The 113,038-nt window shown below is 71.6% G+C and carries 102 protein-coding genes and 4 pseudogenes (1 of these 106 cut by a window edge); 63 read left to right on the plus strand and 43 right to left on the minus strand.

Translation table 11 applies throughout. The features are described from left to right. Positions 1–11 precede the first annotated feature (11 nt). A pseudogene (locus ACZ7FF_RS03870) lies at positions 12–652 on the minus strand (GntR family transcriptional regulator). A gap of 83 nt (positions 653–735) precedes the next feature. Here ACZ7FF_RS03870 and ACZ7FF_RS03875 point away from each other — a divergent pair. Beyond that, positions 736–1,044, plus strand: a pseudogene (locus ACZ7FF_RS03875) (aspartate/glutamate racemase family protein); the annotation flags it as partial. A gap of 52 nt (positions 1,045–1,096) precedes the next feature. Here ACZ7FF_RS03875 and ACZ7FF_RS03880 read toward each other — a convergent pair. Both ACZ7FF_RS03880 and ACZ7FF_RS03885 read right to left on the minus strand, forming a co-directional pair. Continuing rightward, positions 1,097–1,549 carry a GNAT family N-acetyltransferase gene (locus ACZ7FF_RS03880; protein WP_470809195.1) on the minus strand — a complete coding sequence of 151 codons (453 nt, stop codon included), beginning with the start codon at positions 1,547–1,549 and terminating at the stop codon, positions 1,097–1,099. Further along, positions 1,546–1,962, minus strand: coding sequence for a RidA family protein (locus tag ACZ7FF_RS03885; protein WP_470809197.1), 417 nt, complete (start codon positions 1,960–1,962; stop codon positions 1,546–1,548). The genes ACZ7FF_RS03880 and ACZ7FF_RS03885 overlap by 4 nt, the downstream gene beginning before the upstream one ends. A 114-nt stretch (positions 1,963–2,076) precedes the next feature. Between ACZ7FF_RS03885 and ACZ7FF_RS03890 the strand changes: the two genes are divergently transcribed. The 5 genes from ACZ7FF_RS03890 (at position 2,077) to ACZ7FF_RS03910 (ending at position 7,315) form a co-directional block, all read left to right on the plus strand. Beyond that, positions 2,077–2,844: a nucleotidyltransferase domain-containing protein gene (locus ACZ7FF_RS03890; protein WP_470809199.1), complete on the plus strand. Its 768-nt coding sequence runs from the start codon at positions 2,077–2,079 to the stop codon at positions 2,842–2,844. A gap of 199 nt (positions 2,845–3,043) precedes the next feature. Further along, positions 3,044–4,918: an FUSC family protein gene (locus tag ACZ7FF_RS03895; RefSeq protein ID WP_470809200.1), complete on the plus strand. Its 1,875-nt coding sequence runs from the start codon at positions 3,044–3,046 to the stop codon at positions 4,916–4,918. Positions 4,919–5,027: 109 nt separating this feature from the next. After that, positions 5,028–6,194, plus strand: a complete 1,167-nt coding sequence (locus ACZ7FF_RS03900; RefSeq protein ID WP_470809202.1) for a cytochrome P450 family protein — start codon at positions 5,028–5,030, stop codon at positions 6,192–6,194. Between the two features lie 114 nt (positions 6,195–6,308). Next, the gene (locus tag ACZ7FF_RS03905; protein ID WP_470809204.1) at positions 6,309–6,965 is read left to right on the plus strand and encodes a DUF899 domain-containing protein; all 657 of its coding nucleotides are present in this window, start codon (positions 6,309–6,311) and stop codon (positions 6,963–6,965) included. A 173-nt stretch (positions 6,966–7,138) separates the two neighbouring features. Further along, positions 7,139–7,315 carry a hypothetical protein gene (locus tag ACZ7FF_RS03910; protein WP_470809599.1) on the plus strand — a complete coding sequence of 59 codons (177 nt, stop codon included), beginning with the start codon at positions 7,139–7,141 and terminating at the stop codon, positions 7,313–7,315. Between the two features lie 75 nt (positions 7,316–7,390). On the opposite strand, the gene ACZ7FF_RS03915 is transcribed toward ACZ7FF_RS03910, so the two are convergent. Both ACZ7FF_RS03915 and ACZ7FF_RS03920 read right to left on the minus strand, forming a co-directional pair. Beyond that, on the minus strand, positions 7,391–7,789 hold the full coding sequence (locus ACZ7FF_RS03915) for a hypothetical protein (RefSeq protein WP_470809590.1): 399 nt from the start codon (positions 7,787–7,789) through the stop codon (positions 7,391–7,393). A gap of 443 nt (positions 7,790–8,232) precedes the next feature. Beyond that, positions 8,233–8,931 (minus strand): annotated as a pseudogene (locus ACZ7FF_RS03920) (ATP-binding protein); the annotation flags it as partial. 190 nt (positions 8,932–9,121) lie between these two features. Between ACZ7FF_RS03920 and ACZ7FF_RS03925 the strand changes: the two are divergent. Further along, complete coding sequence (locus ACZ7FF_RS03925) at positions 9,122–9,982, plus strand: helix-turn-helix domain-containing protein (protein WP_470809205.1); 861 nt, start codon at positions 9,122–9,124, stop codon at positions 9,980–9,982. After that, a complete protein-coding gene (locus tag ACZ7FF_RS03930) occupies positions 9,983–10,237 on the plus strand; it encodes a DUF397 domain-containing protein (RefSeq protein ID WP_470809207.1) in 255 nt (84 codons plus the stop codon). It abuts the gene before it with no gap. A gap of 629 nt (positions 10,238–10,866) precedes the next feature. On the opposite strand, the gene pdxR is transcribed toward ACZ7FF_RS03930, so the two are convergent. After that, positions 10,867–12,318 (minus strand): MocR-like pyridoxine biosynthesis transcription factor PdxR, encoded by a 1,452-nt coding sequence (pdxR, locus tag ACZ7FF_RS03935; protein WP_470809208.1) that lies wholly within the window; start codon positions 12,316–12,318, stop codon positions 10,867–10,869. 47 nt (positions 12,319–12,365) lie between these two features. On the opposite strand from pdxR, the gene ACZ7FF_RS03940 reads away from it, so the two are divergent. Then, positions 12,366–12,884, plus strand: coding sequence for a carboxymuconolactone decarboxylase family protein (locus tag ACZ7FF_RS03940; protein WP_470809210.1), 519 nt, complete (start codon positions 12,366–12,368; stop codon positions 12,882–12,884). A gap of 568 nt (positions 12,885–13,452) precedes the next feature. Here the strand turns inward: ACZ7FF_RS03940 and ACZ7FF_RS03945 are convergent. From ACZ7FF_RS03945 to ACZ7FF_RS03955, 3 genes are all read right to left on the minus strand, one after another. After that, positions 13,453–14,940 carry a glutamate synthase subunit beta gene (locus ACZ7FF_RS03945; protein ID WP_470809591.1) on the minus strand — a complete coding sequence of 496 codons (1,488 nt, stop codon included), beginning with the start codon at positions 14,938–14,940 and terminating at the stop codon, positions 13,453–13,455. Positions 14,941–15,113: 173 nt separating this feature from the next. Then, positions 15,114–15,593, minus strand: a complete 480-nt coding sequence (locus tag ACZ7FF_RS03950; RefSeq protein WP_470809211.1) for an anthrone oxygenase family protein — start codon at positions 15,591–15,593, stop codon at positions 15,114–15,116. Between the two features lie 312 nt (positions 15,594–15,905). Next, complete coding sequence (locus tag ACZ7FF_RS03955) at positions 15,906–16,604, minus strand: DUF2293 domain-containing protein (RefSeq protein WP_470809213.1); 699 nt, start codon at positions 16,602–16,604, stop codon at positions 15,906–15,908. A gap of 281 nt (positions 16,605–16,885) precedes the next feature. On the opposite strand from ACZ7FF_RS03955, the gene ACZ7FF_RS03960 reads away from it, so the two are divergent. Continuing rightward, entirely contained in the window at positions 16,886–17,518 is a 633-nt protein-coding gene (locus tag ACZ7FF_RS03960) for a nucleoside/nucleotide kinase family protein (RefSeq protein ID WP_470809214.1), read from the plus strand. 166 nt (positions 17,519–17,684) lie between these two features. Here ACZ7FF_RS03960 and corA read toward each other — a convergent pair whose 3' ends face one another. After that, positions 17,685–18,812, minus strand: a complete 1,128-nt coding sequence (gene corA / locus ACZ7FF_RS03965) for a magnesium/cobalt transporter CorA (RefSeq protein WP_470809215.1) — start codon at positions 18,810–18,812, stop codon at positions 17,685–17,687. 204 nt (positions 18,813–19,016) lie between these two features. Here corA and ACZ7FF_RS03970 point away from each other — a divergent pair, with 204 nt between their 5' ends. Beyond that, on the plus strand, positions 19,017–19,811 hold the full coding sequence (locus ACZ7FF_RS03970) for a methyltransferase (RefSeq protein WP_470809217.1): 795 nt from the start codon (positions 19,017–19,019) through the stop codon (positions 19,809–19,811). A gap of 502 nt (positions 19,812–20,313) precedes the next feature. On the opposite strand, the gene ACZ7FF_RS03975 is transcribed toward ACZ7FF_RS03970, so the two are convergent. Together ACZ7FF_RS03975 and ACZ7FF_RS03980 are read right to left on the minus strand one after the other, a co-directional pair. Beyond that, positions 20,314–21,249 (minus strand): carbohydrate kinase family protein, encoded by a 936-nt coding sequence (locus tag ACZ7FF_RS03975; protein ID WP_470809219.1) that lies wholly within the window; start codon positions 21,247–21,249, stop codon positions 20,314–20,316. Further along, positions 21,234–22,142, minus strand: a complete 909-nt coding sequence (locus ACZ7FF_RS03980) for a pseudouridine-5'-phosphate glycosidase (RefSeq protein WP_470809220.1) — start codon at positions 22,140–22,142, stop codon at positions 21,234–21,236. The genes ACZ7FF_RS03975 and ACZ7FF_RS03980 overlap by 16 nt, the downstream gene beginning before the upstream one ends. Before the next feature lie 99 nt (positions 22,143–22,241). Between ACZ7FF_RS03980 and ACZ7FF_RS03985 the strand changes: the two genes are divergently transcribed. Next, positions 22,242–22,673 (plus strand): VOC family protein, encoded by a 432-nt coding sequence (locus ACZ7FF_RS03985; RefSeq protein WP_470809221.1) that lies wholly within the window; start codon positions 22,242–22,244, stop codon positions 22,671–22,673. A gap of 35 nt (positions 22,674–22,708) precedes the next feature. Here ACZ7FF_RS03985 and ACZ7FF_RS03990 read toward each other — a convergent pair whose 3' ends face one another. Further along, complete coding sequence (locus ACZ7FF_RS03990) at positions 22,709–23,263, minus strand: methylated-DNA--[protein]-cysteine S-methyltransferase (protein ID WP_470809223.1); 555 nt, start codon at positions 23,261–23,263, stop codon at positions 22,709–22,711. A gap of 40 nt (positions 23,264–23,303) precedes the next feature. Then, a complete protein-coding gene (locus ACZ7FF_RS03995; protein WP_470809224.1) occupies positions 23,304–24,173 on the minus strand; it encodes a glycerophosphodiester phosphodiesterase in 870 nt (289 codons plus the stop codon). 279 nt (positions 24,174–24,452) lie between these two features. Between ACZ7FF_RS03995 and ACZ7FF_RS04000 the strand changes: the two genes are divergently transcribed. The 6 genes from ACZ7FF_RS04000 to ACZ7FF_RS04025 all read left to right on the plus strand — a co-directional run bounded on the left by ACZ7FF_RS04000 (position 24,453) and on the right by ACZ7FF_RS04025 (position 32,774). Beyond that, complete coding sequence (locus ACZ7FF_RS04000; RefSeq protein WP_470809225.1) at positions 24,453–25,331, plus strand: MHYT domain-containing protein; 879 nt, start codon at positions 24,453–24,455, stop codon at positions 25,329–25,331. Between the two features lie 40 nt (positions 25,332–25,371). Further along, a complete protein-coding gene (gene uvrB, locus ACZ7FF_RS04005) occupies positions 25,372–27,519 on the plus strand; it encodes an excinuclease ABC subunit UvrB (protein ID WP_470809226.1) in 2,148 nt (715 codons plus the stop codon). A gap of 157 nt (positions 27,520–27,676) precedes the next feature. Then, positions 27,677–28,255 (plus strand): TerD family protein, encoded by a 579-nt coding sequence (locus ACZ7FF_RS04010; RefSeq protein ID WP_470809228.1) that lies wholly within the window; start codon positions 27,677–27,679, stop codon positions 28,253–28,255. 59 nt (positions 28,256–28,314) lie between these two features. Further along, positions 28,315–30,255 (plus strand): TerD family protein, encoded by a 1,941-nt coding sequence (locus ACZ7FF_RS04015; protein WP_470809230.1) that lies wholly within the window; start codon positions 28,315–28,317, stop codon positions 30,253–30,255. Positions 30,256–30,478: 223 nt separating this feature from the next. Then, entirely contained in the window at positions 30,479–31,480 is a 1,002-nt protein-coding gene (locus ACZ7FF_RS04020; RefSeq protein ID WP_470809231.1) for a TerC/Alx family metal homeostasis membrane protein, read from the plus strand. Between the two features lie 193 nt (positions 31,481–31,673). Beyond that, positions 31,674–32,774: a calcium:cation antiporter gene (locus ACZ7FF_RS04025; protein ID WP_470809233.1), complete on the plus strand. Its 1,101-nt coding sequence runs from the start codon at positions 31,674–31,676 to the stop codon at positions 32,772–32,774. A gap of 11 nt (positions 32,775–32,785) precedes the next feature. On the opposite strand, the gene ACZ7FF_RS04030 is transcribed toward ACZ7FF_RS04025, so the two are convergent. Next, on the minus strand, positions 32,786–34,057 hold the full coding sequence (locus ACZ7FF_RS04030; RefSeq protein ID WP_470809592.1) for an MFS transporter: 1,272 nt from the start codon (positions 34,055–34,057) through the stop codon (positions 32,786–32,788). Positions 34,058–34,267: 210 nt separating this feature from the next. Here ACZ7FF_RS04030 and aroQ point away from each other — a divergent pair, with 210 nt between their 5' ends. Further along, positions 34,268–34,741, plus strand: a complete 474-nt coding sequence (gene aroQ, locus ACZ7FF_RS04035; protein ID WP_470809235.1) for a type II 3-dehydroquinate dehydratase — start codon at positions 34,268–34,270, stop codon at positions 34,739–34,741. 10 nt (positions 34,742–34,751) lie between these two features. Here the strand turns inward: aroQ and ACZ7FF_RS04040 are convergent, their stop codons facing one another. Genes ACZ7FF_RS04040 through ACZ7FF_RS04050 form a run of 3 tightly spaced genes read right to left on the minus strand, consistent with a single transcriptional unit; the run spans position 34,752 to position 37,296 of the window. Continuing rightward, positions 34,752–35,504, minus strand: coding sequence for an amino acid ABC transporter ATP-binding protein (locus ACZ7FF_RS04040; RefSeq protein WP_470809237.1), 753 nt, complete (start codon positions 35,502–35,504; stop codon positions 34,752–34,754). Continuing rightward, the gene (locus tag ACZ7FF_RS04045; RefSeq protein WP_470809239.1) at positions 35,501–36,415 is read right to left on the minus strand and encodes an amino acid ABC transporter permease; all 915 of its coding nucleotides are present in this window, start codon (positions 36,413–36,415) and stop codon (positions 35,501–35,503) included. Before ACZ7FF_RS04045 ends, ACZ7FF_RS04040 begins: the two co-directional genes overlap by 4 nt. Beyond that, complete coding sequence (locus tag ACZ7FF_RS04050) at positions 36,412–37,296, minus strand: ABC transporter substrate-binding protein (protein WP_470809241.1); 885 nt, start codon at positions 37,294–37,296, stop codon at positions 36,412–36,414. The genes ACZ7FF_RS04045 and ACZ7FF_RS04050 overlap by 4 nt, the downstream gene beginning before the upstream one ends. 569 nt (positions 37,297–37,865) lie before the next feature. On the opposite strand from ACZ7FF_RS04050, the gene helR reads away from it, so the two are divergent. Beyond that, positions 37,866–40,010: an RNA polymerase recycling motor ATPase HelR gene (helR, locus tag ACZ7FF_RS04055; RefSeq protein ID WP_470809243.1), complete on the plus strand. Its 2,145-nt coding sequence runs from the start codon at positions 37,866–37,868 to the stop codon at positions 40,008–40,010. A 103-nt stretch (positions 40,011–40,113) separates the two neighbouring features. Here the strand turns inward: helR and ACZ7FF_RS04060 are convergent, their stop codons facing one another. Beyond that, a complete protein-coding gene (locus ACZ7FF_RS04060; protein ID WP_470809245.1) occupies positions 40,114–40,770 on the minus strand; it encodes an MBL fold metallo-hydrolase in 657 nt (218 codons plus the stop codon). 61 nt (positions 40,771–40,831) lie between these two features. Beyond that, positions 40,832–41,518: a maleylpyruvate isomerase family mycothiol-dependent enzyme gene (locus ACZ7FF_RS04065; protein ID WP_470809247.1), complete on the minus strand. Its 687-nt coding sequence runs from the start codon at positions 41,516–41,518 to the stop codon at positions 40,832–40,834. A gap of 222 nt (positions 41,519–41,740) precedes the next feature. Between ACZ7FF_RS04065 and uvrA the strand changes: the two genes are divergently transcribed. After that, entirely contained in the window at positions 41,741–44,761 is a 3,021-nt protein-coding gene (uvrA, locus tag ACZ7FF_RS04070) for an excinuclease ABC subunit UvrA (RefSeq protein ID WP_470809248.1), read from the plus strand. A 147-nt stretch (positions 44,762–44,908) separates the two neighbouring features. On the opposite strand, the gene ACZ7FF_RS04075 is transcribed toward uvrA, so the two are convergent. Further along, positions 44,909–45,820 carry a carbohydrate kinase family protein gene (locus ACZ7FF_RS04075; protein ID WP_470809250.1) on the minus strand — a complete coding sequence of 304 codons (912 nt, stop codon included), beginning with the start codon at positions 45,818–45,820 and terminating at the stop codon, positions 44,909–44,911. Further along, entirely contained in the window at positions 45,817–46,962 is a 1,146-nt protein-coding gene (locus ACZ7FF_RS04080) for a LacI family DNA-binding transcriptional regulator (RefSeq protein ID WP_470809252.1), read from the minus strand. The genes ACZ7FF_RS04075 and ACZ7FF_RS04080 overlap by 4 nt, the downstream gene beginning before the upstream one ends. A gap of 430 nt (positions 46,963–47,392) precedes the next feature. Between ACZ7FF_RS04080 and ACZ7FF_RS04085 the strand changes: the two genes are divergently transcribed. Then, complete coding sequence (locus ACZ7FF_RS04085; RefSeq protein ID WP_470809254.1) at positions 47,393–47,818, plus strand: Rieske (2Fe-2S) protein; 426 nt, start codon at positions 47,393–47,395, stop codon at positions 47,816–47,818. Positions 47,819–48,109: 291 nt separating this feature from the next. On the opposite strand, the gene ACZ7FF_RS04090 is transcribed toward ACZ7FF_RS04085, so the two are convergent. Beyond that, on the minus strand, positions 48,110–49,057 hold the full coding sequence (locus ACZ7FF_RS04090; RefSeq protein ID WP_470809256.1) for a hypothetical protein: 948 nt from the start codon (positions 49,055–49,057) through the stop codon (positions 48,110–48,112). A gap of 526 nt (positions 49,058–49,583) precedes the next feature. On the opposite strand from ACZ7FF_RS04090, the gene uvrC reads away from it, so the two are divergent. From uvrC to pgi, 12 genes are all read left to right on the plus strand, one after another. Further along, positions 49,584–51,815 carry an excinuclease ABC subunit UvrC gene (gene uvrC / locus ACZ7FF_RS04095; RefSeq protein WP_470809257.1) on the plus strand — a complete coding sequence of 744 codons (2,232 nt, stop codon included), beginning with the start codon at positions 49,584–49,586 and terminating at the stop codon, positions 51,813–51,815. Then, on the plus strand, positions 51,812–52,825 hold the full coding sequence (gene rapZ / locus ACZ7FF_RS04100) for an RNase adapter RapZ (RefSeq protein WP_470809259.1): 1,014 nt from the start codon (positions 51,812–51,814) through the stop codon (positions 52,823–52,825). The genes uvrC and rapZ overlap by 4 nt, the downstream gene beginning before the upstream one ends. Next, complete coding sequence (locus tag ACZ7FF_RS04105; RefSeq protein WP_470809261.1) at positions 52,822–53,913, plus strand: gluconeogenesis factor YvcK family protein; 1,092 nt, start codon at positions 52,822–52,824, stop codon at positions 53,911–53,913. The genes rapZ and ACZ7FF_RS04105 overlap by 4 nt, the downstream gene beginning before the upstream one ends. Next, positions 53,904–54,893 carry a DNA-binding protein WhiA gene (gene whiA, locus ACZ7FF_RS04110; RefSeq protein ID WP_030752871.1) on the plus strand — a complete coding sequence of 330 codons (990 nt, stop codon included), beginning with the start codon at positions 53,904–53,906 and terminating at the stop codon, positions 54,891–54,893. Before ACZ7FF_RS04105 ends, whiA begins: the two co-directional genes overlap by 10 nt. A 174-nt stretch (positions 54,894–55,067) precedes the next feature. Beyond that, positions 55,068–58,022, plus strand: coding sequence for a M14 family metallopeptidase (locus ACZ7FF_RS04115; RefSeq protein WP_470809262.1), 2,955 nt, complete (start codon positions 55,068–55,070; stop codon positions 58,020–58,022). A gap of 298 nt (positions 58,023–58,320) precedes the next feature. Then, positions 58,321–59,331, plus strand: a complete 1,011-nt coding sequence (gene gap / locus ACZ7FF_RS04120) for a type I glyceraldehyde-3-phosphate dehydrogenase (protein ID WP_470809263.1) — start codon at positions 58,321–58,323, stop codon at positions 59,329–59,331. Between the two features lie 132 nt (positions 59,332–59,463). Then, positions 59,464–60,675, plus strand: a complete 1,212-nt coding sequence (locus ACZ7FF_RS04125) for a phosphoglycerate kinase (protein WP_470809265.1) — start codon at positions 59,464–59,466, stop codon at positions 60,673–60,675. A 3-nt stretch (positions 60,676–60,678) separates the two neighbouring features. Then, positions 60,679–61,455 (plus strand): triose-phosphate isomerase, encoded by a 777-nt coding sequence (gene tpiA, locus ACZ7FF_RS04130; protein WP_470809266.1) that lies wholly within the window; start codon positions 60,679–60,681, stop codon positions 61,453–61,455. A 108-nt stretch (positions 61,456–61,563) separates the two neighbouring features. After that, a complete protein-coding gene (secG, locus tag ACZ7FF_RS04135) occupies positions 61,564–61,800 on the plus strand; it encodes a preprotein translocase subunit SecG (protein WP_470809268.1) in 237 nt (78 codons plus the stop codon). Positions 61,801–62,010: 210 nt separating this feature from the next. Further along, positions 62,011–62,346, plus strand: coding sequence for an RNA polymerase-binding protein RbpA (locus ACZ7FF_RS04140; RefSeq protein WP_003957010.1), 336 nt, complete (start codon positions 62,011–62,013; stop codon positions 62,344–62,346). Between the two features lie 113 nt (positions 62,347–62,459). Beyond that, complete coding sequence (locus ACZ7FF_RS04145; RefSeq protein WP_470809270.1) at positions 62,460–63,728, plus strand: MFS transporter; 1,269 nt, start codon at positions 62,460–62,462, stop codon at positions 63,726–63,728. A 52-nt stretch (positions 63,729–63,780) separates the two neighbouring features. Then, entirely contained in the window at positions 63,781–65,430 is a 1,650-nt protein-coding gene (pgi, locus tag ACZ7FF_RS04150) for a glucose-6-phosphate isomerase (RefSeq protein ID WP_470809272.1), read from the plus strand. Positions 65,431–65,433: 3 nt separating this feature from the next. On the opposite strand, the gene ACZ7FF_RS04155 is transcribed toward pgi, so the two are convergent. Genes ACZ7FF_RS04155 through ACZ7FF_RS04165 form a run of 3 tightly spaced genes read right to left on the minus strand, consistent with a single transcriptional unit; the run spans position 65,434 to position 69,012 of the window. Then, positions 65,434–67,716: an ABC transporter permease gene (locus tag ACZ7FF_RS04155; protein WP_470809593.1), complete on the minus strand. Its 2,283-nt coding sequence runs from the start codon at positions 67,714–67,716 to the stop codon at positions 65,434–65,436. A 34-nt stretch (positions 67,717–67,750) separates the two neighbouring features. Continuing rightward, positions 67,751–68,527, minus strand: a complete 777-nt coding sequence (locus tag ACZ7FF_RS04160; protein WP_470809273.1) for an ABC transporter ATP-binding protein — start codon at positions 68,525–68,527, stop codon at positions 67,751–67,753. After that, positions 68,497–69,012: a PadR family transcriptional regulator gene (locus ACZ7FF_RS04165; RefSeq protein ID WP_470809275.1), complete on the minus strand. Its 516-nt coding sequence runs from the start codon at positions 69,010–69,012 to the stop codon at positions 68,497–68,499. Before ACZ7FF_RS04165 ends, ACZ7FF_RS04160 begins: the two co-directional genes overlap by 31 nt. Positions 69,013–69,134: 122 nt before the next feature. On the opposite strand from ACZ7FF_RS04165, the gene ACZ7FF_RS04170 reads away from it, so the two are divergent. The 5 genes from ACZ7FF_RS04170 (at position 69,135) to ACZ7FF_RS04190 (ending at position 75,755) form a co-directional block, all read left to right on the plus strand. Next, entirely contained in the window at positions 69,135–70,406 is a 1,272-nt protein-coding gene (locus ACZ7FF_RS04170) for an ABC transporter substrate-binding protein (protein WP_470809277.1), read from the plus strand. Positions 70,407–70,575: 169 nt separating this feature from the next. Continuing rightward, positions 70,576–72,180, plus strand: a complete 1,605-nt coding sequence (locus ACZ7FF_RS04175; protein WP_470809278.1) for a glycoside hydrolase family 13 protein — start codon at positions 70,576–70,578, stop codon at positions 72,178–72,180. A 38-nt stretch (positions 72,181–72,218) separates the two neighbouring features. After that, positions 72,219–73,544: an ABC transporter substrate-binding protein gene (locus tag ACZ7FF_RS04180; protein ID WP_470809280.1), complete on the plus strand. Its 1,326-nt coding sequence runs from the start codon at positions 72,219–72,221 to the stop codon at positions 73,542–73,544. An 8-nt stretch (positions 73,545–73,552) separates the two neighbouring features. Beyond that, a complete protein-coding gene (locus ACZ7FF_RS04185; protein WP_470809281.1) occupies positions 73,553–74,905 on the plus strand; it encodes an ABC transporter permease subunit in 1,353 nt (450 codons plus the stop codon). Positions 74,906–74,915: 10 nt separating this feature from the next. After that, complete coding sequence (locus tag ACZ7FF_RS04190) at positions 74,916–75,755, plus strand: carbohydrate ABC transporter permease (RefSeq protein ID WP_470809283.1); 840 nt, start codon at positions 74,916–74,918, stop codon at positions 75,753–75,755. Between the two features lie 18 nt (positions 75,756–75,773). Here ACZ7FF_RS04190 and ACZ7FF_RS04195 read toward each other — a convergent pair whose 3' ends face one another. The 7 genes and pseudogenes from ACZ7FF_RS04195 to tkt all read right to left on the minus strand — a co-directional run bounded on the left by ACZ7FF_RS04195 (position 75,774) and on the right by tkt (position 83,226). Then, entirely contained in the window at positions 75,774–76,205 is a 432-nt protein-coding gene (locus tag ACZ7FF_RS04195) for a hypothetical protein (RefSeq protein WP_470809285.1), read from the minus strand. After that, positions 76,205–76,351: pseudogene (locus ACZ7FF_RS04200) on the minus strand (lamin tail domain-containing protein); the annotation flags it as partial. The gene ACZ7FF_RS04195 and the pseudogene ACZ7FF_RS04200, both read right to left, overlap by 1 nt. Positions 76,352–76,609: 258 nt before the next feature. Further along, positions 76,610–77,392, minus strand: a complete 783-nt coding sequence (gene pgl / locus ACZ7FF_RS04205; protein WP_470809288.1) for a 6-phosphogluconolactonase — start codon at positions 77,390–77,392, stop codon at positions 76,610–76,612. After that, entirely contained in the window at positions 77,389–78,450 is a 1,062-nt protein-coding gene (gene opcA / locus ACZ7FF_RS04210; RefSeq protein WP_470809289.1) for a glucose-6-phosphate dehydrogenase assembly protein OpcA, read from the minus strand. Before opcA ends, pgl begins: the two co-directional genes overlap by 4 nt. Further along, positions 78,447–79,985 (minus strand): glucose-6-phosphate dehydrogenase, encoded by a 1,539-nt coding sequence (gene zwf / locus ACZ7FF_RS04215; RefSeq protein ID WP_470809290.1) that lies wholly within the window; start codon positions 79,983–79,985, stop codon positions 78,447–78,449. The genes opcA and zwf overlap by 4 nt, the downstream gene beginning before the upstream one ends. 1 nt (position 79,986) lies before the next feature. Next, on the minus strand, positions 79,987–81,105 hold the full coding sequence (tal, locus tag ACZ7FF_RS04220; RefSeq protein ID WP_470809292.1) for a transaldolase: 1,119 nt from the start codon (positions 81,103–81,105) through the stop codon (positions 79,987–79,989). Positions 81,106–81,138: 33 nt separating this feature from the next. Further along, positions 81,139–83,226, minus strand: coding sequence for a transketolase (tkt, locus tag ACZ7FF_RS04225; protein WP_470809294.1), 2,088 nt, complete (start codon positions 83,224–83,226; stop codon positions 81,139–81,141). A 377-nt stretch (positions 83,227–83,603) separates the two neighbouring features. On the opposite strand from tkt, the gene ACZ7FF_RS04230 reads away from it, so the two are divergent. The 4 genes from ACZ7FF_RS04230 (at position 83,604) to ACZ7FF_RS04245 (ending at position 87,064) form a co-directional block, all read left to right on the plus strand. After that, positions 83,604–84,560 (plus strand): heme o synthase, encoded by a 957-nt coding sequence (locus ACZ7FF_RS04230; RefSeq protein ID WP_470809594.1) that lies wholly within the window; start codon positions 83,604–83,606, stop codon positions 84,558–84,560. A gap of 93 nt (positions 84,561–84,653) precedes the next feature. Beyond that, positions 84,654–84,986, plus strand: a complete 333-nt coding sequence (locus tag ACZ7FF_RS04235) for a hypothetical protein (protein WP_470809295.1) — start codon at positions 84,654–84,656, stop codon at positions 84,984–84,986. 215 nt (positions 84,987–85,201) lie between these two features. Then, positions 85,202–86,308 (plus strand): amidohydrolase family protein, encoded by a 1,107-nt coding sequence (locus ACZ7FF_RS04240; protein ID WP_470809297.1) that lies wholly within the window; start codon positions 85,202–85,204, stop codon positions 86,306–86,308. Positions 86,309–86,326: 18 nt separating this feature from the next. Then, complete coding sequence (locus tag ACZ7FF_RS04245; RefSeq protein ID WP_470809298.1) at positions 86,327–87,064, plus strand: nucleotidyltransferase domain-containing protein; 738 nt, start codon at positions 86,327–86,329, stop codon at positions 87,062–87,064. Positions 87,065–87,097: 33 nt separating this feature from the next. Here the strand turns inward: ACZ7FF_RS04245 and ACZ7FF_RS04250 are convergent, their stop codons facing one another. Genes ACZ7FF_RS04250 through ACZ7FF_RS04265 form a run of 4 tightly spaced genes read right to left on the minus strand, consistent with a single transcriptional unit; the run spans position 87,098 to position 90,693 of the window. Then, positions 87,098–88,108: a COX15/CtaA family protein gene (locus ACZ7FF_RS04250; RefSeq protein WP_470809300.1), complete on the minus strand. Its 1,011-nt coding sequence runs from the start codon at positions 88,106–88,108 to the stop codon at positions 87,098–87,100. A gap of 47 nt (positions 88,109–88,155) precedes the next feature. Further along, the gene (locus ACZ7FF_RS04255; protein WP_470809302.1) at positions 88,156–88,929 is read right to left on the minus strand and encodes an ABC transporter permease; all 774 of its coding nucleotides are present in this window, start codon (positions 88,927–88,929) and stop codon (positions 88,156–88,158) included. After that, complete coding sequence (locus tag ACZ7FF_RS04260; RefSeq protein ID WP_470809303.1) at positions 88,926–89,849, minus strand: ABC transporter ATP-binding protein; 924 nt, start codon at positions 89,847–89,849, stop codon at positions 88,926–88,928. The genes ACZ7FF_RS04255 and ACZ7FF_RS04260 overlap by 4 nt, the downstream gene beginning before the upstream one ends. Positions 89,850–89,880: 31 nt before the next feature. Further along, positions 89,881–90,693, minus strand: a complete 813-nt coding sequence (locus ACZ7FF_RS04265) for an AAC(3) family N-acetyltransferase (RefSeq protein WP_470809305.1) — start codon at positions 90,691–90,693, stop codon at positions 89,881–89,883. A gap of 173 nt (positions 90,694–90,866) precedes the next feature. Between ACZ7FF_RS04265 and ACZ7FF_RS04270 the strand changes: the two genes are divergently transcribed. The 11 genes from ACZ7FF_RS04270 (at position 90,867) to dapD (ending at position 99,441) form a co-directional block, all read left to right on the plus strand. Continuing rightward, a complete protein-coding gene (locus ACZ7FF_RS04270) occupies positions 90,867–91,601 on the plus strand; it encodes a helix-turn-helix transcriptional regulator (protein WP_470809307.1) in 735 nt (244 codons plus the stop codon). Continuing rightward, on the plus strand, positions 91,598–93,019 hold the full coding sequence (gene sufB / locus ACZ7FF_RS04275; RefSeq protein ID WP_470809308.1) for a Fe-S cluster assembly protein SufB: 1,422 nt from the start codon (positions 91,598–91,600) through the stop codon (positions 93,017–93,019). The genes ACZ7FF_RS04270 and sufB overlap by 4 nt, the downstream gene beginning before the upstream one ends. Positions 93,020–93,078: 59 nt before the next feature. Next, positions 93,079–94,263 carry a Fe-S cluster assembly protein SufD gene (sufD, locus tag ACZ7FF_RS04280; protein ID WP_470809310.1) on the plus strand — a complete coding sequence of 395 codons (1,185 nt, stop codon included), beginning with the start codon at positions 93,079–93,081 and terminating at the stop codon, positions 94,261–94,263. Then, a complete protein-coding gene (locus tag ACZ7FF_RS04285) occupies positions 94,260–94,577 on the plus strand; it encodes a bifunctional 3-phenylpropionate/cinnamic acid dioxygenase ferredoxin subunit (protein WP_046261801.1) in 318 nt (105 codons plus the stop codon). Before sufD ends, ACZ7FF_RS04285 begins: the two co-directional genes overlap by 4 nt. A 7-nt stretch (positions 94,578–94,584) precedes the next feature. Then, on the plus strand, positions 94,585–95,349 hold the full coding sequence (gene sufC, locus ACZ7FF_RS04290) for a Fe-S cluster assembly ATPase SufC (protein ID WP_470809312.1): 765 nt from the start codon (positions 94,585–94,587) through the stop codon (positions 95,347–95,349). After that, a complete protein-coding gene (locus tag ACZ7FF_RS04295; protein WP_470809313.1) occupies positions 95,346–96,602 on the plus strand; it encodes a cysteine desulfurase in 1,257 nt (418 codons plus the stop codon). The genes sufC and ACZ7FF_RS04295 overlap by 4 nt, the downstream gene beginning before the upstream one ends. An 18-nt stretch (positions 96,603–96,620) precedes the next feature. Next, on the plus strand, positions 96,621–97,088 hold the full coding sequence (gene sufU, locus ACZ7FF_RS04300; RefSeq protein WP_470809315.1) for a Fe-S cluster assembly sulfur transfer protein SufU: 468 nt from the start codon (positions 96,621–96,623) through the stop codon (positions 97,086–97,088). Beyond that, on the plus strand, positions 97,085–97,417 hold the full coding sequence (locus ACZ7FF_RS04305) for a metal-sulfur cluster assembly factor (RefSeq protein WP_030745090.1): 333 nt from the start codon (positions 97,085–97,087) through the stop codon (positions 97,415–97,417). The genes sufU and ACZ7FF_RS04305 overlap by 4 nt, the downstream gene beginning before the upstream one ends. A 116-nt stretch (positions 97,418–97,533) precedes the next feature. Continuing rightward, the gene (locus ACZ7FF_RS04310) at positions 97,534–97,857 is read left to right on the plus strand and encodes a DMT family transporter (RefSeq protein ID WP_470809317.1); all 324 of its coding nucleotides are present in this window, start codon (positions 97,534–97,536) and stop codon (positions 97,855–97,857) included. After that, entirely contained in the window at positions 97,857–98,393 is a 537-nt protein-coding gene (locus ACZ7FF_RS04315) for a TetR/AcrR family transcriptional regulator (RefSeq protein ID WP_470809319.1), read from the plus strand. The genes ACZ7FF_RS04310 and ACZ7FF_RS04315 overlap by 1 nt, the downstream gene beginning before the upstream one ends. 61 nt (positions 98,394–98,454) lie before the next feature. Next, entirely contained in the window at positions 98,455–99,441 is a 987-nt protein-coding gene (gene dapD, locus ACZ7FF_RS04320; protein WP_470809321.1) for a 2,3,4,5-tetrahydropyridine-2,6-dicarboxylate N-succinyltransferase, read from the plus strand. A gap of 212 nt (positions 99,442–99,653) precedes the next feature. On the opposite strand, the gene ACZ7FF_RS04325 is transcribed toward dapD, so the two are convergent. From ACZ7FF_RS04325 to dapA, 5 genes are all read right to left on the minus strand, one after another. Continuing rightward, positions 99,654–100,007: a hypothetical protein gene (locus tag ACZ7FF_RS04325; RefSeq protein WP_470809323.1), complete on the minus strand. Its 354-nt coding sequence runs from the start codon at positions 100,005–100,007 to the stop codon at positions 99,654–99,656. A 186-nt stretch (positions 100,008–100,193) separates the two neighbouring features. Beyond that, complete coding sequence (locus ACZ7FF_RS04330; RefSeq protein WP_470809324.1) at positions 100,194–100,622, minus strand: hypothetical protein; 429 nt, start codon at positions 100,620–100,622, stop codon at positions 100,194–100,196. Between the two features lie 56 nt (positions 100,623–100,678). Beyond that, on the minus strand, positions 100,679–100,891 hold the full coding sequence (locus tag ACZ7FF_RS04335) for a hypothetical protein (protein WP_470809326.1): 213 nt from the start codon (positions 100,889–100,891) through the stop codon (positions 100,679–100,681). Positions 100,892–100,958: 67 nt separating this feature from the next. After that, positions 100,959–101,462, minus strand: a complete 504-nt coding sequence (locus ACZ7FF_RS04340) for an HAD domain-containing protein (RefSeq protein WP_470809328.1) — start codon at positions 101,460–101,462, stop codon at positions 100,959–100,961. 223 nt (positions 101,463–101,685) lie between these two features. Next, positions 101,686–102,585: a 4-hydroxy-tetrahydrodipicolinate synthase gene (gene dapA, locus ACZ7FF_RS04345; protein WP_470809329.1), complete on the minus strand. Its 900-nt coding sequence runs from the start codon at positions 102,583–102,585 to the stop codon at positions 101,686–101,688. A 167-nt stretch (positions 102,586–102,752) separates the two neighbouring features. On the opposite strand from dapA, the gene ACZ7FF_RS04350 reads away from it, so the two are divergent. The 6 genes from ACZ7FF_RS04350 to ACZ7FF_RS04375 all read left to right on the plus strand — a co-directional run bounded on the left by ACZ7FF_RS04350 (position 102,753) and on the right by ACZ7FF_RS04375 (position 106,072). Continuing rightward, positions 102,753–102,893, plus strand: a complete 141-nt coding sequence (locus ACZ7FF_RS04350; RefSeq protein ID WP_470809330.1) for a hypothetical protein — start codon at positions 102,753–102,755, stop codon at positions 102,891–102,893. Beyond that, positions 102,890–103,585, plus strand: coding sequence for a hypothetical protein (locus ACZ7FF_RS04355; protein WP_470809331.1), 696 nt, complete (start codon positions 102,890–102,892; stop codon positions 103,583–103,585). The genes ACZ7FF_RS04350 and ACZ7FF_RS04355 overlap by 4 nt, the downstream gene beginning before the upstream one ends. Positions 103,586–103,638: 53 nt before the next feature. Continuing rightward, entirely contained in the window at positions 103,639–104,058 is a 420-nt protein-coding gene (locus ACZ7FF_RS04360; protein WP_470809332.1) for a phage holin family protein, read from the plus strand. After that, complete coding sequence (locus ACZ7FF_RS04365) at positions 104,055–104,624, plus strand: DUF3618 domain-containing protein (RefSeq protein ID WP_470809333.1); 570 nt, start codon at positions 104,055–104,057, stop codon at positions 104,622–104,624. Before ACZ7FF_RS04360 ends, ACZ7FF_RS04365 begins: the two co-directional genes overlap by 4 nt. Positions 104,625–104,712: 88 nt before the next feature. Then, on the plus strand, positions 104,713–105,321 hold the full coding sequence (locus ACZ7FF_RS04370; protein ID WP_470809334.1) for an ArsR/SmtB family transcription factor: 609 nt from the start codon (positions 104,713–104,715) through the stop codon (positions 105,319–105,321). A 13-nt stretch (positions 105,322–105,334) separates the two neighbouring features. Further along, complete coding sequence (locus ACZ7FF_RS04375; protein WP_470809336.1) at positions 105,335–106,072, plus strand: SRPBCC family protein; 738 nt, start codon at positions 105,335–105,337, stop codon at positions 106,070–106,072. A gap of 10 nt (positions 106,073–106,082) precedes the next feature. Here the strand turns inward: ACZ7FF_RS04375 and ACZ7FF_RS04380 are convergent, their stop codons facing one another. Further along, positions 106,083–107,909: an endonuclease/exonuclease/phosphatase family protein gene (locus ACZ7FF_RS04380; RefSeq protein ID WP_470809338.1), complete on the minus strand. Its 1,827-nt coding sequence runs from the start codon at positions 107,907–107,909 to the stop codon at positions 106,083–106,085. Positions 107,910–108,175: 266 nt separating this feature from the next. Here ACZ7FF_RS04380 and ACZ7FF_RS04385 point away from each other — a divergent pair, with 266 nt between their 5' ends. The 3 genes from ACZ7FF_RS04385 to ACZ7FF_RS04395 all read left to right on the plus strand — a co-directional run. Next, complete coding sequence (locus ACZ7FF_RS04385) at positions 108,176–109,612, plus strand: hypothetical protein (RefSeq protein ID WP_470809340.1); 1,437 nt, start codon at positions 108,176–108,178, stop codon at positions 109,610–109,612. A gap of 183 nt (positions 109,613–109,795) precedes the next feature. Further along, positions 109,796–111,244 (plus strand): alkaline phosphatase PhoX, encoded by a 1,449-nt coding sequence (locus ACZ7FF_RS04390; RefSeq protein WP_470809342.1) that lies wholly within the window; start codon positions 109,796–109,798, stop codon positions 111,242–111,244. Positions 111,245–111,659: 415 nt separating this feature from the next. Next, positions 111,660–113,038 carry the 5' portion of a TROVE domain-containing protein gene (locus ACZ7FF_RS04395; RefSeq protein ID WP_470809344.1) on the plus strand. 202 nt of this gene lie beyond the right edge of the window, so only the first 1,379 of its 1,581 coding nucleotides appear in the window; it begins with the start codon at positions 111,660–111,662; the stop codon falls past the right edge of the window.

Raw genomic sequence — 113,038 nt, forward strand, 5'->3', positions numbered from 1 at the left:
CCCGGGACCCCTCAGCCGGTGTCCTCCCCGAACAGGTGTCGTACCGTCGAGCGGTAGTTGGCGCGGACGTGGCCGAGGGTGTGGGCGCGGGCGCGGGCGCGTTCGGGGTCGCCGGAGGCGATGGCCTCGTACAGGTCGCGGTGCTCGGTGAGGAGTTGTCGCCACTCCTCGTTCTGCCGGGTGAGCCGGCGCAGGCGGCCGTCGACCGGTTCCATGACGGAGCTCAGCAGACTGTTGCCGGCCATGGCGAGGATGCGGTCGTGGAAGCGGGTGTTGATGTCCGTGATCGCCTCGGCGTCGCCCTCCTCCGTCGCCGCGGCCGCCCGTTCGAGCAGGTCCCGCAGCTCAGTCAGCGCCTCGGGGGTCGCCCATGACGCGGCCAGCCCCGCCGCGTAGACCTCCAGGGCCTCGCGCAGCTCGAGGAGTTCCCTGACATCGGCCGGGGTCAGCCGGCGGACCACCGTGCGGCGCGCCGACTCGAAGAGGACGAAGCCCTCGGCGACCAGGGCGCGGATCGCCTCCCGCACGGGCACCCGGGAGACACCGAACCGCTCGGCCAGCTCAGTTCGACGAGCCGGTCCCCGGGACCGAGGCGCCCGGCGATGATGTCCTGCCGCAGGGTCGCCAGCACGCGTTCGCGCACCGCGCCCAGGGTTCGGGCTTCGCCGCCGTTCCGGTCGGGGGGCCTGTCATGGGGGTCATGGGGTCATCTTCGCCGACTTCGCGGTGCTCTTCGCCGTCGTCGGCACCGGCCTCGGTGTCCTCGATCTCGCCGACGATCCGGCGCGCACGGAGACCGCGTTCCTGGCCGCGGCCGAACGGGCCCGCGAGGCCGGCGCCGAGGTCCTGGTGCTGGGCTGCGCCGGGATGACCGGTCTGCAGCGCGTGGTGGCGGACAAGCTCGCGCTCCCCGTGGTCGACGGGGTCGCGACGGCCGTGAAGCTCGCCGAGTCCCTGGTGGGCCTGAGCCTCACGACCAGCCGGGCGGCCAGCTACGGAAGGCCGCTCCCGAAGGCGAGGGTGTGGGGGCGGCCACCGCGGTGAGCCGGCCCGGGCTCACGGCCGCCAGATATAGCGCACGTGAGCCGGCCCGGGCTCACGGCCGCCAGACGTAGCGCACGTCGGGCTCCCGCTCCTCGTTGCCGCTGCCGTCCGTGTACTCGGCGGCCGTGAACCCGTGGCGTTCGTAGAAGCGGTGGGCGCTCTCGTTGACCTGGAACGTCCACAGGCTCAGCCCGCCCGGGCTGCGCTCCTTGGCCAGCGTGACGAAGCGGTCCCCGATGCCGCACCCGCGCCACGACGGGTCCAGGTACAGCTGGGACAGCAGATCCCCGTGGATCACCATGACCCCGACGATACGGTCCCCGTCCGCCTCGGCCACCCACGTCTCCCGCAGCGGCACGACGACGTCCCGGAAGTACTCCCGCACGTCGTCGTCGGTGCGCGGCCGGACCACCGTGGGCAGCGCGGCGGCGAAGGACCGCAGCCAGACGTCGGCGGCGGCCCGCGCGTCGGCCGCCACGGCCCGCCTCAGCACGACCCTGCTCATCGCCGTACCCCCTCGTCCGGCACCGCGGCCGTCGCCGTGATCTCCACCAACTGTCCCGTGTAACCGAGGCAGGCGACACCGAGCAGCGTGGAGGAGTGCGGGCCCGCGCTCAGCCCCGAGGCCTCGACGACCTCCCACACCGCGGACAGCACCGAGGGCTCGCTGCTCACGACGTACACGTCCGTCGCCAGTACGTGCTCCAAGTCGCTGCCCACGGCGCGCAGTTGCTCCCGGAGATTGGCGATCACCCGCTCGGCCTGCCGCACGGGGTCACCCGGCCCGTCGATCTCCCCCTTCTCGTCGAGCGGCACGGCCCCGGCGAGGAACGCGAGCCTCGTGCCCGCCTCGACCACGGAGGCGTGGGAATAGGTGGGCGGCGGGAACAGGGTGGGCACGGTCAGGCGCTGGATCACGGAGCTGCTCCTACGACGGTCAGCGGACAACCTCCCGATGATCGGCCCTCCCCGCCCGTCGGCGCACCCGAATTTCAGGAGCGGACACCCGGGCCGCCGCGGCACGCTGGACGCATGCCCCCATCCTCCGAACCGGCCTTCCTCGCCGCCACCGCCGACCGCCTGGCCGCGCTCACCGGCGTCCGGGCGGTCGCCCTCGGGGGGTCCCGCGCCCAGGGCACCCACCGCCCCGACAGCGACTGGGACCTGGCCGTCTACTACCGCGGCCCCTTCGAGCCCGACGAACTGCGCGCCGTCGGCTGGCCGGGCGAGGTGTCCGACGTCGGCGGCTGGGGCGGCGGCGTCTTCAACGGCGGGGCCTGGCTGACGGTCGACGGACGCCGGGTCGACGTGCATTACCGCGACCTGGACGTCGTCGAGCGCGAACTGGCGGAGGCCGAGCAGGGACGGTTCCGGGTGGAGCCGCTGCTGTTCCACCTCGCCGGCATCCCCACCTACCTGGTCGTCGCCGAACTCGCCCTCAACCAGGTGCTCCGCGGTGAGCTGCCCCGCCCCGCCGGCTACCCGGAGAAGCTGCGCCGCACCGCCCCCGACCGCTGGCACGGCACCGCCCGCGCCACCCTCGCCTACGCCGGGGCCAACCACGCGCCCCAGGGCCGCCTCACCGAGACCGCCGGAGCCGTCGCCACGGCCGCCGCCCAGGCCGCCCACGCGGTACTCGCGGCCCGCGGAGAGTGGGTGACGAACGAGAAGCGGCTGCTGGACCGGGCCGGACTGCGCGGGATCGACGCGGTGACCGGCGCGCTGCGGGCCGACCCCGAGACCCTGGTCCGCGCCGTGGCCGCGGCCGGGGAGATCGTCGCCGGGGCACTGGAGCGATGAGGACCGGCCGGGCTTTGCGTTCATCGTGAGGACCGGGACCTGCCGGACGTTGCGTTCATAAAGAAACCCGTGGCACCGGGGATGTTTCACCTCCCCGAAACGTGATCGTCCCGTTCGCCCGGGGAACCGGCACTACCTTGGGAACAGAGCCCGGCCACCGTCGTCCGAAGGCCCCCGCCCTCGTACGAACAGGAGTTCAGTGACCCGGCCCGCCGCACCACCCTGGCTCGCCCACGCTCTGCGCACCCAGCGCGGTCCCGTGCCCTGGAGCGCGGTGACCCGGGGCGCGCTGTCCGCCGGGCCGCTGCTCCTGGCCGGACTGCTCGGCGGCCGCCCCGCCGACGGGGTGGTCGCCGCCATCGCCGCGATGCTCGCCGGCACCAACGACCGGCCCGGCAGCCGGCGCGCCTCCGTCGAACGGCTCGGCGTGCCCGCGCTGGCCGGGGCACTGGGGCTGGCGGCGGGTTCGTACGCGGGTCAGCTGCTCACCGCCGTACCGCTGACCCTCGTCCTCACCGCCCTCGGGCTGGTCGCCGGGGGCGTCAGCGCCGTCGGGCCCGTCGCCTCCGCCGCGGGAACCCAGCTGCTCGTCACCGCCGCCGTCGGCGCCGGCATGCCCGCGGCCGAGAGCGGCTGGCAGCGGGCGCTCGCCTTCCTCGCCGGGGCCGGCTGGCTGCTTCTGCTGCGGCTCGCCCTGCCCATGCCCGGCTCACTCGCCGGGGACTTCCGGTTCGACGGGGAGCGGGCGGCGGTCGCCGACGTGTACGACGCCGTCGCCGCGCTGCTGGACGCCGCGGGCGGCAGGCGCGCCACCGTCCGGCGGGCCGCCCTCACCGCCGCCCTCGACCGGGCCCAGGACGCCCTCGCCGGGCCCCGGTTGCGCCGGCGCGCCGGTTCCGCGGCCGAACGCCGGCTGCACGCCCGGTACGCGGCCGCGCTGCCCCTGGCCGAGGCCGCGACAGCCCTGTACTGGGCCGAGGAGCCGCTGGGGGAGCGGGCCGCCGAGGGGCCCCGGCGGCTGGCGGCCGCCGTCCGCGGCGACACGGGCACCGGCCCGCTGCCCGCCCCCCACCTCCCGCACGCCCGCCTTCGCTCGCGCCGGGAGACCCCCGTCGCGCCCGCGGTCCGCGCCCTGGACGACGCGCTGCTGCGTGCCGCCGACGCCTTCGACCGCGGCGGGGGCGCCCAGCGCCGGCTGCTCACCCGGCGCCGGAGCGCACAGCAGGCGGTGCGGGCCGCGCTCGGCAGCGGCGGACGCGAGTACGGGCTGCGGGTCGCCCTCTGCTTCGGGGCCGGCGCCGCCATCGCCCAGGCCCTGCACCACGCCCGCTGGTACGGGCACCACCAGCACTGGTACTGGCTGCCCGCCACCGCCGTGTTCCTCGTCAAGCCCGACCTCGGGCCACTCGCCTCCCGGGTGCTGTGCCGGGCCGCCGGTACCGTCCTGGGCGCGCTGGTGTTCGCCGCCCTCGCCGCGTCGCTGCCGCGCCCGGCGGGTCTGATCGCCCTCGTGACCGTGTGCGGCGCGCTCGTTCCGGTCGCGACCCGGCACTTCGCCGCGCTGACCGCCGTGGTCACCGTCCTGGTGCTGGCCCTGGTCATGGCGGGCGGGGAACCGCAGGCCTCCGTCAGCCGGATCGGCGAGACCCTGCTGGCCTGCGCGCTCGTGCTGGTCGTCGGGCATCTGCCGATGCCGGGGAGGCGCGGCGGCGGGGTGCGCGCCCGGCTGGCGGCGGCCACGAGCGCAGCGCACGCCTACCTCGTCCACGTGCTCGGCGAGTCCGGGGACCCCGCCGAGCGCTGGCTGCTGCGCCGGGAGGCCTACCGGACGCTCGCCGAGGCCGACACCGCCATCGCGCTCGCCGCGGCCGAGCTGCCCGCGCTCGCCCGGCACACCGCGGGCACGGACGCGGTCGCCGGCGTCCTGGAGCGGCTCGTGGACACCACCACCGCCTGCGCCGTGCACCTCGACGACACCGGGCGGCTCACCCCTCGGCACACCCGGCAACTGGAGGAAGCCCTCGCGGAGCTGGAACCGACCGGACTCCTGGCACCGCTGTCCACGGCCGCGTGACCACACCCACCGGCGGCCGACCGCGGACCCCCAACGTGCCGGATCCGGCGGGGAGTTCCCCGTCCGCGCACCCGGAGCACGGCACCTGATCCCACGTAGGCTCCCCGCCATGGATCTCGCGGACGGCCTCATCGCCCACCCCTACGACGTCTACCGGCGCCTGCGCGACACCGCGCCCGTGCACCGCATCACCGGGCCCGACGGCACCCCCGCCTGGCTGGTCACCCGGTACGAGGACGTCCGGTCCGCGCTCGCCGACCCGCGCCTCTCCCTCGACAAGCGGCACGCGACGCCCGGCACCTACAAGGGCTTCGCCCTGCCGCCGGCCCTCGACGCCAACCTCCTCAACATGGACCCGCCCGACCACACCCGGATCCGCCGCCTGGTCGGCCGCGCCTTCACCCCGGGCCGCGTCCAGCAACTGCGCGACCCCGTACGGCGCACCGCCGACCGCCTCCTGGACGCGCTCGGCACCCACGGCAGCACCGACCTGATCGCCTCCTACGCCGCGCCGCTGCCCATCACCGTCATCTGCGACCTGCTCGGCGTGCCGGAGGAGCACCGGCTCGACTTCCGCGACTGGACCGACACCCTCACCGCCCCCGACCCGTCCCGCCCGGGCGCCTCCAAAGAGGCGATGGCGGCGATGTTCGGCTTCCTCACCCGGCTGCTCGCCGCCAAGCGGAAGCAGCCGGCCGACGACCTGCTCTCCGACCTGATCGCCGTGCGCGACGGGGGCGACCGGCTCAGCGAGGACGAACTGATGTCGCTGGCCTTCCTCATCCTCTTCGCCGGTTACGAGAACGCGGTCCAGCTCATCGGAAACGCCGTGCTCGCCCTGCTCCAGCACCCCGACCAGCTCGCGGCCCTGCGCAAGGACCCGGGTCGACTGCCCGCGGCGGTCGAGGAGTTCCTGCGCTACGACGGTCCCGTCCTGCTCGCCATCCGGCGCTTCCCCGTCGAGGACGTCAGCATCGCCGGGGTCACGATCCCGGCGGGCGAGACGGTCTGGGTGTCCCTGTCCGCCGCCGACCGCGACCCCGCCCGCTTCCCCGAGCCCGACCGCCTCGACCTCTCCCGGGACGCCTCCGGACATCTCGCCCTCGGCCACGGCATCCACTACTGCCTGGGCGCCCCCCTGGCCCGCGCCGAGACGGAGATCGCCCTGGCGGCCCTGCTGCAACGCCTGCCCGGCCTGGCGCTCGCGGAGGGCGAGCCGAGGTGGCGGCCGTCGATGCGGGGGCGGGGTCTCCTGGCGCTGCCGGTGACCTACTGAGCGCTCCTCCTCGGCCGGCCGCGAGGTCGGCCGAAAAGAATCTCCGCGCACGGCGATGAGTTCCGTATCCGACAGCGGTCACCACCCCGAGCGGACCGTCGGACAGGAGGGCCCATGTCGCTTCCGGAGAGCGTCTCGCGCGAGCAGTGGCGCGCGGCGCGCGAGGAGTTGCTGCGCAAGGAGGAGGCGGTCAGGCGGGCGCGCGAGGCACTGGGCGCGGAACGGCGCCGCCTGCCCATGGTCGAGGTCGACCCGGAGTACGTCTTCGAGGGCGGCGACGGCAAGGCCACCCTCCTCGACCTCTTCGAGGGGCGGGCCCAACTGGTCGTCCACCACTTCATGTTCGCGCCGGAGTGGGAGACGGGCTGTCCCTGCTGCTCGGCCTTCCTCGACCAGGTCGGCCATCTGGCCCATCTGCGCGCGCGGAACACCGCGTTCGCCGCCGTCTCCCGGGCGCCGTTCACCCGGATCCTGCCGTTCAAGGCGCGGATGGGCTGGGCGGTGCCCTGGTACTCGTCCAGCCCAAGCGACTTCAACCGCGACTTCGAGGCGACCGTGGCCGCGGACGGCGACCCGGACGGGAGACTGGTCGAGCGGCCGGGCCTCAGCTGCTTCCTGCGCGACCACGACCGTGTCTTCCACACCTACTCGGTGTACGACGACGGGCTCGACGGCCTCGGCACCACGGCCGGACTCCTCGACCTGACCGCCCTCGGCCGCAGCCCCGTCGGCAGCGAGCGGCTCCGCCTCCACGACGAGTACGAGTCCTGACACGATCAGTGCGAATCCCGACACGGAGGGTTCGGTTCATGTCACAAGGTGGACGGACTCTCACGGTCCGCGCTGAACCGGTGTCGACAATGTCTCAGTCGGGTTACTGAGCGAGGCGTTTCACCTCTCCAGCGCGTTAACTCCTGCAGGAACGACGTTTCTGGAGGTGCGAGATGGTGAACGGGCGAACGGTGCTCGGGCGCTTTTCCGCCGGTGGTCCGCGGGGATCCTGGCCCGCGGAGGAGTTCGCGCAGGCGCGGCGGCTCGAAGGCCTGCCCGCCGAGGTCGTCATGGACCTCGCCACGGACATGTTCCTGGTGATCGTGCGCGGCGGCGACGCGGCCGAGTAGGCGACGCCCGCGAGAAACGCCGAACTTCCCCCGGGAACTCTCCCGGAGGGCAGCGCAGGGGCGGTGCGCGGCGGTCTACGCCGACACGGCCCTCGACCAGTCCGGATTCGTCCCCGTCACCCGGCACAGGGCCAGGTACAGGGGGATCGGCGGGGTGTACGGGACCGTCCCCCGCGGATGGTGGATGAGACGGGCCGTACCGCTGATCCGGGCACCGGGCGCGTACTGCGCCGGGGACGGCCAGGGCAGTGCGTAGTCGGAGTCCGACGGGACGATCCACCACCAGTGTGCGCCGTCGGTGTACACACATCCCAGCCGCGGCAGCAGCGGTACGACGAGCGGCCCGAGGCGGTCGGGCACGGCCACGGCGTCACAGCCGAGCGGAGCCGTCATGCCCTCCGGCACCTGGATCCGGCGGACCGGTTCCGCGGCGGGGCGGCGGCGCTGCAGGCGCACCAGGGTGTCCAGCCCCATGAGCCGCTCGGGCCCTGAGGCGCCGCGCGGGCCCGGGCCGTTCGGGCGACGGCCGTTCGAGTCGTCGTCGCCGAAACCGCCCGCGCCGCGCCGTGCGGAGCCCGCCGCGCCGGTCACGGCCGCTCCCAGCCGCGACGCTGCTCCGGGGCCCGGTGCGGCGGCTGGTCCACGACCCGGTGCGCGTGCGGCTCCGACCGCTGTTCCGGCATTCCGTACCAGCGGTGCTCCGCGGTGCCGTACCGGTGCGGAGACTGGCCGTACGCGTCGTGCGTGCGCTGCTCGGGTGCCCGGTGGTGGGGCTGTTCGGGTGCCTCGTACCGGTGCTGTTCCGGGACGAGGTGCTGGGGGCGGCCGGACCCCTCCTGCGCGCGCTGTTCCGGTGCCCGGTGCGGGGGCGGCCAGGACGGCTCGTACGTGCGCTGCTCGGGTGCCCCCTGCGGCGGCCGGCCCGGAGGTGCGGGCCGGTGCCGTTCGGGGGCACCACGGTGGGCCTCGGCCTGCTCGTCGTCGCCGGAGTCGTCCGGCTCGCCCGGCTTGGGGCGGGCGCCCCAGCCCAGGTCGTCGCGCGGCTCGGCGCCGGCGTCGGCGAGGTCGGCCAGGCGGGACAGCTCCGCCCAGACCAGCAGCCCAGGGCCGCGCTCCTGTGCACCCCAGGCCCGGCACAGCGCGTCGACGAGAAGCAACCCCCTCCCGTGCTCCTCGTCAGGTCGCTGCGGGGACGGGTGGGGTTCACCAGGGGCACAGCCCTCGTCGTGCACGGCTATGCGCACCATGTCGTCGTGGTCGTGCAGCTCGCACACGACGCGACTGCTCGCGGTGTGCACGATCGCATTGGTGACCAGCTCGGACATGACCAGAGCCGCGCTGTCGCACGTGTCCGCGCACACCGACCAGCCGTTCAGCCGGGCGTACGTCAGGCGTCTCGCCTGGGCGACGGAACCGGGATGTGCGGCCAGCTCGAAACGGAACCGGCGCTCGGCAGCCCCTCCCCGAGGAGCTGCTGCCTCCCCCGAGCTCGAACGCGTTCGAGCGGGGGGACCCCCATCGGCGCCGAGACCGGGACGGTCGGCGGCGGCGTCTGTTCCTAAGGGCGCGGACGGAATCACGCCTGCCACTATCTCCCCGCCATGGACACTTGGCAAGTGTCACTCTGAAAATTGCAGAGTGCTGTGTGACTCGGTCAGAGGCCGTGGCACACTGCTCGCAACAGCACGTAGAGCGGCGCCAATTGGGGCCATCGGAGATCCGCCCCGGTCTTCGAATGAGTCTTCGAATGGCGCCGTAGGGCTGTCGGGATTCCTTTCGGTGAAGGCTTTCGGTGGAGGTGAGAGCGTGAGCGAACCGCGGTCCGCGCCGACGGTGGGCCAGGTGGTCCTCGGCCGGCGCCTGCTGGACCTGCGCGAGCGCGCCGGGCTGAAGCGCGAGGACGCCGCCCGCGTCCTGCGCGTCGCCACCGCCACCGTCCGCCGTATGGAGATGGCCGAGGTCACCCTCAAGATCCCGTACCTGCAACTGCTGCTGAAGTCCTACGGAGTTCCCGACGAGGAGGCCGAACTCTTCGTCCAGCTGGCCGAGGAGGCGAACCGGCCCGGCTGGTGGCAGCGGTTCCACGACATCCTGCCGGGCTGGTTCTCCATGTACGTCAGCCTGGAGGGCGCCGCCGCCCTCATCCGCTCCTACGAACCGCACTTCGTCCCCGGCCTGCTCCAGACCGAGGACTACGCGCGCGGGGTGCTCAGGTCCGGTGCCATTGGCCAGACGAGCCCGGACGACATCGAACGGCACGTCGCGCTGCGCATGCAACGCCAGGACCTGCTCACCCGCCCCGACGCCCCGCGCTTCTGGGCGGTGATGGACGAGACCGTCCTGCGCCGCCCCGTCGGCGGCCCGGAAGTGATGCGCACGCAGATCGACAAGTTGCTCGAGGCCACGAAGCTCCCGAACGTGACGCTCCAGGTCGCCCCGTTCGCCAACGGGCCGCACCCGGGCACGTACGGGCCCTTCGTGCTGTTCCGCTTCGCCATGCCGGAACTGCCCGACATGGTCTACAGCGAGTACCTGACCGGCGCCGTCTACCTCGACGCGCGCGCCGAGGTGGCGACCCACCTCGAGGTCATGGACCGCATGGCGGCGCAGGCCGCCACGGCACAACGCACGAAGGAGATCCTCCAGGATCTCCGCAAGGAGCTGTGAATGGATCGCATCGAGCCGAGCGGTCGCGTCTACAACGGCATGCCCGCGCGGGACCTGGGCAGCGAGGGGTGGCACAAGCCCTGGAGCGGCGGCAACGGAGGGAACTGCCTGGAGGCGATGAAGCTGGCCGACGGCCGGATCGCCGTGCGCCAGTCGACCGATCCGGACGGGCCGGCGCTGATCTACACCATGGACGAGATGACCGCGTTCATCGAGGGTGCCAAGGCGGGGGAGGCCGACTTCCTGCTCTCCTGATGCCCATGTGCTGCTACTTGCTGAACTTCCTTACCGTGATGCCGACTTGATCATCCATGGCGCCAGACGCCTTCGGAGTGCCGCATGACAGGGCAGGACCCCACGGTCATCGGGATCGACACCAGCAAGCCGCATCCCGCGAGCCGGCGCCGGGCCAGGACGACGGAGTGATCCCGGGATACGGGGCGGTGGCGCGCAAGCGCTGGACCGGGCGCGGAAATCCGGCTGCGTCGTGGCCCGTCCGGCGCATACGGTGAACGTGGTTCAGGTGCGCAGGCAGCGGATTCTTCGGTCATGAGTCATCGCTACCCCCCGGCGGCCGGGTCCGCCCCGGCCGACCGGATGTGCCGGTCTCCGGCCCAGTGCCGAAAACCGGTACGCGAAGGTTTACGCCCCCGCCGCCGACCCCGATCTCTGAACCACCCACCGGGCTGCCGTGCACGCGCGTCCGGCCCGCATCCACGTCCGCCCATTGGTGCGCTGGCATTCCGGCGGTGGCGCTTGCACGGCCTTTCGGGGGCATGTCCGGCGGCGCGCAGGGCGAGATGCGCACCCCTCGCTTCGGGGGGGCAGTACATACAGGGGCACGGCCTCTCGCGGGCGCATTCAGGGGCCGAGGCTGCTGAGCGTCACTTCGGCGGCAGCACCTCGCACAGGGCCTCCACCGCCGCGGCGTAGGCGTGTTCGGCGGGGGCCGCGTACCCCACCACCAGGCCTTCGTCCTGCGGCGCCGCCGCCTCCGGGTGCCGGAACGCGGCGAGGCCGTCGAGGGCGACGCCCTGCCATGCGGCGGCCTTCACCGTCGACCGCTCGCTGCCCGGCGGCAGCCGCAGCACCGCGTGCAGCCCGGCCGCGATGCCGGTCACCTCGATGTGCGGCGCGTACGCGGCCAGCGCGGCGACGAGCCGGTCGCGCCGCCGCCGGTACCGCTGCCGCATCCGCCGCACATGACGGTCGTACGACCCCGAGACCACGAAGTCCGCGAGCGCGAGCTGGTCCAGGGCGCTCGACCAGCCCTCCCGTTCGCCCTTCGCCGCGAGCACGGGCTCCACGTACCGCTGCGGCAGGACCATCCAGCCCAGCCGCAGCGCGGGCGACAGGCTCTTGCTGACCGACCCGACGTAGACCACCCGCTCCGGATCGAGGCCCTGGAGCGCGCCGACGGGCCTGCGGTCGTACCGGAACTCCCCGTCGTAGTCGTCCTCGACGACCACCGTCCCCCGGGCCCGCGCCCAGTCGATCACCGCCGCCCGGCGTTCGGGGTGGAGCGGCCCGCCGGTCGGGAACTGGTGCGCCGGCGTGAGCAGCATCGCCCGCTCCCGCCCGAGCACGTCCACCCGCGCGCCGTGCCCGTCCACCGGGAGCGGCACCGTGGGCACCCCGGCCGCCGCGAGCAGCTCCCGGTGGAAACCGAGCCCGTACGCCTCCACGCCCAGCGGACCCCGCAGCACCCCGCCGCCACTCTGCCCACCGCCCTGCCCGGCCTTCCCGGTTCGGCCGAACAGCAGCCGCAGCGCGTGCGCGAAGCCGGAGCAGACGACGATCCGGTCCGGCTCGGTCCGCACGCCACGCGCGCGTGCCAGGTATTCGGTCAGCGCCTCCCGCAACTCCGGGCGCCCGGCGGGATCCCCCGGCCCGAACGCCTCGCTCGGCGCCGCCTGGAGCGCCCGCCGGTACGAGGCCGCCCAGGCCGCCCGCGGGAACGCGGACGCGTCCGGCACACCCTGGCGCAGATCGTGCCGCGGCCCGCGCGCGAGCCGCGGTGCCTTCACGGGCGTCCGCACCGCGCGCCCCAGCGGTTCCGCCCGGTCCGCCACCCGGGTGCCCGAGCCCTGCCGCGCCGTCAGCCAGCCCTCGGCGACCAGTTCGGCGTACGCGTCGGCCACCGTGTTCCGGGCCACGCCCAGGTCGGCGGCGAGCGAACGGTACGGCGGCAACCGGGTGCCGGGCGCGAGCCGTCCGCTGCGCACCGCCTCCCGGAGCGCCCCGGTCAGCGCCGCCCGTCGCCCGCCAGGCCCGGACAGCTCCAGATGCAGATCGGCACCGATGCGCTCGGCGGAATTGACCCACGATTCCGTCATGGAAGTGCACCCTACAGCCGGTCTTTCCGACCCGTAGATTGACATACATGACGATGAACACCACTGCCGCGGCAACAGTCTTCAGCACCGGGATCGCCGCCGCCGAGGCCGCCCGCACCCGACTGGAGCTCGCCCGGACCGCTCCCAAGGTCTTCCGCGCCCTCGTCGGTTTCGACGCCGTCGCCCGCTCGGGCCTCGACCCGGCCCTGGTCGAGCTGATCCAGATCCGCGCCTCGCACCTCAACCACTGCGCCTACTGCCTGCACATGCACACCAACGACGCGCGCAAGGCGGGGGAGAGCGAGGACCGGCTCCACATGGTCCCCGTCTGGCGCGAGGCCCGTCACTTCTTCACCCCGAGGGAACAGGCCGCTCTGGCCCTGACGGAGGCGGTCACCCTCGTCGCCGACGCCGGTGTCCCCGACGCCGTCTACGCCGAGGCCGCCACCCACTTCGAGGAGGAGGAACTGGCCCACGTCCTCGCCCTCATCTTCACCATCAACACCTGGAACCGCGTGGCCCTGGCCACGGGCAAGGTGGCCGGCACGGACGAACGCCGCCGCTGACCCCGCGCCGCCTCCGGCCATCCGACCACGGCGGCGGCCGGCCCCGGCCACCCACCTGGGACAAGCACCGCCCCTGACCTCGTGCCTCCCCCAACTGCCCGGCCGCGGTGGCGGTCCGGCCCGGTCGGCCACCTCGGGCGAGCTTGCCGCCGAGGCCGCGCTTGCCCCTGTCGCCTGACCACAGTGGCTCTCTGGCCCAATTCGGCCACTCGCCCCCGCCGCAACGACGATCCGCCGCAACGACGATCCACCACGACGGCGATCCACCACGACGGCGTGACCCGGCGGTGCCGAACCGGCCCCGGCCCATCGCCCGTCGCCCGTCGCCCGTCGCCCGTCGCCCCAGCATCCGCGGCTGCCGAGCCACCCCCACCCGCGTCGGCCCGTCCTTCGATGAGTCAGCTGCCCCACCCTGCATCGGCCGATCCCTCGAAGAGCCCGCAGCTCCCACCTCGCATCGGCCTACCCCTCGGAAGCCGACCGGCCTCACACCTGTACGCGCCGACCCCGCGGAGGAACCGGCTCTCTCGCACCTCTACGCGCCGATCCCTCGTAGGAACCGCCACTCTCACACCCTCATCGGCCGATCCCTCGGAGAGACCGGTGCCGGCAGTTGCGACGCTCCCGTGAGGTACTCGTCGACGGCCGCCGCCACCGCCCGCCCCTCCGCGATCGCCCAGACGATGAGCGACTGCCCGCGCGCCGCGTCCCCGGCGGCGAACACGCCGGGGACGTTGGTCGCGAAGCCGTCGTCCCGGGCGATCGTGCCGCGCGGCTCCAGGGCCAGCTCCAGCTGCTCGATCAGCCCGTCCTCCCGGTCGGGCCCGGAGAAGCCCAGGGCGAGCAGCACGAGGTCGGCGGGGAGCGTCCGCCCGGTGCCCTCCACCGGCTGCCGCCGCTCGTCGACCTCCACCAGGTGCAGCGACCGCACATGCCCGCCGGCGTCCCCGGTGAAGTGGAGCGTGGAGGCCGCGAACAGCCGCGCGTCCGCGTCCGCCGCCGGCGCCGTACGCAGGTCCCGTGCCTCCTCGTGCGCGGCCGACAACCGGTAGATCTTGGGGTACGTCGGCCACGGTTCGACGTCCTCGTCGCGCTCCGCACCCGGTTGCGCGTAGATGTCCAGCTGGGACACGGACGCGGCCTCCTCGCGCACCGCGGTGCCCAGACAGTCCGCCCCGGTGTCCCCACCGCCGACGATCACGACGTGCTTGCCGGCCGCGGACAACGGTGAAATCTCCAGATCCCCCTCACACACCCGGTTCGACAGCGGCAGATACTCCATCGCCTGGTGTATCCCTTTCAACTCCCGACCCGGCACCGGAAGTTCACGCCACGCCGTCGCACCCGTGGCGATGACGACGGCGTCGTACCGCGCCCGCAACTCCGCCGCGCCGAGATCCCGCCCGACCGCCGTGGACGTACGGAACCTCGTCCCCTCGGCCCGCATCTGCTCCACCCGCCGCTCCAGGTGGTGCTTCTCCATCTTGAAGGAGGGGATGCCGTACCGCATCAGCCCGCCGATCCGGTCGTCCTTCTCGTAGACCGCGACCGTGTGCCCGGCCCGGGTCAGCTGCTGTGCGGCGGCGAGCCCGGTGGGTCCGGAGCCTATGACCGCGACCGTCTTCCCCGACAGCCGCTCCGGGGGCCGCGGCGGGGTGAAACCTTCCTCCCAGGCCCGGTCGGCGATCGCGCACTCGACGTTCTTGATGGTGACGGCCGGCTGGTTGATCGCCAGCACGCACCCCGCCTCACAGGGAGCCGGACACAGCCTCCCGGTGAACTCGGGAAAGTTGTTCGTGGCGTGCAGCCGGTCGCTCGCGGCCCGCCAGTCCTCGCGCGAGACCAGATCGTTCCACTCGGGGATGAGATTGCCCAGCGGGCAGGCGTCGTGGCAGAACGGGACCCCGCAGTCCATGCAGCGGTCGGCCTGCTTGCTGATGATCGGCAGCAGCGCGCCCGGGACGTACACCTCGTCCCAGTCCCGTGCCCGCTCCTCGACGGGCCGCCGCGGCCACTCCTGCCGCGGCGTGGTCATGAACCCCTTGGGATCGGCCATGATCGTCTTCCTCGCGTACGGGCACCAGGGGCGCCAGGTGTACGACAGGCCGTGCGTCATCGGCGGCACACATCGCCACTCTTCCGGCCACGATACGTCCCGGCCGACGCCCGCGCAGAGTGGCCGACAGCGCTTTCTCCCGAGGTCGGAGGATCAGCGGGCGGCAGGGCCGATCAGGTGAGAGCCAGCACGTACACGAAGGTGGCCGCGGCGGAGGCGGCGGTCCGGACGTGGTTCCAGAAGGTCCACTCGCGCACGTACTCCGGCCAGTACACGGCGGCCTCGGGCGCGCCCGGGGTGAGCGCGGCCAGCCCGTCGTTGCGCGGCACGTTCGCGACGACGGTCAGTCCGAACGAACCGAACAGGTACAGCGCGCTGCCCAGCAGCAGCTCCAGCTTCCCGTGGTCCGGCCACACCACGAACGTCACCACCGCGATGATCGCGCACAGCACCGCCGAGCCGGTGAACACCGTCATGAAGGCCGGGCGGACCGCCGCCACGTTGATCGCCCTCATCGCGGCCACGCCCTGCGCCGGCGGCAGCTCCGCGAGCCCTCGCATCACGAAGGTCGAGAACCCGCAGAAGACCCCGGCCACGATCCCCGTGCCCAGAATCGCCGGCACAGCCAGCACGAGAAACGGTCCTTCGATCACAGCCACACTCCCATCTCGGCCTTCCGGCTCCGCCCGGACCGGCCCGGGCGGAGCCATCGCTCCTAGTCAATGCCCCGGACGGAGCCCGGACCATGGCCGAAGACCGCGACGGCATACGTGAGCGTCCATACGAGGAAGTACGAGCACCGTGGAGATGGTGTGGGGGGAGGGCTCTGGAGGCCACTGGAGGCCACGTGACGCACGTGGCTGACGTCGCCGCAGAGGCTCCGCGGCCGCGTCGGCCGGAAGGGGCCCCTCGCCCCACCGAAAGCGGCACCTGTTTCCCTCGGCGGGGAACCGCCCCCTTTGTCCTCAGCCCACCTCCTCCTCCACCCCCTGCCACGCCCGCAGGACGCTCTCCACGGCGAGCATGATCCGCCGACGCGCTTCGTACCGTGGCACCCCGCTCATCAGCAGCTGGTCGTACGGCGTGTCCACATGCCGTACGCCGGCCACGACCGCCGAGATCACCGCGCTCTCGGACAACGCCCGCCCGGCCGCGCTGCGCCCCACGCGTCCGCTGCCCCGGACGGAGGCATGCGCCGCGATGGCCCGGGCCCGCTCCGCCGGGCAGCCTGGGAACAGCCGGAGGATCTCCACCGCGAACGCCGACGCGAACCGGTCGTCCTCCACCGCCCTGCGCCCCGCGTCCCGTGCCCGCCGACGGCGCCGCGCCTCCGCGTCCGCCAGGCAGCGTTCCTCGGCACGGACCAGCGCCGCCTCCTCCACGAGCACGCCCTGCCGTTCGTAACGGCTCTTGCGCCGGTTGAACCGCACCACCACCACCGACAACGTTGTGGACTCCTCCCGCGACCTGCGGGTCAGCGCCGTGTCACCGCGCGGCAGGAACACCAGGTGTCCGAGGTCGGCGCAGTCCAGGCAGCGGGGCGCGCCGTCCTCCAGCACCAGCAGCGACAGCGGCCCGCGCCGGCATCCGGCACACCGCTTGTGCTTCAGCGGCTGGATGACGACAAGCCGACCGGGCGAGTGGGGAGTTGAGGGAAGCGCCATACGCGTTTCTTTCCCCGGGACCGGCCACGCCTCCCACCCTGACCCGCTCCTTCTTCCCTCCTGCTCCTCCCTTCTTGTCCGCGTTCTTTTGCGCGTTCATGCTCGCCGGAATGAGGCCTCTGCCTCCCCTTCGGCAGCAGGCGCCGCCGCCGGCCCCCCGGCGCCACCTCACCCGGCACGCCGCACCCGGCCCCGCTGGATGCCCCTTGTCCTGCCCTGCCCCGGGGCCCGCCCCGCAGGCTGCCGCACCGGCCGATCTGTCGACCCGGCATCATGGGCCTGTGCGACTCGAAGCGATCACCTGGGACCGGCTCGCCGAACTGCTGGCCGACCGGCTGGCCGGGCTGGCGACGGCGGACGGGGGCGACTGGGTGCGCGTCGCCTTCGACGGGGCCCCGGCCGCACACCCGGGGGATCTCGCCGAGCGGGTCTCGGACGCGCTGCGGGTACGCGGACGGCCCTCGCTGGTGGTCGGCGCCGAGGGCTTCCTGCGCCCGGCCTCGCTGCGCCTGGAGCACGGGCGACGGGACGCCGAGTCGTACTACGGCGGATGGTTCGACACCGGCGCCCTGTGGCGCGAGGTGTTCGGCCCGCTCGATCCCGGAGGCAGCGGACGCGTCCTGCCCGACCTGTGGGATCCGGCCACCGACCGGGCCACCCGCAGCCCGTACGTCCAACTACCGTCCGGCGGAGTCCTGTTGCTCCACGGCCCCCTTCTCCTGCGTCACTGGTTCCCGTTCGACCTGACCATCCACGTCCTCCTCTCCTCCGGCGCCCTGCGTCGCCGCACCCCCGAGGCCGACCACTGGACCCTCCCCGCCTTCGACCGCTACGCGACGGAGACCGACCCGGCAGGCACGGCCGACGTACTGGTCCGTGCCGACGACCCGCGTCACCCCGCCTGGAGCGGCTGACGCCCGACCGGCCGCCGGTACCAGCCGCCAACCGGTACCAGCCGCCGGTACCGCCTGTCGGTACCCGCCGCCCGCCGTTGCTGGTCGGCCGCTGACGCCGACCCGGCCGATCAGGGCACCTGACACCGACCCGGCCTGTCGGGGCACCCGCCACCCTGCCGTCGGCTCAGAGCCAGCCGATGCGGCGGAATCCCCGGTACAGCGCCACGCACGCCGCGGCCATCACCACCATGACCAGCGGGTAGCCGAACCGCCAGTGCAGTTCGGGCATGTGGTCGAAGTTCATGCCGTACACACCGCACACCATGGTCGGTACCGCGATCACGGCCGCCCACGCGGTGATCTTCCGCATGTCCTCGTTCTGTGCGACGGTCACCTGCGCGAGGTGGGCCTGAAGAATGGAGTTGAGCAGTTCGTCGAACGCGGCGATCTGCTCCTTGGCGCGTATCAGATGGTCGAGCACATCGCGGAAGTACGCCTGTATCTCGGGGGCGACGACTCGTATGGGCCGGGTCGCCAGGTCCTCGACCGGACGCCCGAGCGGGACCACCGCCCGCTTGAGCTCCAGCAGTTCACGCTTCATCTGGTAGATGCGGCCTGGGTCCAGCCGAGCGCTCCCCTCCGAGAACACCTCCGTCTCGACCTGGTCGATGTCGGCCTGCACCGCGTCCGTGACGGTCAGGTAGTCGTCGACGACATGGTCGGCGATGGCGTGCAGCACCGCCGCCGGTCCCTTCGCGAGCTGCTGGGGATCCGACTCCAACTCCTCGCGCAGCGGCCCCAGTGAACCGTGCCTGCCGTGCCGCACCGTGATGACGAAGTCCTCGCCGACGAACGCCATGATCTCGCCGGTGTTCACCACCTCGCTGGTCGCCGTGAGCCGTTCGTGTTCCACGTAGCAGACCGTCTTGAACACCGCGAACAGCGTGTCCCCGTAGTGCTCCAGCTTCGGACGCTGATGGGCCTCGACCGCGTCCTCCACCGCCAGCGGATGCAGGTCGAACAACTCGGCGATACCCGCGAACTCCTGGTCCGTCGGTTCGTGCAGTCCGAGCCAGACGAACCCTTCGCGGTTCCTGCGCACCATCCTCACCGCGTCCACCAGGTCGGTACAGCCCGGCACCCGCACACCGTCCTGATATGTGACGCAGTTGACGACCGAGGAACCCAGCGGAGACCGGGCGGGATGACTCAGGTCCACGCGTGGCCGCCGCCGGGCCAGCCCTGCGACCTTGCGCAGACCGCTGACCTTGCCCAGCCCTGTGACCTTCCGCAGATTCCCTGCCATCGTCATCCGGGTCTCCTTGAGTGGATCGCCTTGCGTGACGCTTTCGCGCCCTGCCGGGCCAGTCTGCCAGTCCGGAGCAGAAGCCGGGCAAGCCTGTGGGAATGCGTTGTTCCGCTTGGTTCCCGCCTGTGGACGGGGCGCCGGCCGGGTCCTTGCTCCCGGACGAGGTGTCGACCGCCCGGGCACTCAGCCGACTGCGATGATCGCGGTATGACACCATCCGACGGTTATCTCCTGGACAACCAGCAGCGCGAGGCGGGTGAGCGCTTCGACGCCTTCGCCACCCTCTTCGATCCCACGACCTTCCGGCACATCGAGGGGCTCGGCATCGAGCCGGGCTGGCGCTGCTGGGAAGTCGGTGCCGGCGGCGCCTCCGTGGTGTCCTGGCTCGCGCGGAAGGTGGGGCCGAACGGCGAGGTCGTCGCCACCGACATCGACACCTCGCGACTCGCCGCCGTCAGCCACCCGTCCGTGGAGGTCCGCGTCCACGACGTGGGCGCGCAGGAACCGCCGGGGGAGGGGTACGACCTGGTGCACGCCCGGCTGGTCCTCGTCCATGTCCCGGACCGGGAGCGGGCGTTGAGGTCCATGATCCGGGCGCTGCGGCCCGGCGGGCGGCTGCTGATCGAGGATGCCGACCCCGCCCTCCAGCCCCTGATCTGCCCCGACGAGTACGGCCCCGAGCAGCGGCTCGCCAACCGGCTCCGCCAGGGCTTCCGCAAGCTGCTGGCCGACCGCGGCGCCGACCTGGCGTACGGCCGCAAGCTTCCGCGTCTGCTCCGGGAGGCAGGGCTGCTCGATGTGAAGGCCGACGCCTACTTCCCCGTGACCTCGCCCGCCTGCACCGCCCTGGAAGCCGCGACGGTCCGTCAGATCAGGGAGCGGCTCCTCACCGCGGGCCTGGCCACCGACGAGGAGATCGACCAGCACCTGGCCAACGTCGAATCCGGCGACATGGACCTGGCCACCGCCCCGATGATCTCGGTATGGGGCCGCAAGGCGTAACCCGAGCGCGGCAGAACACCAGGCCTGCGCCCGCAGCGCAGGCTTTGGCCCCTCCACACCCCACAGCGCGCCGTTGTGCCGGAGCGGTACGGCATACCCGGCCGCAGCCGCCTCGGGACGCCCTTGCTGCCGTAGCCGATGTCGAGACCCGCAGTCGTGTCGGGCGGCCGACTGCGACTGCGGCCGGGAGCGCGGACGCAACCGGCGGTCGACTGGAGGTCGGTTCGGCCGCCGCCGGGCCCCAATCGCCCCGACGCAGCCGTAGCCGTCCGATCCCCACCGCGTGATCCAGCCGCAGCCGAGCCCCCATCACTCGCTCCACAGCCGCAGCCGCCCGCTTCCGTCCGCGGGACCCTGCAGGGTCGGCCGTAGCTGGCCCCCATCACCCGCGACGCAGCAGTAGCCGTTCGCTCCCCCGGGACCCGGCCGCAGCCGAGCCCCCATCACCCGCCAAGCAGCCGTAGCCACCTGCCCCCGGTCGCCGACCTGGCACTCCCGGCCCTCAGCCCCCACCCCCCGGACGCGGCGGCCTGCCACCCACCCGCCCCACGGCCTCCGCGCCCGCCGCGCAGCCACGGGCAGCGGCCGGTTCCGGGGCCGTGCCCGCGAGGGTGGCGGCGAGGAAGGCGCCGGTGAAGGCGTCTCCGGCGCCCGTGGTGTCCCGCGGGGTCGCCGGTGCGGCCGGGATCCGGGTGGGCGCGTTCCCGGACCGGGCCACCAGCGCCCCGTCGGCTCCCGCCTTGGCCACCACCAGCGGAACGAGACGGCTCAGCTTGGCGGCCGCGTCCACCGGATCCGGCAGCCCCGTCAGCAGACATGCCTCGTCCCGGCTGGGCAGCAGCACGTCCAGCCCTTCCGCGAAGGCCAGGAATCGGTCCACTCCCAGCTTCACCAGGAAACCTGCCGACGCCGGATCCATGCTGACGGGCACTCCGCGCGCGCGTGCCGCCGCGAGTGCCGTCTCCGCGAGCGCCCGGCTGGACTCCGTGAACAGCAGATAGCCCGACAGATGCAGCCAGGCGACCCCGTCGAGCAGCGTGTCCGACCAGTCTGCGGGTTCGAGCCGCAAGGACGCCCCGCTGTCCGTGAGGAACGTGCGCTCGGCCGCCGCACCCGTGTCGACGAGGCAGACCACCGTTCCGGTCGCCGCCTCCGGGTCGACCACCAGCCGAGGCCGTACCCCGGACGCGACCAGTTCCTGCTCGTGCCACGCGTCCGCGTCCGCGCCCACCCGCCCGAGGAGCCGTACGTCCGCACAACCCGCGTGGGCCGCCCAGCAGGCCACGTTGGCGCCCGCACCGCCCGGCAGCCTCCGGATCACCGCGGCGGTGTCGGTGCCGGCCGCGAGCGGTCCCCGGTGCCGGGCGACCACGTCCGTGACCACGTCCCCGACGACCAGCAGGGCCCCCTCGCGGCTCGCGGTCACCCCCTGGTCCACGCCGCGGCGATCCGCGCCGCCAGCCGGACGTTGCCACGCACGGCCGCCAGATTGGCGCTCAGGGACGCGCCGTCCGTGTGCCGGACCAGGTAGTCCAGCAGGAACGGGGTCACGGCCTGACCGGTGACGCCCTGCTCCGCGCAGGCGCCGAGCGCGTCGTCGAGTACGCGCGCGTGCAGCACGGGGTCGAGCTGTTCCGCCTCCGGCACCGGGTTGGCGACGATCAGCGCCGACCCCGGCGCGTCCAGCCCGTCCTGCGCCCGCATGACGTCCGCGACCTCCGCCGGGCTGCGCAGCGTCCAGTCGACCGGATGCCCGGAGTCCGACAGATAGAAGCCGGGGAACCGGTCCGTGCCGTACCCGGCGACGGCCACGCCCAGCGTCTCCAGGCGCTGCAGGGTCGCCGGCACGTCCAGGATCGACTTCACGCCCGCGCACACCACCGTGATCCTGGTCCGCGCCAGCAGCCCCAGGTCGGCCGACTCGTCCTGGGTCACCGTCCACTCCCGGTGCACACCGCCAAGACCACCGGTGGCGAACACCCGGATACCCGCCAGCGCGGCCAGCTGCGCGGTCGCCGACACCGTGGTCGCCCCGCTCGCCCCCGCCGCCACGGCGAGCGGCAGGTCACGGTGGCCCAGCTTGCGGATGCCGTCCTCGTTCGCGACCCGCTCCAGCTGCTCCTTGTCCAGGCCGATCCGTGGGTGCCCGTCGAGGACGGCGACGGTTGCCGGCACCGCGCCCTCGCGCCGGACCGCGTCCTCCAGCTCCAGCGCCACCCGCAGATTGCGCGGGCGGGGCAGACCGTGCGCGATGATCGTCGATTCCAGGGCCACCACCGGCCGCCCCGCGTCGATCGCTTCCCGGACTTCTTCCGACACCACCAGCACCACGTGCCCGCCTCCTGTCCGTCGGTCCCTCCTCATCCCTGGCGGGCGCCGCCCGCGCCTAAACGCTTGCGGCCTGTGGGGCACACCACCAGCCTGGGGCGCATGACGAACAACAGCACGCGCCTCGACCACGTCGTCCTGTGGGTGGCCGACCCGGTCGCCGCGGCCGGCTTCTACGAGACGGCCGTCGGTCTCGAACCCCTCAGGGTCGCCGAGTTCACCGAGGGCAAGGTCTCCTTCCCCTCCGTCCGCGTGAACGAGGAGACCATCCTCGACCTCGCCCCGCACAGCCTCGCGGAAGGCATGCAGATGCTGCCCGGCTCGGCCGACAGCGCGGGTCACCCCGTCAACCATGTCTGCCTGTCCCTGTCCACCGGCGCCTTCGACGCCCTGCGCACCCGGCTGGCCGACCACGGCGTCCCCATGACCGACATCGGCCACGACTCGTACGGCGCCCGCGGCAGGTCCACCCGCAACTTCTACTTCCGCGACCCCGACGGCAACGTCTTCGAGGCCCGGCACTACGCGCGGTAGCCTCCCAGCCCGCCGGGGCCCCGGCCCGCGACCTGTCAGAACAGCGGCTCGGGCAGCACACCCTCCAGGGCGAGCAGCTTCCGCTTGGTCTCCAGGCCACCACCGAAACCGCCGATCCCGCCGTCGCTCTCCACCACCCGGTGGCACGGCACGACCACCGGCAGCGGATTCGCGCCCATCGCCGCACCGACGGCCTGCGCCCCACCGGGCTGCCCGACCCGTCCGGCGAGATCGCCGTACCCGACCACGCTGCCGTACGGCACGCCGGACGCCAGCTCGCGCAGCACCTGCCGGTTGAAGCCGGAGATCAGCGACCAGTCCAGCGGCAGATCGAAGTCCTGCCGCGCACCGGCGAAGTAGGCCCGCAGCTGGCGTATCGCCTCGGCCAGCAGCGGTGCGTCCGGGTCCTCCACGGGCGCGCCGCCGAGCCGGGACGCCAGCCGCTCAAGTGTCCGGTCGCGCACCGCGTCCGTGGCGTGGAAGACGACGTTGACGAGCCCGTCCGGGGTCGCCGCCAGCATCAGCGGGCCGATGTCGGTCCCGACGACGGCCCACACGACCCGCTGCTCGTCCTGCCCATGGCTCTCCATGCGCCAACGGTACGACCCGCCACTGACAACGCCCTGCGGTTCAGCCCGAGGCAAGCGCCGCGCGGACCACGTCGGGCTTGTTGGTGATGATCCCGTCCACGCCGTACCCGGCAACCTTGTGCGCGGTGGCGGCGTCGTTCACCGTCCAGGCGAACACCCTGAGCGGCCTGCCGTGCGGCCCCCCGACGGTGTGCGCGGCCGCCACGTAGTTCCTCGACAGCGAGCCGTACGACGGGTTGATCAGATCGACGAAACGCGCGTACCGGGGCAACTGCGCCACGGTCGGCATGCCCAGGTAGGCGGTGGTCAGCGCGGGCTTCAGCTCGTGGACGGTCCGCACGCTGTCGGCGCTGAAGCTCTGCACGACGAGTCGCCTCAGGTGCCCGCGGTCCAGCCAGCCCTCGTTGCCCAGCAGTTTCAGGGTCTGCTGTTCGAGCCCGGGGTACAGCTCCGGGTTCTTGATCTCCAGGAGCAGGTTCTCGTGGTTGTGCTCGATCCGGCGCATGTACTGCTTCAGCGTCGGCACGCGTGTGCCCGCGTAGGCGGGGGAGAACCAGCTGCCGGCGTCCAGCCGGGCGATCTCGGCGGCGGTGAAGTCCTTCACCTTCCACGGGGACCGGCCCGGGAAGACCTTCTTCACGTTCGTGGTGCGCTGCAGGCTGTCGTCGTGGATGACGACCAGCTCGCCGTCCTTGGTGCGCTGGACGTCGTTCTCGACCCAGGTGAAGCCCAGCTTTGCCGCCTTGTCGATCGAGGCCAGGGTGTTCTCCGGGGCGTAGGCCGAGGCGCCCCGGTGGGCGATCACCGTGGGCCTGCCGGCCTCGCCGGCCCGGGCTTCGGAGGTGGGACTCACCAGAGCCGCCGTCCCCAGGGCCGCGGCAACCAGGAAGGCGACTACGCGCGCGTGCATGCGTACTCCTTGCGTCGTGTGAACACCGACAGCACCAGACTGACAGCAGAGGGTCAACGACATCCGGGTGCACGACGGCCACACATCGAACGGAGATGTCCCGGTGTACTCACGAGTGCCGCACATCTGGGGCAAGGCCGTGATTCTTTGCCGGAAAATCGTTCGACCATTCCGGTCGGGGCCATACTCTCTGCGACAACCCTGACCGCCCGAGCGGTTCCGGGACGGGGGCGCATTTCAGGTGTTCAGGGACGCAAGAGGGCGGAAAGGCAGCCGCGGATGCAAGGCACGGTCGACGGATTCAGCTATGGGGCCGTCACCCCGTTGGTGGCCTATCTGATGGCCTGCCTCGGTGGTGCCCTCGGCCTGCGCTGCACCACCCGGTCCCTGCTGGTCAGCCACTCCTGGCGGCCGGCCTGGCTGGCCCTCGGAGCGGCCGCGATCGGCTCCGGCATCTGGACCATGCACTTCGTCGCGATGATGGGCTTCAGTATCAAGGAGACCTCGATCCACTACGACGAGCCGATCACCTACGCGAGCCTCGGGCTCGCGATCGTCATGGTCGGCGTCGGGATCTTCATCGTCGGATACCGGGGCGCCGCCGGCATCCCTCTCTTCACCGGCGGCACGATCACCGGTCTGGGCGTCGCCTCGATGCACTACCTCGGCATGGCCGGCATGCGTTTCGACGGGCGGTTCACGTACAACACGGTCACCGTCGCCGTCTCCGTCGTCATAGCGGTCGTCGCCGCCACAGCCGCCCTGTGGGCCGCCGGACGCGTGCGCGGCTTCCTCTGGAGCGTGGGGGCGAGCCTGGTCATGGGGCTCGCCGTCAGCGGTATGCACTACACGGGGATGGCTGCCCTGAGCGTCCACCTCGACGGCATGTCCCACGCCGGCGGGGACGCGCCGAGCGTGTCCGCGCTCGTGCCGATGCTGATCGGCCCGCTGGCCTTCCTGCTCCTCGCGGGCATCGTCGTGATCTTCGACCCGCAGATCGTCATGGGCCGGCCCCAGGGGGCGCCCGTCGAGCACAAGCCGGGCGTCCCGGCCGCAGCCGTCGCCTCCCACGCGGACCGGCGGCCCCTGGTCCACCAGACACGCGAGCCGGTCGGCCGGCTCCAGCGCCAGGGCGCCCGGACTCCGCAGAACCGCTGATCGGGACCCGTTGTCAGTGGGGGGTCGTACGGTTGATGGCATGCGGCCCGTTTCCCACATCGAACGCACGGTGGCGCCCTTCGAGGTCGTCAGCCCCTACCAGCCCAGCGGTGACCAGCCGGCGGCCATCGCCGACCTGGCCAAGCGCATCGAGGCCGGTGAGAAGGACGTCGTCCTGCTGGGCGCGACCGGCACCGGCAAGTCCGCCACCACGGCGTGGATGATCGAGAAGCTCCAGCGCCCCACCCTCGTGATGGCACCGAACAAGACGCTGGCCGCCCAGCTGGCCAACGAGTTTCGCGAGCTCCTGCCGAACAACGCGGTCGAGTACTTCGTCTCGTACTACGACTACTACCAGCCCGAGGCCTACGTCCCGCAGTCCGACACCTACATCGAGAAGGACTCCTCGATCAACGAGGAGGTCGAGCGGCTGCGCCACTCCGCGACGAACTCGCTGCTCACCCGGCGTGACGTCATCGTGGTCGCCTCGGTGTCCTGCATCTACGGCCTCGGTACCCCGCAGGAGTACGTGGACCGGATGGTCCCGCTCCGGGTCGGCGACGAGATCGACCGGGACGAGCTGCTGCGCCGCTTCGTCGACATCCAGTACACGCGCAACGACATGGCGTTCACCCGCGGCACCTTCCGCGTCCGCGGCGACACCATCGAGATCTTCCCGGTCTACGAAGAGCTGGCCGTCCGCATCGAGATGTTCGGCGACGAGATCGAGGCGCTGTCCACGCTCCACCCGCTCACCGGCGAGATCATCAGCGACGACCAGCACCTCTACGTCTTCCCCGCCTCCCACTACGTCGCCGGTCCCGAGCGCATGGAGCGGGCGGTCAACGACATCGAGAAGGAGCTGGGGGAGCGCCTGTCCGACCTGGAGAAGCAGGGCAAGCTCCTGGAGGCCCAGCGCCTGCGGATGCGCACCACGTACGACATCGAGATGCTCCGCCAGATCGGCACCTGCTCCGGTGTCGAGAACTACTCGATGCACTTCGACGGCCGCTCGCCCGGCTCCCCGCCCAACACCCTGCTGGACTACTTCCCGGACGACTTCCTGCTCGTCATCGACGAGTCGCACGTCACCGTCCCGCAGATCGGCGCGATGTACGAGGGCGACGCCTCCCGCAAGCGCACCCTCGTGGACCACGGCTTCCGCCTGCCCTCCGCCCTGGACAACCGCCCCCTGAAGTGGGAGGAGTTCCAGGAGCGCATCGGGCAGACCGTCTTCCTGTCGGCCACCCCCGGCACCTACGAGCTGTCGCGCTCCGACGGTGTCGTGGAGCAGATCATCCGCCCGACCGGCCTGGTCGACCCGGAGGTCGTGGTCAAGCCCACCGAGGGCCAGATCGACGACCTGGTGCACGAGATCCGCAAGCGCACCGAGAAGGACGAGCGGGTCCTGGTCACCACGCTGACCAAGAAGATGGCCGAGGACCTCACCGACTACTTCCTGGAACTCGGCATCCAGGTGCGCTACCTGCACAGCGACGTCGACACCCTGCGCCGCGTCGAGCTGCTGCGCGAACTGCGCTCCGGTGAGTACGACGTCCTGGTCGGCATCAACCTGCTCCGGGAGGGCCTCGACCTGCCCGAGGTGTCCCTGGTGGCCATCCTGGACGCCGACAAGGAGGGCTTCCTGCGCTCCGGCACCTCGCTGATCCAGACCATCGGCCGCGCGGCGCGCAACGTCTCCGGCCAGGTCCACATGTACGCCGACAAGATCACCCCGGCGATGGAGAAAGCCATCGACGAGACCAACCGCCGCCGGGAGAAGCAGGTCGCCTACAACAAGGCCAACGGCATCGACCCGCAGCCGCTGCGCAAGAAGATCAACGACATCGTCGCGCAGATCGCGCGCGAGGAGGTCGACACCGAACAGCTCCTCGGTTCCGGCTACCGCAACCTGAAGGACGGCAAGGGTGCCAAGGCACCCGTTCCGGCCCTCGGCGACAAGGCGGCCAAGGGCGCGAAGGCCGGCAAGACCGCCAAGGGCAAGGCCGCGGCCACGGTGCCCACGGACCGTCCGGCGGCCGAACTGGCCGAGCAGATCGAGCAGATGACCGAGCGCATGCGTGCGGCCGCCGCGGAGCTGCAGTTCGAGATCGCGGCACGGCTGCGCGACGAGGTCTCGGAGATGAAGAAGGAACTGCGCCAGATGCGGGAGGCGGGCATCGCCTGACCTCGGGACACCCCGTCGGACCTCGGCTTATGCGCCAAGTGTTGCAACACCGACACAAAGCGCGGGCCGGGGTTCGGTGCTGTCGCTGCCCCTGCGTAGGGTTCTGGACAGCCGCGCGATGCGTGGCAACAGGGGAACACCGAGAGGGGATTCAGCCGTGTCCGTCAACTTGACCAAGGGTCAGGCCATCAGCCTGGAGAAGAAGGACGGGGCCACCCTCACCGCGGTCCGCATGGGGCTCGGCTGGCAGGCGGCGAAGCGGCGCGGCCTGTTCGGCTCGCGTACCAAGGAGATCGACCTGGACGCGTCCGCCGTGCTCTTCGCGGAGAAGCAGCCGGTCGACGTCGTCTTCTTCCGCCACCTGGTGAGCGACGACGGTTCCGTCCGCCACACCGGCGACAACCTCGTCGGCGGTGCCGGCCAGGGCGGTGACGACGAGGCGATCCTCGTGGACCTCCAGCGCGTCCCGGTCCACATCGACCAGATCGTCTTCACCGTGAACTCGTTCACGGGACAGACCTTCCTGGAGGTGCAGAACGCTTTCTGCCGCCTCGTGGACGAGACCAACGGCCAGGAACTCGCCCGCTACACGCTGGACGGCGGCGGCGAGTACACGGCGCAGATCATGGCCAAGGTGCACCGTGCGGGCTCGGGCTGGACGATGACCGCCCTGGGCACGCCCGCCAACGGCCGCACCTTCCAGGACCTGATGCCGTCGATCCTGCCGCATCTGTAGGACCGGACGGGCCACCCGGCGGGGCGAGCACGACAACACGACACAGGGGGGCGACGGCGATGACGGCCGAGCTGGTGCGGGGGCAGAACCACCCGCTGTCCCAGGTCCGGCTGGAGATCCGGATCTCGGCCGGAGTGCCGGTCCTGGCCGGAGCCACGCTGGGCGACGAGAACGGCGCGGTGCACGGCACTCAGTGGGTCGCCCATCCCGGCGCCCCCGCACTGCCCGGCGTCGAGGTCTCCCGCCAGGCCGCCGCCCAGCACCGGCTGGCCGTGGACCTCTCCGCCCTCCCCGAGGCCGTGCACCGCGTCGACGTGTTCCTCGCCCTGCCCACGGCCACCGGAGGCCCGCTCCGATTCGGTGCCGTCCCCGCCCCGCACACCACGGTCAACGGCCCCGACGGCACCGAACTCGTCTGCTACACCCTTACCGGCCTCGACGCCGAGGCGGCCGTGCTCGCCCTGGAGCTGTACCGCAGACAGGGCGCCTGGAAGGTCCGTGCGATGGGCCAGGGGTACGCCGGCGGTCTTCCGGCCCTCCTCGCCGACCAGGGGGTGTGCGAGGCCGAGGACCTGGCGGTCACCGTCCAGGAGGCGACGCTCCACAACCTGGCGCGCGCCGTACCGGCACCGTCTCCCGCGGCTCCGCACGATCCGGCGGTCACCACGGCGAGGCCGGAACCGACGCCGTCGTACGACCCGGACCTCGCGCACGATCCCGGCCGGAACCCCTACGGCACCGAGGCGCCGGGCGCCGGGCCGCACGACACGTCCGGCCCGATCGACTACACGCACCCCGATCGCGTCCGGCACAGCACCCCGCCGCCACCGCCCACGTCCCCGGCCTCTCCGGACGCCGACGGCCGGCCGGCCCCGCCGATCGCCGGCGATGCCGTGGGCTGGTCGATGGAGGAACGGCTGTACAACCAGGTCTGGGGCATGTTCGAGGACCTCGCCCGGACCACCGCGGCCTACCGCAGCGCCGTGGACTTCGCCGACTCCCGCCTGGAGAAGGAACTCGACCAGGCCCTCACCGACCCCCGCGGCCGGCTCGGCGCGGCGGGCGACGCAGCGCGCGAGACGGCCCAGGCCCGCCGGGAGCAACTGGTCGACCAGGCGCGCGCCGTCCTCGACCGCGACCTCGCCCAGCTCACCGCTGAGTCGGAGGTCGTCGAGCCCGCGCTGCCGCCCGCGTACGCCCGCTGGGACAACCCGGTCTGGCACGGCTACCGGGTGCCCACCGAGCCGCCGATGGCCCTGCGACTCGGCGATCTGCACCTGCCCGAAAGCGTGCCGCTGCGCATCCCCCTGCTGGTCAGGCTGCCACTGGAACGCGGCCTGTGGATCGACAGCGGTCCGGAGACCGGCTTGGACGACTCCTTCCCGGACCCCGCCGAGCTGCGGCACCGGGCCGTGGAGGCCGCGGCGGCGCTCGCCGCGCGGCTGCTCGCCGTGCACCCGGTGGGGGAGTTCGCCGTGCAGATCATCGACCCGGCCGGGGCGGGGGCCCGCGCGCTTGTGCCGCTGACGCGCACCGGAGTGCTCGCGACACCTCCCGCGGCCGGCGCGGCGGGCGTGACGGACGTGCTGGAGCGGCTCACCCGGCGGGTCGACCTGCTGCAGATGGCGGTGGGCGGTGGCATGCCGGAGTCGCTGCCGGCCGACGTGGACACCGCGCGGCAACTGCTGATCGTCAACGACTTCCCGCACGGGTTCGACGACCGGGCGGTCACCCGGCTGCGCTACCTGGCCGACGAGGGCCCCGCCGTCGGGGTCCACCTCCTGATGGTCGCGGACCGCGCGGACGCCGCTGCCTACGGCCCCTTGCTGGACCCGCTGTGGCGTTCGCTGATGCGACTCACCCCGGTTCCCGACGATCAGCTCGCCGACCCCTGGGTGGGGCACGCCTGGACGTACGAGCCCGCGCTCGAGCCGGACGGCAGCCGGATCCTGGAACAGGTGCTCACCGAGGTGGCCACGGCCAGGGCCAAGCACAGGTAAAGCGCCTACCACCTGCTCATTTGGTCTTTGTTTTACTTTTCCCTTTACTGTTCCTTGGTGATTGGGTACTCTCTTTCGTGCGGAGGGGAGTACTCCCTGACTGCGGCGCACCCGTCAGTACGGGCCGGTTCCGGCCCCGGGGCGTCGGCCCCGCGCGGGTGGAAGAGACCTCCGGCAGTGACAACGCTGAACGTGTTTGCCGTGACGAAATGCCGGAGGTGCAGTGGAAGTCTCCGTGACCCTGTGGGTCCTGACCATCGTGGGCCTGGCCGCCCTGATCGCCGTCGACTTCTTCATCGGTCGCAAACCCCATGAGGTGTCGGTCAAGGAAGCCGGCGTCTGGACCGTCGTCTGGGTGGCCCTGGCCGGACTGTTCGGCCTCGGACTGCTCGTCCTCGGCGGCGGGCGGCCGGCAGGCGAGTTCTTCGCGGGCTTCATCACCGAGAAGTCGCTGAGCGTCGACAACCTCTTCGTCTTCGTCCTGATCATGGCGAAGTTCGCGGTCCCCGCCCGTTACCAGCAGCGCGTCCTGCTCGTCGGCGTGCTCATAGCCCTGGCCCTGCGGGCCGTCTTCATCGCGGCCGGCGCCGCGATCATCGCGAGCTTCTCCTGGGTGTTCTTCCTCTTCGGCGCCTTCCTCGTCTGGACCGCCTGGAAGCTCGTCCAGGAGGCCCGGTCCGACGACGAGGACGAGGAGTTCGAGGAGAACAAACTGCTGAAGGCCGCGGAGCGCAGGTTCGGCGTGGCCGACCGATACCACGACACCAAGCTGTGGATCCGGCAGAACGGCAAGCGGGTCATGACCCCGATGCTTGTCGTGATGCTCGCCATCGGCACCACGGACGTGCTGTTCGCCCTGGACTCGATACCCGCGATCTTCGGCCTGACCCAGGACCCGTACATCGTCTTCACCGCCAACGCCTTCGCGCTGATGGGGCTGCGTCAGCTGTACTTCCTCATCGGCGGTCTGCTGAAGAAGCTGGTCCACCTCTCGTACGGCTTGTCGGTCATCCTCGGCTTCATCGGCGTGAAGCTGGTCCTGCACGCGCTGCACGAGTCCGGTGTCCATGTCCCCGAGATCAGCATCCCGGTCTCGCTCGGCGTGATCTGCGCGGTCCTGGTCGTCACCACGATCACCAGCCTCATGGCCTCCAGGAAGCAGGCGGTCGCCGAGGCGGCGCAGACCGAGGGCGAAGTCACCCGCAAGGACACCGTGGACGCCTGACCGCGCCGCACACGGGGTCGGATCGCCGCACGCGGGACCGGCCCTGGGTGCGAGGTGCCACTCCTCCGCACGCAGCAACCCACTCGCGGACACGTGGGGCACGGCAGCGCCGGTGTCGGGCCCCGCAGGAAGGAACGAAAGTATCCGGAAAGCGCAGAATGCGAACCCCACAGCTCTCTGCGAGCATCGCGGCATGATCACTAGGCTGCGGTCGTTCGCCCGGCACTGGACGATCCTCATGCCGGTGCTCGCGGTCGTCCTCCTGGTCTTCACCTGGGGCCGGGGTCTGCCGGGCGCGGTCGTCGCCCTGGTGACCCTCGTCCTCGCCGGCTCCGTCCTGGCGGCGGTGCACCACGCCGAGGTCGTCGCCCACCGGGTCGGCGAGCCCTTCGGCTCCCTGGTGCTCGCCATCGCCGTCACGGTCATCGAGGTGGCCCTGATCGTCACCCTGATGGCCGACGGCGGAGCCAAGAGTTCCACCCTGGCCAGGGACACCGTCTTCGCCGCCGTGATGATCACCTGCAACGGCGTCGTCGGTCTCAGTCTGCTCGTCGCCTCCCTGCGGCACGGCACCGCGGTCTTCAACGCGGAGGGGACCGGCGCCGCCCTGGCGACCGTGGCGACGCTGGCCACGCTCAGCCTGGTGCTGCCCACCTTCACCACCAGCAAGCCGGGGCCCGAGTTCTCCAGCGTCCAGCTGATGTTCGCCGCGCTGTCCTCACTGATCCTGTACGGCCTGTTCGTGGCCACCCAGACGGTGCGTCACCGGGACTACTTCCTGCCCATCACCCGGCAGGGCGTGGTCATCACCGCCGACGACCACGCCAACCCGCCGTCCGCGCGCACCGCCCGGATCAGCCTCGGGCTGCTCGGGCTGGCGCTCGTCGGCGTGGTCGGCCTGGCCAAGGGGGTGTCGCCCACCATCGAGTCCGGCGTGGCGGCGGCCGGGCTCAACCAGGCCGTGGTCGGCGTGATCATCGCCCTGCTCGTGCTGCTTCCGGAGACGATCGCGGCGCTGCGCTCGGCCCGCCGGGACCGTGTGCAGACGAGCCTCAACCTGGCGCTCGGCTCCGCGATGGCCAGCATCGGCCTGACCATCCCGGCCGTGGCGCTGGCCTCGGTCTGGCTGTCGGGACCGCTCGTCCTCGGCCTCAACGCGACGCACATGCTGCTGCTCGCGCTGACGGTGGTGGTCAGCTCCCTGACGGTCGTTCCGGGACGGGCGACGCCCCTCCAGGGCGGCGTCCATCTGGTGGTGTTCGCGGCCTACCTGGAACTGGCGATCAACCCTTAGCCGGCCCGAGGTCAGCCCGTGGCCGGCTCCGCCACCGGTACGGGGACCGGCCGCGTCTCGGGCAGCAGCGCGAAGCAGCCGAGGCTCAGCAGTGCGACAGCCGTCAGATACAGGCCCACGCCCCAGGGGACGCGCCCGCTGCCCTGGGCCAGCGCCGTCGCCACGATCGGGGTGAGGGCGCCGCCTAGGACCCCGCCGAGGTTGTAGCCCACGGCGGCGCCGGTGCAGCGGACCCGCGCCTCGTAGAGTTCCGGCAGGTAGGCCGCGATCACCGCGAACATGGTGATGAAGGCGAGCAGCGCGCCCAGGATGCCGAGGAACATCATCAGCGGCTCACCGGTCGCCAGCAGCGCGACCATCGGCAGCATCCACAGGGCGCAGGCCGCACAGCCCGCCAGGCACATCGTGCGGCGCCCGAAGCGATCGCCGAGCAGCGCCATGAGGGGCGTCAGGGAGCCCTTCACCACCACGGCGGCCATGACGCAGGTCAGCATGACCGTGCGACTCACCCCGAGCCGTTCCGTCGCGTACGAGAGCGACCACGTCGTCACCGCGTAGAACACCGCGTACCCGGCCGCCAGCGCGCCCGCCGTCAGCAGCACGAGCCGCCCGTGGTGCCGCACGACCTCGACGAGCGGCACGCGCGCGTGGTCGTCGATCTCCAGGAACCGGGGGCTCTCGGGGAGCGCCGAGCGAAGCCACAGTCCTGCCAGTGCGAGCCCGCCGGCCGCCCAGAACGGCACCCGCCACCCCCACCGGGCGAACTCGGCGTCGGACAGGGCGGCCGACAGTGCGAGCATCACGCCGTTGGCGAGCAGGAAGCCGATCGCGGGGCCCACCTGGGGAAAACACGACCACAGGGCACGACGTTCGGCGGGAGCGTGTTCGGCGGTCAGCAGCACCGCCCCGCCCCATTCGCCGCCGAGCCCGAGCCCCTGCAGGAAACGCAGCACCAGGAGCAGCACCGGCGCTGCCACGCCGATCGTCCCGTACGTCGGTACGAAGCCCACCGCGACCGTCGAGGCGCCGGTGAGCAGCAGCGAGACGACGAGCACCGGCCGTCGGCCGCGCCGGTCGCCGAGGTGTCCGAACAGTGCCGAACCCAGCGGCCGGGCGATGAAGCCCACCCCGAACGTCGCGAACGCCGCCAGCGTTCCCGCGACCGGCGAGACCGTCGGGAAGAACAGCGGCCCCAGGACCAGCGCAGCGGCGGTCCCGTAGGCGAAGAAGTCGTAGAACTCGATCGCGGTCCCGGCGAGGGAGGCGGTCGCGAGTCGCAGCATGGACGGGGTGTTCACTGGGCGTGCATCGTGCATGCTGGGTCAACTACCCACAGTGATCGACGGTTACGGGGGCGCGTGGTGGTGATCATCGGGCGGAGCGCGCGCCCCGGTGACCGGCGAGTGCGGCCGGCCGTGCGCCGGGAGTGGCCGTGATAGACCGGGTGGGAGCAGCGGTCGTAGACGCACCGCCCCGAACGGACCGGAGGAACCGTGCCCCGCACCCTGGCCAACGCCCCGATCATGATCCTCAACGGGCCCAACCTGAACCTGCTCGGTCAGCGCCAGCCCGAGATCTACGGCAGGGACACGCTGGCCGACGTGGAGGCGCTCTGCGTCAAGGCGGCGGCCGCGCACGGCGGCACGGTGGACTTCCGGCAGTCCAACCACGAGGGCGAACTGGTCGACTGGATCCACGAGGCGCGCCTGAACCACTGCGGGATCGTCATCAACCCCGCTGCCTACTCGCACACTTCGGTCGCGATCCTGGACGCGCTCAACACCTGTGACGGCATGCCCGTGCTGGAGGTGCACATCTCCAACATCCACCAGCGCGAGGCGTTCCGACACCACTCGTACGTCTCGTCGCGCGCCGACGGCGTGATCGCCGGATGCGGGGTGCAGGGCTATGTGTTCGGCGTGGAGCGCGTCGCCGCCCTGGTGGGCGCGGCACGGGCCGAGGCGTAGCCCCGCCCGCTCACAGGCGGCCCGCCTCGACGATCCGCCGCAGGAAACGCCGTGTGCGCTCCTGCCGCGGGTCGCCGAAGACCTGCTCGGCCGTGCCGTGCTCCAGGACGACCCCATCGTCCAGAAAGCAGACCTGGTCGGCGACGTCCCGGGCGAAGCCCATCTCGTGCGTCGCCAGCACCATCGTCATGCCCTCGTCCTTCAGCCCACGGACCATCTCCAGCACCTCGCCCACGAGTTCGGGGTCGAGCGCGGCCGTGATTTCGTCGAGCAGCAGCAGCCGGGGTCGCACGGCGAGGGCCCGTACGATCGCCACCCGCTGCTGCTGGCCGCCGCTGAGCCGGTCCGGGTAGGCGTCCGCCCTGCCGCCGAGCCCGAGGCGCTCCAGCAGCTCCCTGGCCCGCTCCTCGGCCTCCGCGCGGGAGACGCCGTGCACCCGGCGCGGGGCGAGCGTGATGTTGTCCAGCACGGTCATGTGCGGGAAGAGGTTGTACGCCTGGAAGACGACGCCGATCCGGCGCCGTACCGCGTCCTGGTCGGCGCGGGGATCGGTGATCTCCTCGCCGTCCAGCCAGATCGCGCCGTCGTCGATCTCCTCCAGGAGGTTGGCGCAGCGCAGCAGCGTGGACTTGCCGGAGCCGGACGCGCCGATCAGCGCGGTCACCGTGTGCGGGGCGACCTCCAGATCGACGTCCCGGAGCACGACCGAGCCGCCGAAGGTCTTGCGGACAGAATCCAAGCGCAGGACGGGCGTGTCGCTCACAGTGATCCTCCCTGGGCCTGCCGGCGGTCCATGCGGGCCGTCACCCAGTCCGTGAAACGGGTCATGGGGATGGTCAGCGCCACGAACACCAGCCCCGCGACGATGTACGGCGTGTAGTTCAGACTGCGGCCCACGATGATGTCCGCCGCCCGCACGGCGTCCACCGCACCGCCGATCGACACGAGACCGGTGTCCTTCTGCAGCGACACCAGGTCGTTGAGCAGCGGCGGCACCTGCCGTCGTACCGCCTGAGGGAGTACGACGTGGCGCAGGGCCTGCCGGTTGGTCAGGCCGAGCGAGCGTGCCGCCGCGCGCTGCGAGGGGTGGACGGACTCGATGCCCGCCCGGAACACCTCCGCGACGTACGCCGAGTAGGTCAGCGTGAGCGCCGTACCGCCGAGCAGCACCGGATCGACCGTCACGCCCTGCAGCCGCAGTGCCGGGACGCCCAGGACCACGATCATCAGGTTGATGATCAGCGGTAGTCCACGGAAGAAGTCGGTGTACGCCGCCGCCAGCACCCGCAGCGGGAAGAACACCGGGCCGCGCAGGGTCCGGGCGACGGCGATCAGCATGCCGAGGACCAGGACGGCGACTCCGCAGACCAGGAGCAGGCGGATGTTCAGCCACAGTCCGTCGAGGACCTTCGGCAGCGCCTCGCGCGCGTACCGCGCGCTGAAGAAGGTCTCCTTGGTGCGCGGCCAGCCCGGCGCGTCGACGACGACCAGATAGAGCGCGGCGGCCGTGACCAGCGTGGACAGCGCCGCGACCGCCGTCGCACGGCGGGCTCGCGCACGCTTGTGGCGTTCGCGCCGCAGCCGCCGCTCGGAGGGGACGTAGCGGTCGTCGGCGGGCATCTCGCCGTCGTCGTCCGCTCCCTCCCGCGCGGACTCGCCCTTGGTGACCGTCACTTGAGCACCGGGGCGTCGACGGCGTCGGACAGCCACTGCTTCTCGAGCCGCGCCAGGGTGCCGTCCTTGCGCAACGCGTCGACCGCGCCGGTCACGCACGGGGTCAGGGCGCTGCCCTTGTCCAGCACCAGCCCGAACTGCTCGGGCGTGCCGCCCTGGTTCTCGAACTGGCCTACGATCCGGGCGTTCGTCACCTCGGCCGCGGTGATGTAGAACGCGGTCGGCAGATCGGTGACGACGGCGTCTACCTGACCGTTCTTCAGCGCGGACTTCGCCTGGTCGTTCTTGGCGTAGACGGCGGCCTGCTGCTTCGGCTTCACCACGTCGGTGATGTAGTCGAGGCTCGTGGTGCCCACCTGGGCGCCCAGCTTGAGGTTCCTCAGGTCCGCGATGGTCGTCGCCTTGGCGGCCTTGCCGCCCTTCAGCGCGATGACGGCCTGGCGGACGTCGTAGTAGCCGGAGGAGAAGTCGACGGCCTTCCTGCGCTCGGCACTGATGGACACCTGGTTGACGTCGAAGTCGAAGGTCTTCACGCCGGGCGCGAACGCCTTGTTGAACGGCACGCTCTGCCAGGTCACCGCGTCCTTGCCGTACCCGAGTTGCTTCGCCACGGCATAGGCGACCGCAGACTCGAAGCCCTTGCCGTTGGCGGGCTTGTCGTCCTTGAACCAGGGCTCGTAGGCGGGTTCGTCCGTCGCGATCGTCAGTTTCCCGGAAGTCCGGGTGGCCAGCTTGCCCTTGGCGCAGCTCGTGCCGCCCGAACCGGACGCGGAGGCCGACGCCTTCTCCTCGGGCTGCGGCGCACAGCCGACGGCGGTGGCGAGCAGGGCGATGGTGGCGGCCGCTACCGCGCGGCGCACTGTGCTGGGGGCGGGGTACATGGCGGGAGAGTGGCAGCGAACGCCGCGTTTGTCGAGGTCACGACGCTCCGTGTCCGCATGCTGGGAACGGGTGTTGCGGCCGTGTGAACGCGGCCCGGAACAGCTCACGCGCGTGCCCGGGCCTGGGCCGCCGGCCGAGGGCGGGGTGAAGACCGGCGGCCCATACCGCTCAGGAGCCGTCTTCCTGGGCGGGGCTGCCACCAGTTGACTCCACATGTCCGGCCAGGGGGAGCGCGCACGCGGCACCGGCATGTGCGAAGCGTTCACACGGGGCGCGCGGGACGGGATGTGCGCCGGGCGCACACGCTGGACGCATGCGACGCGAGAACCCCGCACATGAGAAAGGGCAAGGAAATCCACTCCTTGCCACTCTCAACTTATAGCGCACCGGGGGGCTTGCGGCAAGGCCCGGTCCGTACCGCAAAATCGCAGGCCGAAGCCAGGATCTGCGGAATTGGAGACCCACGAAGTGCGTGTGTTGACGTCATTCTCCGAGCGCGCTCGGCACCGGGCCGCGGGTGGGCGAGCCATGGACGGCGTGGACGCGGCTTCGGATCGGAGCCGATGACATGAGCCCCCTGACCGCCGGCGCGTTCGACCTTCCCGACCGCCTCTCGCCCAAGGCCGACCCGGCGCTGATCGCCGACGACGAGACGCACTTCGCGGCCATCGCGGACGCCCTCGAACAGACGATCGCCGAACTGTCCGACCGTCTCGACGCCGAACTCAGGGCACCCGGCGGCGTCGGCCGGCAGGCGATGGACCGGGACGCCGAGGTCCACCGGCTGACCGGCAGGCTGCGAGCCCTGCGCCGCTTCGGCCTGGACCTGTGCCTCGGCCGTATCGTCGGCGCGGACGACCTCGAGCCCGTGTACATCGGGCGGCTCGGCCTCACGGACAGCACGGGGCGCCGGCTGCTGGTCGACTGGCGCTCTCCCGCGGCCGAGCCGTTCTTCGCGGCGACCCACGCCGACCCGATGGGTCTGGCGAGCCGCCGCAGGTACCGCTGGACCGGCGGCCGTGTCAGCGACTACTGGGACGAGGTGTTCACCACCGACGGGCTCGACCGGCACGCCGCCCTCGACGACCAGTCCGCGTTCATCGCCGGCCTGGGCAGCAGCCGTTCGGCCCGGATGCGGGACGTGCTCGCCACCATCCAGGCCGACCAGGACGCCGTCATCAGGGCCGGTTCCCGGGGCGCCCTCGTGGTCGACGGCGGTCCGGGCACGGGAAAGACCGTCGTCGCCCTGCACCGCTCCGCCTACCTCCTCTACTCCGACCCCCGCCTCGGTCACCGCCGCGGCGGTGTGCTGTTCGTCGGCCCGCACCAGCCCTACCTGGCCTACGTCTCCGACGTCCTGCCCAGCCTCGGAGAGGAGGGCGTGCGGACCTGCACCCTGCGCGACCTCGTCGCCGAGGGAGACGCGGCGGCGAGCGAGACCGACCCGGAGGCCGCCCTCCTGAAGTCCTCCGTGCACATGGTGAAGGCGATCGAGACGGCCGTCCGGTTCTACGAGGAACCGCCCACCCGGGGCATGACGGTCACGACCCCCTGGGCCGACGTCCGGCTGACCGCCGACGAGTGGGACGAGGCGTTCCGGGCGCCGGGGCCGGGCACGCCGCACAACGAGGCACGCGACCAGGTCTGGGCGGAACTGGTCACGATCCTGCTGGACAAGCTCGGTGACGACGTTCCGCCCGACCTGTTCCGCAGGGCCCTGCTGCACGACGAGGAACTGGTCGGCACCCTCGACCGCGCGTGGCCGCTGCTCGAAGCGGCCGACCTCGTCGGCGACCTCTGGTCGGTCCCCGCATACCTGCGGATGTGCGCGCCGTGGCTCGAACCCGACGACGTCCGCAGGCTGCAGCGCGCGGACCCCCAGGCCTGGACGGTGTCCGACCTGCCGCTCCTGGACGCGGCACGGCAGCGGCTCGGCGACCCGGAGACGTCACGGCGCAGGCGCCGCCAGGACGCCGCCGTCGCCGCCGAACGCGCGCGCATGGCCGACGTCATCGACAATGTGCTCGCGGCCGACGACGACGGTGAGGGCGCGGTGACGATGCTGCGCGGACGGGACCTGCAGGACAGCCTGATCGACGAGGCCGCGCTGCCCGGCGCCGAACCGGACCGGCTCGCCGGCCCGTTCGCGCACGTCGTGGTGGACGAGGCCCAGGAACTGACCGACGCCGAGTGGCAGATGCTGCTGCTCCGCTGCCCGTCCCGGAGCTTCACCATCGTCGGGGACCGGGCCCAGGCCAGGCACGGATTCACGGAGTCGTGGCGGGAACGGCTGGAGCGGATCGGGCTCGACCGGATCGAGGTGGCCTCCCTGAGCATCAACTACCGCACGCCGGAGGAGGTGATGGCGGAGGCCGAGCCGGTCATCCGGGCGGCACTCCCGGACGCCAACGTGCCGACCTCCGTCCGCAGCGGCGGCGTCCCCGTCGTCCACGGAGCCGCCACGGAGCTTGCGTCGATCCTCGACGGCTGGCTCGCCGCGCATGCCGACGGGACCGCCTGCGTCATCGGCGACCCGACGTTCCGGGCCACGTCCCGGGTCAGGTCGCTGACGCCCGAGCTGTCCAAGGGGCTCGAGTTCGACCTCGTCGTCCTCGTCGACCCGGAGAGGTTCGGCGACGGTGTCGAAGGAGCCGTCGACCGCTATGTCGCGATGACCCGTGCGACCCGGCAACTCGTCGTCCTCAGGTCGTGAGCGGGACGATCTCCTGGGGCTCCCGGGGCACCGGTCTGGCCCTCCATCCCGGAGGATCCTCGTACGACCGGACCGTCGACCGCCCCGGCCGACGCCCCGGAAGTCACCACCCGCGCGCGTGCCACTCCGGCAGGTGCGGCCGCTCGGCGCCGAGCGTGGTGTCGTTGCCGTGCCCGGGATAGACCCAGGTCTCGTCCGGGAGGGCCCCGAAGATCTTCCTCTCTACGTCGTGGATCAGGCTGGCGAACGCCTTCGGGTCCTTGTGCGTGTTGCCGACGCCGCCCGGGAAGAGGCAGTCGCCGGTGAAGACGTGCGGATGGCCGTGCGGGTCGTCGTAGACCAGCGCGATGGAGCCCGGAGTGTGCCCGACGAGATGGCGGGCGGTGAGTTCCACGCGCCCCACCCTGATGACGTCGCCGTCGTCGACCGGGACGTCGGTGGGCACCGGGATGCCGGGGGCGTCCTCGCGGCCGGCGTGCGTGCGCGCGCCCGTGGCGGCGACGACCTCGGCGAGCGCCTGCCAGTGGTCGCCGTGCTGGTGCGTGGTGACGACGGACGCGATGCCGTCGTCACCGATCATCCCCAGGAGCGTCCGAGGCTCGTTCGCGGCGTCGATCAGGAGCTGCTCGTCGGTGGCCCGGCAGCGCAACAGGTAGGCGTTGTTGTCCATCGGGCCGACCGCGATCTTTGTGATCATCAGGTCTTTCAGCTCGTGCACGTCCGCCGGTCCGCCGACCTTGACCTCACCCGTGTACATCATGGCGATCAGCCTATAGCGGGCGGCGGTCCGGCGGGCCGTCGTAGCCCTGCAAGTCGCCGCCCTACAACGGCGGAAGCTTCGGCAGCGCGTCGCCGTCCGTGGTCAGGCTTGATCCGTCGCGCCGTCCGGCCAGCCAGCCGACCAGCTCCGCGGCCGTGCCGCCGACCGTGACCTCGGGCTTGTCGGCCGCCCGCCCTGTGCTCCACGCGCGCGTGCCGTCCGTCACCCGGGTCGCAGGGACGTCCGGGTGCCCGGAGAACCGCTGCGTGAGGAAGTCGATCTCGCGCTCCACGAACTCCGCCGGAAGATCCTCCAGCTCGTACCCGATCCCGAGGTCCACGTGGTGCAGATCCACCTCGACCCACCGCCGGAACGGCACCCGGGCCGCGGCGTCGGTGACCCCGTTGCGCAGCTCGACCGTGCGCGTCCAGTCCGCCGGCGCGTCCCCGGTCCGCCGGAAGCCGGCCGCGCTCTCGCGCAGGTCGTTGAGCTGGGCGTCCAGCGGGCGCGGGGCGTCGCGCTCGATGTCCGCGTCGCGCGCCTCGGCACTCGCGTACATGGGGCGGCCCTCCAGGACGTTCACGAGCGCGTCCGCGTTGCGGGCGAGGTGGGCGAGCACGTGACCGCGGCTCCAGCCCGGAAGCCGTGACGGCTCGGCGAGCGCGGCGTTGTCCAGTGCGGCGACCGCGGTGAGGAGCCGTTCGGTCGCGTCATGTACACAGGCCAGGTCATGGGCGTGATCAATCATGGGCCCGACCCTAGTCCCGCCACACCTTCGGGTGAAGGTGGTGAACCTCGCCCGCAAATCGAATGCGCGTGCTATATCGTCGATGGCGGCGTCGGGCATGCTGGAGGACCGGGGGTTGTTATGCAACCGGGCAATCCGACCGGCGTTGTCAGTGGCTCCCCCTAGTCTGAAGAAGCACGGGGGCCCCGCCCCTGTCACTTCTCAAGAAAGGTGCGGACCGGCGTGGCCGACCGTCTCATCGTCCGTGGCGCGCGCGAGCACAACCTGAAGAATGTCTCGCTCGACCTGCCTCGTGACTCGCTCATCGTCTTCACGGGCCTGTCCGGGTCGGGCAAGTCCTCCCTGGCCTTCGACACCATCTTCGCCGAGGGGCAGCGCCGCTACGTGGAGTCGCTCTCCTCGTACGCCCGGCAGTTCCTCGGCCAGATGGACAAACCGGACGTCGACTTCATCGAGGGCCTGTCCCCGGCGGTCTCCATCGACCAGAAGTCGACCTCGCGCAACCCGCGCTCGACGGTCGGCACGATCACCGAGGTCTACGACTACCTGCGTCTGCTCTTCGCGCGCATCGGCAAGCCGCACTGTCCCGAGTGCGGCCGCCCGATCTCGCGCCAGTCGCCGCAGGCCATCGTGGACAAGGTCCTGGAGCTGCCGGAGGGGAGCCGCTTCCAGGTGCTCTCGCCGCTGGTGCGCGAGCGCAAGGGCGAGTTCGTCGATCTCTTCGCGGACCTCCAGACCAAGGGCTACTCCCGCGCGCGCGTGGACGGCCAGACCGTCCAGCTCTCCGAGCCGCCGACGCTGAAGAAGCAGGAGAAGCACACCATCGAGGTGGTCGTGGACCGCCTCACGGTGAAGGACTCCGCCAAGCGCCGCCTCACCGACTCCGTCGAGACCGCCCTCGGCCTGTCGGGCGGCATGGTCGTGCTCGACTTCGTCGACCTCCCCGAGGACGACCCCGAGCGCGAGCGCATGTACTCGGAGCACCTGTACTGCGCGTACGACGACCTGTCCTTCGAGGAGCTGGAGCCCCGCTCCTTCTCCTTCAACTCGCCCTTCGGCGCCTGCTCCGAGTGCACGGGTATCGGCACGCGCATGGAGGTCGACCCCGAGCTGATCGTCCCGGACCCGGACAAGACCCTGGACGAGGGTGCCATCCACCCCTGGTCGCACGGCCACACCAAGGACTACTTCGGCCGCCTGATCGGCGCCCTCGCCGACGCGCTCGGCTTCCGCACGGACATCCCGTTCGCGGGCCTGCCGCAGCGCGCGAAGAAGGCCCTGCTCCACGGCCACAAGACCCAGATCGAGGTCCGTTACCGCAACCGGTACGGCCGCGAGCGCGTGTACACCACGCCCTTCGAGGGCGCGGTGCCCTTCGTGAAGCGCCGGCACAGCGAGGCCGAGAGCGATGCCAGCCGTGAGCGCTTCGAGGGCTACATGCGCGAGGTGCCCTGCCCCTCCTGCGAGGGCACGCGCCTGAAGCCGATCGTCCTCGCGGTCACGATCATGGAGAAGTCGATCGCCGAGGTCGCCGCGATGTCGATCAGCGACTGCGCGGAGTTCCTGGGCGAGCTGAAGCTGAACGCCCGTGACAAGAAGATCGCCGAGCGCGTCCTGAAGGAGGTCAACGAGCGGCTGCGCTTCCTGGTCGACGTCGGCCTGGACTACCTCTCCCTCAACCGCGCGGCCGGCACCCTTTCCGGCGGCGAGGCCCAGCGCATCCGCCTGGCCACCCAGATCGGCTCCGGTCTGGTCGGCGTGCTGTACGTGCTGGACGAGCCGTCCATCGGCCTGCACCAGCGGGACAACCACCGTCTGATCGAGACCCTGGTCCGGCTGCGCGACATGGGCAACACGCTCATCGTCGTGGAGCACGACGAGGACACCATCAAGGTCGCCGACTGGGTGGTGGACATCGGCCCCGGCGCCGGTGAGCACGGCGGCAAGGTCGTGCACAGCGGCTCCCTCAAGGAGCTGCTCGCCAACAGCGAGTCGCAGACCGGTGCCTACCTCTCGGGCCGCAAGGCGATCCCGCTCCCGGACATCCGGCGCCCGCACGACCCGTCGCGCCGGCTCACCGTGCACGGTGCCCGCGAGAACAACCTCCAGGACATCGACGTGTCCTTCCCGCTGGGCGTGTTCACGGCCGTCACCGGCGTCTCCGGCTCCGGCAAGTCGACGCTGGTCAACGACATCCTCTACACGCACCTGGCCCGCGAGCTGAACGGCGCGCGGAGCGTCCCCGGACGCCACACGCGCGTGGACGGCGACGACCTGGTCGACAAGGTCGTGCACGTCGACCAGTCGCCGATCGGCCGCACCCCGCGGTCCAACCCGGCGACCTACACCGGCGTCTTCGACCACGTGCGCAAGCTGTTCGCCGAGACCACCGAGGCGAAGGTCCGCGGTTATCTGCCGGGCCGCTTCTCGTTCAACGTCAAGGGCGGCCGCTGCGAGAACTGCGCGGGCGACGGCACCATCAAGATCGAGATGAACTTCCTCCCGGACGTCTACGTCCCGTGCGAGGTCTGCCACGGAGCCCGGTACAACCGGGAGACCCTGGAGGTCCACTACAAGGGCAAGTCCATCGCCGAGGTGCTGAACATGCCGATCGAGGAAGCGATGCACTTCTTCGAGGCGGTCCCGGCGATCTCCCGCCACCTGAAGACGCTGCACGACGTCGGTCTCGGCTACGTCCGCCTCGGCCAGTCCGCCACCACCCTTTCCGGCGGCGAGGCCCAGCGCGTCAAGCTCGCCAGCGAACTGCAGAAGCGGTCCACCGGACGCACGGTCTACGTGCTGGACGAGCCGACCACCGGTCTGCACTTCGAGGACATCAGCAAGCTGCTGAAGGTCCTCGGCGGCCTCGTCGACAAGGGCAACACGGTCATCGTTATCGAGCACAACCTCGACGTGATCAAGACCGCCGACTGGGTCGTGGACATGGGTCCGGAGGGCGGCGCCGGCGGTGGCCTCGTGGTCGCCGAGGGCACCCCCGAGGAGGTCGCCGGGGTTCCGGCCAGCCACACCGGCAAGTTCCTCCGCGAGATCCTCGGCGCCGACCGCATCAGCGACGCGGCACCGGTGAAGGCCCCGCGCACGACGCGGAAAACGGCGGCGGCCGGTTCGGCGGCGAAGAAGACGGTGACGGCCAAGGCCAACAACACGGCGACCAAGAAGGCCGCCGCGGCCACGAAGAAGGCGACGCCCGCGAAGAAGACGACGCGGTCCCGCAAGGCCTGACACTCCATCAAGAAAGCGGCGCCCCACGGGAACTCCCCGCGGGGCGCCGTTCGTTCCACTATCAGCCACTCCGGTTCTGCGGTCCCACAGCTCCCCGCAGCGCAGGCCCGGCCGCACCTTGAGAAGAGCACAGCGGAGACAGAGGGCTCAGAGCCCGCCCAGCTCGGCCGCGAACGGCGGCTCCGCCCCCGCCCGTGAGCAGGTCACCGCCGCCGCGCGTGCCGCGAAGCGCAGAAGCCGCGTCCAGCTCTCCGTCCCGAGGCCGGCGAGCGCTTCCGGGGACAGCGCGTCCCGGGCGGACAGGCCGTGCAGCAGGGCCGCGTTCACCGTGTCACCGGCGCCGATGGTGTCCACGACCTCCACCTTCTCTCCCGGCACCGAGCACTGCCCGCCGTCCCGGGTGAACACGGTCAGACCGTCGCCGCCATGAGTGACCACGACGGCCGACGGGCCCTCGGCCAGCCAGTCGCGCGGTGTGCCACCCAGCCACGCGGCGTCCTCCGCGGACACCTTCAGCAGGGTCACCGAGGGCAGCCAGCTCCTGAAGCGCGCGCGGTAGGCGTCCGCGTCCGGGATCAGTCCCGCCCGGATGTTGGGGTCCAGCGCCGTGAACAGACCCTGTCCGGCCGCGGTCCGCATCAGCTCCTCGTAGGCGCTCGCCCCCGGTTCCAGGGCGAGCGAGCAGGTGCCGAAGGAGACCGCGCGCGTGTCCGCGGGCAGTGAGGAGGGCGTGGTGAAGAGGCGGTCGGCGGTACCGTCGACGTAGAAGGAGTAGGCGGCCGAGCCACCGCCGTCGATCGTGGCCACCGCGAGGGTCGTCGGCTCCGGCCCGCGCTGCACGCCCGATACGTCGACCCGGGCCCGTCGCAGCCCGTCGAGCAGCGCCTCGCCGAACGGGTCGGACGAGGTACGGGAGCAGAACGCGGTGCGGGAGCCGAGACGGCCGAGGGCCACGGCGGTGTTGTACGGGCCGCCGCCGAGCGCCGGCTTCAGGTCCGCCAGGGCGCCACGGCCCTGTGGTACCAGGTCGATCAGTGCCTCACCGGCGACGACGATCACGTGGCGGTTCCCTTCTCGGACAACGTGGATGATGCGGTGTGCCCGGCCGGCTCGTCCCCGGCCGTCTCATCCCTGGCCATCTCATCCCCGGCCGCGTCCTCCGGGCATCCGCAGGACGTGCGGTGGACGAACGTGCAGGGCAGCCGGAGCGTCCGGACCGGCCGGTCCGGCTCGGCCAGACGGTCCAGGAGCAACCGGACGGCGTGGGCGCCCAGTTCCCTGCTGGGCTGGGCAATGGCGGTGAGCCGGGGCGAGAACAGGTCGGCCCAGGCGAAGTCGTCGAAGCAGCACAGGGCGATGTCGCCCGGCACGGACACGTCGTGGCGGCGCAGGGTGCGCAGGGCCCCGATGGTCATCGCGTTGTTGGCGGTGACGAGTGCCGTGGGCGGCTCGGGCAGCCGCAGCAGGGCGGCCGTGGCCTGCTCGGCACCGGCGGACTCGGAGTTGCCGGACACGAGGAGTTGGTCGTCGCGCGCCAGGCCCGAGGCGGCGAGACCGTCCAGATAGCCGGAGACGCGCTCGCCGGTCGTGCTGAGTCCCGGCAGACCCGCGACCAGAGCGATCCTGCGGTGGCCGAGCCCCGCGAGATGGGTGACCAGACGGGCCGTCGGCTCGGCGCTCTCGGCACAGACCTGGTCGAAGCGCGGCGCACCCTGCTCGGCGGTGCCCGGCACCGGATCGTCCCCCGCGCCCGGGTCGATCACCCGGTCCAGGAACACGGTCGGCACGGCCTGGCGGCGCAGGTAGCCGACGAGGTCGTGAGGGTGCGCGGAGGGGGCGATGATCATGCCGTCCACCCGGCGCTCGTGGAGGAGCTGCGCGACCTTGCGCTCGTGCCGGGGGTCGTCGTGCGGGTCGGCGATGAGCAGGCTGTAGCCGGCCTCCAGAGCGGTGGCCTCGACGCCCTGGAGGATCTCCGTGAAGTACGGATTGCTGATCGCCGACACCGCGAGACCGATGGAGCGGGTCCGGGAGGTCACGAGGGAGCGGGCCAGGGTGTTGGGCGTGTAGCCGAGGGCGTCGACGGCGTCGAGGACGGCCTGGCGGGTGTGGGGGAGCACAGGGCGCGTCCCGTTGAGGACATGGGAGACGGTCGCCACGGAGACTCCGGCGCTCCGCGCGACATCCGCCATGGTGGCCATCGCGTTCCCCTCCTTCGATACGGCCGGACCGCTCCTCCAGTACGGCCGGACCGCTCCTTCGGTACGGCCGGACCGCTCCTTCGGTACGACCCGGCCGTCACGGCCCTGTTCTGGCCGACCCGCGCGAACCCAGGCGTGCCGGTTCCGCCCGCGGTCCCGGTTCGCCGGTTCCGCCACGGCTCCGGTACGGCGGTTTCGTAACGGTCCGGTACTACCGGCCCGTCGCGGTCCTTGGCGCGGCCGACCGCCACGAACCTTCCGGCCGGGAAGGTACCCGATCGAGCGACTCCGTGTAAACGCTTGCGTAAGCGTTTACGCGGGTGGTACCGGCCGACCGGCCGCTCTTCCGTGCTCAGCACCCCCGCCCCCGGGCGGGGGGTTCTGCCCGGGTATCGTCGCCCTGCCCATCCCTTGAACAGTGGAGTTCCAGATGCCCGCCCGACCGTCCGCGAGCCGCCGTACCGTCCTTCGAGGGGCCGCCGTGGCCCCGGTCGCCGGGCTGGGACTTGCCGCGTGCTCGGCGCAGGGGGAGGGGGGCCCGGAGGCCGCCCCGACCGCGCCGGTCGACCTCGGCGCCGAGAGCGAGGTCGCCGAGGGCGGCGCGAAGCTCTACCGGGACCACAACGTGGTGGTCAGCCGGGACCGGAACGGCACGCTGAAGGCGTACAGCACGATCTGCACGCACGCGGGGTGCCCGATCAACAAGCTGCAGGGCACGACCCTGATCTGCCCCTGCCACGGCAGCCAGTTCGACGCTGTGACCGGCAAGGTGGTCCAGGCGCCGGCCACCGAGCCCCTGACCGAGCTGCCGGTGAAGACCACGAAAGGCAGGATCGTCGCCGGTCCGGCGGCCTGACGGGAGGGGACCCCGCGGGACCGGGCCGCACAGCGCGCCGCCGAAGCCGCCCGGTCGCATGCCAGGGCGGAACCACACCCCGGGCGGCATCGCCGCCTCGCCGACGGCTGCCGCCGACTGCTTCCGTCGGACCCACCGGCCCCGACCCAGCCGCCCGCCCCAACTGACCTGGAGCTGGCAGTCCCCTGGGCCAACGTCGCTGGCCCTGCGCCTCCAGCCCCGCGCCCCCAGCCCGGCGCCCCCGGGCCGGCGGCTCCGCCCCCGATCAGCGGGCAGACGCCCAGAGGTCCGTCACTGCCAGTCCCACGCGATGCCCAGGATCCCCGGCCGGATCCGTGGCTCGACCATGTGGACGCTGTGATCCGGTCCGGTGACGGAGAGTTCCTGCCGGCCGCTGCGCGGTGCAGCCGGGGAGTGCTGGGTGAAGCGGTGGCAGCGCGCGGGCAGGGCGGCCGCGTCGAAACGCACCTGGAGCGCGTACTGGCCCCCTGGGGTGTCGATCCGGCGCAGGTACTCGCGGGAGGCTCCGGCCGTGCCGTCCTCGACGCGGTACCGGAAGAGGAAGGTGTCGCCGGAGCGCAGCCGCGTGCCGAAGAGCAACTCGGCCACCAGCACGCCGGTGTCCTCGTCCCAGCGGACGCGGCCGGTGCGGCAGTTCTCCAGGGCCCGCACTCTCATGTCGCCCGGTCTGCAGCCGGGGTCGCCGTGGTGGACGGCGAGGAAGCGGTCGACGCCGTCGCGGTGGGCCCGCACGATGTGGTGGGCCTCCCGGGCCGCCAGCTCGTGCCGGGCGCCGATCCGGACGCACTCGTGGTGGCCGAGGCTGTGCAGCCCGCCGTCCAGGGACCGGCCCAGTTCGGCCTGGAGCCGGTCCAGGACGGCCGAGGCCTCGATCAGGGAGCGGTACGAGCGGACCGAAGGGCGCCCGGTCGCCGAGCGCTGGTCGGCCTGGGCGAGCAGCCGGATCAGCGACTCGTCCGGCAGCTGGAGGATCTCCTCCAGCGCCCGTACGGCGCGCAGCGACTCCGGGCGCTGCGGGCGTCGGGCACCCTGCTGCCAGTAACTGAGGCTGGTCACGCCCACCTTGACCCCGTGGCGCGAGAGATGGTGCTGGACACGCTGGAGCGGCAGTCCGCGCGCGGCGATCGCGGCGCGCAGGGCCACGTGGAAGGGGCCGCCCCGCAGGGCCGTGTCCAGTTCCACGGTGGGGACATCCGCGTGCTCTGGGGCATGCCGCATGCCGAGGGGCCTCTCTGTGAGGTGTCACTACGGTTGGTCAGACCGTTTGCGCGGGTGCACGGGGCCGCCTCGTGGCGTGGTGGACGCCCATGGCTGCGCACGCCGCGCCCCCGTTCGCACGCGTGCAGGCCCCGAGTTCCCACGCATTGAAGCGTGTTGACCAAGACCCGACAACACCCTGGACTCGGCCGTTCCGCACGACTGGCCGGACGGCGCCCCTGGCCGGGCACCCGCGGTCGACCGCCCGTGCTCCCAAGGGCCCCGTGGAATGCATGGCCCGGAACGCGGGACCGGAGGGCGAGGGCCGGGCACGACCGGATCACGCCCGTCGCGGAAGCAGGGCGGTCGCGGCCGCCGCGGACGCGGCAGACGCCGCAGCTGGGGCGGCGGACCGGGAGGCCGGGGACATGCTGGGCTGCCGGGGACGAGCGGGGCGCGGCGCGGTGCGCCGGGCGAGTGCCGGACGGTGGCCGGCGTTGTCCACAGGCCCGCCGCCGTGTCGGTGCGCGCCAGTAGGGTGTGAGACATGGCCGACCCCTCCAGCTACCGCCCCAGGCCGGGTGAGATCCCGGACACACCCGGGGTGTACAGGTTCCGTGACGAGCACCGCCGGGTGATCTACGTCGGAAAGGCGAAAAGCCTGCGCCAGCGCCTGGCGAACTACTTCCAGGACCTGGCGAACCTGCACCCGCGCACCCGGACGATGGTGACGACCGCCGCGTCCGTCGAGTGGACCGTGGTGTCCACCGAGGTCGAGGCGCTGCAGCTGGAGTACTCCTGGATCAAGGAGTTCGATCCCCGGTTCAACGTCAAGTACCGCGACGACAAGAGCTACCCGTACCTCGCGGTGACGATGAACGAGGAGTTCCCGCGCGTGCAGGTGATGCGCGGTCACAAGAAGAAGGGCGTCCGGTACTTCGGGCCGTACGGGCACGCCTGGGCCATCCGGGACACCGTCGACCTGCTGCTGCGGGTCTTCCCGGTGCGCACCTGCTCGGCCGGCGTCTTCAAGAACGCCGCCCGCACCGGCCGCCCCTGCCTGCTCGGCTACATCGGCAAGTGTTCCGCCCCCTGCGTCGGCCGGATCACCCCCGAGGACCACTGGGAGCTGGCCGAGGAGTTCTGCGACTTCATGGCCGGCCGGACCGGCACCTACCTCCGCCGCCTGGAGAAGCAGATGGCGGAGGCGGCCGAGGAGATGGAGTACGAGCGGGCCGCCCGGCTGCGCGACGACATCGGGGCCCTGAAGAAGGCCATGGAGAAGAGCGCGGTCGTGCTCGCCGACGCGACCGACGCCGACCTCATCGCCGTCGCCGAGGACGAGCTGGAGGCGGCCGTACAGATCTTCCACGTGCGCGGTGGCCGGGTGCGCGGCCAGCGCGGCTGGGTGACCGACAAGGTCGAGGAGGTCACCACCGCCGCCCTGGTCGAGCACGCCCTGCAGCAGCTGTACGGCGAGGAGACCGGCGACGCCGTCCCCAAGGAGGTCCTGGTCCCGGCGCTGCCCGAGCCGGTCGAGCCGGTCCAGGAGTGGCTGACCGGCCGCCGCGGCTCCAACGTGTCGCTGCGCATCCCGCAGCGGGGCGACAAGAAGGCGCTCATGGAGACCGTGCAGCGCAACGCCCAGCAGGCCCTCGCCCTGCACAAGACCAAGCGCGCCTCCGACCTCACCACCCGCTCGCGGGCCCTGGAGGAGATCGCCGACGCCCTCGACCTGGACAGCGCACCCCTGCGCATCGAGTGCTACGACATCTCGCACCTCCAGGGCGACGACGTCGTCGCCTCGATGGTGGTCTTCGAGGACGGCCTGCAGCGCAAGAGCGAGTACCGCCGCTTCCAGATCAAGGGCTTCGCCGGCCAGGACGACGTCCGCTCCATGCACGAGGTGATCACCCGGCGCTTCCGGCGGTACCTGGCCGAGAAGGAGCGGACGGGGGAGTGGGCGGACGGCGAGGAGGCCTCCGCGAACGGCAGGAGCACCCTCCCCGACGGCGACGAGGCCTCCGCGAACGCCGGGACCACCCTCTCTGGCGGCGTGCCGGTCCCGAGCGGTGCGAATAACCTCCCCGACGGCGGCCCGGTCCCGAACGCTGGGAGCACCCTCTCCAACGGCGGCGGAAGTGTCCTCCCCGACGACGAGCCCCTGGGCACCTCCCTCAAGGACGACGACGGTCGGCCCAGGAAGTTCGCCTACCCGCCCCAGCTCGTCGTGGTCGACGGCGGGCAGCCGCAGGTCGCGGCGGCCCGGCGGGCGCTGGACGAGCTGGGCATCGACGACATCGCCGTCTGCGGCCTCGCCAAGCGGCTGGAGGAGGTCTGGCTGCCGACGGAGGACGACCCGGTGGTCCTGCCCCGGACCAGCGAGGGCCTCTATCTGCTCCAGCGCGTCCGGGACGAGGCCCACCGGTTCGCGATCACCTACCAGCGCACCAAACGCGCCAAACGGTTCCGTGCCGGCCCCCTGGACGACGTGCCGGGCCTCGGCGACACCCGCAAACAGGCGCTCATCAAGCATTTCGGCTCGGTGAAGCGGCTGCGGTCCGCCACAATCGAACAGATCCAGGAGGTGCCCGGGATAGGCCGCAAGACGGCCGAGACCATCGCCGCGGCCCTCGCCCAGGCGGCTCCGGCCGCACCCGCCGTGAACACGGCGACTGGAGAGATCATTGAGGACGAGGAACCCGAGACGACGGCGGGTTCCTCGGGGGAGCCCGTGACCGCGGGCCCTCCGGACGAACGACGGGGGCAGGAGACATGACCGAGCACGAAGCACAGCCCACAGCGCGCCGAGATCAGGCGCACGGCGACCCGGGCGACGAGGCCGTCCGGGAGACCGGCCAGGACACGGGCCAGGACGACGGAGCACAGGTGAGTACGGGCAGCGAGACAGCGGGTGTCCCCGAGGCGGCCATCCCCGAGCTGGTGATCATCTCCGGCATGTCCGGAGCGGGCCGCTCGACGGCCGCGAAGTGTCTGGAGGACCTCGGCTGGTTCGTCGTGGACAACCTGCCGCCCGCCCTGATCCCCACCATGGTGGAGCTGGGTGCCCGCTCCCAGGGGAACGTGGCGCGGATCGCGGTCGTCGTGGACGTCCGCGGCCGACGCTTCTTCGACAACCTGCGCGAGTCCCTGGCGGACCTGGAGGCGAAGCACGTCACCCGGCGGATCGTCTTCCTCGAGTCCTCCGACGAGGCCTTGGTGCGCCGCTTCGAGTCGGTGCGCCGCCCGCACCCGCTGCAGGGCGACGGCCGCATCGTCGACGGCATCGCGGCCGAGCGGGAACTGCTGCGCGAGCTGCGCGGCGACGCCGACCTGGTGATCGACACCTCCAGCCTCAACGTGCACGAGCTGCGCGCCAAGATGGACGCCCAGTTCGCGGGCGAGGAGGAGCCCGAGCTGCGGGCCACCGTGATGTCCTTCGGCTTCAAGTACGGCCTTCCGGTCGACGCCGACCTGGTCGCGGACATGCGGTTCCTGCCCAACCCGCACTGGGTCCCGGAACTGCGCCCGTTCACCGGCCTGAACGAGGAGGTCGCCGGCTATGTCTTCAACCAGCCCGGCGCGAAGGAGTTCCTCGACCGGTACGCGGAGCTGCTGCGGCTGATCGCGGCCGGCTATCGGCGTGAGGGCAAGCGGTATGTGACCATCGCCATCGGCTGTACCGGCGGCAAGCACCGCTCGGTCGCGATGTCGGAGAAGCTCGCCGCGCGCCTCGCGGCCGAGGGTGTGGAGACGGTGGTCGTACACCGGGACATGGGACGGGAATGACGGAACGTACACCGCGGCTGGGCCGGCTGCGCCGGATGGTGCCGGACGCGCGGGCCGACCGGCCGGCCGAGACCCGCACCGGCCGCCCCGCGGAGGCCCGCGGGGCCCGGCCCCGCCGCAGGGGCGCGCAGCCCAAGGTCGTCGCGCTCGGCGGCGGCATGGGCCTGTCCGCCTCGCTGGCCGCACTGCGCCGGATCACCGGCGACCTCACCGCCGTGGTCACCGTGGCCGACGACGGGGGCTCCAGCGGACGCCTGCGCGACGAGCTGGGCGTGCTGCCGCCCGGCGACCTGCGCAAGGCGCTGGCCGCGCTGTGCGGCGACGACGACTGGGGCCAGACCTGGGCCCGGGTCATCCAGCACCGCTTCCAGTCCAAGGGCGACCTGCACGAGCACGCGGTCGGCAATCTGCTGATCGTCGCCCTGTGGGAGCAGCTCGGCGACCACGTGCAGGCCCTGGACCTGGTCGGCAAGCTGCTCGGCGCGCACGGGCGGGTGCTGCCCATGTCCGCCGTACCGCTGGAGCTGCAGGCCCTGGTCAAGGGGCACGACCCGGAGCGCCCGGAGGACGTGGACACGGTGCGCGGGCAGGCGACGGTCGCGCTCACGCCCGGTGAGGTGCAGTCGGTGCATCTCGTGCCGAACGACCCGCCCGCCGTGCCGGAGGCCGTTGCGGCCGTCCGGGACGCGGACTGGGTGGTACTCGGTCCCGGCTCCTGGTTCTCCTCGGTCATCCCGCATCTGCTCGTCCCCGAGCTGCTGGACGCCCTGACGGAGACCAAGGCCCGCAAGGTCCTGTCCCTGAACCTCGCGCCGCAACCGGGAGAAACCGAGGGCTTCTCCCCGCAGCGTCATTTGGAGGTTTTGGGGCGACACGCCCCTAAACTCGCCCTGGACGTGGTGCTGGCCGACGAGGCCGCCGTGCCCGACCGTGACTCGCTCACCGAGGCCGCCAAGCGGCTGGGAGCCGCGGTCGAGCTGGCGCCGGTGGCCCGGACCGACGGAACGCCCCGGCACGACCCGGAGCTGTTGGCCGCCGCGTACGACCGTATTTTTCGGATGCATGGAAGGATCGGCCCATGGCGATGACGGCAGCGGTGAAGGACGAGATCTCCCGGCTCCCCGTCACCCGGACCTGCTGCAGGAAGGCGGAGGTCTCCGCCATTCTGCGGTTCGCCGGCGGCCTCCACCTGGTGAGCGGGCGCATCGTGATCGAGGCGGAGCTGGACACTGCGATGGCGGCCCGCCGTCTCAAGCGCGACATCCTGGAGATCTTCGGCCACAGCTCCGAGCTGATCGTGATGGCGCCCGGCGGGCTGCGCCGCGGCTCGCGCTACGTGGTGCGGGTCGTCGCGGGCGGTGACCAGCTCGCCCGTCAGACCGGCCTGGTCGACGGCCGCGGCCGCCCGATCCGCGGGCTGCCCCCGCAGGTGGTCTCCGGTGCGACCTGCGACGCCGAGGCGGCATGGCGCGGGGCGTTCCTCGCGCACGGCTCGCTGACCGAGCCCGGCCGCTCCTCCTCCCTGGAGGTGACGTGCCCCGGCCCCGAGGCCGCGCTCGCGCTGGTCGGCGCCGCCCGCCGGCTGTCGATCGCCGCGAAGGCGCGCGAGGTGCGCGGTGTGGACCGGGTGGTCGTCCGGGACGGTGACGCGATCGGCGCCCTGCTGACCCGGCTCGGCGCGCACGAGTCGGTGCTGGCGTGGGAGGAGCGGCGGATGCGCCGCGAGGTGCGCGCCACGGCCAACCGGCTCGCCAACTTCGACGACGCCAACCTGCGCCGCTCGGCCCGCGCGGCCGTGGCCGCAGGTGCCCGGGTGCAGCGCGCCCTGGAGATCCTCGCCGACGAGGTTCCCGAGCACCTCGCCGCCGCCGGACGGCTGCGCATGGAGCACAAGCAGGCCTCGCTGGAGGAGCTGGGCGCCCTCGCCGACCCGCCGCTGACCAAGGACGCGGTCGCGGGCCGGATCCGCCGCCTGCTGGCGATGGCCGACAAGCGCGCCGCCGATCTGGGCATCCCGGGCACGGAGGCCAACCTGTCGGAGGAGCTGGCCGACAACCTGGCCGGCTGACCGGTCCCACGTCGACCCGCCGGTGCCGACGGCCGAAAAGGCCCCCGGCACCGGCGTTCCGTCGGCCGGAAGAAGCCGATTTGCGTGGCCATGAGGCGCTCTTGACTCGATCTTGTACTGACATGAGCCTGGCAACCTGTTCGCCGCTGTGGCGGACCACCGCTAGGGGGGTTCATGAGACACAGAGCGAGATCGATCCTCGCCGTGGGCGCGCTTCTCGTCGGCGCGGCGAGCCTCGCGCCCATCGCCCAGGCGCAGGGCGGAAGTCCGGCGAGGTCCGACCCGGACGAGATCAAGGTCTTCCGCGCCGACGTCACCCGGCAGCAGTTACCCCTGCTCCTCAAGGCCGGCCAGGACGGCGACGAACTCGGGGAGCAGGTCGCGAAGGACGGGAAGACCGAGGTCGAGGTCTACCTGACCGACGAACAGGCCGCGAACCTCCGGAAGCAGGGCGTCGGCCTCACCGAGCACACCCTCCCGGCCAGGGCGGCGGCGCGCGTCCGGGACGCCGCCCAGGGAGTGTTCCGCCCGTACGGCGGAAGCGGCGGCCTGAAGGACGAGATCCTCCGCACCGCCCAGGCAAACCCCGGTCTCGCCAAGGTGGAGTCCATCGGCAGGACCGTCCGGGGCCAGGACATCCTCGCGCTCAAACTGACCGGGAACGCGAAGAAGTCGAAGGACGGCTCCAAGCCGTCGGTGCTGTACGTGTCCAACCAGCACGCGCGCGAGTGGATCACGCCGGAGATGACGCGGCGGCTGATGCACTACTACCTGGACCACTACAAGTCCGACCGGCGCGTCAAGAAGATCGTCGACTCGACCGAGCTGTGGTTCGTCCTCTCGGCCAACCCCGACGGCTACGACTACACCTTCCAGAGCCCCGCCACCCGCATGTGGCGCAAGAACCTGCGGGACGTCAACGGGGACGGCGTCATCAGTACGGGTGACGGCGTCGACCTCAACCGCAATTTCGCCTACAAGTGGGGCTACGACGACGAGGGTTCGTCGCCCAACCCCACCAGCGAGACCTACCGCGGCGCGAGCCCCGAGTCCGAGCCCGAGACGCGGGCCCTGGACGACTTCGAGAAGCGGATCGGGTTCAGGTACGCCATCAACTACCACTCCGCCGCCGAACTCCTCCTCTACGGCGTCGGCTGGCAGGTGGCCACCCCGACCCCGGACGACGTCCTCTACAAGGCGCTCGCCGGCACCCCCGACAACCCGGCCATCCCCGGCTACCGTTCGCAGGTCTCCTCGGAGCTGTACACCACCAACGGCGAGGCGGACGGCCATGCGTCGAACGTCAACGGGACGGCGATGTTCACCCCCGAGATGTCGACCTGCCAGACCGCGTCGAACGTCGATCCCGGCGACGCCTGGCGGCCCGAGGACTGCCGGTCGGTCTTCGACTTCCCCGACGACGAGAAGCTGATCCAGCAGGAGTTCGAGAAGAACCTCCCCTTCGCGCTGTCCGTCGCGGAGACCGCCGTGCATCCGGACCGGCCGGTCTCATCGGTCGGCCTGAGCGCGGCGGACTTCACCCCGGCGGCGTTCTCCACGTCGTACTCCCGGGGCGCGGACCAGGAGGTCTCCGTCGTCGTGCGCAAGGCGGTCCGCGACAAGGAGCTCAAGTACCGCGTGAACGGCGGCCGTACGCTCGACCAGGCGCTCAGGCCCTGGAAGGGCGGCCGGACCTACGGCGGCGAGGACAACCTCTACTTCGACGAGTACCGGGCCAAGGTGCGGGACGGCGGCCCGGGCGACAAGGTCGAGGTGTGGTTCACCGGCGAGGCACCGGGCGGCAGGAAGGTCGCCGGTCCCCACTTCACGTACACGGTCGCCGAGCGGCCCGCGGCGGACACCCTCGTCGTCGCCGAGGAGGGCACGGCCGCCACGCAGGCGCGGAGCTACGTGGACGCGCTGAAGGCGGCCGGGCACCGGGCGATCGTGTGGGACGTGGCGCGGCAGGGCGTGCCCGACGCGCTCGGCGTGCTGAAGCACTTCGGGACGGTCGTGCACTACTCCGGTGCGAACGGCCCCGGCAACGCCACCCAGCTCCAGCTGCGCGCCTACCTCAACGAGGGCGGCAGGCTGATCGAGGCGGGCCAGCTTGCCGGCGGCAGCGTCGACCTCGGCGACGGCACCCTCTCGGACGACTTCAGCCAGTACTACCTGGGCGCCTACAGCCGCACGTCGACCAAGGGCGCGACCGGCTTCACCGGCTCGGGCGAACTCGGCGGCTACACCGGCGCCCTCGGTGACGCGCCCGGCGATCCGCTGGACCGGGCCGGCACCTACAGCGTGACCTCGGACGAGCTGTCGCCAAAGCAGTACCCGCAGTTCAGGAGCGCGGGCGCGGGCCGGTTCGCCGGCACGGCCGATCCCTACGCCCCGTACAGCGGTTCCTACATGGCCGCCGCCGTACACACCGACGACGCCTACAAGCGCCTCACGCGCACCATCGACCTCACCGGTGTCAGCGCCGCCGAGCGGCCGGCCCTGACCGCCCGGATGCTGTGGGACACCGAGCCCGGCTACGACCACGCCGTCGTCGAGGCGCACACCGTCGGGGCCGGCGACTGGACGACCCTGCCGGAGGCCGGAGGGGCCACCAGGACCGCCGTGCCGGCCGACTGCGGGGCCGGATTCCTGATCGGTGAGCACCCCTGGCTGAAGCACTATCTGACGCTCTCGGGTGACGCCTGCACCGCGACCGGCACCAGCGGCTCCTGGAACAGCCTCACCGGCAGTTCCGAGGGCTGGCGCCAGGTGAGCTTCGACCTGAGCGCGTACGCCGGCAGGTCGGTGGAGGTGTCCGTCGGCTACATCACCGACCCGGGCACCGGCGGGCACGGCGTGCTCGTCGACGACGCCTCGCTCGTCGTCGGCGGCGCGGCGAAGGAGACCGAGGGCTTCGAGACGTCCCTGGGCGCCTGGAAGGCCGCCGGTCCTCCCGAGGGCAGCCCCTCCGTCCTGAAGGACTGGGCGCGCACCGGGGCACTGTTCCAGACGTACGGAGCGGTCACGACGGACGACACCGTGCTCCTCGGATTCGGGCTGGAACAGGTGCCGTCGGCTGCCGATCGCGCGGCCCTGATGAGGAAGGCGCTCGCCTCGCTCGACAGGTGAGCGGAACCCCCTCTCAACGGTGCGGAAAACGGGTAGTCGACAGGTGAGCCGACCCGCTCACGAACGAGTGACAAGGGCGTCAATAAGGGGCCGCATTCCGTAACAAATACGAGCGAAGCCACTGCCGATCCCTGGTAGTCCGTACCCCTACTGACGGGTACGGACTACCTGCCCTTGTATGCGGCATCTCGATGTCACTCAGGGGCCCTCGGAGAGGTAGGGTCGGTGGTGGTCGGGGACATCCCAAACAGAGCTCGCCGGCACCGCATGGCCGGCGTACCAACGAGGAGATCGGTTCGTGACGATCCGCGTAGGCATCAACGGCTTCGGCCGTATCGGTCGTAACTACTTCCGCGCACTCCTGGAGCAGGGTGCAGACATCGAGGTTGTGGCTGTCAACGACCTGGGTGACACCGCGACCACCGCTCACCTGCTGAAGTACGACACGATCCTGGGCCGCCTCAAGCAGGAGGTCACCCACACCGCCGACACCATCACCGTCGACGGTCACACCATCAAGGTGCTGTCCGAGCGCAACCCGGCCGACATCCCGTGGGGCGAGCTGGGCGTCGACATCGTCATCGAGTCGACCGGCATCTTCACGAAGAAGGACGACGCTGCCAAGCACATCGCCGGCGGCGCCAAGAAGGTCCTCATCTCGGCTCCGGCCAAGGACGAGGACATCACCATCGTGATGGGCGTCAACCAGGACAAGTACGACCCGGCGAAGCACCACGTCATCTCCAACGCCTCCTGCACCACCAACTGCGTGGCCCCGATGGCGAAGGTCCTCGACGAGAACTTCGGCATCGTCAAGGGTCTGATGACCACGGTGCACGCGTACACGAACGACCAGCGCATCCTCGACTTCCCGCACAAGGACCTGCGCCGCGCCCGTGCCGCCGCCGAGAACATCATCCCGACCACCACCGGTGCCGCCAAGGCCACCGCCCTGGTGCTGCCGCAGCTCAAGGGCAAGCTGGACGGCATCGCCATGCGCGTGCCGGTTCCCACCGGCTCCGCCACCGACCTGGTCGTGCAGCTCCAGCGCGAGGTCACCAAGGACGAGGTCAACGCCGCGTTCAAGAAGGCCTCCGAGGACGGCGACCTCAAGGGCTACCTGGCGTACACCGAGGACGAGATCGTCTCCTCCGACATCGTCGGCGACCCGGCCTCTTGCACCTTCGACTCCTCCCTGACCATGGTTCAGGACGGCAACTCGGTGAAGATCCTCGGCTGGTACGACAACGAGTGGGGCTACTCCAACCGCCTCGTGGACCTCACGGTCTTCGTCGGCGACCAGCTCTGATCGCAGCAGGACCCAAGCAGTGAGAGCAGGGCTCGGGCAGCGCACCGTCGCGCTGTCCGGGCCCTGTCACGCGTACGGACCACGTCCTTTTACGATCAGGTGCACCACGAGCCCTCCTCAGGAGTCCACCCAATGAAGACGATCGACGAACTTCTCGCCGCCGGCGTGAGCGGCAAGCGGGTCTTCGTCCGCGCCGACCTCAACGTCCCGCTGGCGAGCGGCACCATCACCGACGACGGCCGGATCCGCGCCGTGCTGCCCACCGTGAAGGCCCTCGCGGACGCGGGCGCCAAGGTGGTCGTGGCCTCACACCTGGGCCGCCCCAAGGGCGCCCCGGACCCTGCCTTCTCCCTCGCGCCGGCCGCCTCCCGCCTGGGTGAACTCCTCGGCTCCGCCGTGGCCTTCGCGACCGACACCGTCGGTCAGTCCGCCAGGGACACGGTCGCCGGCCTCGTCGACGGCCACGTCGCGGTCCTGGAGAACCTGCGCTTCAACCCCGGCGAGACCGCCAAGGACGACGCCGAGCGCGGCGCGTTCGCCGACCAGCTCGCCGCCCTCGCCGACGTCTACGTCGGTGACGGTTTCGGCGCCGTGCACCGCAAGCACGCCTCCGTCTACGACCTCCCGGCCCGGCTGCCGCACTACGCCGGCTACCTGATCACCACCGAGGTCGGCGTCCTCAAGAAGCTCACCGAGGACGTCGGGCGCCCCTACGTCGTCGCGCTCGGCGGCGCCAAGGTCTCCGACAAGCTCGCCGTCATCGACCAGCTGCTCGGCAAGGCCGACCGGCTGCTCATCGGCGGCGGCATGGCGTACACCTTCCTCAAGGCCAAGGGCTACGAGGTCGGCATCTCCCTCCTCCAGGAGGACCAGGTGCCGGCCGTCACCGAGTACCTGGAGCGCGCCGAGAAGCTGGGCGTGGAGCTGCTGCTCCCGGTCGACGTCGTGGTCTCCCGGGAGTTCCCGGACCTGAAGGCCCAGGCGCCGACCGAGCACACCGTGGTCGACGCGGACAAGATCCCCGCCGACCAGGAGGGCCTGGACATCGGCCCGCGGACCCGGGAGCTGTACGCCTCGAAGCTCGCGGACGCCCAGACCGTCTTCTGGAACGGTCCCATGGGTGTCTTCGAGCACCCCGACTACGCCGAGGGCACCAAGGCGGTCGCCCGGGCCCTCGTCGACTCGAACGGCTTTACCGTCGTGGGTGGCGGTGACTCCGCCGCGGCCGTGCGTACGCTCGGCTTCGACGAGAACGCATTCGGCCACATCTCGACCGGTGGCGGCGCCTCCCTCGAATACCTCGAGGGCAAGACGCTCCCCGGCCTCGCCGCACTGGAGGACTGACCTTTGAGCACGCGCACGCCGCTGATGGCGGGCAACTGGAAGATGAACCTCAACCACCTCGAGGCCATCGCACACGTCCAAAAACTCGCCTTCGCCCTGGCCGACAAGGACTACGAGGCCGTCGAGGTCGCCGTCCTGCCGCCCTTCACCGACCTGCGCTCCGTGCAGACCCTGGTCGACGGCGACAAGCTCAAGATCAAGTACGGCGCCCAGGACATCTCCCAGCACGACTCCGGCGCCTACACCGGCGAGATCTCCGGCCCGATGCTGGCCAAGCTCAAGTGCACCTACGTGGTCATCGGCCACTCCGAGCGCCGCCAGTACCACAACGAGACCGACGAACTGGTGAACGCCAAGGTCAAGGCCGCCTACAAGCACGGCCTGACCCCGATCCTGTGCGTCGGCGAGGAGCTGGGCGTCCGCGAGGCGGCCAACCACGTCAGCCACACCCTCGCCCAGGTCGAGGGCGGTCTGAAGGAGCTCCCGGCCGAGCAGGCCGAGACCGTCGTGATCGCCTACGAGCCGGTGTGGGCCATCGGCACCGGCAAGGTCTGCGGCGCCGAGGACGCGCAGGAGGTCTGCGCCGCCATCCGCGCCAAGATCGCCGAGCTGTACTCCCAGGACGTGGCCGACAAGATCCGCATCCAGTACGGCGGCTCCGTGAAGTCCGGCAACGTCGCCGAGATCATGGCCCAGGCCGACATCGACGGCGCCCTGATCGGCGGCGCCTCACTGGACGCCGACGAGTTCGTCAAGATCGTGCGCTTCCGCGATCAGTGATCCGGGCCGTGAGTAGGCGGTAGCGACGATACGTCGTACCCTTGCGGGGGCGCAGCCGAGACGCTGTGCCCCCGTCGTCCATCCGAATCCGAGGAAGTTGGTCCAGCCGTGGTTTTGGGGTTCTCGATCGCCCTGATCATCTTCAGCCTGCTGCTGATGCTGCTGGTGCTGATGCACAAGGGGAAGGGCGGCGGCCTGTCCGACATGTTCGGTGGCGGCATGCAGTCCTCCGTCGGCGGCTCCTCGGTCGCCGAGCGCAACCTGGACCGGATCACCATCGTGATCGGCGTGGGCTGGTTCGCGTGCATCATCGTCCTCGGCATCCTGATGAAGACGAACGGCTGAGAGTCGTTCGCCAGGCACACACATTCCGTACGTAAGGCCCCATGTTCGGTACGCGCTCCTGGGCGCGGCCTATCATGGGGCTTGCGTCTGTGCGTGGGGGTGGTAACTCCAATCACTGGACGCGCGTTGGGCCTTACGTAGACTGAGGCGCTCGCAGCGGAGCGGAACGCCGACTCGCTTCGCGGCACCATCACGCAGGGAGTTACGACCGTGGCAAGTGGCAACGCGATCCGAGGTAGCCGGGTCGGGGCGGGGCCGATGGGCGAGGCCGAGCGCGGCGAGTCCGCGCCGCGTCTGCGCATCTCCTTCTGGTGCTCCAACGGGCACGAGACGCAGCCGAGCTTCGCCAGCGACGCGCAGGTCCCCGACACCTGGGACTGCCCGCGCTGCGGCTTCCCGGCAGGCCAGGACCGGGACAACCCGCCGGACCCGCCGCGCACCGAGCCGTACAAGACGCACCTCGCGTACGTACGGGAGCGGCGCAGCGACGCGGACGGCGAGGCGATCCTCGCCGAGGCGCTCGCCAAACTGCGGGGCGAGATCTAGCGGTTCCCCGCCGGCCGGGCGCCCTGCCCGAGCCGTATCACCCCGCGGCCCCGACCGATTGTCAGTGGTGCCCTCTACGGTTTTCGTGAAGGCGACAACCGCGAGGGGGAGTTGTGACGGCGGTCGAGACGGGGGAGAGGCACGCGCCCGCGTGGCGCGGGGGCTTCGGACGGCTGTGGACGGCCGCCGTGGTCTCCCGGTTCGGGGACGCCCTGCGCGGAGCCGCGCTGCCGCTGCTCGCCGCGTCGCTGACCGACCGGCCGATGCTCATCGCCTCGGTCACCGCCTGCGGCTACCTGCCCTGGATCCTCTTCGGCCTGCTCGGGGGAGCGGTCGCCGACCGTGTGGACCAGCGGCGCGCGATGTGGACGGTGGACGCGGTACGAGGGCTGCTCATGGCCTCCTTCGCCGTGGCCGTCGCGCTCGGCCACGCCTCGATCGCGCTGCTCGTCGCGCTGGCCTTCACGCTGACCCTGCTCCAGACGCTCTTCGACAACGCCGCCACGGCCCTGCTGCCCGCCGTGGTGGCCCCCGAAGTCCTGGGCAGCGCCAACGCCCGGCTGATGACCGGGCAGACGGTCGCCGGCGGACTGCTGGGGGCGCCCGTGGTACCGCTGCTGCTCGCCGCCGGAGCGGCCGTCCCCTTCCTGGCCGACGCCGCCACCTTCCTGCTGGCCGCGGCCCTGGTCGCCTCCCTGCGGACCGCCGCGCCAAGGGGCGCGCCGAGAGCGGCGGGCAGCACCCTGCGCCGGGAGATCGCCGACGGGCTGCGCGCCCTGTGGCAGGACCGGGCCCTGCGCGGCCTGTGCACCGCCACGGCCCTGTGCAACATCGGCATGGGCGCCCTGATCGCCACCCTGGTGATCCTGGTGACCGGTTGGCTGCACGCGGGCACGGCGGGCTACGCGGCGGCGACGACCGCGTACACCGTCGGCGGTCTGGCCGGGGGAGCGCTGAACCGGCGGATCACGGCCCGGCTCGGCCCGCCGCGGACCGTGCTGCTCGCCGGCACCGTGCAGATCGGCGCGCTCCTCGTCATGGGCTCCGTGCGCAGCCTGGCCGCCCTGGCGGCCGCCCTCGCCGTCTTCGGCGGCATGGGCATGCTGTGGAACGTCAACACCAGGACACTGATGCAGCAACGCGCCCCCGCCGCCATGCTCGGCCGGATCAGCGCCGCCTTCCGCACCCTGGCGGTCGCCGGAGCACCGCTGGGCGCCCTCCTCGGCGGCGCCGTGGCCACCGCCTGGGGCCCCGCCACACCGGCTCTGCTCACGGCCGCCTTCTTCGTCCTGTCCGTCACCGCCCTGATACCGGCGCGCAAGCCGGACGTACCTGTTGTTGCGCCGGACGCCGACGTCAGAACGGCTCGCGCCCCGGGGTGATCAATTAGGTTGGAACAGCTGGGACAGGCACGAAAGAAGGCTGAAGTCGGATATGAACGCAGACGGCCGTACCAGGCTCAACCAGACGCCCGAGTGGACCGCTCTCGCCAAGCACCGGGAGGAACTGGCCGACACCCATCTGAGGGACCTGTTCGCCGCCGACGCAGAGCGCGGCGCGGGGTATACGCTCCAGGTCGGTGACCTCTACATCGACTATTCCAAGCACCTGGTCACCGACGAGACGCTGCGCCTGCTGCGCGAGCTGGCCGCGGCGACGGACGTCTTCGGGCTGCGCGACGCCATGTTCCGCGGCGAGAAGATCAACGTCACCGAGAACCGTGCGGTCCTGCACACCGCGCTGCGCGCCCCGCGCGACGCGGTGGTCGAGGTCGACGGCGAGAACGTGGTGCCGAAGGTGCACGCGGTGCTCGACAAGATGGCCGGCTTCGCCGACCGGGTGCGCTCCGGCGAGTGGACCGGTCACACGGGCAGGCGGATCAGGAACGTCGTCAACATCGGCATCGGCGGCTCCGACCTCGGACCCGCGATGGCCTACGAGGTGCTGCGCAGCTTCACCGACCGCGGCCTGACCGTCCGCTTCGTCTCCAACGTGGACGGTGCGGACCTGCACGAGGCGACCCGCGACCTCGACCCGGCCGAGACGCTGTTCATCATCGCGTCCAAGACGTTCACCACCATCGAGACGATCACCAACGCGACTTCCGCGCGTACCTGGCTCGTCGACGCGCTGGGCGCCGAGGACGCGGTGGCCAAGCACTTCGTGGCGCTGTCGACCAACGCCGGGAAGGTCACCGAGTTCGGTATCGACCCGGACAACATGTTCGAGTTCTGGGACTGGGTCGGCGGCCGGTACTCGTACGACTCCGCGATCGGCCTGTCCCTGATGATCGCCGTCGGCCCGGACCGCTTCCGGGAGATGCTCGACGGCTTCCGGCTGGTCGACGACCACTTCCGCACCGCCCCCGCCGAGACCAACGTCCCGCTGCTGATGGGCCTGCTGGGCATCTGGTACGACAACTTCCACGACGCGCAGTCGCACGCCGTGCTGCCGTACAGCCACTACCTGTCCAGGTTCACCGCGTACCTCCAGCAGCTGGACATGGAGTCCAACGGCAAGTACGTGGCGCGCGACGGCAAGCAGGTCGAGTGGCAGACCGGCCCGGTCGTGTGGGGCACGCCCGGCACCAACGGGCAGCACGCCTACTACCAGTTGATCCACCAGGGCACCAAGCTCATCCCCGCCGACTTCATCGGCTTCGCCGAGCCGGTCGCCGAGCTGAGCGGTGAACTCAAGGCGCAGCACGACCTGCTGATGGCCAACTTCTTCGCGCAGACCCAGGCGCTGGCCTTCGGCAAGACCGCCGAGGAGGTCCGCGCCGAGGGGGTGCCCGAGGAACTGGTCGCGCACAAGACCTTCCAGGGCAACCGGCCGACCACCACGATCCTCGCGCGCGAGCTGACGCCGTCGGTGCTCGGCCAGCTCGTCGCGCTGTACGAGCACAAGGTGTTCGTGCAGGGCGCCGTGTGGAACATCGACTCCTTCGACCAGTGGGGCGTCGAGCTGGGCAAGGTGCTGGCGAAGCGGGTCGAGCCGGCGCTCACGGAGGGTGCCGAGGTGCCGGGCCTGGACCCGTCCACCCGGGCCCTGGTGGCCAAGTACCGCTCGCTGCGCGGCCGCTGACCCTCAGGTCACCGCGTTCACGCCGTCCGTCGGCCTGCGTCTCGCCGCCCGGGACGCAGGCACCGCGGACAGCAGGGCGGCACCGAGGACCGCGGCCAGGCCGAGCGCCAGGAGCAGCGCCGGCGGCGGGGACTGGGCGATCCCGGCGCCGATGCCGCTGGAGCTGCCCTGGGCGTCGATCAGCCTGCGGGCCAGCGGCAGCCCGAGGGCCATGCCGGCGACCGCCGCCGCCAGGGCCGTACAGCTCGTCGCCGTCACGGTGATCGCGGTGATCTGCCGCGGGGACATGCCGATCGCCTTCAGCGCCAGCACGTCCCGCTCGCCCTCGCGCACGGTGCCGCCGATCGCGGTGAGCAGCTCGACGAGCCCGATGAGGCCGAGCACGGCGACCAGCCCGGCGACGACCGCGCGCAGCGGGGACAGCCCGTCCGCGGGGTTGGTCATGGCGTGCACGTCCAGATGGCCCCGGCCCGCGGCGGTGAGCGCGGCCGCCACCTCGCGGGGGTCGGCGCCGGGGTGCAGCCGCAGCTCGTAGAAGGCCGCGGTGAGCCCGGGGTCGTCGGCGCGCAGGGTGTCCAGGGAGGTCGTCACCACCCGGCCGGCGTTCTGCGGCTCGATGCTGCGGCCCACGATGTGCAGGATCTGCGGCCGGTCGCCCACCGTCATCCGCACCCAGTCGCCGACCCGCGCGTGCAGCAGGTCGAGCAGGCCCTGGCCGGCCACCGCCTCCTCCGGTCCGCGCGCGGCCCGGCCCTCGGCGAGGGTGCAGGGGTAGGGCTCGGCGCGGGTGCCGACACCGCGCAGGGCGATGGTGCCGGTCTGCCCGGGGACCAGCGCGGCCACCTCGACGCCCGGATAGGCGGCGGCGACCCGGGGGTCACGGGCCAGCAGGGACCGTACGCCGGTGGGGGCCAGGGAGCCGTCCGAGCGGACCGTGAGCGCGGTGGGCAGCCCCACGCGCTCCGGGCTGCTGTGGAAACGCCCGATGGTGGTCCAGGCGCTGAGCGCGACCACGATGAGGAGCAGCGGCAGGGTCAGCCGGGCCACTGTGGCCAGCGAACGGCCGCGGCCCGCGAACGCCTTGTGGCAGCCGAGGACCAGCGCGGCGGGCAGCCGCAGCCCGAGCGCCTGCCGGGCGAGGCCGGTCAGCCGTCCGCCGGCCGGTCCGGAGGGGCGCGGCACCGGCACCGGCGGCACCCGCCCGGCCCGCCAGGCCGCGAGGCCCGTGGTGAGCCCGATGAACAGCACCGCGCCCACCGGCACCACGAGCAGCGCCACGGCGTGTTCCGGCAGCCCCTGCCACACGCGCACGGCGTCGCCGAGACGGCCGGGGATCCGGCTGCCCAGCGCGTCGGTGAGCGCGGCCGCGGCCACGGCGCCGAGCAGCGCGTACGCGAGATGCTGGAGCAGGAAGATCCGTACCACCTGGCCGGGGGTGAACCCGATCGCCTTCAGCACCGACAGATCGCGGAGGTGGCCGCGGATGCGGGTGGCGATCGCCCCGTGGACCGCGAACCCGGCGGCGATCAGGGCGCCGAGACCGAACAGGCCGAGGACCTGGCCGAGCAGCCGGTTGTCGCCCTGCGCGTCGGCGCGCGCCTGCTGCCAGGTGGAGACCTCGCCGACCGCGCCCGCGCCCAGCACGGTGACGGCGCGCTGCACCGCGTAGTCGGTGTCGTCCGGGTCGCCGAGCCGCAGCCCGATCACCTGGCCGCCGGGCGCCCGCACCGCGGCCGGCAGCGCCCAGACCAGACCGGGCTCCTCGCCGGGGCTGTAGTGGGGCTCGGCGCTGTCCGCGATGCCCTCGACGGTGAGGGACCGGGCCGTGCCGGGCAGGGTGAGGGTGTCCCCGGGCTCGGCCAGCAGGGCCCGGGCGAGGCTGCTCTCCAGCACCACGCCGTCCGGCTCGGCCGGGTCCAGCCAGTGCCCGGCGGTGAGCAGCGGCCGGCCGACGGAGGGCAGCCGCGGGATGCCGCGCAGCTCCACGGAGGCGCGGGTGCCGCGCGCGGCGACGGTCGCGGACTCGGTGGGGTAGGGGCCGGCGACGGACTCCACGCCGTCCAGACGGGCGAGTCTGCGGGCGTCGGCGGAGGGGACGGTGTGGATCCATACATGTGCCCCGCGCGCCTCGGCGAAGGTCCGCTGCCAAGGATTCGTGGCATAGCCGAACAGGGCGGTGGCCAGTAGCAGCGAGGCCACGATCCCGGCCGTGGCCAGCACCAGGAACAGCGCCTCGCCGCGGTGCGTGCGCAGATCGGAGTGCGCCCAGCGCAGGGTGGCCCGCACGTCCCTCAGGTCCAGCACGATCGCTCCCGCACGGTCAGTCCCTGAGTTCGAGCACACCGGAGATGCCGGCGCGGCGGGACGGCAGGCCGTCCAGGGCCGCGTCGTCGGCGATCCGGCCGTCGAAGAAGCTGATCACCCGGTCCGCGGCGCTGGCCAGCCGGGCGTCGTGGGTGACGAGGACGATGCTCTGCCCGCGTCCGTGGAACCGCGACAGCAGCCGCATGACCTCGCGGGTGCCCTTGCTGTCCAGGCTGCCGGCGGGCTCGTCGGCCAGCAGCAGCGGCGGATGGTTGACCAGGGCCCGGGCCAGGGCGACCCGCTGCTGCTCACCGCCGGACAGCTCGCCCGGCATGCTGCGCTCCTTGCCGTCGAGACCCAGCTCGGCGAGGAGCGCCTCGCGCTCGGCACGGGCCTTCCTCGGTGGGACTCCGGCCAGCAGGGCGGGCAGCTCGACGTTGTCGGCGACGGACAGGTTCGACACCAGGTTGAAGAACTGGAAGACGATCCCGATGGCCTTGCGGCGCTCCACGGCCCAGCGCGCCTCGCTGAAGGAGTCGGTGCACCGGCCGTCGAGCCAGATGCTGCCGCCGTCCGGCCGCTGGAGCCCGCCGAGCAGGTGCAGCAGCGTCGACTTCCCGGCGCCGGACGGCCCGGTGACCGCCACGAACTCGCCCGGGGCCACGCTCAGGTCGACCCCGCGCACGGCGTGCGCGGGAGCGCCCTCGCCGTGGTGGGTCTTCACCAGGCCCTCGGCGCGCAGCACCGGAGCTCGGCCGTCGCTCACTCCAGTTCCTCCAGTTCCTCCTGGCATCGCTCCAGCCAGTCGAGGTCGGCCTGGAGGTGCAGCATCGCGCCCTCGATCAGCAGTTGGGCGATTCGGTTGTCCCGGTTCTCGGCGGCGGCCAGTTTGGAGAGGTCGCGCATGGTGTTGAGGTACTGGCGCCGCTGTCTGTTGATGAGGGCGATCTGGTCGGCGAGACCGGTCTGCGGGGCGAGGGCGAGCTTCATGAAGAACTCGTCCCGCACCCGCGGCTCGTCCTCGGTCTCCTCGAACCAGGCGTGCAGCGCCTCACGTCCGGCGTCGGTGAGGTGGTAGACCTTCTTGTTGGGCCGGCTGGACTGCTCGACGTCCTCGCCCTCGATCAGTCCCGACTTCTCGAGGCGGCCGAGGGTGACGTATATCTGGCCGACGTTCGGCTGAGGGTACGCGGAGCCCAGCAGTTGCTCAAGGTCCTGCTTCAGCTCGTAGCCGTGAGCCGGTCCGCGGGCGAGGAGTGCCAGGAGGGGCAGGCGCACTCGTGCTGTCCTCCTGTCTGGTCAATGTGCTCCAGGCCCTAGTATCGCCCATACCTAACAGGTATACATGGCCCTGACCCGGGGCGAGGCTGCCCGCGGTGCCGGTGTACAGGGAGGAACCTATGCGGTGGATACGCGCCGCCGGTAGGGGCCTCCTCGTTCTCGTTGTGATCTTGACGGGGTACGTCGCCTCCGGCGCCCGCGCCGACGAGGGTTCCCGCAGCGGCCGTGGCCCGCTCACCCTGGCCACGGCGGGCGACCTCACCGGCTATCTGGGCCCGCTGCTGCAGGGCTGGAACCGCACCCACCCCGGCGAGAAGGTCACTCTGGTCGAGTTGCCGGACTCCGCCGACGAGACCCATGCGCAGATGACCACCGACCTGCGCGGCGGGGACCGGGGCCGCTTCGACGTGCTGAACATCGACGTCAACTGGACCTCGGAGTTCGCGGCGGCCGGCTGGATCCGCCCGCTGCCCCGGAGCCGCTTCCCGCTGAAGAGCTTCCTGCCGCCGGTCGTGGACACGGCGACGTACGACGGACGGCTCTACGCGGTCCCGTACGTCACCAATGCCGGGCTTCTCCTGTACCGCAAGGACATCCTCGCCAAGGAGGGCGTGCCGCCGCCGCGCACCTGGGCCGAGCTGGAGCACGACGCGAAGACCATCGCGCCCAAGTACGGGATCGGCGGCTACGCGGGCCAGTTCCTGCCGTACGAAGGCCTCACCGTGAACGCGGCCGAGGCCGTGTACTCGGCGGGCGGCACCATCCTCGGCGGCGAGGGCAAGCGGGTCACCGTCGACTCGGCGGCCGCCCGCGAGGGCATCGGGTTCCTCGCCCGCGGCATCCGCGAGGGCTGGATACCCAGGCAGGCGCTGACGTACAAGGAGGAGGAGTCCAAACAGGCGTTCCAGGACGGCAGGCTGCTCTTCCTGCGCAACTGGCCCTACGCCTACGCCGTCGCCTCGGCCAAGGGCTCCAAGGTCGCGGGGAGGATCGGCGCCGTGCCGATACCCGGGCCCGACGGGCCGGGGACGAGCGTCCTCGGCGGCTCCGACCTCGCCGTCAACACGCACGCCCGGCACCCCGACTCCGCCGCGCGCCTGATCGCCTACCTCACCAGCGAGCCCGTCCAGCGCCAGGTGCTGGTGCGGGGCTCGCTGCCCCCCGTGCGCGCCGCGCTGTACGAAGACCCCGCGCTCGTACGGCGGTTCCCCTATCTGCCGACCCTGCGCACCGCCGTGCTCACGGCCAGGCCGCGCCCCAAGAGCGCGCACTACGACCAGGTCAGCCTGGCGGTCCAGGCCATCGTGCACGACGCGCTGACCGGCCGCGAGACGCCCGGTCAGGCCGTGCGCCGGCTGGCGCGAGAGCTCGACGCCATCGCCCGTCGATAGTTACTTGTTAAGTAACGCCGCCATCACGACTACTCTCACCTTGCGGTGAAATGCCCTGATTTGGTTGGTCAACTGCTCGGTAGCTTCCGTTCATTTCATTGACACCCTCGTGCGACGCCTACCTAACATGCATGCATAACAGCCCCCCTTCAGAGACAGGTCCACAGGGTTGAACAGGCATCATTGGTGGCGCGACGCGGTGATCTACCAGGTGTACGTCCGCAGCTTCCTGGACAGCACCGGTGACGGCATCGGCGATCTCGCCGGAGTCCGCGCCGGACTGCCGTACCTGAAGAAGCTCGGCGTCGACGGCATCTGGCTGAGCCCGTTCTACCCCTCGCCGCAGCACGACCACGGCTACGACGTGGCCGGCTACTGCGACGTCGACCCGCTCTTCGGCGACCTCGCCGAGTTCGACCTGCTGATGGCGGCCGCCCGCCGGCTCGGCATCCGGGTGCTCCTCGACATCGTCCCCAACCACTGCTCCAGCGAGCACCCGTGGTTCCGCGAGGCCCTGCGCGACGCACCCGGGGGCACGGCCCGCGCCCGCTTCCACTTCGCCGACGGCCGCGGCCCGGACGGCGCCGAGCCGCCCAACAACTGGCACGCCATGTTCGGCGGCCCCGCCTGGACCCGGGCCGGCGACGGCCAGTGGTACCTGCACATGTTCACTCCCGAACAGCCCGACTGGAACTGGCGCAACCCCGAGATACCCGCCGAGTTCGACCGCGTCCTGCGCTTCTGGCTGGACCGGGGCGTGGACGGCTTCCGCATCGACGTCGCCGCCGGACTGTTCAAGCACCCCGCCCTGCCCGACTCCGACGACCCCGAGGCCGACGCCCGCACCCGCGACTCGGTCAACCCCCTCGCCTGGAACCAGCCCGAGGTGCACGAGGTGTGGCGGCGCTGGCGCGCCACGTGCGAGGAGTACCGCGAACGCGACGGCCGCGAGCGGCTCCTGGTCGGCGAGGTCTCCGTCCCCACCGCCCGCGAACATGCCCTCTACGTCCGCCCCGACGAACTCCACCAGGCCTTCTTCTTCGACCTGCTCGGCGCCTCCTGGGACGCCGACGCCTTCCGCAAGGTCATCTCCGAGGCCATGCAGGACATCGCCGGCACCGGCTCCACGGTCACCTGGGTCCTCAACAACCACGACCAGGTCCGCACCGTCACCCGCTACGGGGAACCCGCCACCGGGGGCAGCGGCCTCGGCGCCGCCCGTGCCCGCGCCGCCGCGCTGCTGATGCTGGCGCTGCCGGGCGCCGCGTACATCTACCAGGGCGAGGAACTGGGCCTGCCCGAGGTGGTCGACCTGCCCGACGACGTCCTCACCGACCCGATCTTCCGGCGCACCGGGAGCCGCGCCCGCATCCGCGACGGCTGCCGGGTGCCACTGCCCTGGTCCGGACAGGCCTCCCCGTTCGGCTTCACCTCCGGCGCCGAGGGCGCCAAGCCCTGGCTGCCGCAGCCGGAGTACTTCGCCGAGTACGCCACCGACCGCGCCCTCGCCGACACCCGCTCCTTCTGGCACCTGTACCGCGACGGCCTCCAACTGCGAGCTTCCCTGCCCCAGCTGGGTGAGGGCACGCTGCGCTGGCTGGACTCCGCGCCGGGCGTACTCGCCTTCACCCGTGGCGACGGCCTGGTCTGCGCCGTCAACTTCACCACGTCCCCCACGCCCGCGCCGGTCTCCGGCACCCCCCTGCTGTCCAGCGGCCCGGTCGCGCCCGGAGTCCTCCCCGGCTCCACGGCCGCCTGGTGGCTCGACCTCTGATCCTCCGCCAACCCACCTTCCCGAAAGGTCCGTCAACGATGATGCGACGACGCACCACCCTGCTCACCGGCTGCACCGCCCTCGTCCTCACGCTGGGCGCCACCGCCTGCGGCGGCGGGTCCGTCTCCGCCGGCGGCGGAGACAAGGCGCTCAGCGGCCAGACCGTCACCGTGGCCGGCGTCTGGTCCGGCGGCGAACAGAAGAACTTCCAGAAGGTGCTGGACGCCTTCACCGCGAAGACCGGCGCCAAGACCCAGTTCGTCTCCACCGGCGACAACGTCTCCACCGTCGTCGGCAGCAAGATCGAGGGCGGCAACGCACCCGACGTCGTCATGGTCCCGCAGGTCGGCGTGCTCCAGCAGTTCGCCAAGAAGGGCTGGCTCAAGCCCCTGTCCGGCACGGCCCAGCAGACCGTCGGCGCCGACTACGCACCCGTGTGGCGCAAGTACGGCAGCGTCGACGGCACCCTCTACGGCCTCTACTTCAAGGCCGCCCACAAGTCGACCGTCTGGTACAGCCCCGACGCCCTCGCCCAGGCCGGGGTCAAGCCCCCGAAGACCTACGACGAGATGCTGAAGGCCGGGCACACCGTCTCCGACTCCGGGCTCGCCGCCTTCGCCATCGGCGGTGAGGACGGCTGGACCCTCACCGACTGGTTCGAGAACGTCTACCTCTCCCAGGCCGGACCCGAGAAGTACGACGCCCTCGCCGCCCACAAGCTCAAGTGGACCGACCCCTCGGTCGTCAGGGCGCTCACCACGCTCGGCAAGCTGTTCAAGGACAAGCAGCTCGTCGCCGGAGGGCAGAAGGAGGCCCTCAACACCGACTTCCCCGGCTCCGTGGAGAAGGTGTTCGGGCCCAAGCCGCAGGCCGGCATGGTCTACGAGGGCGACTTCGTGGCCGGCGTCGCGCACGACCAGTTCGGGAAGACCATCGGCAAGGACGCGAACTTCTTCCCCTTCCCCGCGGTCGACGGCGGCACCGCACCGGTCGTCAGCGGCGGTGACGCGGCGGTCGTCCTCAAGGACGGCAAGAACGCCAAGGCGGGCATGAAGCTCCTCGAATACCTCGCCACCCCCGAGGCCGCGGCCGTCTGGGCCAAGGCGGGCGGCTTCCTGTCCCCCAACAAGAAGCTCGACCTCGCCTCGTACGCCGACGACGTCACCCGCGCCACCGCCAGGTCCCTGGTCGGCGCCGGGGACTCGGTCCGCTTCGACATGTCCGACCAGGCGCCGGCGGCCTTCGGCGGCACCAAGGGCGCGGGCGAGTGGAAGCTGCTCCAGGACTTCCTGCGCAACCCCTCCGACCCGAAGGGCACCGCGGCCGAACTGGAGTCCGCGGCCGCCAAGGCCTACCAGAACTGAGCGGACCGATGACCGCCACCACAATCGACAAGCGGCAGGCGGGCCCGCGGGCCGCCGGCGTGGCGCGCGGGCGCCGCAGCCGGCGGCGCGCCCGGCTGGCCGCCCTGCTCTTCGTCTTCCCCGCCCTGCTCCTGCTCGGGGCGCTCGTCGTCTACCCGGTGCTGTTCTCCGTCGGCCGCAGCTTCTTCGACGCCTCCGGCACCCGGTTCGTCGGCGGCGGCAACTACGCCGAGATGTTCCGCGACCCGGCCACCCTGAAGGCCATCCGCAACACCACCATCTGGGTCGTCGTGGCCCCCGCCCTGCTGACGGGCCTCGGCCTGATCCTGGCCGTGCTGGTGGAGAAGGTCCGCTGGGCCACCGCCTTCAAGCTGCTGCTGTTCATGCCGATGGCGGTGTCCTTCCTGGCCGCAGGCATCATCTTCCGGCTCGCCTACGACGAGGACCCGAACAAGGGCGTGCTGAACGCCGCCGTGGTCTCCGTGCACGACGCCTTCGAGGGCACGTCGGCCTACCCGGCGGCCCGCGGCCGGGAGGGGCTGCTGACCCAGGACCGGGACGGCTCCTACCGTACGACCGCCTCGGCGGGCGGCTCGGTGACCCTCCCCATGGTCGGCGTCCTGCCCAAGGACCTGCCCAGGGGCGCCTCGCCCGCGTACCCGGCGGCCGGCCGGAAGGCCGCGCCCGGCGAACTGCGCGGCGTCGTCTACCTGGACTTCACCCCCGGCGGAGGCGGCCGGCAGGGCAAGGTGGACCCGAAGGAGAGCGGACTGCCCGGCATGTCCGTCCAGGCGGTGCGCGACGGGCGGACGGTCGCGAGCGCGACGACCGCGGACGACGGCTCCTTCCGCTTCTCCGGGCTGCGCGCGGGCTCGTACACCGTGCGGCTGCCCGCGTCGAACTTCGCCCAGCCCTACCAGGGCGTCTCCTGGCTCGGTCCCACCCTGGTCACCCCGGCGATCATCGGCGCGTACCTGTGGATCTGGACGGGCTTCGCGATGGTCCTGATCGGCGCGGGCCTGGCCGCGCTGCCCCGGGACGCGCTGGAGGCGGCCCGGATGGACGGCGCGAACGAGTGGCAGATCTTCCGCCGCATCACCGTCCCGCTGCTGGCACCCGTCCTCACGGTCGTGTTCGTGACGCTCGTGATCAACGTGATGAAGGTCTTCGACCTCGTGTACATCATCGCGCCCGGACCGGTGCAGGAGGACGCCACCGTCCTCGCGACCCAGATGTGGCTCGTGTCCTTCGGCGGCGGCAACAACCAGGGCCTCGGCAGCGCGCTCGGTGTCCTGCTGCTGCTCCTGGTGATCCCGGCGATGGTCTTCAACGTCCACCGTTTCCGCAAGAGCCAACGATGAGGAGTCAGCGATGAACGCGATCAGGCGCGGCCTGGGCAACGGCCTGGTGCAGGCCTTCCTGGTGGTGATCGGCCTGGTCTGGCTGACCCCGCTCGCGGGCCTCTTCGTCTCCTCCCTGCGCTCGGCGCAGGACACGGCGAAGGGCGGCTGGTGGACGGCGCTGGCCAGTCCGGGCCAGCTGTCCTTCGGCAACTACGCGGCGCTGCTGAAGAACTCCGGGATGACCCAGGCGTTCTGGAACACCGTGCTGATCTCGGTGCCGGCCACCACCCTGGTCGTCGTCATCGCGGCGCTCGCCGGATACGCCTTCGCCTGGCTGGAGTTCCCGCTCAGGGAGCCGCTGTTCCTGCTGGTGGTGGCCCTGCTGGTGGTGCCGGTGCAGATCGGCCTGCTGCCGGTGGCCAAACTCTTCGGCGCGCTGGGCCTGTTCGGCACGATCCCCGGGGTCGTCCTCTTCCACGTCGCCTACGGACTGCCGTTCGCGGTGTTCCTGCTCCGCAACTACTTCGCGGAGATGCCGAAGGAGATGCTGGAGGCGGCACGCATGGACGGCGGCAGCGAGTGGCGCATCTTCACCCGGCTCGTCCTGCCGGTGGGGCGCCCCGCCATCGCCTCGCTGGCCATCTTCCAGTTCCTTTGGGTCTGGAACGACATGCTGGTCGCCCTGCTCTTCGCCGACAGCTCCTCGCAGCCGCTCACGGTGGAACTCCAGTCGCAGATCCGCCAGTTCGGCAGCAACATCGACGTCCTGGCCCCGGGCGCGTTCCTCTCCCTGATCGTCCCGGTGATCGTCTTCTTCGCCTTCCAGCGCCACTTCGTACAGGGCGTGATGGCGGGCTCGGTCAAGTGACCGGGCCCGCCCCGCGGGTCAGGCGTACGTCCAGCGCCAGGCGTTGGAACTGTAGGCGCACCTGATCGGTGAACCGCTCGCGGTGGTGGTCGTCGCCCCGTGGTCACTGTTCCGGCAGAACTGGCCCGCCTGGTAGCAGTTGCCCGCGTCGGAGACGATGGAGCACGTCCCGCCGCCGGTGTCGTCACTGCGGACGGTGCCGGCGGCGGCCTTGGTGACGGTGACGGTCGGTCCGGGCGTTCGGACGGTCCTCGTCCTGGTGACCGTCGGCCCGGGCTCCGGCCGGGCGGTCACCGTGGCGGTCGTCGTGACCGTCACGGTGGGCCGGGGCGCCCGTGTCGGCGCCTTGGCCGCGCTGTCGTGCGGGGACTGGCCGCAGCCGGCCGCGCCGGCGGCCAGCAGCGCGACGCACGCGGCCCACACCCGCACTCTTCCGGTTCGGCGCGCCATCAGCCGTGGAAGGTGATGTAGCCGTTGCCGTCCCGGTAGACGGTGTCCTTGTCGTTGTTCCAGATGAAGTTGCAGTTCTGGCGGTGGACGACGTTGTTCGCGTCCGAGTCGGTGCCGTGGCCCCCGCGCAGCTTCACGTAGTCACCGGTCGCGGGCTGTTGCCGGTACGGCAGTTGTTGGAGTCCCGTCCTGGGGCGGCGTATGCGCATGAGGTCCCCCCTCAGTGGTGCGGATGCAGCGGCAGGAGCTTACACAAAAGTTGAGTGTTGTATGAAACTTTCGCGGAGAACTCGTGAAGGTGCTGGCTGAGGGGGAGTCAGCGGAGGGTCAGCACATGCGAAGAGGGCGGCGGGGGAGTCATCCCCTGCCGCCCTCTTCGCTCGTTGCCTCGGCGGTTCAGCCGTTCACGGTGAAGCCGGTGGATACAGCGACCTCGGCAGTTGGGATGCCGCGGCCGCGTCCAGGAGCCACAGGGTGCGGGAGCGGCCCTGGGCGCCCGCCGCCGGGGCCTGGATCTCGCCCGCGCCGGACAGGGCGATCGCCGCGGCCTCGGCCTTGTCCTCACCGGCCGCGAGGAGCCAGACCTCACGGGCCGAGCGGATCGCAGGAAGGGTGAGGCTGATCCGGGTCGGCGGCGGCTTGGGTGCGCCGTGGACGCCCACCACCGTGCGCTCGGTCTCCCGCACGGCCGGCAGCTCCGGGAAGAGCGAGGCCACATGGGTGTCCGGGCCGACGCCCAGCATCAGGACGTCGAAGGTGGGCACCGAGCCGTGGTTCTCCGGCCCGGCCGCCTTCGCCAGTTCCGCCGCGTACGCCTCGGCCGCCGCCTCGACGTCCGCACCGTACGGCCCGTCGGAGGCGGGCATGGCGTGCACGCGCTCCGGGTCCAGCGGGACGGAGTCCAGCAGGGCCTCGCGGGCCTGGGTGACATTGCGCTCGGGGTCGCCCTCGGGCAGGTAGCGCTCGTCGCCCCACCACAGGTCGAGGCGCCCCCAGTCGACGGCGTCCCGGGCCGGTGCCGCCGCCAGCGCGGCCAGCAGCCCGTTGCCGTTGCGGCCGCCCGTGAGGACCACGGACGCGGTGCCCCGGGAGGCCTGCGCGTCCACGATCTTCGTGATGAGCCGGGCCGCGGCGGCCCGGGCCATCAGTTCCTTGTCACGGTGGACGACCAGCTGCGGAGTGTTCACTTCGCCGCCGCCTTCCTCGCCGGTGCCTTCTTCGCGGTCTTGGCCGCCGCCTTCTTGGCCGGTGCCTTGGCCGCCCGCTCCTCCGGTTCCGGCTCGGTGTCCGCCCCGTCGGCGCCGGCCTGCTGCTCCGGAACCGTGTTCAGGCGCTCCACGCCGTAGCGCAGCGCCGACGCGTAGGTGTCGTCCGGGTCGAGCCGGCGCAGCTCCTCCGCGATCAGCTCGGCGGTCTCCCGCCGTTTGAGCGCGACCGCGCGGGCCGGCTGGCCCTCGATGGACAGCGTGGCCAGCGAGCCGTCCGCGCGGTCCAGGACGATCGGGCCGCAACTGGTGTCCATCCGGACCGCGGTCAGACCCGGCCCCGAGGACAGCGAGCGCTTCACCGGGACGTCCAGCCGGGTCGCGAGCCACATCGCCAGCAGCTCACAGCTCGGGTTGAACTCCTCGCCCTCCACCTCGACCGCCTGCACCTCGCAGATCACCTGGTCCAGGGCCGCCGCGAGCATCGAGCGCCACGGCGTGATCCGGGTCCAGGACAGGTCGGTGTCGCCGGGCGTGTAGCTCGCGGCACGGGCCGTCAGCTCCCGCACCGGCTGCTCGGCGGCGTAGGTGTCGGTGACCCGGCGCTGGGCCAGGGCGCCCAGCGGGTCCTTCGCCGGGTCCAGCGGCGCGTTCACCGGCCACCACACGACCACGGGCGCGTCCGGCAGCAGCAACGGCAGCACCACCGAGTCGGCGTGGTCGACGACCTCGCCGTACAGCCGCAGCACGACCGTCTCGCCGGTGCCGGCGTCCGCGCCCACCCGCACCTCGGCGTCCAGCCGGGAGGACGTGCGGTCGCGCGGGGTGCGCGAGACCCGCCTGATGACCACCAGCGTGCGCGAAGGGTGTTCGCGCGAGGCGTCGTTGGCGGCCTTCAGGGCGTCGTAGGCGTTCTCCTCGTCGGTGACGATGACGAGGGTGAGGACCATGCCGACGGCGGGTGTGCCGATGGCGCGGCGGCCCCGGACGAGCGCCTTGTTGATCTCGCCGGCGGTGGTGTCGGTCAGGTCTATCTTCATGGCCGGCGCCAGCTCCGTCCGTCTCGTGCGAGCATCTCGTCCGCCTCGGCGGGACCCCAGGTGCCCGACTTGTACTGCGCCGGCTTGCCGTGCCGGTCCCAGTACTGCTCGATCGGGTCGAGGATCTTCCAGGACAGCTCGACCTCCTCCGTGCGCGGGAAGAGGTTGGCGTCGCCGAGCAGCACGTCCAGGATGAGCCGCTCGTACGCCTCCGGGCTGGACTCCGTGAAGGACTCGCCGTAGGCGAAGTCCATGGACACGTCCCGGATCTCCATCGAGGTGCCCGGCACCTTGGAGCCGAAGCGGACCGTGATGCCCTCGTCCGGCTGGACGCGGATGACGATCGCGTTCTGGCCCAGCTCCTCCGTCGCCGTGTGGTCGAAGGGGGAGTGGGGCGCGCGCTGGAAGACGACGGCGATCTCGGTGACCCGGCGGCCCAGCCGCTTGCCGGTGCGCAGGTAGAAGGGGACACCCGCCCAGCGGCGGTTGTCGATCTCCAGCTTGATCGCCGCGTAGGTGTCCGTCTTCGACTTCGGGTCGATGCCGTCCTCTTCGAGGTAGCCGATGACCTTCTCGCCGCCCTGCCAGCCGCCCGCGTACTGCCCGCGCACGGTCGACCTGCCCAGGTCCCTCGGCAGCCGGACGGCGCCGAGCACCTTCTCCTTCTCCGCGGCCAGCGCGTCCGCGCCGAAGGAGGCGGGCTCTTCCATGGCGGTGAGCGCCATCAGCTGGAGCAGGTGGTTCTGGATGACGTCACGGGCGGCGCCGATGCCGTCGTAGTAGCCGGCCCGGCCGCCGATGCCGATGTCCTCGGCCATGGTGATCTGCACGTGGTCCACGAAGGACCGGTTCCAGATCGGCTCGAACATCGTGTTGGCGAAGCGCAGCGCCAGGATGTTCTGGACGGTCTCCTTGCCCAGGTAGTGGTCGATGCGGAACACCTGGTCCGAGGAGAACACCTCGTGCACGACCTTGTTGAGCTGCTCGGCCGACTCCAGGTCGTGTCCGAACGGCTTCTCGATGACCGCGCGCCGCCAGGAGCCGCCCGACTGGTCGGCCAGCCCGTGCTTCTTCAGCTGCTGGATGACCACCGGGAAGGAGCGCGGCGGCACCGACAGGTAGAAGGCGAAGTTGCCGCCCGTCCCCTGTGCCTTGTCCAGCTCCTCGATGGTGGCGCGCAGCCGCTCGAAGGCGTCGTCGTCGTCGAAGGTGCCCTGGACGAAGCGCATCCCCTGGATGAGCTGCTGCCAGACCTCCTCGCGGAACGGTGTGCGCGAGTGCTCCTTGACCGCGTCGTGCACGACCTCGGCGAAGTCCTCGTGCTCCCAGTCGCGGCGGGCGAAGCCCACCAGGGAGAAGCCCGGCGGCAGCAGACCCCGGTTGGCGAGGTCGTACACCGCGGGCATCAGCTTCTTGCGGGACAGGTCGCCCGTGACACCGAAGATGACCAGACCCGACGGCCCCGCGATGCGCGGGAGCCGTCGGTCGGCCGGGTCACGAAGCGGGTTCGCTCCGGAGCCGGAAACGGGTGACAAGTCAGCCCTCCGAGGGGGCGAGGCGCTCGAGCTCCGCCTGGGTGGACTTGAGCAGGTCGTTCCAGGACGCCTCGAACTTGTCGACGCCCTCGTCCTCCAGCACCTGCACGACGTCGTCGTACGAGATGCCGAGCTTCTCCAGCGCGTCGATGTCGGCCCGCGCCCGCTCGTAGGTGCCGCTGACGGCGTCGCCGCGGATCTCGCCGTGGTCGTCGGCGGCCTCCAGCGTGGCCTCCGGCATGGTGTTGACCGTGTTCGGCGCGACCAGTTCCTCGACGTACATGGTGTCCTTGTACGCCGGGTCCTTCACACCGGTGGAGGCCCACAGCGGACGCTGCTTGTTGGCGCCCGCGTTCTCCAGAGCGCTCCAGCGGTCGGAGGAGAAGACCTCCTCGTACGCCTGGTAGGCGAGGCGCGCGTTGGCGACGCCCGCCTTGCCGCGCAGCGCCTTGGCCTCGTCGGTGCCCAGCTCGTCGATGCGGCGGTCGATCTCGGTGTCCACGCGGGACACGAAGAAGGACGCCACCGAGCGGATCTTCGACAGGTCGAGGCCGCGCTCCTTCGCCTTCTCCAGGCCGGAGAGGTAGGCGTCCATGACCGCGCGGTAGCGCTCCAGGGAGAAGATCAGCGTGACGTTGACGCTGATGCCGAGGCCGATGACCTCGGCGATCGCCGGCAGGCCCGCCTTGGTGGCCGGGATCTTGATCAGGGTGTTGGGGCGGTCCACCAGCCAGGCCAGCTGCTTGGCCTCGGCGACGGTCGCCTTGGTGTTGTGCGCGAGGCGCGGGTCGACCTCGATGGAGACCCGGCCGTCCTGGCCGTCCGTCGCGTCGAAGACCGGGCGCAGGATGTCGGCGGCGTCGCGGACGTCCGCCGTGGTGATCATGCGGATGGCCTCTTCGACGGTGACCTTGCGGGCGGCGAGGTCCGAGACCTGCTGGTCGTAACCGTCGCCCTGCGAGATCGCCTTCTGGAAGATCGTCGGGTTGGTGGTGACGCCCACGACGTGCTGCTGGTCGATCAGCTCGGCGAGGTTGCCGGACGTGATCCGCTTGCGCGACAGGTCGTCCAGCCAGATCGCGACGCCTTCGTCGGAGAGGCGCTTGAGTGCGTCTGTCATGGAATTACATCTCCTACGTGTCGTATATGAGCGTCAGCGCTGTGCGGCGGCGATGGATTCCCGGGCCTTGGCGGCCACGTTCTCGGCAGTGAAGCCGAACTCGCGGAAGAGCACCTTGCCGTCCGCGGAAGCACCGAAGTGCTCCAGGGAAACGATGCGGCCGGCGTCCCCGACGTACTTGTGCCAGGTCAGACCGATGCCCGCCTCCACGGAGACCCTGGCCTTGACGGACGGCGGCAGCACGGAGTCCCGGTACCCCTGGTCCTGCTGCTCGAACCACTCCACGGACGGCATGGACACGACGCGCGTCGCGATCCCTTCGGCCTGGAGCTGCTCACGCGCCTCGACGGCCACGTGCACCTCGGAACCGGTGGCGATCAGGATCACCTGCGGCTCACCGCCCTCGGCCTCGAACAGGACGTAACCGCCCTTGGCCGCGTCCTCGTTGGGCTCGTACGTCGGCACGCCCTGGCGGGTCAGCGCGAAGCCGTGCGGCTGGCCCTTGCCGAACTCCTTGGTGTAGCGCGCCAGGACCTCGCGCCAGGCGATGGCGGTCTCGTTGGCGTCCGCCGGGCGGACGACGTTCAGACCCGGGATCGCGCGCAGCGAGGCCAGGTGCTCGACCGGCTGGTGGGTGGGGCCGTCCTCGCCGAGGCCGATGGAGTCGTGCGTCCACACGTACGTCACCGGCAGGTGCATCAGGGCCGCCAGACGCACGGCGTTGCGCATGTAGTCGGAGAAGACGAGGAACGTGCCGCCGTACGCGCGCGTGTTGCCGTGCAGCGTGATGCCGTTCAGCTCCGCACCCATGGAGTGCTCGCGGATGCCGAAGTGGATCGTACGGCCGTACGGGTTGGCCTCCGGGAGAGGGTTGCCCTCGGGCAGGAAGGAGCTGTCCTTGTCGATGGTGGTGTTGTTCGACCCGGCGAGGTCGGCGGAGCCGCCCCACAGTTCCGGGATGACCGGGCCGAGCGCCTGCAGCACCTTGCCGGAGGCGGCACGGGTGGCGACCGACTTGCCGGGCTCGAAGACCGGGATCTTCTCCTCCCAGCCGGTGGGCAGCTCGCCCTTGGCGATGCGGTCGAACTCGGCGGCGCGCTCGGGGTTGTCGTCCCGCCACACCTGGAGCGACTTCTCCCACTCGGCCTTCGCCTGGGCGCCGCGCTCCAGGGCCTTGCGGGTGTGGCCGATCACCTCGTCCTCGACCTGGAAGCTCTGCTCGGGGTCGAAGCCGAGCACGCGCTTGGTGGCCGCGACCTCGTCGTCGCCGAGCGCCGAGCCGTGGGCGGCCTCGGTGTTCTGCGCGTTCGGGGCCGGCCAGGCGATGATCGAGCGCATGGCGATGAAGGAGGGCCGGTCGGTGACCTGCTTGGCCGCCTGGATCGCGGCGAAGATCGCCTGCGGGTCCAGGTCGCCGTTCTCCTGGGCCTCGACGCGCTGCACGTGCCAGCCGTAGGCCTCGTAGCGCTTGACGGTGTCCTCGGAGACGGCTGTCTCGGTGTCGCCCTCGATCGAGATGTGGTTGTCGTCCCACAGCAGGATCAGGTTGCCGAGCTTCTGGTGGCCGGCCAGCGAGGACGCCTCGGCGGAGATGCCCTCCTGCAGGCAGCCGTCACCGGCGATGCAGAAGATGAAGTGGTCGAAGGGGGAGTCGCCCTGCGGGGCCTCCGGGTCGAACAGACCGCGCTCGAAGCGGGCGGCCATCGCCATGCCCACCGCGTTGGCCACACCCTGGCCCAGCGGGCCGGTCGTGGTCTCCACGCCCTTGGTGTGCCCGTACTCCGGGTGGCCCGGGGTCTTCGAGCCCCAGGTGCGGAAGGACTCCAGGTCCTCCAGCTCCAGGCCGAAACCGGCCAGGTAGAGCTGCGTGTAGAGGGTCAGGGAGGAGTGGCCGGCGGACAGCACGAAACGGTCGCGCCCGACCCACTCCGGGTCGGCCGGGTCGTGCCGCATCACCTTCTGGAAGAGGGTGTAGGCGGCAGGTGCCAGGCTCATCGCCGTACCGGGATGGCCGTTGCCGACCTTCTGTACGGCGTCGGCGGCCAGGACGCGAGCGGTGTCCACGGCCCGCTGGTCCAGCTCGGTCCACTCAAGGTCTGTGGTGGTCGGCTTGGTGCTCACCCTGGGTCAGGGCTCCTCTCCACATGTCGGTCGCCGGTCTTCGGGGCATACGCCCACCCGGCCGCCGGCGTGCTTCTGCCCGCCGGCCGTTGTCGAGCCTACCCCCGTAAGGACGTGCGTTTTTTCGAGTGTTTCCAGACTGCCGGGACTCCGTGCGATCCGCCTCCCGACTGGCCGAGAAGGCATTTGGCACATGAATACGGAGCCGGTCATCTGAGCGCTCAATCGAGTGGTACGACCCCTCTTATGGGGCGTGCGCCAACACGACCCCACCCCCGCGAAGGCCGGGGTATGGGCAACGTCTAAAGTGGCGTGGTACGCGCGAGCCTTTGCCGGGACTTCACAGGGTGAGGCTTGCTGGGATGTCTCTGTCAGGGGTGTGCGTGACGGCCGTCGAATCCCGTCCACCTGGTGTGCTCGGTGGTGCGAGCCAGGGTCCGGTTCACCGGCCGTTCGGGGCCCGTGTCAAGGCGTTCGTGGCTCTGACCAAGCCACGGATCATCGAGCTGCTGCTCATCACCACCGTTCCGGTGATGTTCCTGGCGCAGCAGGGCGTGCCCGATCTGAAGCTGGTGCTGCTGACCTGCGTCGGCGGCTACCTCTCCGCGGGCGGCGCCAATGCGCTGAACATGTACATCGACCGGGACATCGACGCGCTGATGGACCGCACCTCGCAGCGGCCGCTGGTGACCGGCATGGTCAGCCCGCGCGAGTGCCTGGCCTTCGGCATCAGCCTGGCCGTCGTCTCGACGCTGCTGTTCGGGTTCACCGTCAACTGGCTGAGCGCGTGGCTCTCGCTCGGAGCGCTGCTCTTCTACGTCGTCGTCTACACGATGATCCTCAAGCGGCGTACCTCGCAGAACATCGTCTGGGGCGGCATCGCGGGCTGCCTGCCGGTGCTGATCGGATGGTCCGCCGTCAAGGACTCGATGTCCTGGGCGCCGATCATCCTCTTCCTGGTCATGTTCTTCTGGACCCCGCCGCACTACTGGCCGCTGTCCATGAAGGTCAAGGACGACTACGCGCGCGTGGGCGTGCCGATGCTCCCGGTGATCGCCTCCAACAAGGTCGTCGCCCGGCAGATCGTCATCTACAGCTGGGTGATGGTCCTCGTGTCGCTGCTGCTCACCCCTCTGGGCTACACCGGCTGGTTCTACACGCTGGTCGCCCTCGCCGCCGGCGGGTTCTGGCTGTGGGAGGCGCACGGGCTCCAGAACCGGGCGAAGGCCGAGGTGACGGGCGTGAAGCTGAAGGAGATGCGGCTGTTCCACTGGTCGATCACCTACGTCTCCATCCTCTTCGTCGCGGTCGCGGTGGACCCCTTCCTCCGCTGATCCCCGCTTTCTCCGCCGACGGGAGGGGTGCGTGGTCAAGGCCACGCACCCCTCCCGTCGCCGTTTGATCTACCCGTCGGTAGCATCCTGGCCATGGCAGACACGCAGCAGGTTGACGCGCGGGCCGAGCGCAAGGTGTCCCGGCTCGCCCACCAGATCAGCGCCTTCGCGAAGGCGCACGGCGGTGCGGAGGGCCAGGTGGCCTACATCGGCGAGCGCGGCGCCCGCATCGTCCTCGTGGGCGAGGACGGCGGCTGGGGCGACCTGGTGGCCCCCACCTACGCCATCGCCGAGCAGGCGGTGGAGAAGTCCGGCATCACCGTCCACGAGTCCTTCGACGGCGAGTTCGCGGCGAAGGTGAGGACGGGGCGCTACGAGTGGACCCGGATGGCCGGCATCCAGCTCGGCGGCCCGTCCAACGGCTGAGCCGCGGCCGCCGCCCGGGGGCCCTGCCGCCGCGCGGCGGCGCCGCCGGGCAGGCGGCTCCGTCGTAGGGGTGCGGCGGCAGACTCCGTCGTGGGCGCGGCGGGCGGGCAACTGGCCGCGATCGCCGGCGCGCGCCGGGTCGGGCCGGACCGCGACCTCGGACCCGGTTCACCCGTTAGGACGTGTAAGGCAGACGCGTCCCACGGGGAGCCCGGATGATCGAAACGCCGTCCCTCGTGGACCAGTACTGCCACGGCGTACTGCGGACGGAACTGGGCCTCGGCACCTTCGAGGCCCAGCTGTCCCGCACCGAGGGCCCGCCGGCCCCGGGCACCACCCTCTTCGACACCCAGACCGGCTTCGCCGTGCGGCGCTGGTGCCCGCCTCTGCTGGACCTCGAACCGCACTGCCCGCCCGCCCTCTACCTGGCCAGGCGCCGGGAACTGGGCGCCCCGGAGTCGGCCCGCAGGCTGCTGCGCGGCAGCGGCATCACCACCTACCTCGTCGACACCGGCCTGCCCGGCGACCTCACCGGCCCCCCGGAGATGGCCTGCGCCGGGGACGCCGAGGCCCGCGAGATCGTGCGCCTGGAACTGCTCGCGGAGCAGGTCGCCGACACCTCCGGCACCGTCGAGGCCTTCCTCGCCAACCTCGCGGAATCCGTGCACGGCGCCGCCGCGAACGCCGTCGCCTTCACCTCCGTCGCCGGTCTCAGACACGGCCTGGCCCTCGCGCCCGAGCCGCCCGGCGCCGGTGAGGTGCGGGGCGCCGCCGGCCGCTGGCTGGCCGCGAGGAGCGTCGGCGGCCCGCTGAGCGACCCCGTGCTGCTGCGGCACCTGCTGTGGATCGCCGTCGCCTCGGGTCTGCCGCTGCAGTTGCACGCAGGACTGGGCGAGCCGGGCTCCCGCATCGACCGCACGGACCCCGTGCTGCTCACCGACTTCGTACGGGCCACGGCGGGCCTCGGCACCGATCTGATCCTGCTGCACGGCTACCCGTACCACCGGCACGCCGCCCACCTGGCCGGCGTCTTCCCGCACGTGTACGCCGACTCCGGCGCCGCGCTCGTGCGCACCGGAGCCCGCGCGGCCACGGTCCTCGCCGAGATCCTGGAGCTGTCGCCCTTCGGCAAGATCCTCTTCTCCAGCGGCGCCCACGGCCTGCCCGAGCTGCACGTGGTCGGCGCCCGTCTCTTCCGCGAGGCGCTCGGCCGAGTGCTCGGCACCTGGGTCGCCGAGGGCGCCTGGTCCCTGGAGGACGCCCAGCGGGTCGCCGGGCTGATCGCCGCCGGCAACGCGCGCCGGGTTTACGGCCTGGGGTGATCCGCCCAGACTGGGCGCATGGCGACCGCCTTACTGCTCGAACGTCTCCTGGCCGGACTGAGGCCGCTGCGGCCCCGCGCGGTGTGGGCGCACGGCTCCCTGGCCGGCGGCGACTACCGGGAGGGCGTGAGCGATCTGGACCTGATCGCGGTCCTGCCGGACCCGTTGGACCTGCGGGCGATGTGGCGGACGGTCGCCCTGCACCGGCAGCTGCGCACCGCACCGCTCGCCGCGCAACTCCACTGCAGCTACCTCACCCCGGCCACCCTGGACGATCCGGAGCGCTCGCACCACAGGTGGGCGCACGGCCGGGTGGAGCGCCGCCCGGTCACCCCCGTCACCCGGCGCGAGCTGCACGAGTTCGGCCGGGTGCTGTACGGCGCACCCCCGGGCGAGCTGCTCCCGCCGGTGCCGGACCGGCAGCTGAGCGGCTTCGTCGTACGGGACCAGCGGGACTTCTGGCGGCCCGCCGTCGGCAGGGCCCGGCGGTGGCGCCAGGACGTCTGGGTCGACCTCGGTCTGCTGACCTTCGCCCGCGCCACCGTGACCCTGCGCGAGGGGCGGCTGATCTCCAAGCGGGAGGCGCTGGCGGAGCTGCCGGGGCTCGGCGCGCCCCCCGAGGTCGTCGAGGACGTCGCCCGGCGGCGCTACGGGGACCCGGTCCCGCCGGACCGCGGCCGGCTCGCCCGGCGCGCCGAGCTGACCCGGGCCTACCTAGGACCGGCGATCGACGCGCTGGTCACCACGTACGGGTGACGCGGACGCGGGTGTGGACGACGTACGGGTGACTCAGACGCGGGTGTGGACGGCCGTCTCCGCCGAGGGCCCCGGTAGGTCCAGGGCGCCCTCCGGGCGCTCCCGCAGTGCCAGCAGGACCCGCAGCACGCCGATCCACACCAGGCAGGAGCCGAGCATGTGCAGGCCGACCAGGACCTCGGGCAGGTGCGTGAAGTACTGCACGTAGCCGATGACGCCCTGCGCGAGCAGGATCAGGAACAGTTCCCGGGTGCGGGCCAGGGGGCCCTTGGGCGCGTCGACCGCCTTGAGGACGAACCACAGCGCGAACGTCAGCGTCACCACGATCCAGGCGAGCACCGCGTGCAGCTTGGCCACGGTCTCCCAGTCGATGGGGATCCGCTTGACGTCGCTGGAGTCACCCGCGTGCGGCCCGGCGCCCGTGACCACCGTGCCGACGGCGATGAGCAGCAGGGACGCGGCCACGAGGAACCACACCAGCTGCTGCACGGCCTTGCCGACCAGTGGCCGGGGCGCGCCGTCGCCCTCCCGGGTGCGCTGCCACATCACCGCGGCGACCGTGGTGAGGGCCGTCGCCAGCAGGAAGTGGGCCGCGACGGTGTACGGGTTCAGGCCCACGAGCACGACGACGCCGCCGAGGATGGCGTTGCCCATCACCAGCCAGAACTGCGCCCAGCCCAGCCGGGTCAGGCTGCGCCGGTACGGCTTCTCGGCGCGGGCGGCGATGATCGCCCAGCCGACCGCGGCGCACAGCACGTACGTCAGCATGCGATTGCCGAACTCGATGGCGCTGTGATAGCTCAGCGCCTGGGTCGGAGTCAGCGATCCGTCGGTGCACTCGGGCCAGGTCGGACAGCCGAGGCCCGAGCCGGTCAGGCGTACGGCGCCGCCGGTGACGACGATGACGACCGACATCACGAGCGCGGCGAGGGCAGCCCGCTGCACGGTCCGGGGATCCGGGGTCCAGCGGTCGGCGATGAAGGCGAGCGGGTTGCGCAGGGCCCCTGCGGCGTCGGCGCGGTTCAGCTTTGGCACGCCCACCATCGTAGGCCGCCGCTTGTGCACCCTTTCACGAGGGTCCACGTGACATCTCACTCCCAGCGGAAGAACTTCCCCGCCGCGGCGAGGCCCACGACCGCCCACACCGCGAGGATGCCCAGGTCGGCCCAGGGTGTCCCGGCGCCGTGCTGGAGCACGTCGCGCAGGCCGCCGGAGAGCGCGGAGATGGGCAGCAGGCCCAGGACGTGCTGTCCGGCCGGGCCGAACTTCGACAGCGGGACGACGACCCCGCCGCCGACGAGCAGCAGCAGGAACACCAGGTTGGCGGCGGCCAGCGTCGCCTCCGCCTTCAGGGTGCCCGCCATCAGCAGGCCGAGGCCGGAGAACGCGGCCGTGCCGAGGACCAGCAGGAGCAGCACGGCGGCGGGGTTGCCGTGCGGCGACCAGCCGAGCGCGAACGCGATGGCCGTCAGCAGGAGGACCTGCAGCACCTCCGTGACCAGCACCGAAGCCGTCTTGGCGGTCATCAGGCCCCACCGAGGCAGCGGCGAGGAGGCGAGCCGCTTCAGGACGCCGTAGCGCCGCTCGAAGCCGGTGGCGATGGCCTGCCCGGTGAACGCCGTCGACATCACGGCGAGGGCCAGGACGCCCGGCGCGAGGAAGTCGACCGCCTTGCCGGCGCCGGTGTCGACGATGTCCACCGAGCTGAAGAGCACCAGCAGCAGGGTCGGGATGACGACCGTCAGCAGCAGCTGCTCGCCGTTGCGCAGCAGCATCTTCGTCTCCAGGGCCGCCTGCGCCGCGATCATGCGGGGCAGGGGTGCCGCACCCGGCTTCGGGGCGTATGTGCCCGACACGGTCGTCATGAGCGCAGCTCCTTGCCCGTGAGCTCCAGGAAAACGTCTTCCAGGGTGTGCCGCTCCACCGAGATCCGGTCCGGCATCACGCCGTGCTGGGCGCACCAGGAGGTCACCGTAGCCAGCAGCTGCGGATCGACCTTGCCGACGATCCGGTAGGCGCCCGGGGTCAGCTCGGCGGCCGTGCAGTCGGCCGGGAGCGCCTTGAGCAGGGAGCCCACGTCGAGGCCGGGGCGGCCGGTGAAGCGCAGGGTGTTCTCGGCGCCGCCCTTGCACAGCTCCTCCGGGGAGCCCTGGGCGATGACCCGGCCGCCGTCGATGATCGCCACGTCGTCGGCGAGCTGCTCGGCCTCTTCCATGTAGTGCGTGGTGAGGATCACCGAGACGCCGTCGGCGCGCAGGTCCCTCACCAGGTCCCAGGTGGCCCGGCGGGCCTGCGGGTCGAGACCGGCGGTCGGCTCGTCCAGGAACACCAGCTCCGGGCGGCCCACCACGGCCATGGCGAGCGCGAGCCGCTGCTGCTGGCCGCCGGACAGCCGCCGGTAGGAGGTACGGCCGCAGCTGTCCAGGCCGAGTCTCTCGACGAGGGCGTCCACGTCCAGCGGGTCGGCGTGCAGCTTCGCGACGTGGCGCAGCATCTCGTCCGCCCGGGCGCCGGAGTACACGCCGCCGGACTGGAGCATCACGCCGATGCGCGGCCGCAGCTCGGCCGACTGCCGCACCGGGTCGAGGCCCAGGACGTGCACCGTGCCGGAATCCGGCTTGCGGTACCCCTCGCAGGTCTCGACCGTCGTCGTCTTGCCGGCTCCGTTGGGGCCGAGGACGGCGGTCACTCCCGCCCGGGCCACCAGGTCGAGGCCGTTCACCGCGGTCTTCGTGCCGTACCGCTTCACCAGGGCCCGGACCTGGACCACGGGGTCATCTCGCATGGGACCAGAGTCTAGGGAGACCGCTTGCCGTTCAGGCGCGCGGGTCGGGGAACTCCTCCCGGGGACGGTGCAGCGGCAGCCAGCGCTCGGCGTACGCCACCGCGTCGGCCAGCGGGAACAGCCGTACGTCCGCAGCGCCCACCTTCCCGCGCACCACGGGCCGGTCCCGCTCGTAGTCGTGACCTAGCTCGTCGAACCGGTCGGAGGTGATCGAGACCTCGACGACCGTCTCCCAGCCGCCGCCGGGAGCGGGCCGACCGACCTCGACCCGGGGCGCCGGTATCCGGTACTCCGCCAGGTGGAAGCAGGTGCAGGAGTGGTAGCCCGCGCCGAGCAGCAGCACCCGGGCGCCCAGCTTCTCCAGCCGGGCCAGCGGGCTGTACTCGCCCAGCCGGCAGTCGGTCGCGTGGCCGTCGGTGATCTCCCGGGCCTGCGGGCCGAGCGCGGCGAAGGAGGTCTGCGGGTGCGCGCTGCGCGAGGCGCCCGGCCAGGTCCGCACCGTCTCCGGGATCACGCCGACCCCGCGCGCGGGGGTGGTCAGCGGGTCGAAGGCGGGCATGGTGGCCCGGATCCGGTCCCACCACTCCTCGGGCACCGGCGGCCTCGCCCACAGCGCCGGATCGGACAGGTCGCCCGACTGGGCCGGGACGACGAGTGTGCCGCTCGGGCCCAGCGCCTTGAGCATTCCCTGGACGACCGCGACGGCCCCTCCGTTGACCCAGCCGAGGGAACTCAGCGAGGAGTGCACCAGAAGGATCTCGCCGCTCTCGACACCCAGCCTGCGCAGCTCTGCCGCGACGGTGTCCCGGGTGACAAGTGGGCCGGTCGGCGGGGGTGTGGCCATGACCAGGGAGTCTTCCGCACCGGGCCCGCCGGCGCCACCGAATTGCGCCGGCGCATGATCGATCAAAGATCGTTTGCGCAGGTCACGTTAGGTATGCCTAAGTGACACAGGGCACCGCGCAGTGATCCGGACGGCGCTTGTCAGGCTCTGAGGAATTACGCAACAATGGCGTTGTGAAAAACGTCGGCGAGGCTCGGGAGACCCCCATGGGGACCCCGCAGGAGGAGTTCGCGACCGGTGAGCGCTCGACGCGCAACCGGGTCGCGCGGTCCATCCTGGACCACGGGCCGTCGACCGTCGCCGAACTCGCCGGCCGGCTGGGGCTGACCCAGGCGGCCGTGCGGCGCCACCTGGACGCGCTGGTCGCGGACGACGTGGTGGAGGCACGCGAGCAGCGGGTGTACGGGACGCGCACGCGTGGCCGCCCCGCCAAGGTCTTCGCGCTCACCGACTGCGGCCGGGACGCCTTCGACCAGTCGTACGACAAGCTGGCCGCGGACGCGCTGCGGTGGATCGCCGAGCGCGAGGGCGGCCAGGAGGCGGTCGCCGCCTTCGCCCGCGCGCGGATCGCCGCCCAGGCGGGCGCGTACCGCAAGGCGATCGAGAGCGTGACCCCCGACAAGCGCGCCGAAGCGCTGGCCAAGGCCCTGAGTGCCGACGGGTACGCTGCTACGGCGCGCACCGCACCGGTCGGCGAGCAGCTCTGCCAGCACCACTGCCCGGTCGCCCATGTCGCGGAGCAGTATCCGCAGCTGTGCGAGGCGGAGACGGAGATCTTCGCCGAGCTACTGGGTACCCATGTCCAGCGACTGGCGACCATCGCGCACGGCGACGGCGTCTGCACGACGTTCATTCCCAAGATTTCCACTGACGCACCTGCAAGCACGTCCGGGAGGAACCCCGCATGACTCTCCCCACGGAGACTGCCCACCCCGAGCTCGAGGGTCTGGGCACGTACGAATACGGCTGGGCCGACTCCGACGTCGCCGGTGCCTCCGCCAGGCGCGGCCTGAACGAGGACGTCGTCCGCGACATCTCGGGCAAGAAGTCCGAGCCGGAGTGGATGACCAAGCTGCGCCTCAAGGGTCTGAAGCTGTTCGAGAAGAAGCCCATGCCGAACTGGGGCTCGGACCTGTCGGGCATCGACTTCGACAACATCAAGTACTTCGTGCGTTCCACGGAGAAGCAGGCGGAGTCCTGGGAGGACCTGCCCGAGGACATCAAGAACACCTACGACAAGCTGGGCATCCCGGAGGCCGAGAAGCAGCGCCTGGTCGCCGGTGTCGCCGCCCAGTACGAGTCGGAGGTCGTCTACCACCAGATCCGCGAGGACCTGGAGGAGCAGGGTGTCATCTTCCTGGACACCGACACCGCCCTGAAGGAGCACCCGGAGCTCTTCAAGGAGTACTTCGGCACGGTCATCCCGGCGGGTGACAACAAGTTCGCGTCGCTGAACACCGCCGTGTGGTCCGGCGGCTCCTTCATCTACGTGCCGAAGGGCGTGCACGTCGAGATCCCGCTCCAGGCCTACTTCCGCATCAACACGGAGAACATGGGCCAGTTCGAGCGGACCCTGATCATCGTCGACGAGGGTGCCTACGTGCACTACGTCGAGGGCTGCACCGCCCCGATCTACAAGTCGGACTCGCTGCACAGCGCCGTCGTCGAGATCATCGTCAAGAAGAACGCCCGCTGCCGCTACACGACCATCCAGAACTGGTCGAACAACGTCTACAACCTGGTCACCAAGCGCGCCGTCGCCTACGAGGGCGCGACCATGGAGTGGATCGACGGCAACATCGGCTCCAAGGTGACGATGAAGTACCCGGCCGTCTACCTGATGGGCGAGCACGCCAAGGGCGAGACCCTCTCCATCGCCTTCGCGGGCGAGGGCCAGCACCAGGACGCCGGCTCCAAGATGGTCCACATGGCGCCGAACACGTCCTCCAACATCGTCTCCAAGTCGGTGGCGCGCGGCGGCGGCCGCACCTCGTACCGCGGCCTGGTCGAGATCGGCGAGGGCGCCGCCGGATCGAAGTCCAACGTGCTGTGCGACGCGCTGCTCGTGGACACCATCTCCCGCTCCGACACGTACCCCTACGTGGACGTCCGCGAGGACGACGTGTCCATGGGCCACGAGGCGACCGTCTCCAAGGTCTCCGAGGACCAGCTCTTCTACCTGATGAGCCGCGGCCTGAGCGAGTTCGAGGCGATGGCGATGATCGTGCGCGGCTTCGTCGAGCCCATCGCCAAGGAGCTGCCCATGGAGTACGCCCTCGAGCTCAACCGGCTGATCGAGCTGCAGATGGAAGGCGCGGTCGGCTGAGACCCGCCCCGGACAGCAGCCAGCAATTTCTGACGTAGGAAGAGAGCAGACCGACAGCCATGGCTGAGGCTCAGAACATCCCCGTGGGATCCACCACCGCGGGCCAGATCGCGGTGGCCGCAGAGTCGACCGTCGCCACCCGCATGAGCGCGCCCCCGTCCTTCGACGTGGCGGACTTCCCGGTCCCCCACGGCCGCGAGGAGGAGTGGCGGTTCACGCCGCTGGAGCGGCTGCGCGGGCTGCACGACGGCACCGCGGTCGCCACCGGCGACGGCGTGAAGGTGGACGTCCAGGCCCCCGAGGGCGTGATCGTCGAGACCGTCGGCCGCGACGACGCCCGGATCGGCCGGGCCGGCATGCCGGTGGACCGCGTCGCCGCGCAGGCGTACTCGGCGTTCGAGAAGGCCGGCGTGGTCACCGTCCCCAAGGAGATGGTCCTCACCGAGCCGATCCGCATCGCCGTGCACGGCGAGGGCGGGGTCGCCTACGGCCACCAGGTCGTCGAGCTGGGAGCCTTCGCCGAGGCCGTCGTCGTCATCGACCACACCGGTGACGCCGTGCTCGCCGCCAACGTCGACTACGTCCTCGGCGACGGCGCCAAGCTGACCGTCGTGTCCGTCCAGGACTGGGACGACAAGGCCGTCCACGTCGGCCAGCACAACGCGCTGATCGGCCGGGACGCCACGTTCAAGTCCTTCGTGGTCACCTTCGGCGGCGACCTGGTGCGCCTGCACCCGCGCGTCGCCTACGCCGGCACCGGCGGCGAGGCCGAGCTGTTCGGCCTGTACTTCACCGACTCGGGCCAGCACCAGGAGCACCGCCTCCTCGTCGACCACAACACCCCGCACTGCAAGTCCAACGTCGCGTACAAGGGCGCGCTCCAGGGCGAGTCGGCCCACGCGGTCTGGATCGGTGACGTGCTCATCGAGGCCAAGGCCGAGGGCACCGACACCTACGAGATGAACCGCAACCTCGTCCTCACGGACGGCGCGCGCGTCGACTCGGTGCCGAACCTGGAGATCGAGACCGGCGAGATCGTGGGCGCCGGCCACGCCTCCGCCACCGGCCGCTTCGACGACGAGCAGCTCTTCTACCTGATGGCCCGCGGCATCCCGGAGTACGAGGCCCGCCGCCTCGTGGTCCGCGGCTTCTTCGCCGAGCTGGTCCAGCAGATCGGCGTCGCCGACATCGAGGAGCGCCTGCTCGCCAAGATCGAGGGGGAGCTGGAGGCCGCGGTCGCATGACCTTCGTACGCGCCTGCGGGCTGAGCGAGCTGGAGGAGGACACCCCGAAGCGGGTGGAACTCGACGGCACGCCGGTCTCGGTCGTGAGGACCGAGGGCGAGGTGTTCGCCATCAACGACATCTGCTCCCACGCGAACGTCTCGCTCTCCGAGGGCGAGGTGGAGGACTGCCAGATCGAGTGCTGGCTGCACGGCTCCGCCTTCGACCTCCGCACCGGCAAGCCGTCCGGCCTCCCGGCCACGCGCCCCGTCCCCGTATACCCCGTAAAGATCGAAGGGGACGACGTGCTCGTCTCCCTCACCCAGGAGTCCTGAGGCACCCATGGCAACGCTTGAAATCCGAGACCTGCACGTCACCGTCGAGGCCGACAACGCCACGAAGGAGATCCTCAAGGGCGTCGACCTCACCGTGAAGCAGGGCGAGACGCACGCCATCATGGGCCCCAACGGCTCGGGCAAGTCGACCCTCGCCTACTCGCTCGCGGGTCACCCGAAGTACACGATCACCAGCGGCACCGTCACCCTCGACGGCGAGGACGTCCTGGAGATGTCCGTCGACGAGCGCGCCCGCGCGGGCCTGTTCCTGGCGATGCAGTACCCGGTCGAGGTCCCCGGCGTCTCGGTCTCCAACTTCCTGCGCACCTCCGCCACCGCCATCCGCGGCGAGGCCCCCAAGCTGCGCACCTGGGTGAAGGAGGTCAAGGAGACCATGGAGCGACTCTCCATGGACCCCTCCTTCGCCGAGCGCAACGTCAACGAGGGCTTCTCCGGCGGTGAGAAGAAGCGCCACGAGATCCTCCAGCTCGAACTGCTCAAGCCGAAGATCGCGATTCTCGACGAGACCGACTCCGGCCTCGACGTGGACGCGCTTCGCATCGTCTCCGAGGGCGTCAACCGGGTCCGTGAGACCGGCGAGGTCGGCACCCTGCTGATCACCCACTACACGCGCATCCTGCGCTACATCAAGCCCGACTACGTCCACGTCTTCTCCGGCGGCCGCATCGTCGAGTCCGGCGGCGCCGAGCTCGCCGACAAGCTGGAGGACGAGGGCTACGAGGCGTACACGAAGGGTGGCGCATCCGCGTGACACAGCTGCCGGGCCTCCTCGACACCGAGGCGATCCGCAAGGACTTCCCCGTACTGGACCGACAGGTCCACGACGGAAGGAAGCTGGTGTACCTGGACAACGCGGCGACCTCGCAGAAGCCGCGACAGGTGCTGGACGCCCTGAACGAGTACTACGAGCGCTACAACGCCAACGTCCACCGCGGTGTGCATGTGCTCGCCGAGGAGGCCACGGCGCTGTACGAGGGCGCGCGCGACAAAGTCGCCTCGTTCGTCAACGCGCCGAGCCGCGACGAGGTGATCTTCACCAAGAACGCCTCCGAGTCGCTGAACCTCGTGGCGAACATGCTGGGCTGGGCCGACGAGCCCTACCGGGTGGACCACGAGACCGAGATCGTCATCACGGAGATGGAGCACCACTCCAACATCGTGCCGTGGCAGCTGCTCGCGCAGCGCACGGGCGCGAAGCTGAAGTGGTTCGGCCTCACCGACGACGGCCGGCTCGACCTGTCCAACATCGACGAGGTCATCACCGAGAAGACGAAGATCGTCTCCTTCGTGCTGGTCTCCAACATCCTGGGCACGGTCAACCCCGTCGAGGCGATAGTGCGCCGCGCGCAGGAGGTCGGTGCGCTGGTGTGCATCGACGCCTCCCAGGCCGCCCCGCACATGCCGCTGGACGTGCAGGCCCTGCAGGCCGACTTCGTGGCCTTCACGGGCCACAAGATGTGCGGCCCGACCGGCATCGGCGTCCTGTGGGGCCGCCAGGAGCTGCTGGAGGACCTGCCCCCGTTCCTGGGCGGCGGCGAGATGATCGAGACCGTCTCGATGCACTCCTCCACCTACGCCCCGGCGCCGCACAAGTTCGAGGCGGGCACCCCGCCGATCGCGCAGGCGGTCGGGCTGGGCGCGGCGATCGACTACCTCCAGGCGATCGGCATGGAGAAGATCCTCGCCCACGAGCACGCGCTCACCGAGTACGCGGTGCAGCAGCTGGGCAAGATCCAGGACCTGCGGATCATCGGCCCCACCACGGCCGAGGACCGCGGCGCGGCGATCTCCTTCACCCTCGGCGACATCCACCCGCACGACGTGGGCCAGGTTCTCGACGAGCAGGGCATCGCGGTCCGGGTCGGTCACCACTGCGCCCGTCCGGTCTGCCTCAGGTACGGAATTCCTGCGACCACGCGAGCGTCGTTCTATCTGTACTCCACGCCGGCCGAGATCGATGCTCTGGTCGACGGGCTGGAGCACGTACGGAACTTCTTCGGCTGAGAGGCGTGAGCTGAGACCGTGAAGCTGGACTCCATGTACCAGGAAGTCATCCTGGACCACTACAAGCACCCGCACGGGCGTGGTCTGAGGGATGGCGACGCCGAGGTGCACCACGTGAACCCGACGTGCGGCGACGAGATCACACTCCGCGTGAAGTACGACGGCACGACGATCGAGGACGTCTCGTACGAGGGCCAGGGCTGCTCCATCAGCCAGGCCTCCGCGTCCGTCCTCAACGACCTTCTCGTCGGCAAGGACCTGGCCGCGGCGCAGAGGATCCAGGAGACCTTCCTGGAGCTGATGCAGTCCAAGGGCAAGATCGAGCCCGACGACGCGATGGAGGAGATCCTGGAGGACGCGGTCGCGTTCGCCGGTGTCTCCAAGTACCCCGCGCGGGTGAAGTGCGCCCTCCTGAGCTGGATGGCGTGGAAGGACGCGACGGCCCAGGCGCTGGATGGCGCCGAAGCCGAAAGGAAGACCGCATGAGCGACACCGTGGAGATGAAGCCGGCCTCGGAGGAGGAACTCCGCGAGGCCCTGATGGACGTGGTCGACCCCGAGCTGGGCATCGACGTCGTCAACCTCGGCCTGATCTACGGCATCCACGTCGACGACGCCAACATCGCGACCGTCGACATGACCCTGACCTCGGCGGCCTGCCCGCTGACGGATGTCATCGAGGACCAGGCCAAGTCCGCCACGGACGGCCTCGTCAACGAGCTGCGCATCAACTGGGTCTGGATGCCGCCGTGGGGCCCGGACAAGATCACTGACGACGGCCGCGAGCAGCTGCGCGCGCTCGGGTTCAACGTCTGACGCAGAGCCTCCTAAGGGGCCGCGGCGAACCGCCGTGGCCCCTTAGGCATGCCCGGCCGACCCCGTGTCACCCCTCGTTGTGTACACCCGTACATAACGTGTGTACGCTCGTACACATGGGTTATCTGACGCTCGCCGGCGCCATCGCCGCCGAGGTCGCCGCCACGACGGCGATGAAGTACAGCGAGGGCTTCAGCCGGTTCTGGCCCTCACTCGTGACGGGGCTCGGCTATCTGGTCTCCTTCGCGCTGCTCGCCCGGACGCTGCGGAGCGTGCAGATCGGCACCGCCTACGCGATCTGGTCCGGGGTGGGCACCGCGACCATCGCCGTGCTCGGCCTGCTGCTCTTCGGGGAGGGGCTGAGCGCGACCAAGGTCGCCGGGATCGTGCTGATCATCGGGGGAGTGGTGGTCCTGAACCTCGGCGGGGCGACGCACTGATGCCTCGCCGCTACGACCCCGAGCGCCGCCGGCGGATCATCGACGCCGCGATCCGGGTGGCCGGCCGGGACGGCATCTCCGGCCTCAGCCACCGCACGGTCGCCGCCGAGGCGGACGTCCCGCTCGGCTCCACGACCTACCACTTCGCCACCCTGGACGACCTGCTGGTGGCCGCGCTCTCCCAGACCAGCGAGGGCTTCGCGCGGGTGCTGGACGCCAGCGGGGTGCTGAAGGACACCGACGGCGACCTCGCGGCCGGCCTCGCCCGCGTCCTCGGCCTGTGGCTGGGCGGCGACCGGCCGGGGGTGGAGCTGGAGTACGAGCTGTACCTCGCGGCCCTGCGCCGCCCCGCCCTGCGGCCCGTCGCCGCCCAGTGGACCGAGGAGACGGCCGAGCGGCTGGCCGTACGCGTCGACCCCGTGACGGCCCGGGCGCTGCTCGCGCTGATGGACGGGATCTGCCTCCAGGTGCTGCTGACGGGCGGTTCCTACGACGAGGAGTACGCGCGGGAGGCGCTGGCTCGGGTGATCCCCTGAGCCCGCCCGGCACGTGAGACACGGTTCGCTCCCGCACCCCGGCCCACGTTAGGTTTTCCCCATGACCGACACTGCTTCCCGCACCACCGGCGCCGTTGCCGCCGGCCTCGCCACGATCGCTTCCGACGGCACCGTTCTCGACACCTGGTTCCCCGCTCCCGAACTGGTCGAGGAGCCGGGCCCGGCCGGCACCGAGCGGCTGTCCGCCGAGCGGGCGGCCGAGCTGCTGGGCGGCGGCGCCACCGCGGCGATCGGCCCGGACGCCCGCCGGGGCGTCGAGGTGGTCGCGGTCCGCACGGTCATCGCCTCCCTGGACGAGAAGCCGATCGACACGCACGACGCCTACCTGCGTCTGCACCTGCTCTCGCACCGCCTGGTCAAGCCGCACGGCCAGAGCCTGGACGGCATCTTCGGCCTCCTCGCCAACGTCGCCTGGACCTCGCTCGGCCCGGTCGCCGTGAACGACATCGAGAAGGTGCGCCTGAACGCCCGCGCCGAGGGCCTGCACCTCCAGGTCACCTCGATCGACAAGTTCCCGCGCATGACGGACTACGTGGCCCCGAAGGGCGTCCGCATCGCCGACGCCGACCGGGTCCGCCTCGGCGCGCACCTCGCCGAGGGCACCACGGTCATGCACGAGGGCTTCGTCAACTTCAACGCCGGCACGCTCGGCACGTCGATGGTCGAGGGCCGGATCTCCGCGGGCGTCGTCATCGGCGACGGCTCGGACATCGGCGGCGGCGCCTCCACCATGGGCACGCTGTCCGGCGGCGGCAACGTGATCATCTCCGTCGGCGAGCGCTGCCTGATCGGCGCCGAGGCGGGCGTCGGCATCGCCCTCGGCGACGAGTGCGTGGTCGAGGCCGGCCTCTACGTCACCGCGGGCACCCGGATCACCATGCCCGACGGCCAGATCATCAAGGCCCGCGACCTCAACGGCGCCTCCAACATCCTCTTCCGCCGCAACTCGGTCACCGGCAAGGTCGAGGCCCGCCCCAACAACGCGGTCTGGGGCGGCCTGAACGACATCCTGCACAGCCACAACTGACCACTGGCGGCCGTGATCTGCGGCCGCCTACTCGATCAACGCTCTGAACTGCTGTTGAGCTGTCGGCAGTTGTCGAGGTCGGTCACCATCGAGCGCCCTTCCACGGCCCCAGGACGGCCGGGAAGGGCGCTCGTGCGTGAGCACCGCTTCAGGAGTTCGATCCGGGGGGTCGCTGTACCTCGCTGCTGTACTGCAGTCGGTCGGGCCGATCCCTACAAGGAGCCTGGTGGGGCGCCGCCGTCGTGGCTGTCGCATGGTGCTGCACCACCGGAGGGGTTGACCCTCGACCGGAGGGCGAAGAACAACGTGACGGCAGCCGTGATGGCCAACGCGAGGTTGAGCGCGTCAGCGAGTTCGACGACCAGCCAGGGCGCGTGCAGCAGGCGAGGCGCCTGGCCGCCGATCAGCACCAGGCCCATGAGGAGAGGGGGCCAGAAGAAGCGTATGCCCTGGTCGGGACTCCGTCCCTTCGAAACCACAGTGTGCTTCCACCGGCGGGCGCCGAGACTTCCGAGAACGATCAGACACCCCATCGCGACCAGGGACCAGTCCATGAACCGCAGCATCACCACTCCCTCGCTCCGGAGTGAGCTTCCTCCGGCGGGTGACCGCGGGCAAGGGGCCGGGAACGCCGTACGACGGCTCGGTCCCGGCCGGTGGGGGAGACGTGGCCGCGCGGGGCGTGCGGAGCGGGCCAAGGGCGGATGCGCAGAGCCGTCACCGCACTCGGCGGCCGCCACGGTGGGCGCCGCTCAGATCCGCCCGCCGGTCAGACGGGTGATCGGACCGTGCGTACGACGTCCCGCGCGGCGACCTGCCAGGTACGACGTGGCACCCAGCGCCGACACGCCCGCGCCCACGCCGGCGGCGAGGAGCTTCCGGTGGGCGATCACCGTCCATGCCGTCTTGGCGAAGGCCGCGGCATGTCCCGAGGCGGCGATGACGGCCCTGCGGCCGGCCTGGACACCCTCGGCCGCGCTCCGCGCGACCGCGGTGCTCGTCCCGGCCGCGCGTTCGGCCGCGTCCACCGCCGTTGACGCCACGTCACCGGTCTTGCCGGCCGCCTTCTCCGCCGCCTGCGACGCGGGGGCGGTCGCCTTCGCCGTGGCCCGCCGAGCCTTGGCGGACGCACCCCGCTGGGATGCAGAATTCTGGTTCGTGCCACTGTTCGATTGACTCATGGACTTCGCTTTGCCGCTCGCGTCAACGGCAAACACCCTCAGCCGGTTGCGGGGACTCAGACGGACTCGTGCAGCGCCGTGAGTTCCATGAGGTCGTTCATGACCATGAGCTGAGCAAGACGCCCGGCGACGGCGACGACCTCCGGCCAGCAGGACGACTGCAGATGCTCCTCGTCCGTGCCGTTCGGAGCCTGGGCCGCGGCGCCGTTGAGCGCGACCCCAACTCCCGCATGAGGGCGACCTGCTGTCAGGCGGGCCTCTTCACTCACGGTGCCGAGCCTATCGGCGGCCCGGCGAGAACACCCTGGCGAGCAGGGCGCCGGCCGCGGTGTCTCGTCACGTCGTGTGGGTGGCCGCGAAGTCCGCAAGGGCCGCGAAGTCGGGGGCGCGGAGGCCGATGCGGGGGTCGACGTGGTGGAGGAGGGCCGGACCCAGGTGGTGGGAGGTGACGTACGCGCTGTCCGCCGGGCTCTGTTCGTCGTCGATCCAGGCGAACGGGCGGCCCTCGGCGTACTCCACGATCGCCTCGGTCTTCCAGTGGACACCGTCCGGGCGGAACGCGAAGAGGCCCGCGCCGAAGTCGACGTAGGGGAGTTCGGGCAGGCCGAGCACGGGGGCGATCCAGTGGTTGGCCTCGGCCATCCAGGTCGTCGCCCAGCACAGCTCGTAGCCGAGGGCCAGCAGCGCCGGGCCGTGGGCCGGATTCAGCCAGACCCGCAGGGGGCGGCGGTGATGCAGGGGCACCCGGATGGTCGTATAGCCCTCCGGCCGGCGTTCGGGCCGCGCCGCGTACGGGTTGAGGGGGCCGTCGACGTCAAGGAACAGCAGGGGGCGGCTCACCGGGCCACCGTACGGCAGCGGACACGGCGGCCCACGCGAGTTTCCCTGGCGAGGCAGGCATGGCGGGTGTCCGCCGCGCGTCACCACTGGCGCGGGGCCCGGACACCGAGGGGCCCGGGGAAGAGAAGGTGACGATGGATGCCGAAGCGCAGGAAAGCCGTGCCGCTCAGCGGATTTCAGGAGCCGAACGACTGACTGGCAACCGGTCTTCGCCGACCGCTGATCAGAGCGTCAGGAGTTCCTCGTACCGCGCCAGCAGGCCGGCGGTTCGCTCCGGGCCGGCGGGCAGCAGGGGTGCGCGGACCGGGCCCGCGGGCAGCCCGAGCCGGCCGAGGAGCGCCTTCGCGGTGACCGTGCCGGGCAGGCCAGCGCCCGTCGTCGCCTCGATCAGCGGCATGGCGCGCAGCTGGAGTTCGGCCGCCCGGGCGGTGTCGCCGGCGTCGAAGGCGTCGAGGATCGCGGCGATGTGCGCGGGGACCGCGTTGGCGACCGTGCTGACGCAGCCCGCCGCGCCGACCGCGTACAGCGCGAGGACGTGCTCGTCGCAGCCCGCGTAGTACGCCAACTCCGTGCGCGCCAGCACCTTCTGGGTGCCGAGGAAGTCGTAGGAGCAGTCCTTGACCGCCACGATCCGGGGGTGCTCGGCGAGCCGGACCATCGTGTCGGGCTCGATCCGGGTGCCGGTGCGGCCCGGGATGTCGTAGAGCATCACCGGCAGGCCGCTCGCGTCGGCGACCTGGCGGAAGTGCGCGGCCACGGACTCCTGCGGGGGCCTGCTGTAGTACGGCGTCACCACCAGCACCCCGTCGGCGCCCGCCTTCTCGGCCGCGAGGGCGAGCTCGACGGTGTGCCGGGTGTCGGCGCTGCCGACGCCCGCGACGAGCGCCACCCGCTCGCCGACCGCCTCCCGCACGGCCGCGACCAGCTCCGCCTTCTCGGCGTCGGTGGTGGTGGGCGACTCGCCCGTGGTGCCGTTCAGGACCAGGCCGTCGCAGCCCTCGGCCACCAGCCGGACGGCCAGCTCCTGGGCCCCGGCCGGATCGAGCGCCCCTGCCCCGGTGAACGGCGTGATCATGGCGCAGAGGGTGCGGCCGAAGGGTCCGGGCCTGTGTGTGCTCGTCATGGGAGTAGTCTCGGCACCCTGCTGATGAAGCTCCACTTAATTCTCCTACCCGATATTGGTAAGCATTGCTGAAAAGTGGAGTGGACGGCCGAAGGTCCTGTGTCCAACTCGGCCCTTCATGGGTCACTATGGCCGGAGGGTCACCGACGTCAGCCATGGGAGGCACCATGAAGCTCGGCAAGGCACTGGCCACCGGGGTCGCCGAGGAGCGGCCGGTCGTCCACGAGGAGAAGACCCGGCAGCCCGAGGAGCCCGCCCGCACCGCACCGGCCGAGCCGGCCCGCGAAGAGGTCCCGGCCGCCCGATGAGGCTGCGGCTCCCGGCGGAACGCCCGACGGAGCCGCCGACCGGCTACAAGATCGCCCACCCGGTGCTGTCCCAGGACGGCACCCGGGCCGGGTTCACCGGCGTGTCGCTCGGCGGCGCGCTCCCGTACGGGGTTCTCGACGACGCGTCCTGCGTCTACGGGCGCAGGCACCGCCCACCCGCGCGCCTGTGCGACTGCGGCTTCCACTGCGTCCACGACCGTGCGGCCGCCGAGGCCCTGATGTGCACCACCGAACACCGCGCGGCGCTGCTGCTGGAGGTCTCCGTGCTCGGCGCCTACATCCGCTTCGAGCGCGGCTTCCGCTACGCCCGGCAGCGGGTGCGCACCGCCACGGCCGGACCTTGTGCCTGCGGTGCGGCCGCGGGCGCGCTGGCCGACGCCGGCTGGGGCAGACCCGGCTGGCGAGCGCTCGGTCCCGCCTGCGCGGGCTGCGTGGGCGGCCGCACGTCCCTCTCGCTCGCCGAGTTCGCCCGGCTGGCCGGGGAGGGCCTGCGGGTGACGGCGGGCGGCGGCGGTGCGCCCGCCCTGTTCGCCGAGTCGGTACCGGGCGCGGGGCTCGGCGTCCCCGAACTCGTCGCCGAGGCGGCCCTGTTGCAGGCGCGCCTCGACTGGTTCCAGACCCAACTCGCGCGCCTGGGTGAACGGGGGGCCGGGGACGGGGACCAGGGCTAACGGTCTTCGACCCGGGTACCCGCAAGTTCCGTAGAGAGAGGAGGCGGAACACCGTGACCGTGACCTCACACGCACGGCCCGCGGTCGACGGGCACCCCTCCACGGGTGAACTCGTCAACCGGGCCACCGAACAGCTCTCCCGGCTGCTGAGGCAGGAAGTCGCCCTGGCCAAGGAGGAGCTCACCGAGAAGGGGCGGCGCGCCGGACGCGGTGGCGGACTGCTGGGCGCCGCGGGCGCCGTCGCCTACGTGGGACTGATAGCGCTGGCCGGTGCGGCCACCGCCGCCCTCTCCCTGACGCTGCCCGTGTGGGCGGCGGCGCTGATCGTCGCGGCCGTGCTGTTCGCCGTGGCCACCGTGCTGGCCATGACCGGGCGTGCCCAGCTGCGCAGCGCCGGACCACCCACGCCCGAGGAGACCCTCGGCAGTGTCAGGGCGGACGTCGACGTGATCAGGGAAAGGGCACACCGATGACACACAGGCACCGCTCGGGCGCCAAGGGCCCCGACGAACTGCGGCAGCAGATCGAGCAGACCAGGAGTCAACTCGGCGAGACCGTCGCCCAGTTGGTGGACAAGGCGGATATGAAGGGCCGGGCGCGGGCACGGGCCGCCGACCTGATGGACAAGGCCGGCGCCATGACCGTACAGCTGCGTTCCACCGCCGCGCACGCCGGGCACGGTGCCCAGGGCCGTGCCGCGCAGGCTGGTCACGCGATGCAGGGGACGGCGGCGAAGGCGGGCCATGCCGTGCAGGGGACGGCCGCGAAGGCCGGGCATGCCCTGCAGGCCAGGGCCGGCACCGGGCACGGCGCCGCGGGCGGTCAGCTGATGAGCGGCAGGGCCGCCGAGGCCGGGCACCTGGTCCAGGACAAGGCCGCCCGGGCCGGCGCCGTCGTCGAGCGGCAGGCCGTGCTGTCCGCCCGGAAGGCCGGCGAGGCCCTGTCCCGGGTGCCGCGCACGGCGCTGATCGCGGGCGCGGCGGGCGCCGCCGCCCTGGCCGCCGGCTTCCTCATGCGCCGCAGGCGCCACGGCCGCTGAGCCGGACGGCGGGCCCGGCCGCCCCCACCCTCTCACCGAAAACTCTGTCCGCCTGGACGAGAAAAGTTTTCGGTGGGAGGGTGGATCCATGCTGGACGTGACCGTGATCGAGGACCCCGAGGCAGCCGCCGTGTCACTGGACCCGGTGCGGGCCCGGCTGCTCGCCGAGCTGACCGCCGAACCCGCGTCGGCGGCGATGCTGGCCGGCAAGGTCGGACTGCCCCGGCAGAAGGTGAACTACCACCTCAAGGCGCTGGAGCGGCACGGCCTGGTGGAACTGGCCGGGGAGCGGCGCAAGGGCAATGTCACCGAGCGGCTGATGCGCGCGACCGCCGCGTCGTACGTCATCTCGCCGGCCGCCCTGCCCTCCGTGCAGCCCGACCCGGACCGCTTCCGCGACCAGCTCTCCGCGCGCTGGCTGCTCGCGCTCGGCGCCCGCCTGGTGCGGGACGTCGGCGCGCTGATCACCGGTGCCACCCGGGCCCGCAAGCGGCTGGCGACCTACGCCCTGGACGGCGAGCTCCGCTTCGCCTCGGCCGCCGACCGCGCGGCCTTCGTCCAGGAGCTGACGGCGGGCGTGAGCGCCCTGATCCGCAAGTACGACGCCCCCGGCGCCGAGGGCGGCAGGGACCACCGGATCGTCGTCGCCCTGCACCCCACGGTCAAGGACCGGCCCGCCCCCGAACCGGACCAGTGAGCAGGAGCCCGCCATGTCCCAGGAATTCGAGATCGTCCGCGAGTTTGAGGTCGACGTCCCCCCGGAGAAGGTGTGGGAGGCGGTCACCACCGGCACCGGGGGCTATCTGTGGCCGATGGACCCGCCCGAGCCCCGCGAGGGCGGCCGGGGTCCCTTCGGATCGACGGTCACCGCCTGGGACCCGCCCCACCGCTACACCAACCGCAGCGAGAACGTGGGCATGCCCACCCAGTCGCTCAACCAGCTCGACTACACCATCGAGCCCCGCGACGAGGGCCGCCGCGCCTGGGTGCGCTACGTGCACAGCGGCATCTTCACCGACGACTGGAACAACCAGTACGACGGCGCGAGCAAGCACACCAACTTCTATCTGCACACCCTGTGCGAGTACCTCACGCACTTCGCGCCCCGCCCGGTCGCCTTCGCCCAGGTGAACGGCCCGGCGGCCTCCGCGACCCCGCGGGCGCTCGCCGCCGCCGGGCGCGCCCTCGGCCTGCCGGACGACGCGTCCGCGGGCACGAAGACCGGCGTCCGGGGACCCGGCGGGCGGACCCTGGACGCCGAACTCGACTACCGCAGTCCGTACTTCATCGGGCTGCGCACCGACAGCGCCCTCGTCCGTCTCTTCGGACGGGGCAACTGGGGTGCGCCGCTCGGCATCAGCATCCACGACTTCGCGCCGGACGCCGATGCCGGACGGAACGAGAGGGCCTGGCAGGACTGGCTGAACGGGGTGTTCAGCCGGCCCTGACCGGCCGCGCTCACGGACGGAAGCGCAGCACCTGCGGGTCGTGGTCGCTGATCTGGTCGTGGAACTCCGAGTTGATGTGCACGCTGTCGTACTCGAAGTCGCAGCCGCGCCGGATCGACGGGCTGATCAGGATCTGGTCCAGGACCTGCTCGTTGCCCTGGTAGTCGTAGGTGTAACGCTCGCTCCTCGGCAGCGACTTGATCGCCGACCAGAGCTCGCCGTCACCCTCCATGATCTTGGCGGTGTCGGAGAACTCGAAGTCGTTCATGTCGCCGAGGGCGATGACGTTCGCGTTCTTCTGGATCTTCAGGATGTCCTTGACGAACGCGTTCACCTCGGTCGCCTGAGCGTGGCGCTGGATCTCCGAGCTGCGCGTCACCGGCTGGTACTGCGCGGTCAGCGGCTGGTCGCCGCCCTTCGAGATCAGGTGGTTGCCGATCACGAAGACGGTCTTGCCGCGGAAGACGAACTGGCCGACCAGCGGCTTGCGGCTGTCCTTCCAGGCCGCGTTCGCCGGGTCGATCCGGCCCGGGGAGGCCGTCAGCTCGGCCTTGCCGTGGTCCTTGGTGACGCCGACCGCGGTGGTGGAGTCGCCGCCCGCGCGGTCCACGAAGGACACCCGCTCGGGGTTGAACAGGAACACCTGGCGGATGTTGCCGCCCGGCTCGCCGCCGTCCTGGTCGTTGACCGGGTTGATCGAGCGCCAGTCGTACTTCGGGCCGCCGGCCGCGACGATCGCGTCGATCAGCTTGTTCACGGTGACGCTCGCGTCGACCGTGCCGTCGTCCGTGGCGCCGTTGTTGTCCTGGATCTCCTCCAGGGACACGATGTCGGGCGACTGCAGGTTGTTCACGATCGCGGCGGCGTGCTTGTCGAACGTGTTGTCCGACGGGTCGAGGTTCTCGACGTTGTACGTCGCCACCGCCAGCTCACGGCCGCTCTGCTTGCGCGTCGTCTCGCGCTGCAGGCCACCGCTGTGCAGCGTGCCGAGCTTGCTCGCGACGAGCGTGTAGCCGCCGTACTGGTTGAAGTCCAGCGGGCCGGTGGTGGCGCCCTCCAGGGTGTCGCCGACGTTCGCCGCCGGGAAGTCGGCGGTGGCACCCAGCGACTGGATCTGCAGCCGGCCGGTGTTCTGGGAGTCGTACGAGCCGTAGACCGTGCCGCCGCGGCGGTTGCGGTGCTCCCACGGCTTCACCGTGACCCACAGCTCGCTGTAGGGGTCGGTGCCGGTGACCACGCGCGTGTCCTCGACCTGGACGTTCATGCCCTCGAGGGACTCGTAGTAGTCCAGGGCGTACTTCGAGGGGTCGAGGGTCAGGCCGTTGATCGAGCCGGCGGCGGCGGTGTCACCCGCGGGGGTGTACTCGTCCGGCACCGAGTTCCGGTCGATGACGACCGGGGCCGGGACCGCGTTGCCCGTGGAGACGGTCGTGACCGCCGACTTGGTGATCTCCGTCAGGGACTGGTTGCCGGTGGAGGCGCCGCCCGGGACGTACTCGGAGACCGTGCCGGTCACCGTGACCGAGTCGCCGACGGCGACCTTCGGGGTGGAGCTGGTGAAGACGAAGACGCCCTCGCTGGTGCGCGGGTCGGCGTCCGGGTTCGGGTCCTGCATCCAGAAGCCTCTGGAGGAGCCGTACGTGCGCGTGGCCGTGACGATGCCGGGCACGTCCGCGACCTTCTGGCCCACGTACGGCGATATTCGGGTGGTGCCCTGGACGTCGTGGATACGCACCGAGTCGGCGTGCGCCGGGGAGGTGAGGACGACAGCGGACGCCGCACTGCAGACGGCGGCGACGGTGAGCGCGGCGAGACGCGCGGAAGACCTGCTCGGCAAGGGTTCCCTCCGGGGACATACGTGAGCGCCGGGACGAGGGTGGAACGGTTGCGTGTAGGGCCGGTAGCCCTCTGTGACACGCGTAGAGCCGAGTGAACAGTTGTCCCCCGAACTTCTACGCGCGTCAATCTCCAGCCTGCGCCCGGGAGTTGTCAAGGTTTCGGCCATGTACGGCGGCTGACGGAGAGATGAACCGGGCGGCATGGGTGGAAATCCGTCTAGGCTGAGCGGCTGAGCCCGTTTCACGGTCCGAGGAGAACCAGCCGATGTCAGACAGCTCCCCCCTGCCGCCCGTACGGCTGCATCCCGAAGCGGAGCTGGCGCGCGCCGCGCTGTCCACGCCCCTGCTCTCCCGGGCCGCCCGTCTCGCCCGCTGGGCCGGACCCGGGACCCGGGTGGACGCCGGCGGCGGGCTGGTCGAGGAACAGCTCCCGGCCGCCGCCGAACTGCTCGGGCTGAGCGGCGACGACGCGGCCGCCTGCGCGAGCGAGGCCTGGCGGGTCGCCGTGGACGCGGGGCTCGTCGAGGTCGTGGACGAGGAGGCGGGCACCGTCCGGGCGGGGGAGGATCTGCAGCTGCTCACCGGCGGCTCCCCGCACGACGTGCTCGCCGTGTGGCTCGCCGCCCTGGAGACCGTCCTCGCCGACGCGAGCGTGCCCGACCTCGACGACCTCGTGGACGCCCTGGACGAGGGCGGCGAGGTCGATTTCTCGTCACTCGACTGGGACCCGGAGGCCGAGGCGGAGTTCCTCGACGGAGTCCTCGGCAACCTCTACCTTCTGACGGTGAGTGAGGACGGCGCGGGTGAGGGTCCTGTGCCGCTGCCCGCCCTCGCCGCCTCGATGCTCGTGCCCGACGACATGGGTGAGCCCACCAACGACGTCCTGGAGCAGGTCTCCGACGCGATGATGCGGCTCGACGACCAGTTCCGCATGCTGGAGCCGGTCGGGCTGGTCGAGTACCAGCCCGTGGACGAGGCGCTGATGGCGGACATGGAGGACGGGGCCGAGGAGGCCGCCGCCGCGGTGGACGAGACCGACGTCTCCCGCTACGGCATGGTCCGGCTCACCCCGCTCGGCGCCTACGGAATCCGGGCGCGGCTGCTGGAGGCCGGCTTCCAGGCGCCGGCCGTCGGTGAACTCGTCGACAAGGGCGCGGACGTGCTCCTGGACGGCACGGCCGGTTACGGCAGGTCCGCCGCCCGGGCCGAGACCGAGCAGTGGCTCGGGCGGCGCGAACCGCTCGCCGCCGCCCGCGAGTTGCTGTCCGCGGCGCGCGGCTCCGACGCCGGGGCGCCCCTGCGCCGGCTGCGCTGCCAGCAGGCGCTGTCCCTGGTCGGCGCGGAGGCCGAACCGGCGCTGCGGGAGGTGCTGGACGACCCCGAACTGGGCGGCCTGGCCCGCGTCTGGCTGAGCGAGCGGGGGGCCGCCGGGGTGCCGGCGCCCTCCCAGGACCTGGTGTTCTGGCTGACCATCGACACCGTGGCCGCGCAGCTCCAGGCCGAGGGCAACTCGGAGGAACTCCAGGCGCTCGTCGAGGGACTGGCCTCGCAGCACAGCGGGTTCTTCGCGGCCGCGTGGCGGGTCGGGCACCCGGCGACGGCCGACGTCCTGGAGGCCATGGGCCGGCTGCACCCGGACAAGAAGGTGGCGAAGGAAGCGCGGAAGGCCGCGTTCAAGGCCCGCTCACAGCAGGGCGGTTGAGCGACGCGGGGAGCGTGACACGGGCGGTTCTTTGGCCGCCCATGGCGGAATGCATACGGATTCTTGAACAAGGGCCTTCGGTGTCGCCCGGCGTTCAACTCGTGTTCAGGGTCCGACGGGAGCGTGTGCGCCGAACCGGGGCCCGCCACCCTCCACGGCACTCCCACCGTCACAGGAGACACCATGTCGCTCACCCGCAGGGACTTCGCCAGGAAATCCGCGATCACCGGTGCCGGGGTCGCCCTGGCGGGCACCGTCGGCGCCCTCGCCACCGCGCCGAACGCCCTCGCGTCCACGGAGACCGACACCGGGAGCACGGACGGCGCCCCGGCGCACGGCCACCACGGCGTCGGCTACGGCCCGCTGATCCCCGACCCCGACGGCATCCTCGCCCTGCCCGCCGGCTTCTCCTACGAGATCATCACCTACAGCGGCAGGACGAGGCTGGAGTCCGGCGAGTTCACGCCGTCCAACCACGACGGCACCTCCACCTTCGAAGGGCCCCGCGGCGCCACCCTCCTCGTCAACAACCACGAGCTGAAGGGCCCGCGCGCCGACTGGACGTACCCGGTGCCGCTCACCGAGGGCCTGGTCTACGACCCCGCGGCCGCCGGCGGCTGCACGGTGGTCGAGGTCCGCCGCGGCCACGTCGCCGAGTGGGTGGGCATCGCCGGCACCTCCACCAACTGCGCGGGCGGCAGCACCCCGTGGGACACCTGGCTGACCTGCGAGGAGACCGAGGACAAGGCCGGCCAGAACGGCATGACCAAGGACCACGGCTACGTCTTCGAGGTCGACCCCGCCGACCGCCGGGCGGGCCGCGACCCCAAGCCATTGAAGGCGCTGGGCCGTTACGCCCACGAGGCCGTCGTCGTCGACCCCAGGCGCGGCCACCTCTACCTCACCGAGGACGCCGCCGGCCCCAACGGGCTGTTCTACCGCTGGACTCCGCCGGCGGGCTTCCGCCACGGCCGCGGCCGACTGGGCACCCTCGCCGACGACGCGGGCGTGCTCCAGGCCTTCAAGTGCTTCGACTCCGGCGGCAGGTTCGTGGACGACCTCTCCCGCGCCACCAGGACCGGCACGGTGTACGGGGTGGACTGGGTGGACGTCCCGGACCGCGACGCCAGGACGGTCTCCGTCCGCAAGCAGTTCACCGCCGGCCAGGTCACCCGCGCCCGCAAGCTGGAGGGCATGTGGTGGGGCGACGGCGGCGTCCACGTCGTCTCCTCCTACGCCCGCTCGGAGAGCCCCGTCCAGCACGACGGCCAGGTCTGGTTCTACGACCCCAAGCGGCGCACCCTGACCCTGAAGGTGCTGCTCGGCGTGAACCCGGACCCCGCCGCCGACGGCGCCTTCGACGGCCCCGACAACATCACCGTCTCCCCGTACGGCGGTCTGGTCGTCGCCGAGGACGGCGAGGGCGTCCAGCACCTGTTCGGCGCCACCGACAGCGGTCGGACCTACCCGATCGCCCGCAACGAACTGAACATCGGCACCGCGCAGGAGCCGGCGTACAGCGAGTTCACCGGCGTCACGTTCTCCCCCGACGGCCGGACCCTCTACGCCAACATCCAGGAGCCGGGCATCATGCTCGCCGTCACCGGGCCCTGGAAGCGGCAGAAGCGGTAGTTAATTCGTTCGCCCGACCCGCGGCACTCCTCCTAGAGTGATGAACGTCCAGGTGCGAAGGCAGGACCTACTTCCACTGATAATGGGGCGGCCGCGGGTTCGAGTCCCGCCACCGGTACGACGAGCCGGTGTAGCTCAGGGGTAAGAGCACCTTTGTCGGTTCCGCCGGCCTCGATCTCTGGACACCACAACTTCATGCACCTCCCGGTGCGCAGGCGGCGGTTACTTCTTTCGCAGAGAATCCCGTGCCGCGGCCGACTTGATCTCGGGAGGCGCAGCTCAAGGTGGGTGCCCGGTGTGCAGGCGGCGGTTACTTCTTTCCCAGAGAATCCCATGCCGCGGCCGACTCGATCTCGGACCCCCTCCCTTTGCCGCGCCTCCCTCCGAAACGCAAGAGAATTCGGGGGAATTCAGCATGTCGCGATTCAACACCAAGGCCGCCAAGGCGCGGCCGAGTTCGCGGGTGACGTCCACGGGGCGAGTACTGCGCACATACGAGGGCGGCCGCGGAAACGAGCGTGACGCGCGCTCCGAGCTGTTTCTGCTCGCCGTCTCCGACTTCGTGTCGCAGCGGACCTTCTACGAGAGCGGTGAGGCCCGCGACGACCGGTTCGCCGCGCTCGTGCGCGAGCTCGCCGTCTCCGACCCGTCGTGGACGGCCGGCCTGCTCGGCTGGCTGCGCGGTGAGGGCAACATCCGTACCGCCGCGGTCGTGGGTGCCGCCGACTACGTGAAGGCGCGCCTCGACGCCGAAGTCACCGACGGTCCCGCAAATCGGCAGGTCATCGCCTCCGTGCTCCAGCGCCCGGACGAGCCCGGCGAGTTGCTGGCCTACTGGACGGCGACGTACGGCCGCGCCGTCCCCAAGCCCGTCAAGCGCGGGATCGCCGACGCCGTACGACGGCTCTACCACGGCAAGTCGCTGCTGAAGTACGACACCGCGTCCAAGGGATACCGCTTCGGCGACATCCTCAACCTGGTGCACGCGGTGCCGGACCCGGACAAGCCGTGGCAGGGCGAGCTGTTCCGGTACGCGCTGGACCGCCGGCACAACCCGGACACCGCCGTGCCGCCCGCCTCGAACCGTGTGCTCAACGCGCACCGCGAGCTGATGGCGGTGCCGGTCGGGGAGCGACGGGCGGTCGTGGCGGCGGCCGACGGCGCCGAGCGGCTCGCGGCCGCCGGGATCACCTGGGAGGCGCTGGCCGGGTGGCTGCAGGGCCCCATGGACAAGGCGGCCTGGGAGGCCGTGATCCCGTCCATGGGCGCGATGGCGCTGGTCCGCAACCTGCGCAACTTCGACGAGGCGGGAGTGTCGGACGAGGTCGCTGCCCAGGTCGCCGCGCGCATCAGCGACCCGGAGCAGGTGGCTCGCTCGCGCCAGTTCCCCTTCCGCTACCTCGCCGCGTACCAGCACGCGCCCTCGCTGCGCTGGGCGTACCCGCTGGAGCGGGCGCTCGGCCACTCGCTGGCCAACGTGCCCGCGCTGCCGGGCCGGACGCTGGTGCTGGTCGACCGCTCGGGCTCGATGTGGGCGCGGCTGTCGGACCGCTCGGAGCTCAACCGGGCCGACGCGGCGGCGGTCTTCGGCACCGCGCTCGCGGTGCGCGCCGAGGACGCCGACCTCGTGGAGTTCGGCTCCACTAGCCGGCGCCTGGCGTTCGACAGGGGTGAGTCGGTGCTGAAGATCCTGGGGCGCTTCGGCGACCTCGGCGGCACCGACACCACCTCGGCGATCCGCGCGCACTACCGGGGACAGGACCGGGTGCTGATCGTCACCGACGAGCAGTACGC

It is taken from the genome of Streptomyces sp. NPDC037126 (genome assembly GCF_055605965.1).

What these genes read in the sequence shown, in the direction of transcription:
- ACZ7FF_RS03880 (WP_470809195.1), bottom strand. Translation starts at nt 1,549, where the DNA reads ATGAGCAGGGTCGTGCTGAGGCGGGCCGTGGCGGCCGACGCGCGGGCC.
- ACZ7FF_RS03890 (WP_470809199.1), top strand. Translation starts at nt 2,077, where the DNA reads ATGCCCCCATCCTCCGAACCGGCCTTCCTCGCCGCCACCGCCGACCGC.
- ACZ7FF_RS03900 (WP_470809202.1), top strand. Translation starts at nt 5,028, where the DNA reads ATGGATCTCGCGGACGGCCTCATCGCCCACCCCTACGACGTCTACCGG.
- ACZ7FF_RS03905 (WP_470809204.1), top strand. Translation starts at nt 6,309, where the DNA reads ATGTCGCTTCCGGAGAGCGTCTCGCGCGAGCAGTGGCGCGCGGCGCGC.
- ACZ7FF_RS03910 (WP_470809599.1), top strand. Translation starts at nt 7,139, where the DNA reads ATGGTGAACGGGCGAACGGTGCTCGGGCGCTTTTCCGCCGGTGGTCCG.
- ACZ7FF_RS03915 (WP_470809590.1), bottom strand. Translation starts at nt 7,789, where the DNA reads ATGGGGCTGGACACCCTGGTGCGCCTGCAGCGCCGCCGCCCCGCCGCG.
- ACZ7FF_RS03930 (WP_470809207.1), top strand. Translation starts at nt 9,983, where the DNA reads ATGGATCGCATCGAGCCGAGCGGTCGCGTCTACAACGGCATGCCCGCG.
- pdxR (WP_470809208.1), bottom strand. Translation starts at nt 12,318, where the DNA reads ATGACGGAATCGTGGGTCAATTCCGCCGAGCGCATCGGTGCCGATCTG.
- ACZ7FF_RS03940 (WP_470809210.1), top strand. Translation starts at nt 12,366, where the DNA reads ATGACGATGAACACCACTGCCGCGGCAACAGTCTTCAGCACCGGGATC.
- ACZ7FF_RS03945 (WP_470809591.1), bottom strand. Translation starts at nt 14,940, where the DNA reads ATGGCCGATCCCAAGGGGTTCATGACCACGCCGCGGCAGGAGTGGCCG.
- ACZ7FF_RS03955 (WP_470809213.1), bottom strand. Translation starts at nt 16,604, where the DNA reads ATGGCGCTTCCCTCAACTCCCCACTCGCCCGGTCGGCTTGTCGTCATC.
- corA (WP_470809215.1), bottom strand. Translation starts at nt 18,812, where the DNA reads ATGACGATGGCAGGGAATCTGCGGAAGGTCACAGGGCTGGGCAAGGTC.
- ACZ7FF_RS03970 (WP_470809217.1), top strand. Translation starts at nt 19,017, where the DNA reads ATGACACCATCCGACGGTTATCTCCTGGACAACCAGCAGCGCGAGGCG.
- ACZ7FF_RS03985 (WP_470809221.1), top strand. Translation starts at nt 22,242, where the DNA reads ATGACGAACAACAGCACGCGCCTCGACCACGTCGTCCTGTGGGTGGCC.
- ACZ7FF_RS03990 (WP_470809223.1), bottom strand. Translation starts at nt 23,263, where the DNA reads ATGGAGAGCCATGGGCAGGACGAGCAGCGGGTCGTGTGGGCCGTCGTC.
- ACZ7FF_RS03995 (WP_470809224.1), bottom strand. Translation starts at nt 24,173, where the DNA reads ATGCACGCGCGCGTAGTCGCCTTCCTGGTTGCCGCGGCCCTGGGGACG.
- ACZ7FF_RS04000 (WP_470809225.1), top strand. Translation starts at nt 24,453, where the DNA reads ATGCAAGGCACGGTCGACGGATTCAGCTATGGGGCCGTCACCCCGTTG.
- uvrB (WP_470809226.1), top strand. Translation starts at nt 25,372, where the DNA reads ATGCGGCCCGTTTCCCACATCGAACGCACGGTGGCGCCCTTCGAGGTC.
- ACZ7FF_RS04015 (WP_470809230.1), top strand. Translation starts at nt 28,315, where the DNA reads ATGACGGCCGAGCTGGTGCGGGGGCAGAACCACCCGCTGTCCCAGGTC.
- ACZ7FF_RS04025 (WP_470809233.1), top strand. Translation starts at nt 31,674, where the DNA reads ATGATCACTAGGCTGCGGTCGTTCGCCCGGCACTGGACGATCCTCATG.
- ACZ7FF_RS04030 (WP_470809592.1), bottom strand. Translation starts at nt 34,057, where the DNA reads ATGCTGCGACTCGCGACCGCCTCCCTCGCCGGGACCGCGATCGAGTTC.
- ACZ7FF_RS04050 (WP_470809241.1), bottom strand. Translation starts at nt 37,296, where the DNA reads ATGTACCCCGCCCCCAGCACAGTGCGCCGCGCGGTAGCGGCCGCCACC.
- helR (WP_470809243.1), top strand. Translation starts at nt 37,866, where the DNA reads ATGAGCCCCCTGACCGCCGGCGCGTTCGACCTTCCCGACCGCCTCTCG.
- ACZ7FF_RS04060 (WP_470809245.1), bottom strand. Translation starts at nt 40,770, where the DNA reads ATGATGTACACGGGTGAGGTCAAGGTCGGCGGACCGGCGGACGTGCAC.
- ACZ7FF_RS04065 (WP_470809247.1), bottom strand. Translation starts at nt 41,518, where the DNA reads ATGATTGATCACGCCCATGACCTGGCCTGTGTACATGACGCGACCGAA.
- ACZ7FF_RS04080 (WP_470809252.1), bottom strand. Translation starts at nt 46,962, where the DNA reads ATGGCCACCATGGCGGATGTCGCGCGGAGCGCCGGAGTCTCCGTGGCG.
- ACZ7FF_RS04085 (WP_470809254.1), top strand. Translation starts at nt 47,393, where the DNA reads ATGCCCGCCCGACCGTCCGCGAGCCGCCGTACCGTCCTTCGAGGGGCC.
- ACZ7FF_RS04090 (WP_470809256.1), bottom strand. Translation starts at nt 49,057, where the DNA reads ATGCGGCATGCCCCAGAGCACGCGGATGTCCCCACCGTGGAACTGGAC.
- uvrC (WP_470809257.1), top strand. Translation starts at nt 49,584, where the DNA reads ATGGCCGACCCCTCCAGCTACCGCCCCAGGCCGGGTGAGATCCCGGAC.
- rapZ (WP_470809259.1), top strand. Translation starts at nt 51,812, where the DNA reads ATGACCGAGCACGAAGCACAGCCCACAGCGCGCCGAGATCAGGCGCAC.
- ACZ7FF_RS04105 (WP_470809261.1), top strand. Translation starts at nt 52,822, where the DNA reads ATGACGGAACGTACACCGCGGCTGGGCCGGCTGCGCCGGATGGTGCCG.
- whiA (WP_030752871.1), top strand. Translation starts at nt 53,904, where the DNA reads ATGGCGATGACGGCAGCGGTGAAGGACGAGATCTCCCGGCTCCCCGTC.
- ACZ7FF_RS04115 (WP_470809262.1), top strand. Translation starts at nt 55,068, where the DNA reads ATGAGACACAGAGCGAGATCGATCCTCGCCGTGGGCGCGCTTCTCGTC.
- ACZ7FF_RS04125 (WP_470809265.1), top strand. Translation starts at nt 59,464, where the DNA reads ATGAAGACGATCGACGAACTTCTCGCCGCCGGCGTGAGCGGCAAGCGG.
- pgi (WP_470809272.1), top strand. Translation starts at nt 63,781, where the DNA reads ATGAACGCAGACGGCCGTACCAGGCTCAACCAGACGCCCGAGTGGACC.
- ACZ7FF_RS04160 (WP_470809273.1), bottom strand. Translation starts at nt 68,527, where the DNA reads ATGCCAGGAGGAACTGGAGGAACTGGAGTGAGCGACGGCCGAGCTCCG.
- ACZ7FF_RS04170 (WP_470809277.1), top strand. Translation starts at nt 69,135, where the DNA reads ATGCGGTGGATACGCGCCGCCGGTAGGGGCCTCCTCGTTCTCGTTGTG.
- ACZ7FF_RS04180 (WP_470809280.1), top strand. Translation starts at nt 72,219, where the DNA reads ATGATGCGACGACGCACCACCCTGCTCACCGGCTGCACCGCCCTCGTC.
- ACZ7FF_RS04185 (WP_470809281.1), top strand. Translation starts at nt 73,553, where the DNA reads ATGACCGCCACCACAATCGACAAGCGGCAGGCGGGCCCGCGGGCCGCC.
- ACZ7FF_RS04190 (WP_470809283.1), top strand. Translation starts at nt 74,916, where the DNA reads ATGAACGCGATCAGGCGCGGCCTGGGCAACGGCCTGGTGCAGGCCTTC.
- ACZ7FF_RS04195 (WP_470809285.1), bottom strand. Translation starts at nt 76,205, where the DNA reads ATGGCGCGCCGAACCGGAAGAGTGCGGGTGTGGGCCGCGTGCGTCGCG.
- opcA (WP_470809289.1), bottom strand. Translation starts at nt 78,450, where the DNA reads ATGAAGATAGACCTGACCGACACCACCGCCGGCGAGATCAACAAGGCG.
- tal (WP_470809292.1), bottom strand. Translation starts at nt 81,105, where the DNA reads ATGACAGACGCACTCAAGCGCCTCTCCGACGAAGGCGTCGCGATCTGG.
- ACZ7FF_RS04235 (WP_470809295.1), top strand. Translation starts at nt 84,654, where the DNA reads ATGGCAGACACGCAGCAGGTTGACGCGCGGGCCGAGCGCAAGGTGTCC.
- ACZ7FF_RS04240 (WP_470809297.1), top strand. Translation starts at nt 85,202, where the DNA reads ATGATCGAAACGCCGTCCCTCGTGGACCAGTACTGCCACGGCGTACTG.
- ACZ7FF_RS04245 (WP_470809298.1), top strand. Translation starts at nt 86,327, where the DNA reads ATGGCGACCGCCTTACTGCTCGAACGTCTCCTGGCCGGACTGAGGCCG.
- ACZ7FF_RS04250 (WP_470809300.1), bottom strand. Translation starts at nt 88,108, where the DNA reads ATGGTGGGCGTGCCAAAGCTGAACCGCGCCGACGCCGCAGGGGCCCTG.
- ACZ7FF_RS04255 (WP_470809302.1), bottom strand. Translation starts at nt 88,929, where the DNA reads ATGACGACCGTGTCGGGCACATACGCCCCGAAGCCGGGTGCGGCACCC.
- ACZ7FF_RS04260 (WP_470809303.1), bottom strand. Translation starts at nt 89,849, where the DNA reads ATGCGAGATGACCCCGTGGTCCAGGTCCGGGCCCTGGTGAAGCGGTAC.
- ACZ7FF_RS04265 (WP_470809305.1), bottom strand. Translation starts at nt 90,693, where the DNA reads ATGGCCACACCCCCGCCGACCGGCCCACTTGTCACCCGGGACACCGTC.
- sufB (WP_470809308.1), top strand. Translation starts at nt 91,598, where the DNA reads ATGACTCTCCCCACGGAGACTGCCCACCCCGAGCTCGAGGGTCTGGGC.
- sufD (WP_470809310.1), top strand. Translation starts at nt 93,079, where the DNA reads ATGGCTGAGGCTCAGAACATCCCCGTGGGATCCACCACCGCGGGCCAG.
- ACZ7FF_RS04285 (WP_046261801.1), top strand. Translation starts at nt 94,260, where the DNA reads ATGACCTTCGTACGCGCCTGCGGGCTGAGCGAGCTGGAGGAGGACACC.
- sufC (WP_470809312.1), top strand. Translation starts at nt 94,585, where the DNA reads ATGGCAACGCTTGAAATCCGAGACCTGCACGTCACCGTCGAGGCCGAC.
- ACZ7FF_RS04305 (WP_030745090.1), top strand. Translation starts at nt 97,085, where the DNA reads ATGAGCGACACCGTGGAGATGAAGCCGGCCTCGGAGGAGGAACTCCGC.
- ACZ7FF_RS04310 (WP_470809317.1), top strand. Translation starts at nt 97,534, where the DNA reads ATGGGTTATCTGACGCTCGCCGGCGCCATCGCCGCCGAGGTCGCCGCC.
- ACZ7FF_RS04315 (WP_470809319.1), top strand. Translation starts at nt 97,857, where the DNA reads ATGCCTCGCCGCTACGACCCCGAGCGCCGCCGGCGGATCATCGACGCC.
- dapD (WP_470809321.1), top strand. Translation starts at nt 98,455, where the DNA reads ATGACCGACACTGCTTCCCGCACCACCGGCGCCGTTGCCGCCGGCCTC.
- ACZ7FF_RS04325 (WP_470809323.1), bottom strand. Translation starts at nt 100,007, where the DNA reads ATGCTGCGGTTCATGGACTGGTCCCTGGTCGCGATGGGGTGTCTGATC.
- ACZ7FF_RS04330 (WP_470809324.1), bottom strand. Translation starts at nt 100,622, where the DNA reads ATGAGTCAATCGAACAGTGGCACGAACCAGAATTCTGCATCCCAGCGG.
- dapA (WP_470809329.1), bottom strand. Translation starts at nt 102,585, where the DNA reads ATGACGAGCACACACAGGCCCGGACCCTTCGGCCGCACCCTCTGCGCC.
- ACZ7FF_RS04350 (WP_470809330.1), top strand. Translation starts at nt 102,753, where the DNA reads ATGAAGCTCGGCAAGGCACTGGCCACCGGGGTCGCCGAGGAGCGGCCG.
- ACZ7FF_RS04355 (WP_470809331.1), top strand. Translation starts at nt 102,890, where the DNA reads ATGAGGCTGCGGCTCCCGGCGGAACGCCCGACGGAGCCGCCGACCGGC.
- ACZ7FF_RS04365 (WP_470809333.1), top strand. Translation starts at nt 104,055, where the DNA reads ATGACACACAGGCACCGCTCGGGCGCCAAGGGCCCCGACGAACTGCGG.
- ACZ7FF_RS04370 (WP_470809334.1), top strand. Translation starts at nt 104,713, where the DNA reads ATGCTGGACGTGACCGTGATCGAGGACCCCGAGGCAGCCGCCGTGTCA.
- ACZ7FF_RS04375 (WP_470809336.1), top strand. Translation starts at nt 105,335, where the DNA reads ATGTCCCAGGAATTCGAGATCGTCCGCGAGTTTGAGGTCGACGTCCCC.
- ACZ7FF_RS04385 (WP_470809340.1), top strand. Translation starts at nt 108,176, where the DNA reads ATGTCAGACAGCTCCCCCCTGCCGCCCGTACGGCTGCATCCCGAAGCG.
- ACZ7FF_RS04390 (WP_470809342.1), top strand. Translation starts at nt 109,796, where the DNA reads ATGTCGCTCACCCGCAGGGACTTCGCCAGGAAATCCGCGATCACCGGT.